This is a genomic window from Actinoplanes lutulentus (assembly GCF_003259845.1).
GTDB lineage: Bacteria > Actinomycetota > Actinomycetes > Mycobacteriales > Micromonosporaceae > Actinoplanes > Actinoplanes lutulentus.
On record NZ_QLMJ01000012.1, the window covers coordinates 170794 to 283758 of the forward strand.

The 112965-nt window shown below is 69.8% G+C and carries 109 protein-coding genes, 1 pseudogene and 1 riboswitch (2 of these 111 cut by a window edge); of the genes and pseudogenes, 70 read left to right on the forward strand and 40 right to left on the reverse strand.

What is annotated here, in order from left to right; genetic code table 11:
* Positions 1–470 carry the 5' portion of an NYN domain-containing protein gene (locus B0I29_RS24960; RefSeq protein ID WP_181557962.1) on the reverse strand. The gene continues 151 nt to the left of window position 1, outside the view, so only the first 470 of its 621 coding nucleotides appear in the window; its start codon is at positions 468–470; the stop codon falls past the left edge of the window.
* 319 nt (positions 471–789) lie between these two features.
* Here B0I29_RS24960 and B0I29_RS24965 point away from each other — a divergent pair, with 319 nt between their 5' ends.
* On the forward strand, positions 790–1368 hold the full coding sequence (locus B0I29_RS24965; protein ID WP_111651490.1) for an HhH-GPD-type base excision DNA repair protein: 579 nt from the start codon (positions 790–792) through the stop codon (positions 1366–1368).
* 86 nt (positions 1369–1454) lie between these two features.
* Positions 1455–1829, forward strand: a complete 375-nt coding sequence (locus tag B0I29_RS24970) for a DUF3099 domain-containing protein (RefSeq protein WP_111651491.1) — start codon at positions 1455–1457, stop codon at positions 1827–1829.
* On the opposite strand, the gene B0I29_RS24975 is transcribed toward B0I29_RS24970, so the two are convergent.
* Together B0I29_RS24975 and B0I29_RS24980 are read right to left on the reverse strand one after the other, a co-directional pair.
* Complete coding sequence (locus B0I29_RS24975; protein ID WP_111651492.1) at positions 1826–2704, reverse strand: carbohydrate kinase family protein; 879 nt, start codon at positions 2702–2704, stop codon at positions 1826–1828. The genes B0I29_RS24970 and B0I29_RS24975 overlap by 4 nt on opposite strands.
* The gene (locus B0I29_RS24980; protein WP_111651493.1) at positions 2701–3648 is read right to left on the reverse strand and encodes a pseudouridine-5'-phosphate glycosidase; all 948 of its coding nucleotides are present in this window, start codon (positions 3646–3648) and stop codon (positions 2701–2703) included. Before B0I29_RS24980 ends, B0I29_RS24975 begins: the two co-directional genes overlap by 4 nt.
* 116 nt (positions 3649–3764) lie before the next feature.
* Here B0I29_RS24980 and B0I29_RS24985 point away from each other — a divergent pair, with 116 nt between their 5' ends.
* From B0I29_RS24985 to B0I29_RS24995, 3 genes are all read left to right on the forward strand, one after another.
* Positions 3765–3989, forward strand: a complete 225-nt coding sequence (locus tag B0I29_RS24985; RefSeq protein ID WP_181557970.1) for a DUF3039 domain-containing protein — start codon at positions 3765–3767, stop codon at positions 3987–3989.
* Positions 3990–3996: 7 nt separating this feature from the next.
* Positions 3997–4620, forward strand: coding sequence for a trimeric intracellular cation channel family protein (locus B0I29_RS24990; RefSeq protein ID WP_111651495.1), 624 nt, complete (start codon positions 3997–3999; stop codon positions 4618–4620).
* 136 nt (positions 4621–4756) lie between these two features.
* On the forward strand, positions 4757–6478 hold the full coding sequence (locus B0I29_RS24995) for a DEAD/DEAH box helicase (protein ID WP_111651496.1): 1722 nt from the start codon (positions 4757–4759) through the stop codon (positions 6476–6478).
* Positions 6479–6586: 108 nt separating this feature from the next.
* Here the strand turns inward: B0I29_RS24995 and B0I29_RS25000 are convergent, their stop codons facing one another.
* Both B0I29_RS25000 and B0I29_RS25005 read right to left on the reverse strand, forming a co-directional pair.
* Positions 6587–6829 carry a DUF7455 domain-containing protein gene (locus B0I29_RS25000; RefSeq protein ID WP_014446963.1) on the reverse strand — a complete coding sequence of 81 codons (243 nt, stop codon included), beginning with the start codon at positions 6827–6829 and terminating at the stop codon, positions 6587–6589.
* A 246-nt stretch (positions 6830–7075) separates the two neighbouring features.
* Positions 7076–8614 carry an RNA polymerase sigma factor gene (locus tag B0I29_RS25005; RefSeq protein ID WP_111651610.1) on the reverse strand — a complete coding sequence of 513 codons (1539 nt, stop codon included), beginning with the start codon at positions 8612–8614 and terminating at the stop codon, positions 7076–7078.
* A 275-nt stretch (positions 8615–8889) separates the two neighbouring features.
* On the opposite strand from B0I29_RS25005, the gene B0I29_RS25010 reads away from it, so the two are divergent.
* Complete coding sequence (locus tag B0I29_RS25010; protein ID WP_111651497.1) at positions 8890–9711, forward strand: inositol monophosphatase family protein; 822 nt, start codon at positions 8890–8892, stop codon at positions 9709–9711.
* A 5-nt stretch (positions 9712–9716) separates the two neighbouring features.
* On the opposite strand, the gene B0I29_RS25015 is transcribed toward B0I29_RS25010, so the two are convergent.
* On the reverse strand, positions 9717–10268 hold the full coding sequence (locus B0I29_RS25015; RefSeq protein ID WP_111651498.1) for a LytR C-terminal domain-containing protein: 552 nt from the start codon (positions 10266–10268) through the stop codon (positions 9717–9719).
* Between the two features lie 334 nt (positions 10269–10602).
* Here B0I29_RS25015 and B0I29_RS25020 point away from each other — a divergent pair, with 334 nt between their 5' ends.
* Positions 10603–10899, forward strand: a complete 297-nt coding sequence (locus B0I29_RS25020; protein WP_111651499.1) for a DUF4193 domain-containing protein — start codon at positions 10603–10605, stop codon at positions 10897–10899.
* A gap of 282 nt (positions 10900–11181) precedes the next feature.
* A complete protein-coding gene (locus tag B0I29_RS25025) occupies positions 11182–11904 on the forward strand; it encodes a hypothetical protein (RefSeq protein WP_111651611.1) in 723 nt (240 codons plus the stop codon).
* Here the strand turns inward: B0I29_RS25025 and B0I29_RS25030 are convergent.
* Positions 11873–12367, reverse strand: coding sequence for a DUF3093 domain-containing protein (locus tag B0I29_RS25030; RefSeq protein WP_245972724.1), 495 nt, complete (start codon positions 12365–12367; stop codon positions 11873–11875). The genes B0I29_RS25025 and B0I29_RS25030 overlap by 32 nt on opposite strands.
* 90 nt (positions 12368–12457) lie before the next feature.
* Here B0I29_RS25030 and dut point away from each other — a divergent pair, with 90 nt between their 5' ends.
* From dut to B0I29_RS25050, 4 genes are read left to right on the forward strand one after another with little or no spacing between them, the layout of a single operon-like run.
* Entirely contained in the window at positions 12458–12922 is a 465-nt protein-coding gene (dut, locus tag B0I29_RS25035; protein WP_111651501.1) for a dUTP diphosphatase, read from the forward strand.
* A gap of 47 nt (positions 12923–12969) precedes the next feature.
* Complete coding sequence (locus B0I29_RS25040; protein ID WP_111651502.1) at positions 12970–13620, forward strand: DUF3710 domain-containing protein; 651 nt, start codon at positions 12970–12972, stop codon at positions 13618–13620.
* 15 nt (positions 13621–13635) lie between these two features.
* Positions 13636–14001 carry an OB-fold nucleic acid binding domain-containing protein gene (locus B0I29_RS25045; RefSeq protein ID WP_111651503.1) on the forward strand — a complete coding sequence of 122 codons (366 nt, stop codon included), beginning with the start codon at positions 13636–13638 and terminating at the stop codon, positions 13999–14001.
* Positions 13998–14789: a DUF3159 domain-containing protein gene (locus B0I29_RS25050; RefSeq protein WP_111651504.1), complete on the forward strand. Its 792-nt coding sequence runs from the start codon at positions 13998–14000 to the stop codon at positions 14787–14789. The genes B0I29_RS25045 and B0I29_RS25050 overlap by 4 nt, the downstream gene beginning before the upstream one ends.
* A 4-nt stretch (positions 14790–14793) precedes the next feature.
* Here the strand turns inward: B0I29_RS25050 and B0I29_RS25055 are convergent, their stop codons facing one another.
* Positions 14794–15465: a potassium channel family protein gene (locus B0I29_RS25055; protein WP_111651612.1), complete on the reverse strand. Its 672-nt coding sequence runs from the start codon at positions 15463–15465 to the stop codon at positions 14794–14796.
* The gene (locus tag B0I29_RS25060) at positions 15462–16127 is read right to left on the reverse strand and encodes a potassium channel family protein (protein ID WP_111651505.1); all 666 of its coding nucleotides are present in this window, start codon (positions 16125–16127) and stop codon (positions 15462–15464) included. The genes B0I29_RS25055 and B0I29_RS25060 overlap by 4 nt, the downstream gene beginning before the upstream one ends.
* 113 nt (positions 16128–16240) lie before the next feature.
* On the opposite strand from B0I29_RS25060, the gene B0I29_RS25065 reads away from it, so the two are divergent.
* Positions 16241–18271, forward strand: coding sequence for an APC family permease (locus B0I29_RS25065; protein ID WP_111651506.1), 2031 nt, complete (start codon positions 16241–16243; stop codon positions 18269–18271).
* Positions 18268–19596: a class I SAM-dependent RNA methyltransferase gene (locus B0I29_RS25070; protein WP_111651507.1), complete on the forward strand. Its 1329-nt coding sequence runs from the start codon at positions 18268–18270 to the stop codon at positions 19594–19596. Before B0I29_RS25065 ends, B0I29_RS25070 begins: the two co-directional genes overlap by 4 nt.
* A 79-nt stretch (positions 19597–19675) precedes the next feature.
* On the opposite strand, the gene B0I29_RS25075 is transcribed toward B0I29_RS25070, so the two are convergent.
* Positions 19676–20530 (reverse strand): bifunctional 5,10-methylenetetrahydrofolate dehydrogenase/5,10-methenyltetrahydrofolate cyclohydrolase, encoded by an 855-nt coding sequence (locus B0I29_RS25075; RefSeq protein WP_111651508.1) that lies wholly within the window; start codon positions 20528–20530, stop codon positions 19676–19678.
* A gap of 17 nt (positions 20531–20547) precedes the next feature.
* Positions 20548–20630, reverse strand: a riboswitch (ZMP/ZTP riboswitch).
* A gap of 132 nt (positions 20631–20762) precedes the next feature.
* Here B0I29_RS25075 and dxs point away from each other — a divergent pair.
* The 6 genes from dxs to B0I29_RS25105 are packed head-to-tail and all read left to right on the forward strand — an operon-like array spanning position 20763 to position 28666.
* Positions 20763–22691: a 1-deoxy-D-xylulose-5-phosphate synthase gene (dxs, locus tag B0I29_RS25080; RefSeq protein WP_111651509.1), complete on the forward strand. Its 1929-nt coding sequence runs from the start codon at positions 20763–20765 to the stop codon at positions 22689–22691.
* A gap of 56 nt (positions 22692–22747) precedes the next feature.
* Positions 22748–24055 (forward strand): outer membrane protein assembly factor BamB family protein, encoded by a 1308-nt coding sequence (locus B0I29_RS25085; protein WP_111651510.1) that lies wholly within the window; start codon positions 22748–22750, stop codon positions 24053–24055.
* Positions 24056–24081: 26 nt separating this feature from the next.
* Positions 24082–25425: an outer membrane protein assembly factor BamB family protein gene (locus B0I29_RS25090; protein ID WP_111651511.1), complete on the forward strand. Its 1344-nt coding sequence runs from the start codon at positions 24082–24084 to the stop codon at positions 25423–25425.
* A 50-nt stretch (positions 25426–25475) separates the two neighbouring features.
* The gene (locus tag B0I29_RS25095; protein ID WP_111651512.1) at positions 25476–26765 is read left to right on the forward strand and encodes a PQQ-binding-like beta-propeller repeat protein; all 1290 of its coding nucleotides are present in this window, start codon (positions 25476–25478) and stop codon (positions 26763–26765) included.
* A gap of 9 nt (positions 26766–26774) precedes the next feature.
* Positions 26775–27449 carry a response regulator transcription factor gene (locus B0I29_RS25100; RefSeq protein WP_111651513.1) on the forward strand — a complete coding sequence of 225 codons (675 nt, stop codon included), beginning with the start codon at positions 26775–26777 and terminating at the stop codon, positions 27447–27449.
* A gap of 41 nt (positions 27450–27490) precedes the next feature.
* Positions 27491–28666 carry a sensor histidine kinase gene (locus B0I29_RS25105; protein WP_111651613.1) on the forward strand — a complete coding sequence of 392 codons (1176 nt, stop codon included), beginning with the start codon at positions 27491–27493 and terminating at the stop codon, positions 28664–28666.
* On the opposite strand, the gene B0I29_RS25110 is transcribed toward B0I29_RS25105, so the two are convergent.
* The 3 genes from B0I29_RS25110 to B0I29_RS25120 form a co-directional block, all read right to left on the reverse strand.
* Positions 28663–30723: a 3-hydroxyacyl-CoA dehydrogenase NAD-binding domain-containing protein gene (locus tag B0I29_RS25110; RefSeq protein ID WP_111651514.1), complete on the reverse strand. Its 2061-nt coding sequence runs from the start codon at positions 30721–30723 to the stop codon at positions 28663–28665. The two genes, B0I29_RS25105 and B0I29_RS25110, sit on opposite strands and share 4 nt — an antisense overlap.
* Positions 30720–31916 carry a thiolase family protein gene (locus tag B0I29_RS25115; RefSeq protein WP_111651515.1) on the reverse strand — a complete coding sequence of 399 codons (1197 nt, stop codon included), beginning with the start codon at positions 31914–31916 and terminating at the stop codon, positions 30720–30722. Before B0I29_RS25115 ends, B0I29_RS25110 begins: the two co-directional genes overlap by 4 nt.
* Positions 31917–32180: 264 nt before the next feature.
* Entirely contained in the window at positions 32181–33503 is a 1323-nt protein-coding gene (locus B0I29_RS25120; protein WP_111651516.1) for an HRDC domain-containing protein, read from the reverse strand.
* A gap of 145 nt (positions 33504–33648) precedes the next feature.
* On the opposite strand from B0I29_RS25120, the gene B0I29_RS25125 reads away from it, so the two are divergent.
* Positions 33649–34647 (forward strand): S1C family serine protease, encoded by a 999-nt coding sequence (locus B0I29_RS25125; RefSeq protein ID WP_111651517.1) that lies wholly within the window; start codon positions 33649–33651, stop codon positions 34645–34647.
* A gap of 3 nt (positions 34648–34650) precedes the next feature.
* Here B0I29_RS25125 and B0I29_RS25130 read toward each other — a convergent pair whose 3' ends face one another.
* Positions 34651–35223 (reverse strand): DUF3000 domain-containing protein, encoded by a 573-nt coding sequence (locus B0I29_RS25130; protein ID WP_111651518.1) that lies wholly within the window; start codon positions 35221–35223, stop codon positions 34651–34653.
* 81 nt (positions 35224–35304) lie between these two features.
* Between B0I29_RS25130 and hemE the strand changes: the two genes are divergently transcribed.
* The 3 genes from hemE (at position 35305) to hemQ (ending at position 38570) form a co-directional block, all read left to right on the forward strand.
* The gene (gene hemE / locus B0I29_RS25135; protein ID WP_111651519.1) at positions 35305–36339 is read left to right on the forward strand and encodes a uroporphyrinogen decarboxylase; all 1035 of its coding nucleotides are present in this window, start codon (positions 35305–35307) and stop codon (positions 36337–36339) included.
* 132 nt (positions 36340–36471) lie between these two features.
* A complete protein-coding gene (hemG, locus tag B0I29_RS25140) occupies positions 36472–37863 on the forward strand; it encodes a protoporphyrinogen oxidase (protein WP_111651520.1) in 1392 nt (463 codons plus the stop codon).
* Positions 37860–38570, forward strand: a complete 711-nt coding sequence (hemQ, locus tag B0I29_RS25145) for a hydrogen peroxide-dependent heme synthase (RefSeq protein ID WP_311733525.1) — start codon at positions 37860–37862, stop codon at positions 38568–38570. The genes hemG and hemQ overlap by 4 nt, the downstream gene beginning before the upstream one ends.
* Positions 38571–38863: 293 nt before the next feature.
* Here hemQ and B0I29_RS25150 read toward each other — a convergent pair whose 3' ends face one another.
* A complete protein-coding gene (locus B0I29_RS25150) occupies positions 38864–39310 on the reverse strand; it encodes a GNAT family N-acetyltransferase (RefSeq protein WP_111651615.1) in 447 nt (148 codons plus the stop codon).
* 82 nt (positions 39311–39392) lie between these two features.
* Here B0I29_RS25150 and B0I29_RS25155 point away from each other — a divergent pair, with 82 nt between their 5' ends.
* From B0I29_RS25155 to B0I29_RS25175, 5 genes are all read left to right on the forward strand, one after another.
* Positions 39393–39668 carry an isoamylase early set domain-containing protein gene (locus tag B0I29_RS25155; RefSeq protein WP_111651616.1) on the forward strand — a complete coding sequence of 92 codons (276 nt, stop codon included), beginning with the start codon at positions 39393–39395 and terminating at the stop codon, positions 39666–39668.
* A 45-nt stretch (positions 39669–39713) separates the two neighbouring features.
* Entirely contained in the window at positions 39714–40514 is an 801-nt protein-coding gene (locus B0I29_RS25160) for a thymidylate synthase (protein ID WP_111651521.1), read from the forward strand.
* On the forward strand, positions 40514–40990 hold the full coding sequence (locus tag B0I29_RS25165; RefSeq protein ID WP_111651522.1) for a dihydrofolate reductase: 477 nt from the start codon (positions 40514–40516) through the stop codon (positions 40988–40990). The genes B0I29_RS25160 and B0I29_RS25165 overlap by 1 nt, the downstream gene beginning before the upstream one ends.
* Before the next feature lie 121 nt (positions 40991–41111).
* Positions 41112–42140, forward strand: coding sequence for a glycosyltransferase family 2 protein (locus tag B0I29_RS25170; RefSeq protein ID WP_111651523.1), 1029 nt, complete (start codon positions 41112–41114; stop codon positions 42138–42140).
* Positions 42140–44530 carry a hypothetical protein gene (locus tag B0I29_RS25175; protein WP_146616883.1) on the forward strand — a complete coding sequence of 797 codons (2391 nt, stop codon included), beginning with the start codon at positions 42140–42142 and terminating at the stop codon, positions 44528–44530. The genes B0I29_RS25170 and B0I29_RS25175 overlap by 1 nt, the downstream gene beginning before the upstream one ends.
* Here the strand turns inward: B0I29_RS25175 and msrB are convergent.
* A complete protein-coding gene (gene msrB, locus B0I29_RS25180) occupies positions 44527–44937 on the reverse strand; it encodes a peptide-methionine (R)-S-oxide reductase MsrB (protein WP_111651525.1) in 411 nt (136 codons plus the stop codon). The genes B0I29_RS25175 and msrB overlap by 4 nt on opposite strands.
* A gap of 63 nt (positions 44938–45000) precedes the next feature.
* Here msrB and B0I29_RS25185 point away from each other — a divergent pair, with 63 nt between their 5' ends.
* The 3 genes from B0I29_RS25185 to ligD (B0I29_RS25195) all read left to right on the forward strand — a co-directional run bounded on the left by B0I29_RS25185 (position 45001) and on the right by ligD (B0I29_RS25195) (position 47310).
* Positions 45001–45489 carry a hypothetical protein gene (locus B0I29_RS25185; protein WP_111651526.1) on the forward strand — a complete coding sequence of 163 codons (489 nt, stop codon included), beginning with the start codon at positions 45001–45003 and terminating at the stop codon, positions 45487–45489.
* Positions 45490–45590: 101 nt separating this feature from the next.
* Positions 45591–46121: a hypothetical protein gene (locus tag B0I29_RS25190; RefSeq protein ID WP_111651527.1), complete on the forward strand. Its 531-nt coding sequence runs from the start codon at positions 45591–45593 to the stop codon at positions 46119–46121.
* Between the two features lie 136 nt (positions 46122–46257).
* Positions 46258–47310, forward strand: coding sequence for a non-homologous end-joining DNA ligase (gene ligD, locus B0I29_RS25195; protein ID WP_111651528.1), 1053 nt, complete (start codon positions 46258–46260; stop codon positions 47308–47310).
* Here the strand turns inward: ligD (B0I29_RS25195) and B0I29_RS25200 are convergent.
* Positions 47299–47754, reverse strand: coding sequence for a GNAT family N-acetyltransferase (locus B0I29_RS25200; protein ID WP_111651529.1), 456 nt, complete (start codon positions 47752–47754; stop codon positions 47299–47301). The genes ligD (B0I29_RS25195) and B0I29_RS25200 overlap by 12 nt on opposite strands.
* A 56-nt stretch (positions 47755–47810) precedes the next feature.
* Between B0I29_RS25200 and B0I29_RS25205 the strand changes: the two genes are divergently transcribed.
* Positions 47811–48269 (forward strand): potassium channel family protein, encoded by a 459-nt coding sequence (locus B0I29_RS25205; RefSeq protein WP_111651530.1) that lies wholly within the window; start codon positions 47811–47813, stop codon positions 48267–48269.
* Here B0I29_RS25205 and B0I29_RS25210 read toward each other — a convergent pair.
* Together B0I29_RS25210 and B0I29_RS25215 are read right to left on the reverse strand one after the other, a co-directional pair.
* A complete protein-coding gene (locus B0I29_RS25210) occupies positions 48220–49746 on the reverse strand; it encodes an alpha/beta hydrolase (protein ID WP_111651617.1) in 1527 nt (508 codons plus the stop codon). The two genes, B0I29_RS25205 and B0I29_RS25210, sit on opposite strands and share 50 nt — an antisense overlap.
* A gap of 68 nt (positions 49747–49814) precedes the next feature.
* Positions 49815–50882 carry an ATP-dependent DNA ligase gene (locus B0I29_RS25215; protein ID WP_111651531.1) on the reverse strand — a complete coding sequence of 356 codons (1068 nt, stop codon included), beginning with the start codon at positions 50880–50882 and terminating at the stop codon, positions 49815–49817.
* Between the two features lie 77 nt (positions 50883–50959).
* Between B0I29_RS25215 and B0I29_RS25220 the strand changes: the two genes are divergently transcribed.
* Entirely contained in the window at positions 50960–51772 is an 813-nt protein-coding gene (locus B0I29_RS25220) for a MerR family transcriptional regulator (protein ID WP_111651532.1), read from the forward strand.
* A 5-nt stretch (positions 51773–51777) separates the two neighbouring features.
* Positions 51778–52704 (forward strand): transglutaminase-like domain-containing protein, encoded by a 927-nt coding sequence (locus B0I29_RS25225; protein ID WP_111651533.1) that lies wholly within the window; start codon positions 51778–51780, stop codon positions 52702–52704.
* Positions 52705–52825: 121 nt separating this feature from the next.
* Here the strand turns inward: B0I29_RS25225 and B0I29_RS25230 are convergent, their stop codons facing one another.
* The 4 genes from B0I29_RS25230 to B0I29_RS25245 all read right to left on the reverse strand — a co-directional run bounded on the left by B0I29_RS25230 (position 52826) and on the right by B0I29_RS25245 (position 55321).
* Positions 52826–53194 (reverse strand): DUF3037 domain-containing protein, encoded by a 369-nt coding sequence (locus B0I29_RS25230; protein ID WP_111651618.1) that lies wholly within the window; start codon positions 53192–53194, stop codon positions 52826–52828.
* Entirely contained in the window at positions 53191–53913 is a 723-nt protein-coding gene (locus B0I29_RS25235; RefSeq protein WP_111651534.1) for a HipA family kinase, read from the reverse strand. The genes B0I29_RS25230 and B0I29_RS25235 overlap by 4 nt, the downstream gene beginning before the upstream one ends.
* Positions 53914–53994: 81 nt before the next feature.
* Entirely contained in the window at positions 53995–54546 is a 552-nt protein-coding gene (locus tag B0I29_RS25240; RefSeq protein ID WP_111651535.1) for a hypothetical protein, read from the reverse strand.
* Between the two features lie 145 nt (positions 54547–54691).
* Positions 54692–55321: a class I SAM-dependent methyltransferase gene (locus B0I29_RS25245; protein WP_111651536.1), complete on the reverse strand. Its 630-nt coding sequence runs from the start codon at positions 55319–55321 to the stop codon at positions 54692–54694.
* Between the two features lie 78 nt (positions 55322–55399).
* On the opposite strand from B0I29_RS25245, the gene B0I29_RS25250 reads away from it, so the two are divergent.
* The 4 genes from B0I29_RS25250 to B0I29_RS25265 all read left to right on the forward strand — a co-directional run bounded on the left by B0I29_RS25250 (position 55400) and on the right by B0I29_RS25265 (position 61223).
* Positions 55400–58429 (forward strand): putative bifunctional diguanylate cyclase/phosphodiesterase, encoded by a 3030-nt coding sequence (locus B0I29_RS25250; protein WP_111651537.1) that lies wholly within the window; start codon positions 55400–55402, stop codon positions 58427–58429.
* A 301-nt stretch (positions 58430–58730) separates the two neighbouring features.
* A complete protein-coding gene (locus tag B0I29_RS25255) occupies positions 58731–59078 on the forward strand; it encodes a histone-like nucleoid-structuring protein Lsr2 (RefSeq protein WP_111651538.1) in 348 nt (115 codons plus the stop codon).
* 85 nt (positions 59079–59163) lie between these two features.
* Complete coding sequence (locus B0I29_RS25260) at positions 59164–60090, forward strand: SDR family NAD(P)-dependent oxidoreductase (RefSeq protein WP_181557963.1); 927 nt, start codon at positions 59164–59166, stop codon at positions 60088–60090.
* Between the two features lie 68 nt (positions 60091–60158).
* Positions 60159–61223 (forward strand): NAD-dependent epimerase/dehydratase family protein, encoded by a 1065-nt coding sequence (locus B0I29_RS25265; protein ID WP_111651539.1) that lies wholly within the window; start codon positions 60159–60161, stop codon positions 61221–61223.
* A gap of 82 nt (positions 61224–61305) precedes the next feature.
* Here B0I29_RS25265 and B0I29_RS25270 read toward each other — a convergent pair whose 3' ends face one another.
* The 4 genes from B0I29_RS25270 to B0I29_RS25285 form a co-directional block, all read right to left on the reverse strand.
* Positions 61306–62037 (reverse strand): HAD family hydrolase, encoded by a 732-nt coding sequence (locus B0I29_RS25270; protein WP_111651540.1) that lies wholly within the window; start codon positions 62035–62037, stop codon positions 61306–61308.
* Positions 62034–62786 carry an ROK family protein gene (locus B0I29_RS25275; protein ID WP_111651619.1) on the reverse strand — a complete coding sequence of 251 codons (753 nt, stop codon included), beginning with the start codon at positions 62784–62786 and terminating at the stop codon, positions 62034–62036. The genes B0I29_RS25270 and B0I29_RS25275 overlap by 4 nt, the downstream gene beginning before the upstream one ends.
* A gap of 66 nt (positions 62787–62852) precedes the next feature.
* Positions 62853–63596 (reverse strand): dethiobiotin synthase, encoded by a 744-nt coding sequence (gene bioD, locus B0I29_RS25280; RefSeq protein WP_111651620.1) that lies wholly within the window; start codon positions 63594–63596, stop codon positions 62853–62855.
* Between the two features lie 293 nt (positions 63597–63889).
* Positions 63890–65023 carry an 8-amino-7-oxononanoate synthase gene (locus B0I29_RS25285; RefSeq protein WP_111651541.1) on the reverse strand — a complete coding sequence of 378 codons (1134 nt, stop codon included), beginning with the start codon at positions 65021–65023 and terminating at the stop codon, positions 63890–63892.
* An 85-nt stretch (positions 65024–65108) separates the two neighbouring features.
* Between B0I29_RS25285 and bioB the strand changes: the two genes are divergently transcribed.
* Both bioB and bsaP read left to right on the forward strand, forming a co-directional pair.
* Positions 65109–66104: a biotin synthase BioB gene (bioB, locus tag B0I29_RS25290; protein WP_111651542.1), complete on the forward strand. Its 996-nt coding sequence runs from the start codon at positions 65109–65111 to the stop codon at positions 66102–66104.
* Positions 66017–66280 (forward strand): annotated as a pseudogene (gene bsaP, locus B0I29_RS47840) (biotin synthase auxiliary protein BsaP); the annotation flags it as partial. The gene bioB and the pseudogene bsaP, both read left to right, overlap by 88 nt.
* 54 nt (positions 66281–66334) lie before the next feature.
* Here the strand turns inward: bsaP and B0I29_RS25295 are convergent.
* Positions 66335–67381 (reverse strand): GNAT family N-acetyltransferase, encoded by a 1047-nt coding sequence (locus tag B0I29_RS25295; protein ID WP_111651543.1) that lies wholly within the window; start codon positions 67379–67381, stop codon positions 66335–66337.
* A 117-nt stretch (positions 67382–67498) separates the two neighbouring features.
* Positions 67499–68215 carry an ACT domain-containing protein gene (locus tag B0I29_RS25300; RefSeq protein WP_111651544.1) on the reverse strand — a complete coding sequence of 239 codons (717 nt, stop codon included), beginning with the start codon at positions 68213–68215 and terminating at the stop codon, positions 67499–67501.
* A gap of 180 nt (positions 68216–68395) precedes the next feature.
* Between B0I29_RS25300 and B0I29_RS25305 the strand changes: the two genes are divergently transcribed.
* The 15 genes from B0I29_RS25305 (at position 68396) to B0I29_RS25375 (ending at position 83881) form a co-directional block, all read left to right on the forward strand.
* Positions 68396–69109: a pyrimidine reductase family protein gene (locus tag B0I29_RS25305; protein WP_111651545.1), complete on the forward strand. Its 714-nt coding sequence runs from the start codon at positions 68396–68398 to the stop codon at positions 69107–69109.
* An 88-nt stretch (positions 69110–69197) separates the two neighbouring features.
* Positions 69198–70943, forward strand: a complete 1746-nt coding sequence (locus tag B0I29_RS25310) for an ATP-binding protein (RefSeq protein ID WP_111651546.1) — start codon at positions 69198–69200, stop codon at positions 70941–70943.
* 9 nt (positions 70944–70952) lie between these two features.
* The gene (locus B0I29_RS25315) at positions 70953–72113 is read left to right on the forward strand and encodes an exonuclease SbcCD subunit D (RefSeq protein WP_111651547.1); all 1161 of its coding nucleotides are present in this window, start codon (positions 70953–70955) and stop codon (positions 72111–72113) included.
* The gene (locus tag B0I29_RS25320) at positions 72110–74599 is read left to right on the forward strand and encodes an AAA family ATPase (protein ID WP_111651548.1); all 2490 of its coding nucleotides are present in this window, start codon (positions 72110–72112) and stop codon (positions 74597–74599) included. The genes B0I29_RS25315 and B0I29_RS25320 overlap by 4 nt, the downstream gene beginning before the upstream one ends.
* On the forward strand, positions 74596–75579 hold the full coding sequence (locus tag B0I29_RS25325) for a hypothetical protein (RefSeq protein ID WP_245972725.1): 984 nt from the start codon (positions 74596–74598) through the stop codon (positions 75577–75579). Before B0I29_RS25320 ends, B0I29_RS25325 begins: the two co-directional genes overlap by 4 nt.
* 555 nt (positions 75580–76134) lie before the next feature.
* Positions 76135–76818: a sigma-70 family RNA polymerase sigma factor gene (locus B0I29_RS25330; protein WP_111651549.1), complete on the forward strand. Its 684-nt coding sequence runs from the start codon at positions 76135–76137 to the stop codon at positions 76816–76818.
* Positions 76815–77588 (forward strand): anti-sigma factor, encoded by a 774-nt coding sequence (locus tag B0I29_RS25335; RefSeq protein WP_111651550.1) that lies wholly within the window; start codon positions 76815–76817, stop codon positions 77586–77588. The genes B0I29_RS25330 and B0I29_RS25335 overlap by 4 nt, the downstream gene beginning before the upstream one ends.
* A 222-nt stretch (positions 77589–77810) precedes the next feature.
* The gene (locus B0I29_RS25340) at positions 77811–78524 is read left to right on the forward strand and encodes a COG4315 family predicted lipoprotein (RefSeq protein WP_181557972.1); all 714 of its coding nucleotides are present in this window, start codon (positions 77811–77813) and stop codon (positions 78522–78524) included.
* 22 nt (positions 78525–78546) lie between these two features.
* Positions 78547–79320, forward strand: coding sequence for a DUF4142 domain-containing protein (locus tag B0I29_RS25345; protein WP_111651552.1), 774 nt, complete (start codon positions 78547–78549; stop codon positions 79318–79320).
* A gap of 40 nt (positions 79321–79360) precedes the next feature.
* Positions 79361–80575 carry a Pecanex-like protein 1 gene (locus B0I29_RS25350; protein WP_111651553.1) on the forward strand — a complete coding sequence of 405 codons (1215 nt, stop codon included), beginning with the start codon at positions 79361–79363 and terminating at the stop codon, positions 80573–80575.
* Between the two features lie 289 nt (positions 80576–80864).
* Positions 80865–81749, forward strand: a complete 885-nt coding sequence (locus B0I29_RS25355; RefSeq protein WP_111651622.1) for a DNA-3-methyladenine glycosylase family protein — start codon at positions 80865–80867, stop codon at positions 81747–81749.
* 49 nt (positions 81750–81798) lie between these two features.
* On the forward strand, positions 81799–82371 hold the full coding sequence (locus B0I29_RS25360; RefSeq protein ID WP_111651554.1) for a GAF domain-containing protein: 573 nt from the start codon (positions 81799–81801) through the stop codon (positions 82369–82371).
* Positions 82372–82397: 26 nt separating this feature from the next.
* Complete coding sequence (locus tag B0I29_RS25365) at positions 82398–82595, forward strand: hypothetical protein (RefSeq protein ID WP_111651555.1); 198 nt, start codon at positions 82398–82400, stop codon at positions 82593–82595.
* 20 nt (positions 82596–82615) lie between these two features.
* A complete protein-coding gene (locus B0I29_RS25370; RefSeq protein ID WP_111651556.1) occupies positions 82616–83539 on the forward strand; it encodes a diacylglycerol/lipid kinase family protein in 924 nt (307 codons plus the stop codon).
* Between the two features lie 120 nt (positions 83540–83659).
* Positions 83660–83881, forward strand: coding sequence for a hypothetical protein (locus B0I29_RS25375; protein ID WP_111651557.1), 222 nt, complete (start codon positions 83660–83662; stop codon positions 83879–83881).
* Between the two features lie 5 nt (positions 83882–83886).
* On the opposite strand, the gene B0I29_RS25380 is transcribed toward B0I29_RS25375, so the two are convergent.
* The 3 genes from B0I29_RS25380 to B0I29_RS25390 form a co-directional block, all read right to left on the reverse strand.
* On the reverse strand, positions 83887–84393 hold the full coding sequence (locus B0I29_RS25380) for a nucleotidyltransferase domain-containing protein (RefSeq protein ID WP_245972726.1): 507 nt from the start codon (positions 84391–84393) through the stop codon (positions 83887–83889).
* A 100-nt stretch (positions 84394–84493) separates the two neighbouring features.
* Complete coding sequence (locus B0I29_RS25385) at positions 84494–85960, reverse strand: deoxyguanosinetriphosphate triphosphohydrolase family protein (RefSeq protein WP_111651559.1); 1467 nt, start codon at positions 85958–85960, stop codon at positions 84494–84496.
* 10 nt (positions 85961–85970) lie between these two features.
* A complete protein-coding gene (locus B0I29_RS25390) occupies positions 85971–86489 on the reverse strand; it encodes an LURP-one-related family protein (RefSeq protein ID WP_221402139.1) in 519 nt (172 codons plus the stop codon).
* 123 nt (positions 86490–86612) lie between these two features.
* On the opposite strand from B0I29_RS25390, the gene B0I29_RS25395 reads away from it, so the two are divergent.
* Positions 86613–87716, forward strand: coding sequence for an MBL fold metallo-hydrolase (locus B0I29_RS25395; protein WP_111651561.1), 1104 nt, complete (start codon positions 86613–86615; stop codon positions 87714–87716).
* A gap of 712 nt (positions 87717–88428) precedes the next feature.
* Here the strand turns inward: B0I29_RS25395 and B0I29_RS25400 are convergent.
* The 5 genes from B0I29_RS25400 to B0I29_RS25420 all read right to left on the reverse strand — a co-directional run bounded on the left by B0I29_RS25400 (position 88429) and on the right by B0I29_RS25420 (position 93852).
* Positions 88429–89145, reverse strand: coding sequence for an SDR family oxidoreductase (locus B0I29_RS25400; RefSeq protein WP_111651562.1), 717 nt, complete (start codon positions 89143–89145; stop codon positions 88429–88431).
* The gene (locus B0I29_RS25405) at positions 89142–90782 is read right to left on the reverse strand and encodes a GMC oxidoreductase (protein ID WP_111651563.1); all 1641 of its coding nucleotides are present in this window, start codon (positions 90780–90782) and stop codon (positions 89142–89144) included. The genes B0I29_RS25400 and B0I29_RS25405 overlap by 4 nt, the downstream gene beginning before the upstream one ends.
* A 15-nt stretch (positions 90783–90797) precedes the next feature.
* A complete protein-coding gene (locus tag B0I29_RS25410) occupies positions 90798–92432 on the reverse strand; it encodes an ArnT family glycosyltransferase (protein ID WP_111651564.1) in 1635 nt (544 codons plus the stop codon).
* 30 nt (positions 92433–92462) lie between these two features.
* Positions 92463–92846 carry a peptidase associated/transthyretin-like domain-containing protein gene (locus tag B0I29_RS25415; protein ID WP_111651565.1) on the reverse strand — a complete coding sequence of 128 codons (384 nt, stop codon included), beginning with the start codon at positions 92844–92846 and terminating at the stop codon, positions 92463–92465.
* A gap of 103 nt (positions 92847–92949) precedes the next feature.
* On the reverse strand, positions 92950–93852 hold the full coding sequence (locus B0I29_RS25420) for a CDP-alcohol phosphatidyltransferase family protein (RefSeq protein WP_111651566.1): 903 nt from the start codon (positions 93850–93852) through the stop codon (positions 92950–92952).
* Positions 93853–94152: 300 nt separating this feature from the next.
* Between B0I29_RS25420 and B0I29_RS25425 the strand changes: the two genes are divergently transcribed.
* Positions 94153–95892 (forward strand): pyruvate dehydrogenase, encoded by a 1740-nt coding sequence (locus B0I29_RS25425; protein WP_111651567.1) that lies wholly within the window; start codon positions 94153–94155, stop codon positions 95890–95892.
* Positions 95893–95894: 2 nt separating this feature from the next.
* Here the strand turns inward: B0I29_RS25425 and B0I29_RS25430 are convergent, their stop codons facing one another.
* On the reverse strand, positions 95895–96887 hold the full coding sequence (locus B0I29_RS25430; protein WP_111651568.1) for a fatty acid desaturase family protein: 993 nt from the start codon (positions 96885–96887) through the stop codon (positions 95895–95897).
* A 109-nt stretch (positions 96888–96996) separates the two neighbouring features.
* Here B0I29_RS25430 and B0I29_RS25435 point away from each other — a divergent pair, with 109 nt between their 5' ends.
* From B0I29_RS25435 to B0I29_RS25450, 4 genes are all read left to right on the forward strand, one after another.
* Positions 96997–98277 (forward strand): sensor histidine kinase, encoded by a 1281-nt coding sequence (locus tag B0I29_RS25435; RefSeq protein ID WP_111651569.1) that lies wholly within the window; start codon positions 96997–96999, stop codon positions 98275–98277.
* Positions 98229–98867 carry a LuxR C-terminal-related transcriptional regulator gene (locus B0I29_RS25440; RefSeq protein ID WP_111651570.1) on the forward strand — a complete coding sequence of 213 codons (639 nt, stop codon included), beginning with the start codon at positions 98229–98231 and terminating at the stop codon, positions 98865–98867. Before B0I29_RS25435 ends, B0I29_RS25440 begins: the two co-directional genes overlap by 49 nt.
* A gap of 23 nt (positions 98868–98890) precedes the next feature.
* A complete protein-coding gene (locus B0I29_RS25445; RefSeq protein ID WP_245972727.1) occupies positions 98891–99991 on the forward strand; it encodes a WD40/YVTN/BNR-like repeat-containing protein in 1101 nt (366 codons plus the stop codon).
* A 138-nt stretch (positions 99992–100129) separates the two neighbouring features.
* The gene (locus B0I29_RS25450) at positions 100130–100699 is read left to right on the forward strand and encodes an antibiotic biosynthesis monooxygenase (RefSeq protein ID WP_111651572.1); all 570 of its coding nucleotides are present in this window, start codon (positions 100130–100132) and stop codon (positions 100697–100699) included.
* Here the strand turns inward: B0I29_RS25450 and B0I29_RS25455 are convergent.
* Entirely contained in the window at positions 100696–102441 is a 1746-nt protein-coding gene (locus B0I29_RS25455) for an alpha/beta hydrolase (protein WP_111651573.1), read from the reverse strand. The genes B0I29_RS25450 and B0I29_RS25455 overlap by 4 nt on opposite strands.
* 166 nt (positions 102442–102607) lie before the next feature.
* Here B0I29_RS25455 and B0I29_RS25460 point away from each other — a divergent pair, with 166 nt between their 5' ends.
* Genes B0I29_RS25460 through B0I29_RS47845 form a run of 5 tightly spaced genes read left to right on the forward strand, consistent with a single transcriptional unit; the run spans position 102608 to position 108598 of the window.
* Positions 102608–104401, forward strand: a complete 1794-nt coding sequence (locus B0I29_RS25460) for a diguanylate cyclase domain-containing protein (protein ID WP_111651574.1) — start codon at positions 102608–102610, stop codon at positions 104399–104401.
* Between the two features lie 51 nt (positions 104402–104452).
* Positions 104453–106165 carry an acyl-CoA dehydrogenase gene (locus tag B0I29_RS25465; RefSeq protein ID WP_111651575.1) on the forward strand — a complete coding sequence of 571 codons (1713 nt, stop codon included), beginning with the start codon at positions 104453–104455 and terminating at the stop codon, positions 106163–106165.
* A gap of 9 nt (positions 106166–106174) precedes the next feature.
* The gene (gene ligD, locus B0I29_RS25470; protein WP_111651576.1) at positions 106175–107116 is read left to right on the forward strand and encodes a non-homologous end-joining DNA ligase; all 942 of its coding nucleotides are present in this window, start codon (positions 106175–106177) and stop codon (positions 107114–107116) included.
* 16 nt (positions 107117–107132) lie between these two features.
* Positions 107133–108509, forward strand: a complete 1377-nt coding sequence (locus tag B0I29_RS25475; RefSeq protein WP_111651623.1) for an OFA family MFS transporter — start codon at positions 107133–107135, stop codon at positions 108507–108509.
* Positions 108506–108598 carry an MFS transporter small subunit gene (locus B0I29_RS47845; RefSeq protein ID WP_425452337.1) on the forward strand — a complete coding sequence of 31 codons (93 nt, stop codon included), beginning with the start codon at positions 108506–108508 and terminating at the stop codon, positions 108596–108598. The genes B0I29_RS25475 and B0I29_RS47845 overlap by 4 nt, the downstream gene beginning before the upstream one ends.
* On the opposite strand, the gene B0I29_RS25480 is transcribed toward B0I29_RS47845, so the two are convergent.
* The gene (locus B0I29_RS25480; RefSeq protein ID WP_111651577.1) at positions 108573–109604 is read right to left on the reverse strand and encodes a LacI family DNA-binding transcriptional regulator; all 1032 of its coding nucleotides are present in this window, start codon (positions 109602–109604) and stop codon (positions 108573–108575) included. The genes B0I29_RS47845 and B0I29_RS25480 overlap by 26 nt on opposite strands.
* A gap of 305 nt (positions 109605–109909) precedes the next feature.
* On the opposite strand from B0I29_RS25480, the gene B0I29_RS25485 reads away from it, so the two are divergent.
* The 3 genes in view from B0I29_RS25485 to B0I29_RS25495 are tightly spaced (each overlapping or abutting the next) and all read left to right on the forward strand, a layout consistent with a single transcriptional unit that may run on beyond the window.
* On the forward strand, positions 109910–111211 hold the full coding sequence (locus B0I29_RS25485; RefSeq protein ID WP_181557966.1) for an ABC transporter substrate-binding protein: 1302 nt from the start codon (positions 109910–109912) through the stop codon (positions 111209–111211).
* Positions 111211–112143 (forward strand): carbohydrate ABC transporter permease, encoded by a 933-nt coding sequence (locus B0I29_RS25490; protein ID WP_111651579.1) that lies wholly within the window; start codon positions 111211–111213, stop codon positions 112141–112143. The genes B0I29_RS25485 and B0I29_RS25490 overlap by 1 nt, the downstream gene beginning before the upstream one ends.
* Positions 112140–112965: the 5' portion of a carbohydrate ABC transporter permease gene (locus B0I29_RS25495; protein WP_111651580.1), read on the forward strand. The gene runs 20 nt beyond the window's last position; the window shows 826 of its 846 coding nt (coding positions 1–826); it begins with the start codon at positions 112140–112142; the stop codon falls past the right edge of the window. The genes B0I29_RS25490 and B0I29_RS25495 overlap by 4 nt, the downstream gene beginning before the upstream one ends.

Sequence of the window (112965 nt, forward strand, 5' to 3'; positions counted from 1 at the left end):
ACCGCGACCAGACGCTTGTGAGGCGCTATACGCCGCACGGACCGGATCGCAGGCGCCATGTCACTGTCGCCTGAAACAATCAGCGCGTGGTCGAAGACGTCCAACGCAGCGTCCTCGACCAACTGGACTGCCAGACTTACGTCGGACTCCTTTTCCTCGTAGGAGGTCCGGGTGTGGTGGCAGTTGCGGCATTGCAGTTGCTTTGCTTGAAAGCGCCCGACGTGCAGTTCGGTGATGGGGCAGTGCGCTGCCAACGCGTCCAGGTAGGTCACTTGATGGTGACGGCTCTGGCCCTGTACGAGCGCCGTGAAGTAATGCACGACTGCGAGTTCTTGGTTTACTCCCAGGAATGATCCGAGAAGGCTTTCCATGTTCAGCCATAGGCTTCGCCGCCGACGAGCATCGTGCATGCCGTTGTAGAGATTGAAGCCGTCGACGTACGCCGCGACCCGCACGTTGGTCTGGCTCACTCGCTCATCCCCGTGTCCTGGTGGACATCCACCTAGGGAACCGGCTAGCATCGGTGCATACCCCGCCGGCTTTGCCGGTCAGACGGCCCGCTTCTAGCGGGCCGTTTCCTTTTGGGTGACGTGCGTTGCTGCCGGCTCGCGGGCTCGTTTACCCAAGTGGGTTGACCTGGGATCGCGCCCTCTCGATTAATCTTACCGCCCATAAGGGTACTTCGTGCCGGTGTGGTGCGACAAGAGCCATCTGTGCTCCTTTGGGCGTTATGATCAAGCTCCAGGAGCCGATGTTCTTGCCGAGCTGATGAAATAGCAAGATGAACGCATGACGTTCTCGCTGCCCATTGACGCTGAGGCCAACGCGCTGCTCGACCGCAGTCCGCTTGCTGTGCTGCTGGGACTCGTGCTGGATCAGCAGATCACCATGGAGAAGGCGTTCACCTCGCCGTACGTGCTGGCTCAGCGTCTCGGGCACGAGCCCACCGCCGTCGAACTCGCCGACTTCGAGCCCGAGGCGCTGCTGGCGATCTTTGCCGAGCCGCCGGCGTTGCACCGCTTTCCGAAAGCGATGGCCGCCCGCGTGCAGGAGGTCTGCCGGGTCGTCGCCGATCAGTACGACGGTGAGGCGGCGAACCTCTGGGCCGGGACGGGGAGCGGCGCCGAGCTTTACAAGCGGATCTTCGCGCTGCCCGGGTTCGGCAAGCAGAAGGCGCAGATCTTCGTGGCGCTGCTCGGCAAGCAGCTCGGCGTGCGGCCGGACGGGTGGCGTGCGGCGGCCGGGGCTTATGGCGACGAGGACGCGTTCAAATCGGTCGCGGACATCGTCGACGAGGAGTCGCTCGTGAAGGTCCGCACCAACAAGAAGGCGGCCAAGGCCGAGGCCAAGGCCGCGAAGGGACTCTGAGGCGAGATCGGCGGCACAAGCCTGCCGGCCGCCGGGTGAAAACCTCCGGACGGTGGGAGGATGGCGGAGTCGATGGGAGTCCTCGCGTGAAGAAGCAACCGGTGTTGATCACCGATGCCGCTCGCAGCCAGGCCGACCAGCTCCGGAGCAGGGAAATCCGCTACGTCACGATGATGATGGTGCGGGCCCTCTGCCTGATCCTGGGCGGCGTTCTCATCAGTCTGCGGGTGCCGCTGCTGCCGGTCTGGCTGGTTCTCTGCGCGGCCGCGATGGTCTTCCTGCCCTGGGCCGCCGTGCTGATCGCCAACGACCGCCCGCCCAAGAGCAAGGCGGAGCGCGCGGCCGACGCGGCGGCGCGTGAGGACGTGCGCCGGGCGCTGATCCAGCAGACCGTCCAGCCCACCTCGGAGCCGATCACCATCGACTCCGAGGTCGTGACCGAAAGCAAACAGCAGACCTAGGGTCGCGCTCCCAGCACCGAAACCGCCCGCGCGCCGAGTTCGGCTCCTGCCGCGAGCGCCGCCGCCGGCGACGCTCCCGAGCACCTCGCCGCGAGCAGGCCCGCTGCGAACGCGTCACCCGCGCCGGTCGGATCCTTCATGGGTACGCCTTGAGCCTGCCCCGTGATGACGGATCCGTCCCGTGAGCTCCACACCGCTCCGGCCGCGCCCTGTTTCACCACCGCGCCGTGCACGTGAGCCGTCAGCCGGTGTGCCTGATCGGCGGCGCTGCCCGGCCCGGCGAGCACCTCGGCCTCGTCGGCGTTGCACAGGAGCAGGCCGGTTTCGCGTACCCATGTCAGGAAGGCCTGGGCACCGGCCGAGCGCAAGGGGGCCGCTGAGGCCGCGTCGACGCTCACGGTGAGTCCCCGCCGGGCCGCGGCCGCGAGGGCCGCGAGACCGGCGGCGCGGGACCCGGCGTGCAGCAGCGGGTAACCGGAGAGGTGCACGTGCGAGCCGTCCGGAGCGCCGGCGATCACCGAGGTGACGTGGTCCGGGTCGAGGAGCAGGGACGCTCCGCGGTCGGTGACCATCGTGCGCTCGCCGGGGCCGGTGAGCACCACGACGCTGCCGGTGGCCGCGCCCGGGCAGACCTGAACCGCGCAGCGCACGCCGGCCCATTCCAGCTCGGCCACCCGGTCGCGGCCGGCGACGTCGTCGCCGACCGCCGAGACCAGCGACACCGGGTGACCGATATGGGCCAGCCAGGCCGCGGTGTTCGCGGCCTGGCCACCACCACTGACGCGAATCGCCGCGTCGGTGTCGGAACCGGGATGAAGCGGGCCCTCGTGCTCGACCAGAACGTCGGTGACCAGATCCCCGACGACGATGATCATGGGGCGCTGAAGCCGACCGGGCCCGCCGCGCCCTTGCCGGAGGCCGCCGCGATCCGTGCGGCCAGGGCCGAGTTGCGCAGGATGATCCGGATGTTGACCTCCAGGCTCTTCCCCTCGGTGCTGGAGTGGAAGTGCGACAGCAGGAACGGGGTCACGGCCTTGCCGGTGACGTTCTCCTCGGCGAGCAGGCTCAGCCCGGACGCCAGGGTCCGGTCGTGCAGGGCCGGGTCCAGCTGCTCGCCGGTGGGCAGCGGGTTCGCCAGGACCAGGGCGCCGGTGCTGGTGCCCTGCGCCTCGCGGGCGGCGATGAAGTCCGCCACCTGCTCGGGCGAGTCGAGCTGCCAGTCGACGTCGAAGCCGCCGTCGGTGATGAAGAAGCCGGGGAAACGCCGGGTCTGGTAACCGGCGACGGACACGCCGAGCGTCTCCAGCCGTTCCAGCGTGGCGCCGACGTCGAGGATCGACTTCACACCGGCGCAGACCACGACGATCGGCGTACGCGCCAGCTCGGTCAGGTCGGCCGACTCGTCGAACGTGAGGTTCGCCTCCCGGTGCACGCCGCCCAGGCCGCCGGTGGCGAAGACCCGGATCCCGGCCGCCTCGGCGATCGCGCTGGTGGCCGCGACCGTGGTGGCGCCGTCGGCCCGCCGCGCGGCCGCGATCGCCAGGTCCCGGACGGAGAGTTTCGCGACATCCTTCGCGAGTGCCAGGTGCTCGATCTGGTCGCCGTCGAGACCGACGACGACCTGGCCGCCGATCATGCCGATGGTGGCCGGAACAGCGCCGTTGTCCCGGACGGTCTGCTCGATCTCCCGGGCCACCCGAAGATTGTCCGGGTGCGGGAGCCCGTGCGAGATGATGGTGCTCTCCAGCGCCACCACCGGTTTGCCGTCCTGGTGGGCGTGGAGCACATGCTCACCGTATTGAATCGCGAAGTCAGTCACATGATCACCGTACGTCGCCTGCCAGCCGCCTTGTCGTTGGACCGACCCGGCGTGAGGTGTCAGACTTGTCGGTCGGAGCAACGCCTCCGTCTAGCTGTGAATCTCCCGAAGGGCTGATAACCGTGAGCACCCAGATCTTGGAGCGTCCGGAGACCAAGGACGCCGACACCGGTCCGGAAATGTTCCACTACGTGCGCAAAGAGAAGATCGCCGAGAGCGCCGTCATGGGCAACCTCGTCGTGGCGCTGTGCGGCGAGACCTTCCCGGTGACGAAGACGCCCAAGCCGGGCTCGCCGGTCTGCCCGCAGTGCAAGGAGATCTACGAATCCATGAAGGTTTAGTCCGCAGGTGACGAGTGGATACGGCCTGCTCGTCGCGGACCTGATCGGTGTGGCGGTGTTCGCCGCCTCCGGCGCCACAGCCGGCGTCGCGAAACGGCTCGACCTGTTCGGGGTCGCGTTCGTCGGCTTCGTGGCCGCGCTGGGTGGCGGCATTCTGCGGGACCTTGCCATCGGCGCGGTCCCGCCGCTGGCGTTCGCCGACTGGCGTTACGCGATCACCGCGGTTCTGGCCTCGCTGGCCGCCTTCTGGCTCCACCCCACGCTGAACCGGCTCCGCCGTACCGTCCTGCTCCTCGACGCGGCCGGGCTGGGACTCTTCACCGCGACCGGCACGCTCAAGGCGCTCGGCGCCGGCGTGTCACCGGTCGGCGCCTGCCTGCTCGGCATGCTCACCGCGATCGGCGGCGGCCTCGCCCGGGACCTGCTCACCGGCGAGATCCCGACGGTGCTGCGGCGCGAGATCTACGCGGTGGTCGCGCTGGGCGGCGCGGTCCTGGTCACCGTCCTGCATTGGCTGGGCTTCACCGGCTTGCTCCCGCTCATCGGCGCCGCGGCCCTGATGACAGGGGTACGCCTTATCGCGCTCCGCCGTCGATGGTCGGCGCCGGTTGCCGTACCCAAGGCTTTTTGAGGCCCTTGGTCTTTTTTTGAGCCCTTGGTCGCAGTGCCGTGGCACCCTCCGGGCACCCTCCCGCGGCTATGCTGGACGACGCCTCCGCGCCCATCGAACGCGGAGGTTTTTCCGTGAGCGAAGGGATCCTCGCAGCTTGAGCCCGCCTCTGCCGAAACTGGAGTCCTTCCCGGCGCTGCGTTCCTGGCAGCGCAAGGCGATGGTGACGTACCTTCGCCGGCGTTCTGACGACTTCATGGCCGTGGCGACGCCCGGCGCCGGCAAGACCACGTTCGCGCTGCGGATCGCCGCCGAGATGCTCGCCGACGGCACCTGCGACGCGGTCACCGTGGTCTGCCCGACCGAGCACCTGAAGACCCAGTGGGCGCACGCGGCGGCCCGGGTCGGCATCCAGCTCGACCCGAAATTCCGCAACGCCGACGTCCACTCGTCCCGCGACTTCCACGGCGCGGTGGTGACGTACGCACAGGTCGGCATGGCGCCCGCGGTGCACAAACGCCGGACCATCACCCGCCGCACGTTCGTCATCCTGGACGAGATCCACCACGCCGGTGACTCGCGGACCTGGGGTGACGGGGTGAAGGACGCCTTCGAACCGGCGGTGCGCCGCCTGCTGCTCACCGGAACCCCGTTCCGCTCCGATGAGAACCCGATCCCGTTCGTGACCTACGAGCGCGGCAACGACGGCATCCAGCGGTCCAAGGCCGATTCGGTCTACGGGTACGCCGAAGCCCTGCGCGACCGGGTCGTGCGGCCGGTGCTGTTCATGGCGTACTCGGGCGAGACCCGCTGGCGGACCAACGCCGGCGACGAGCTGGCCGCCCGGCTCGGCGAGCCGATGACCAAGGACCTGGTGGCGCAGGCCTGGCGTACCGCCCTGGACCACCGCGGCGACTGGATGCCCCAGGTGCTGCGCGCCGCCGACTCCCGGCTCTCCAAACTGCGCGAGCACGGCATGCCGGACGCCGGCGGCCTGGTCATCGCCAGCGACCAGCAGTCCGCCCGGGCGTACGCGAAACTGCTGCACGACCTCACCGGCGAGTCGGCCACGATCGTCCTCTCCGACGACGAGGGCGCCTCCGGCCGGATCGCCACGTTCGCCGCCTCCGAGCAGCGCTGGATGGTCGCGGTCCGGATGGTGTCCGAGGGCGTCGACATCCCGCGCCTGGCCGTCGGCGTCTACGCCACCAGCGCGTCGACCCCGCTGTACTTCGCCCAGGCGATCGGCCGGTTCGTGCGGTCCCGGGTGGAGGGCGAGACCGCCACGGTGTTCCTGCCGAGCGTGCCGCACCTGCTGGGGCTGGCCAGCGAGATGGAGGCCGAGCGCAACCACGTGCTCGGCGCGCCGAAGGAGAAGGACGGGCTCGACGACGAGCTGATCGAGCGGGCCCAGAAATCCGAGGACGCCCTCGGTGACCTGGAGAAACAGTTCGAGGCGCTGTCCGCCACGGCGGAGCTGGACCAGGTGATCTACGACGGGACCTCGTTCGGCACGGGTGCGCGTACCGGCACGGCCGAGGAGCTGGACTATCTCGGCCTGCCCGGCCTGCTCACCCCGGACCAGGTGACCGACCTGCTGAACAAGCGGCAGGCCGAGCAGATCGCGGCCCAGAAACGCCAGCAGCCGGCCGAGCCCGCCGTACCGGAGCCGCAGGCACCGGTCGTCCTGAGCGCGGGGGAGCGGCGCAACAGCCTGCGCCGCCAGCTGAACACGCTGGTGGCGGCACACCACCACCGGACCAACCTGCCGCACGGCAAGATCCACGCGGAGCTGCGGCGGCTCTGTGGCGGGCCGCCGAGCGCCCAGGCCACGATCGAGCAGCTCGAAGAGCGGATCGCGACCATGCAGACGCTCTGAGCGTTCGCGGGCCTCTGTGAGCCTCTCAGGGCCCTTTCCGGGCACGCAGAAAGGGCGCCTCCTGGCTGGAGGCGCCCTTTCTGGCGAGGTCTCTTGGGGGGACCGCTGCTAGTTGGTGGAGTTCGACATCATGACAGCGCCGCGCCAGGTGAATTCCGGATCGGCCGCGTAGTGCACGGCGATCTTCACCAGGTCCTCGGCGTAACGGTTGGCGTGGTGGCCACAGAACACAAGATCGCCACCGCCTGCCAGGGTCAAACGGAGCTTCCCGGCTGCATTGCAGCGGTCGCACCGTTCATCGGCTGCTAGACCGGCCAGGCTTCCCGCCGGCGGCGTGAGGGTCGGGGTCATCGCCTTCCTCCTCTGTTCGTCACCGATGAACATGTTCCTCGGCTACTGCTCACACATCGTGCAACACCCTGCACCGTTGCAGCCTTCCCACTGTGCCCCGGGGGGACCGAGGTCACACGTTGGTTCTGGCTAGTGTGCCGTGATCCAAGGGTGCCACGTCAACGATCACTTCTGCACAACGGTCTGATCACCACCCGTTGATGTACGGGTGGTGACCATTTGGACACGTAATGTTGACTGAACGACCTAGTCCAGGTAGTCGCGGAGAACCTGCGACCGCGACGGGTGTCGCAACTTCGACATCGTCTTGGACTCGATCTGACGAATCCGCTCCCGGGTGACCCCGTAGACCTGGCCGATCTCGTCCAGCGTGCGCGGCTGGCCGTCGGTCAGGCCGAAGCGGAGCCGGACAACGCCCGCCTCGCGCTCGGAGAGCGTCTGCAGGACCTGCTGGAGCTGGTCCTGCAGCAGCGAGAAGGACACCGCGTCGACCGCGACGACCGCCTCGGAGTCCTCGATGAAGTCACCGAGCTGGCTGTCGCCCTCGTCGCCGATGGTCTGGTCCAGCGAGATCGGCTCACGCGCGTACTGCTGGATTTCCAGCACCTTTTCGGGCGTGATGTCCATCTCTTTCGCCAGCTCCTCCGGGGTGGGCTCACGGCCCAGGTCCTGGAGCAGCTCGCGCTGGATGCGGCCGAGCTTGTTGATGACCTCGACCATGTGCACCGGGATGCGGATGGTGCGGGCCTGGTCGGCCATGGCGCGGGTGATGGCCTGCCGGATCCACCAGGTGGCGTACGTGGAGAACTTGTAGCCCTTGGTGTAGTCGAATTTCTCGACGGCGCGGATGAGGCCGAGGTTGCCCTCCTGGATCAGGTCCAGGAATGCCATGCCGCGACCGGTGTACCGCTTCGCGAGCGAGACCACGAGCCGCAGGTTTGCCTCGAGCAGGTGATTTTTCGCCCGCTCGCCGTCCCGGTTGATCCACTTGAGGTCGCGCTCGAAGTTGCGCTCGAGCGCTTCCTCACCCTCGTCGGCAGCGCGCAGCCGCTCGGCGGAGTACAGGCCGGCCTCGATCCGCTTGGCGAGCTCGACCTCCTGCTCCGCGTTGAGCAGCGGGACCTTGCCGATCTGCTTGAGGTAGGCGCGGACCGAGTCGGCCGAAGCGGTCAGCTCCGCGTCACGGCGGGCCTGCTTGAGCGCCTCGGACTCCTCGTCGTCCCACTCGAAGTCGCCGTCCGTCGCCGAACTGGCGGCGTCGGTGGCGGCGGCGGCGACCAGGGCGGCCGGCTCCTCGATGACGACGTCCTCGACCGCGGCAGCGAGCTCCTCGGGGCCGATTTCCTCGCCCTCGCCGGGCTTGCCCGCTGCTCCGGCCTTCTTGGCCGGGACGGCTTTCGCGGCGGCAGCGGCCTTGCGGACCGGTGCGGCCTTCTTGGCCGGGCCCGACGCGCCGCCGTCGGCCGCCGGAGCGGCCTGTTTCGGCGCGGGAGCCGTCTTCTTGACGGGTGCGGTCTTCGCCGTGGTCGCCTTGGAGGCCGGCGTGGCCGAGCGGGCCGCGGCCACCTTGCGGCGGGTGCTGACCGAGCCGTCGACGACGACGGTGATGCCGGCGTCGACGAGGCCGCGCAGGATCTTCTTGGCCTGGGCCGGGTTCACCGCCGCGGACTCGAGGGAGTGCGCGACCTGTGCCGAAGTGAGTTGCCCGCCCGCACCCTGAGCATGGGTGATCAGGGCCTCGGTGAGAGAGCGAACGTCGGCACCGTTCTGGTGGGCTTCTGTCACGAATGACCTTCCGGAGGCGATGAGGTTGGGCACGGCCAGAGTCCAGCGCAGCACGCGGGGGCGAGACTTGCTGGGGTCGGTTTGGGAGCCCTCGGAACCCGGACCGTCTCGCAGGCGAGTGTCCGTGAAGCGTGGGCAGGGGTGAATTGTAGCGCCGCCGACCGAGATCCTCCGCCCACAGCACGCCGCCGACGTCCAACGACCTCGTCGAAGACGCCGGTTGTGCCCCCGGAAGAGCGCGGCAGGAGAATGCTATCGGCGGAAAGGACCCTTACGTGAGCGAGATTTCGACGGGATCGACTCCCGGCGAGTTGTTGGAGATCGCGGTCCGGTTGGCCCGGGACGCGGCTGCCACGGCACGCCGGATGCGCGACGAGGCGATCGGCGACGTCCAGACGAAGAGCACCGACACCGACGTCGTCACGGCGGCCGACAAGGCGGTCGAACGGCAGGTGGCGGACGCGTTGCTGACGCAGCGGCCCGGAGACGGCCTGCTGGGGGAGGAGTACGGGGACGCCGCCCCGGTGGCTCCCGGGGCCGTGAGGTGGATCCTGGACCCGATCGACGGCACCGTGAATTACCTTTACGGCCTGCCCCAGTACGCGGTCTCGCTGGCCGCCGAGGTGGACGGCACGGTCGTCGCCGGTGTGGTCGTCAACGCGGCCACCGGTGACGAGTGGACGGCCACCAGGGGCGGCGGCGCGTGGCGTGCCGGACGCCGCCTGACCGGTTCGGCCCGGACCACCCTGGACCAGTCCCTGGTCGCGACAGGATTCGGTTACGACGCCCGGCGACGGGAACACCAGGGCGCCGTCCTGGCCCGTTTGATCACCCGAGTGCGTGACATTCGGCGTCTGGGGGCGGCAGCTCTCGACCTCTGCCTCGTTGCGGAGGGCACTCTGGACGCCTACTTCGAGAAAGGCTTGAACCTTTGGGACCACGCGGCGGGCGGCCTGATCGCGGAGGAGGCGGGGCTCGTCGTGAGCGGACTGTCCGGAGCGCCGGCCGGCAACCAGATGCTGGTCGCGGCACCTCCGGCACTGTTCGGGGCGTTGCACGACGCTCTGGTCGAGCTGGACGCGGCGGGCGGGGCGTAAATCCGTCAGTTCTCGTCCTTGGCGGCCTCGGCGACCGGCTTGGCGCAGGAACCCGGCGGCAGCGTCGGCTCGCCGATCTCGACCAGCGACTGGTTGACCTCGGTGGTCGTGGCGAGCTGCTGGAACTGGTCGCCGACCACGACGTCGATCACGGCGCCCTTACGCTTCGCGTCGTACGTCATCTTGGACTGGGCCAGGAAGTACGCACGGAGCAGCTGGGCGCGGCCGACGGCCTCGGGCCCGTATTTGATCTCGGCGACGCCCTTGAACTTGGACTTGCTCTTGGCCGGGTCCTTGACCGTGAAACGACGGTTCTTGAACTCGTTGCTCACGCTCTCGGCCAGCCCGGCCCGGGTGGTGCCGTTGAGGACCTTGACGGTCACCTCGGCGGGGTCGTCCGGGAGCAGGACGTCGGCGACGGCGGCTCCGGCCGGGCAGTCGCTGCCGTCCGCCAGGTCTCCCTGGGTGTCGCGAACCAGGGCGACGACGACGAAGACCACCGCTGCCACGGCGAGCACGCCGACGAGGACGAGCGCTCGGACGCGGGCAAAGCTCATGGGGTTGGCTCCAGGGTCGGACGAGGGGCCCGGGTAAGGTCGCCGGGCCTGTCGAGAGGTTAGCGTCTGTCCGCCAGGCGCGCGGAAACAGGGAATGCTTCCGGCGCGCCGACAATGATCCAGAGGCCGGTGCACCTACTTTGATGTCGCCTCAGTCACATCGGGAACAATGTGGCGCCATAGCGCGTACAAGCCTGCCGCAACAGCGGTAAGGTTCCGCGCTCGCCGGACCAGTTCCGGGTGTCAGAAATCGTCCAGCGGAACCGGGAACCGAAACCCTGTCCTCGGCGTTACAGACGCCAAGTGACACATCGATACAGGAGAGTGACAACCGATGGCCACCGACTACGACGCCCCGCGTCGCGATGAGGTCGACCTCGGCGAGGACAGCCTCGAGGAGCTCAAGGCCCGTCGCGCCGACTCGCAGTCGGGCGCAGTGGACGTCGACGAGGTCGAGGTGGCGGAGAGCTTCGAGCTGCCCGGCGCCGACCTGGCCGACGAGGAGCTCACCGTCAAGGTGCTGCCCATGCAGACCGACGAGTTCCGCTGCTCCCGCTGTTTCCTCGTGCACCACCGGAGCCAGCTGGCGACGGAGCGCAACGGAGAGCTGATCTGCCGCGAGTGCGTCTGAGCGCACAAGCGAGCATGTCCGCCACACCCGATCGCGGCTCCGCGCGATCGGGCGAGCGGGCGTTCGCCACGGGGTTTTGACACGGGGTTTGACCCTGGGGCGTGACCGGGCAGTTATAGCCGGGAACGCCCGACGGGGAGGACGACGATGAACCACGCGGATCGTACGACCGAGCCCGAAATCGGGTCTGGGTCCGGCGACGAGCTTCACGCTGCCCGCGACAAAGCGGACGAGCTCGAAGTGGCGGACCAGCCCGAAAGAGTGGAAAAAGCCGACCAGGAGATGGGCCGCACGGTTGCTGCCCTGACCTCGGACGAGCTTGAGCCCGCCGGCCGCCGGCAATTGCTGGGCCGGCTGGTGGGCGAGGTACGCGGCCGCGGAGTCGGTCGCCTGTTCCGCCCGAGGACCGCGCTGCGCTGGATGGCGGACGCGGTCGCCGACGTGGCGCCGCACATCCCGGTCCGTGACCTGGAGACGCTGCGCCGGCACTTCCCGGACCTGGACGACGAGGGACTGGCCGAGCGCCTGATCCGCAACGCGGCCCGTGCCACCGCTGGGGTGGGCGCGGCCGGTGGCGGGGTGGCCTCGGTCGAGTGGGTCGCGGCACCGACGCTGCTGTCGGCCCCGATCCTGCTCGCCGCCGAGACGGTCGCCGTGGTGGCGATCGAGATCAAGCTCATCGGCGAGCTCCACGAGGTCTACCGGCAGCCGGTCACCGGCGACGGCTTGCCCGAGCGCGGCCTGAAACTGGTCGAGTCCTGGTCGGGCCAGCGCGGGGTGAACCCGATGATCCCCGGCGTCGGCGTGGCCGCGGTGCTCGGCACCGCAGCCCGCAAGGAACTGCAGAAGACGCTGCTCAGCCGGTTCGGCCGCAACCTGACCACGATGGGCCCGCTGCTCACCGGCGCGGCCGTCGCCAGCTATCTGAACAGGCGGGCGACCCGGGCGGTCGGCGAGAAGGTCCGTGCGGACCTCAAGAAGACTCAGCCCGCTCTCGACGGCTGACCTCGAGCAGGGCGGTGGCGAGCTCGACCGGCTTGCGGGTGCTCACCACCCAGTACGGCGTCGGGTCCTGCGGATCGTCGAGCAGGACCTGCACGGCCGTCCCGATCCACGGGCGCTGCACCACGAACGCGGACGGGTGAGCGCCGACACCGAGCGCCTCCCGCTTGCCGGCGGCGTCCAGCGCGATCACGTCCGAGATCACCGCGACCGGCAGCCGGGCGTCGTCGACCTGGAACTCGGTGGGTGTGACCGCGACCCGCAACCGGTTCAGCGGGAGCATCAGCGCGAGGCAGAGCGGGATCACCACGGCGTACGTCGGCCAGCCGGGGATGTCCGGCAGGCCGAGGGTCAGCTCGGTGGCGATGATCGCCCCGGCGACGACAGTGGCGGGCCAGGCCCACCACGGGAGGCGCAGCCGTTCCTGATGGGCCGCGAGCGTGCGGGCCGGGGACTCGGGTGTCACCCTCGAAGGGTACGGCGCGCCTCCGATGCCCGGCGCGGCAGGATGGCAGGGTAGGTGCCGCCCAGAAGACCCCTTTGCGGAAGGCTTGACGTGACCGACCCCGTCGTCCAGGTGCGCCTGATCGACCCCGATCTGCCCCTGCCCGCGTACGCGCATCCCGGCGACGCCGGCGCTGATCTGGTCGCCGCCGAGGAGGTGGAGATCGCCCCCGGCGCCCGGGTGAAGGTCCGGACCGGCCTCGCGATCGCCCTGCCGGACGGTTTCGTCGGCCTGGTGCACCCGCGTTCCGGATTGGCGGCCCGCCTCGGGGTGACGGTCCTCAACGCGCCCGGTACGGTCGACGCCGGTTACCGGGGCGAGATTCTGGTGAACCTGATCAATCATGATCGGGAGAGCATGGTCAAGATCTCTCGTGGTGACCGGATCGCCCAGCTCGTCGTCCAGCGGGTCGAGCGAGCGGTCTTCCATCGGGTGGAGACGCTCGACGAGACTGTGCGGGGCGCCGGCGGGCACGGTTCGACCGGCGGCCACGCAGCGCTGCCCACGCAGCAGTAAAGCGTCGGGCAGCAGTAAACGCAGGACTGAAACGGAAGGTGGCAGTGATGTTCTCCCGTAAGCGTGGTGCCGCGAAGCACGTCCGTGCGGCCGACGCGCCGCCCTCACAGGCGCTCGCGAACAGCCTGTCCTCGGGCGGGGAGGCTCCGGCACCCGAGTTCGGCCCCTGGGACGCCAAGCACGCCCCTGACGGCGTGCAGCGGCTCGACCTGGGCAGCCTCCAGATCCCCGCGCTCGAGGGCGTCGAGGTGCGGGTCCAGGCCAACCCCGAGGGTGGCGTCGAGCAGGTCGTGCTCGTCGACGGTGACAGCGCTCTCCAGCTCGGCGTCTTCGCGGCGCCGAAGACCGAGGGCATCTGGGACGAGGTACGCGCCGAGATCGTCGAGGCGATGACCTCGGACGGCGTCGCGCCCCAGGAGATCACCGGCAAGTACGGCACCGAGCTGCGCGCCCGGGTCAGCACCCCGGAGGGCCCGGCCGACGTCCGGTTCGTCGGTGTGGACGGCCCGCGCTGGATGATCCGCGCGCTCTACCAGGGCGCCGCGGCCTCCGACCCGGGTCGTGAGGGTGTGCTCGGCGAGGTGCTCTCCGGTCTGGTCGTGGTCCGTGACAACGAGCCCCGCCCGGTCCGCGAGCCGCTGCCGATGCGACTGCCCAAGGAGATGGCCCAACAGGGTCAGGCCGAGAGCCCTGCCTGACGTACCGTGGGAGTCATGACCACTGGTCTTCGCGGCTTTCTGAACCGTCTCACGGCCACCGATTCCGAGCTGGACGCCGAGGAACTGCAGCGGGACAGCGCCAAGTGCGGCGCCATCCCGGCTGGGCAGTGCCGTCGCGGGCAGATCGTTTCGGTGTCCGGCCGGCTGCGCACAGTGGCGTACACTCCTCGCACCAACCTGCCGACGCTGGAAGCCGACCTCTGGGACGGCAGCGATGTGGTCACGCTGGTCTTCCTCGGGCGCCGGTCGATCGCCGGCATCGAGCCAGGCCGGCAACTCACCGCGCGCGGCAGGATCGCGATCCGGGACGACCGCAAGGTCGTCTACAACCCGTACTACGAGCTGGAGGCGCCCCGGTGAGTGGCAGTGAGCCGCGCCACGCCGCGCACGAGTCGGTCGAGGAGCGGATCGCTGAGGAGATCGTCGAGGAACTCGACCTCCACCCGCTGCCGCCGGCTGAACAGCGGAAAAAAGAGGACGAGGAAGAGCCTCTTCCCTCGATGAGCGAGCAGATCGCCGAGCAGCTCGGCGGTGTTCGCGGCCTCATCGAGTCGAGCCTGCCGGTCCTCGCGTTCGTGGTGCTCAACGTGCTGCTCGGCGACTCGGTCCTCGGCCTGGAGAAGCGTCAGGCGCTGCTCTGGGCGATCATCGGCTCGGTCGGCACGGCCCTGGTCATCGGCGCTGTGCGGCTGGCCGGCAAGCAGCCGGTCCGGCACGCGGTGAACGGCCTGTTCGGCATCGCGATCGGTGCCTGGCTGGCCTGGCGCACCGGCGACGCGAAGAACTTCTACCTGCCCGGCATCCTGCTGACCTTCGGCCAGGCCGCGGTGCTGCTGCTCTCGGTGGTGTTCCGCAAACCGCTGATCGGTTACGCCTGGGGCATCATGGCCAACAAGGGCATCCAGGACTGGTTCGGCAACGCCCGGTTGTTCCGCACGTTCCAGTGGCTCACCCTGCTCTGGGTGGTCTCGCTGAGCGTCCGCGCCGGCATTCAGTACTACCTGTACGCGATGGACGAGGCGAACGCGATCGGCATCGTCCGGATCCTGGTGAGCTGGCCGATCTACGCGGCCACCTTCGCGTACACGGCGTGGGCCATCCACCGGGTGACCAGCGCGCAGAAACGGGAGACCGCGCCCACCGTCTGAGGTCTCAGACGCTGCTGCCGAGCACCACGGCCCGGATCTGCTCCTCGACCTCACTGGTGCACACGAAGATCAGCTCGTCGCCGGCTTCCAGCGGGTCGTCCGGCGTCGGCACCAGTACCCGCTTGCCGCGCAGGATGGCGACGAGGGCGGAGTCGCGGGGCAGCGGCACGTCGCGGATCGGCTGACCCTCGTACGGCGCGTCGCGCGGCAGCGTGATCTCCACGAGGTTCGCCTCGCCCTGCCGGAACGTCATGAGGCGGACCAGGTCGCCGACCGTCACCGCTTCCTCGACCAGGGCGGCCATCAGACGCGGCTTGCTGACCGAGACGTCCACGCCCCACTGCTCGGTGAAGAGCCACTCGTTCTCGGCCCGGTTGACCCGGGCCACCACCCGGCCGACTGCGAACTCGGTCTTGGCGAGCAGCGACACCACCAGGTTGGCCTTGTCGTCGCCGGTCGCGGCCACCACGACGTCGCAGGAGGCCAGGTCGGCCGCCTCGAGGCTGCTCATCTCGCAGGCGTCGGCGAGGATCCAGCGGGCCTGCGGCACCCGCTCGGGGCAGAGCTGCCGGGGCTGACGCTCGATCAGCATCACCTCGTGCCCGTTGCCGATCAGCTCCTGCGCGATCGACCGGCCGACGTTGCCGGCCCCGGCGATGGCGATCCGCATGATCAGTAACCTTCCTTGTCGGCGCCCTGGGCGATGTCCAGCACGGGTCCCGCGGTGTCGTCGGTGACCAGCATGAAGACCTGGTCGCCGTCCTGGAGCACGGTGGAGGGCTGTGCCAGGGCGCCCATGCCGAAGCGCATCAGGTACGCGACCCGGGCGCCGGTCCGCTCCTCCAGGGTGCGTACCTGCTTGCCGACCCAGTCCCGGTGCAGCGGGGTCTCCACGATGCTGACCACGCTGGTCGGGTCGCGGAACACCTCGTCGCGGTTCGACGGGACGAGGAATCGGAACATCCGGTCGGAGGCCCACCGGATCGTCGCGATGGTGGCGATGCCGAGCCGCTCGTAGACCTGCGCCCGGCGGGAGTCGTAGATGCGGGCGACCACCCGGGAGACGCCGAACGTCTCCCGCGCCAGCCGCGCCGAGATGATGTTGGAGTTGTCACCGCTGGAGACGGCCGCGAAGGCGTCCGCGCGTTCGATGCCGGCGGCGCGCAGCACGTCCCGGTCGAAGCCGATGCCGTTGACGGTGACGCCGCCGAAGTTGTCGCCGAGCCGCCGGAAGGCGTCCGCGTTCTGGTCGATCACCGCTACCTGGTGACCGTCCGCGTCCAGTTTCTGGGCCAGCGTGGAACCGAGCCGGCCGCAACCCATGATCACCACGTGCACGGTTCGTGCCCTCCCGACTGACTACCGACCAGTGTGAGCCTGCCATGCGTCTCAGGACTGCGGTGTCCGGGGCGGGGTACGGCGATCAGCGTCCAGCCGTACCCTTGGCACTCGTGGCAAGTACCACCTCCCTAGCCAAGCGGCTGCTCCTCGGCCGGCCGTTCCGATCCGACAAGCTCCAGCACACCCTGCTGCCCAAGCGGATCGCTCTGCCGGTGTTCGCCAGCGACGCGCTCTCCAGCGTGGCGTACGCCCCCGACGAGATTCTGTTGACTCTCTCGATCGCGGGCGCCGCCGCATACCTCTACTCGCCCTGGGTGACGCTCGCGGTCGCGGTGGTGATGGTGACGGTGGTCGCCAGTTACCGGCAGAACGTGCACGCCTATCCGTCCGGCGGTGGCGACTACGAGGTCGCCACGGTCAACCTCGGTCCCAAAGCCGGCGTCGGCGTGGCCAGCGCGCTGCTGGTCGACTACATCCTCACGGTCGCCGTCTCGGTCTCCTCCGGCGTCACCAACCTGGGTTCGGTCGTACCCTGGGTCGCTGATCACAAGGTGGGCATTGCGATCGTCGCGGTGATCGTGCTGAGCGCGTTGAACCTGCGTGGCCTGCGGGAGTCCGGCACCGCGTTCGCGGTGCCGACGTACCTGTTCATCATCGTGATCGTCGGCATGATCCTGACCGGGTTGTTCCGGGTCTTCGTCCTCGGCGACGACCTGCGCGCGCCCAGCGCCGACCTGGTGATCGCGGCGGAGGACAGCCATCTCACCAGCTTCGCCTTCGCGTTCCTGCTGTTGCGGACGTTCTCCTCGGGCTGCGCGGCGCTGACCGGCGTCGAGGCGATCTCCAACGGGGTGCCGGCGTTCAAGCAGCCGAAGAGCAAGAACGCGGCGACCACGCTGCTGCTGCTCGGCAGCCTGGCGATCACCATGCTGGTCGGCATCATCCTGCTGGCCCAGGCGACCCATCTGAAGTACGTCGAGGACCCGGGCATCCAGATCGTCTCCGGGCCGGCCGATTACGTGCAGAAGACGGTCACCACCCAGCTGGCCGAGACCGTGTTCGGTCAGGGCTCGATCCTTCTCTACCTGGTCGGCGGCGTCACCGCGCTGATCCTGTTCCTGGCCGCGAACACCGCGTTCAACGGGTTCCCGGTGCTCGGCTCGATCCTCGCTCAGGACCGGTACCTGCCCCGCCAGCTGCACACCCGCGGCGACCGGCTGGCGTTCAGCAACGGCATCGCGTTCCTCGCGGTCGCCGCGGTGGTGCTGATCGTGGCGTTCCACGCCGAGGTCACGAAGCTGATCCAGCTCTACATCGTGGGCGTCTTCGTCTCGTTCACGCTGTCCCAGGCCGGCATGATCCGGCACTGGAACCGGCTGCTGCGTACCCAGCGCGACCCGGAACGCCGGCGTCGCATGATCCGTTCCCGGGCGATCAACACGTTCGGCATGGTGCTCACCGGGGCGGTTCTGATCGTGGTGCTGATCACCAAGTTCCTGCTCGGCGCCTGGATCGCGATCGCCGCCATGGTGGTCATCTACGCGCTGATGCTCGCCATCCACCGGCATTACACCCGGGTCGCCGAGGAGCTCAAGCCGACCGAGGAACGCCCGGTCCTGCCGTCCCGCAACCATGCCGTCGTGCTGGTCAGCAAGGTGCACATGCCGACGCTGCGCGCGGTCGCGTACGCGCAGGCCACCCGGCCCGACTCGATCACCGCGGTCACGGTCAACGTCGACGACCAGGACACCCGGGTCATCCAGGAGGAGTGGGAGCGCCGGCAGATCCCGGTGCCACTGACCGTTGTCGACTCGCCGTACCGGGAGATCACCCGGCCGATCGTCGAGTTCGTGAAGGGTGTCCGCCGCGCCTCGCCCCGCGACGTGGTCAGCGTCTTCGTGCCGGAATACGTCGTCGGCCGCTGGTGGGAGAACCTGCTGCACAACCAGAGCGCCCTGCGGATCAAGGGCCGGCTGCTCTTCGAGCCCGGCGTGATGGTCACCAGCGTGCCCTGGCAGCTGCAGTCCAGCCAGGACCGCGACCTCGAACGCCTGGACCGCGACCTGACCCGCGCGCCGGCCCGCGGCCCGCGCAACCGCAGCGACGAGCACGTCGACACGAACCCGGGGGAGCAGTCATGACCGAGCCCTTGGAATACGTCGAAGGCGACCGGGTCGAGGTGGTCGTCGGCGCTCCGGCGCACGGTGGTCACTGCGTCGCCCGGATCGGCGGCCCGCACGGCCGGGTCGTCTTCGTCCGGCACGCGCTGCCCGGCGAGCGGGTCACCGCCGAGATCACCGAACTGCACCGCGGTTACCTGCGCGCCGACGCCGTCGAGATCCACGAGGCCTCGCCGGACCGGGTCACCGCGCCGTGCCGGTTCGCCCACCCGGGCGGTTGCGGCGGCTGCGACCTGCAGCACGTCTCCGACGACGCCCAGCTGCGCTGGAAGACCGACGTGGTCCGGGAACAGCTCACCCGTCTGGCCGGGATCAACCCCCAAGATCAAGACCGCATTTTCGTACGCGTGGAAGCCCTGCCGTCCGCACCCGACCACCTCGTCGACCCCCGAGGGGAGGCGGCGACGCCACGGCAGCCCCGGCTGCTCGGGTGGCGCAGCCGGGTCCGGTACGCGATCGACGCCCTCGACCGCCCCGGTCTGCTCCAGCACCGGTCGAACCAGGTCGTCCCGATCGACCGCTGTGTGATCGCGCACCCGGCCGTCCAGGAGCTGGACCTGCTGAGCCGTACCTGGCCGGACACCGACGCGCTGCAGGCGGTCGCCTCCACCGGCGGTGACGTCGCGGTGCTGGCCCGCCCGGCCGGCAGCCAGGCCGCGCCGCCCGCGGACGAGCTCGGCGACGCACCGGCCGACGGCGCGCTGCTCCGGCTCTCCGGCCCGGCCGAGGTCACCGAGATCGCCGGTGGGCGCGCCTGGCGGGTGCCGCCGGAAGGCTTCTGGCAGATCCACCCGGCGGCCGCGGACACCCTGGTCGGCGCGGTCCTGAAGATGCTGCGCCCGGCGCCCGGCGAGGTCGCCTGGGACCTGTACGGCGGCGCCGGCCTCTTCGCGGCGGCCCTGGCCGAGCGCACCGGCGCCCGGACCACGGTGGTCGAGTCGTCACCGACCGGTGTGGCGGCAGCCCGGAAGAACCTGGCCGGCCTGCCGAACACCGAGATCGTCGAGGCGAAGGTCGACGCGGCCCTCGCCCGGCGGCGGGTCACCGGCCCGGTCGACCTGGTGGTCCTGGACCCACCCCGCTCCGGAGCCGGCGCCAAGGTGGTCCGCCAGGTGGCAGCCGCAAGCCCCCGGGCGATCGCCTACGTAGCCTGCGACCCGGCAGCCCTGGCCCGAGACCTGAAGACCTTCCGAGAGGTGGGTTACGAGCCAGCGGAGATCCGAGCCTTCGACTGCTTCCCCATGACCCAACACATCGAGACGGTCGCCCTGCTGCTCCCAGCCTGACCACCGCCCCGGCATTTCTGGTAAGGCGTAGCCACTCCAACCGGCGTTTTGCCCGCGGAGCGAAGCGGAGCCAGCTAGCTCAGTTGGCTCGCTCGGCCGCGGTCACCGCGTTGCGGAAGAGCATGGCGACCGTGGTCGGGCCCACTCCGCCCACTCGGGGGGTGATGGCTCCGGCCACGTCGGCGCAGGATTCGTCGACGTCGGGGAGCAGGCGGCGGCCCTCGTAGCGGACGCCGGCGCCGATCACGACCGCGCCCGGCTTGACGTGTTCCGGCTGGATGATGCCGGGGACGCCGGCGGCGGCGATCAGGATCTCGGCGCGCTGGGTGTAGCGCGGCCAGTCCTTCACGCCGGTGTGCACGACGGTGACGGCCGCGTTGGCCGTGGGGCGTTTCTGGGCCAGCAGCATCGCGAGCGGGCGGCCCAGGGTGGCGCCGCGGCCGAGGATGACCACCTCACGGCCGGAGATCTCCACATCGTGGAAGGCGAGCAGGGCCTCGATGCCGGCGGGCGTGCACGGCAGCGGGCCGGGCAGCCCGACCGCGAGCCGGCCCATGTTGAGCGGGTGCATGCCGTCGACGTCCTTGTCGGGGTCGAGGGTCTGCAGCGCCGCGTCGTAGTCGAGGTGGGCCGGGATCGGGTATTGAATCAGGACGCCGTGCACGTCCTTGTCGTCGTTGAACTCGCCGATCACCTTGAGCAGGTCGTCCTGGGTGACGTCGCCGCCCAGGTGCCGGTGCGGCGAGGCGAACCCGAGCTCGGCGGCCTGCTTCTGCTTGATCCGGATGTACCCGGCGCTGGCGTCGTCGTCGCCGACCAGGATCGTGGCGAGGCTGGGCTGGACACCGCGCTCCTTGAGGCGGGCCACGCGCTCACGGACGTCGGTCAGAACGGACTCGGCGACCGGGGCGCCGGGAAGAAGCTTCGCGGACATTGCGGCTCCCTGAATAGCCGGGGAGCCCAGGCGGTCGACTCCTCGTTGCGAGCTCCCCGATGGTTCGACCATCCCCGTGCCGCCAGTCGCTGTGACCTCCAGGATGCCCGACGCCGGGTCCGACCGGCCAACCGGGGTGACCGCTCGGATGATGTGAAGGTTGTGTGGAGGGATCGGCTCTGGCCGTTCGCGTAAGGCGCGCCGATGCGAGGCAGAGATAGACTCCACCCCCATGAGCGACTCCCCCTCGACCCCGGCCGGCCTGCTGACGAGCATCACCGCCCCCGGTGATCTGAAGCGACTGTCCGCGGAGCAGTTGACCCTGCTCGCGGCCGAGATCCGTGACTTCCTCGTCGCCAAGGTGTCCCGCACCGGTGGCCACCTCGGGCCGAACCTGGGCGTGGTCGAGATGACCCTCGCGATGCACCGTGTCTTCGACTCCCCGCGCGACAAGATTCTCTTCGACACCGGCCACCAGTCGTACGTACACAAGATCGTGACCGGTCGTCAGGACGGTTTTGACCTCCTGCGCCAGCGCGGTGGGCTGACCGGCTACCCGAGCCAGGCCGAGAGCGACCACGACCTGATCGAGAACTCGCACGCCTCCACCGCCCTGTCCTACGCGGACGGCCTGGCCAAGGCGTTCACACTGCGCGGCGAGGAGCGGCACGTGGTGGCCGTCGTCGGCGACGGCGCGCTGACCGGCGGCATGTGCTGGGAGGCTCTCAACAACATCGCGGCCACGAAGAACCGCCTGGTCATCGTGGTGAACGACAACGGCCGCTCCTACTCGCCGACCATCGGCGGCCTGGCCGACCACCTCTCCACGCTGCGCCTCAACCCGGGTTACGAGAAGGTGCTCGACCTGGTCAAGGACGCGCTGGGGCAGACACCGCTGGTGGGCAAGCCGGTCTTCGAGGTCCTGCACGCGGTCAAGAAAGGCATCAAGGACGCGGTCAGCCCGCAGCCGATGTTCGAGGACCTCGGCCTGAAATACATCGGTCCGGTCGACGGCCACGACCAGCAGGCCATGGAGTCCGCGCTGCGCCGGGCCAAGGGTTTCAACGCCCCGGTCATCGTGCACGCGGTGACCAAGAAGGGTTATGGGTACCTCCCCGCCGAGCAGGACGAGGCGGACTGCCTGCACGGTCCGGGCGCGTTCGACCCGCAGACCGGCGCGCTCACCGCGAAACCGTCGCTGAAGTGGACGAAGGTCTTCTCCGAGGAGCTCGTGAAGATCGCCGACGAGCGGCCGGACGTGGTCGGGATCACCGCCGCGATGGCCGAGCCGACCGGCATCGCCGCGCTGATGAAGAAATACCCCGAGCGGACCTACGACGTGGGCATCGCCGAGCAGCACGCGGCGACGAGCGCGGCGGGCCTGGCGATGGGCGGCCTGCACCCGGTGGTGGCCGTCTACGCCACGTTCCTGAACAGGGCTTTCGACCAGGTCCTGCTCGACGTGGCGATGCACCGGCTGCCGGTGACGTTCGTGCTGGACCGGGCCGGGATCACCGGGCCGGACGGCCCGAGCCACTACGGCATGTGGGACATGAGCGTCTTCGGCGTGGTGCCGGGCCTGCGGATCGCCGCGCCGCGCGACGCGGCGACGCTGCGCGAGGAACTGCGCGAGGCGATCGCTGTCGACGACGGCCCGACGATCGTCCGCTTCCCGACCGGTTCGGTCGCCCCGGCCACCCCGGCGCTGCGCCGGGTCGGCCAGATCGACGTGCTGCGTGAGGACGAAAGAAAAGACATTCTGCTGGTCGCCGTGGGCTCGTTCGCCGGCCTGGGCCTGGACGTCGCCGAGCGGCTCGCCGAGCAGGGTTACGGCGTGACGGTCGTCGACCCGCGCTGGGTCCGCCCGGTGCCGATCGAGCTGACCGGCCTGGCCGCCGCTCACCGCCTCGTGGTGACGCTGGAGGACGGTGTGCGTACCGGTGGGGTGGGTGACGCGGTGGCGAGCGCGCTGCGCGACGCCGAGGTCTCCGTGCCGCTGCGCGACTTCGGCGTCCCGGTCGGTTTCCACCCGCACGGCACCCGGGCGGAGATCCTCACCGCGCTGGGCCTGACCGCGCAGGACGTGGCCCGGGACGTGACCGAGGCGATCTCGCGACTGGACGCCGCACAGCCGGTGGGGGAACCGCAGAACGCGCAGTGAGCCGGCGGCACGTGTCCGAGTGGGCGTTGATGTTATAAAACCGTTATCTTGGGTTCATGGGTGACACCGTCAGCGGGCCAGTCGTCATCGACCTGGGGCTGGAACGGGGAGAACCGGAGACGTACGAGAGACCGGGGCGGCCGACCACGCCGCCCTGGTTCGCTCCGGCGATCCTGGCCGTGCTCGTGCTGCTGCTCGCCGGGGCGTCCGCGCCGCTGCGGCAGTCGTCCACGCTGACCGCGCTGCTGCGGGTGCCGATCGGGCCCGGCGATCCGTACACGATCGTCGAGGGCGGCCGGCTCGTCGCGCAGAGCGGCGGCACGCTGAACTCGTACCACCTGCAGAGCGGTGAGCTGCGGTGGAGCGTCCGGCAGGACATCCCGGTCTCCCGGCTGCGTACCGCGAGCGGGCTGTTGCTGCTGCGGCCGTGGGGCCGGTTCGTGGCCGGCACCACGGCGATCTCGCTGGCCACCGGCGGCCATCAGTGGCGCAACCAGCACAACGTGCTCAGCTTCGCCGGCAGCTCGCTGCTGTTCGCGGTCGACGACGTGCGGACCAGCTCCGGGCCCGGCCGCCGGGTGGAGAACACCGTTCAGGTGGTCGACCCGGTGGTCGGCAACGTCCGCTGGGAGATCGACCTGCGATCCACCGCGGTCCTGCTCGGCGTACCCGGCCCGGCCGACACCCAGCCCCGGATGCTGCTGGTCCGCGACGACCGGATCGCCGACATGTACGACGTGGAGACCGGCCGGCACGTGGCGTCGCGCGCCCTGCCGGCCGCCGATTACGACCCGGACAATCCGGTGATCGCCGGCGGGATGCTGCTGCTGAAGCACCCCGGGCCGTCCGGGACCTCGGTGTCGGCATATGACCTGGCGGACCTGCGGCCGATCTGGACCGCGCCGGTCCGCGGCACCACCCGGGTGATCCCGTGCGGGCTGCTCGCCTGCCTGACCGGCCAGTACGGCGTACGCGCGATCGACCCGGCCACCGGTGACCAGCGCTGGCAGCGCGGCGACTGGCGGGACGTGGAGCAGGACGGCACCGCGCTGATCGGGTACGCCGGCAGCGAGCCGGTCGCCCTGGCCGACCCGGAGACCGGCCGGACCCTGGTCGAGCTGGCCGGCTGGGACCTGGTTCCTCGCAGCTCCGGTAACGGTGAGTTGCTGGTGACGCGGGCGACGTCGGACGGCACGCGTAGCATGGTCGCGATCGCGGCCCCGGACGCTCGGCGGCCGCGCCTGCTGGCGGAGCTGCCGACCGGCACTGGCAGCTGTCAGTCCGCCCCGGAACGGCTGGTCTGCCGGTCGTCCTACGGTGAGCTGGTGGTCTGGGCATACCGGGTGGCGGCGGAAGCAGGCTGACCGCGTACAGCTGAAGGGTTTGCGGCGTGACGCTGATCGACCTGGACCGCGCCGCGGAGAGTGACCAGGCGGATAGCCGGCGCCCGCCGCCGTGGCGTTACCGGCATGCGGGCCTGCTGCTCGCCGCGGTCCTGATGATCACGCTGGGTGGCGCCGCACCGACCGCGTCCGTCTTCTGGCGGTACCTGGGCGAGATCGGTCAGGTGAACACCGCCGAGGTGCCCGTCCAGTTGACCGGCGACCACCTCTACACGCTCGCGTCGAGCGGGGTGCGGCGCGAGCTGACCGCTTACCAGCTGGACCCGCCGCGGCAGCTCTGGACGAGCGAGGTGCCGCTCGGCGCCGGTTACGACGCGACCCAGGGACTGTTCGGATCGGTCACGGTCCGGCGCAGCGGCGACGTCGTGCTGGTCTCCGAGGGCGTCACCACGACCGCTCTGGACGCGGGGATCGGGGCGGTGCGCTGGAGTGCGCCGTTCGTGGTCACCCTGCTGAGCTCCGGGCATGTCGGCGTCGTGGTGGAGCGGATCTTCCGGCCCGGCACCGAGTACGACCAGGCCTCCGGCGACCCGGGGCCGCTCTACTTCTCGGCCACCGGCGTGCCGCATACCGAGGCGCCGATCCGGACCGAGGTCCGCGGCATCGACCTGACCACCGGCAAGACGGTCTGGACGACCGCGCCCGGCGGCTCGGTGACCGTCGATCCGGCACGGGGAGGTCCCGACCCGGCCGCCGTTCTGATCACCGCCTCCGACCGGCTGATCCGGCTCGACGGCGCCACCGGCAGGACGCTCGCCGAGACCGAGCTGCCCGAGCTGAACGGTTCCGGCCCGTTCTCCGGCTCGGTGATCGGCGACGTGGCGATGGTCGGTTACCAGGATCCGGCCCGGCTGGTGGCGTACGACGCCCGGACGCTGCGCCGGCTCTGGCAGCGCGACCGGCCGGACGTCGAGGGCGAGGTGCCGAGCTGCCGCGACGTGATCTGCTCCGGCCCGCGCAGCGAGCTTCTGGTGCTGAACCCGGCCACCGGTGACGAAGCCTGGGCGGTCTACGCCGAAACCGACCTGGCGTCCCGGGCCGGCTCGGTGCTGGAGACCCGGGCCGACACCGACACCCCGATCCGGCTCGCCGACCCGCTCACCGGAAAGACACTGGCTGACCTGGGTGGATGGGACCAGGCGCTGGAGGGGGAAGCGGACGGCGTTCTGGTGGTACGACGCGACGACAGCTTCGCGGCAGTGTTGCCGGGACACCACGAACTGACATTTCTCGGCACGGTGGACACCGCCGGCGCGGACTGCTCGGCGGACGAACACCATGTCGTCTGCCGGGATGGCACGGGTCTGGGCGTCTGGGCGTACCGGATCTGACCTCGCACGCGGCACAATGAGTCGCAAATCCCCGAGTTCGGGGGCCTGGTGTGAGCGATGTCCTGATCAACCTCGGTGAGGTGCCGCGCGGCGATTCCCTGGTTCCGGCCGTCGAGGCCGAGGAGCCGCCGGTGCCGTACCGCATGCTGTTCGTGATCTTCTCGGTGGTCCTGGCCGGACTGCTCGGCGGGGGCACGCATCCGCGCCGGCCCACGCCGGTGTCGGTGGTGCCGGCCGCGCAGGGCGACGTGATCCGGGTGGTCGGCGACCGGCTCTACGTGATCGGGCGCCAGCTCCCGCCGGGCATGCGGGTGATCCGCGGGTTCTCGCTGCCGGACGCGCTGCCGATCTCCCAGCATCAGGTGGCGGTCACCGGCGAGGTCCTCGGCGTCGCGGCGGCCGGCGACGTGATGCTGCTCAGCGTGCAGGACGAGCGGACCGTGCGGTTCGGCACGATCGCGCTGCGGGCCGGTGTCGCCGCGCCCCTCTGGAAGCGCCCGGTGCTCCTGGTGGGCCTCTCAGCGGCCGGACGGCTGGCGCTGGTCCGCGAGGAGGGCGCGACCGAGACCTGGTGGCGCGGGCTCGATCTGGAGACCGGCGCGGTGCGCTGGAGCGTCCGCCAGAACCTCGGTGACGAGGTCGCGCCGTCCAGCCGGGACGGCGAGTACCCGAAGTGGCTCTTCCAGCTCACCGCGGACCGCCGGCTGCAATCCTGGGACACCACGACCGGCCGGCTCATCGCGACCGCGAACGTGCCGGAGCGCAGCCCGGAGAACATCTCGCTCTGGCCGGCCGGCGACCTCGCCCTGATCGGCGCGCGAGGCGCGGGCACCACCGGGTACGACGCCGCGGAGGGCCTGCGGCAGCGCTGGCACAGCGGCGTGAACCTGAGCTGGTACCGCAACCCGAGCCCGTGCGGCGAGCTGATCTGCACGTTCCTGCCGCAGAACGGGATCATGGTGATCGACCCGCGGACCGGGCGGGAACGCTGGTCCTCGGACCGGTGGAACTACGCCGAGCGGATCGGCTCCTACCTGGTCACCGGCCTGCCCGGCACCCGTTACCCGGAGCACTTCGTGCTCGATCCGGTCACCGGCGACGTGCTCGGCGCGGCCGGCCGCTGGCAGAGCGGAGGGCCCGGGCCGGAACCGGATACGGCGTACGTGAAGCGGGCCGACACGGTCACCGACCGGGTCTGGTTCGGCGTGCTCGACATGCGCCGGATGCGGGTCCGGGTGTCCGGGGCGGCCGAGCGCGTCGCCGGTGACTGTCACTTCGCCGCGAACGCCTTGATCTGCCGCAGGCTCGATGCCTCGGTCGGCGTTTGGCGCCTTGATTAGTCTTCAGACATGCGCGTGCTGGTGGTGGAAGACGAGCGGAACCTGGCGGATGCGATCGCCCGCGGGCTGCGCCGTAAGGGGATGGCGGTCGACGTCGCGTACGACGGCCTCCAGGGGCATGAGATGGCGTACGTGACCAGGTACGACGTCGTGGTGCTGGACCGGGACCTGCCCGGGATGCACGGCGACGAGATCTGCGCCGAGCTGGTCGCCTCCGGTGCGCTGACCCGGGTGCTGATGCTCACCGCCAGCAGCACGGTCGCCGACCGGGTCGAGGGGCTCGAGCTGGGCGCCGACGACTACCTCGCGAAACCGTTCGCCTTCGAGGAGCTGGTGGCCCGGGTGCAGGCGCTCGGCCGGCGGGCCACTCCGGCCGCGCCACCGGTGCTCATCGTCGGCAACCTGGTGCTCGACCAGACCCGCCGGGTGGTGACCCGCGGCGGCGCGCCGATCGACCTCACCAACAAGGAGTTCGGCGTCCTGGAGGAGCTGCTCAAGGCCCGTGGCGGCGTGGTGTCCACCGAGGAGCTGCTGGAGCGGGTCTGGGACGCCAACACCGACCCGTTCACCACGACGGTCCGGGTGACCATCAACACGCTGCGCAAGAAGATCGGCGATCCGCCGCTGATCGAGACCGTGGTCGGTGCCGGCTACCGGGTTCCGGAGCCGGTCGTGGCCTCGTGACCGTCTACCAGGGCGTGAAACGGCAGGCGCAGCGCTTCTCGATGCGGCCGACGCTGCGGCTGCGGCTCACCCTGCTGAACGGCATCCTGCTGATCGGCGCCGGCGCGGTGCTGGTCCTGCTCGCCTGGCTGCTGGTGAGCGAGTCGCTGCACCCGGTCGACGAACTGCGCGAGGGCTCGACCCTGACCCTGGCCGACGGCAGCACCCGGGACGCGCTCACCTGGCAGGCCGACATGGTCGCGCAGGCCTCCCGGGAACTGCTGATCAACGGCTTCAGCGCCCTCGTGGCGATCGGCATCATCGGCATCGCCGGGGCCTACGCGGTGGCCGGCCGGGCACTGCGGCCGCTGCACAGCGTCACCCAGACCGCCCGGCGGCTCGGCGAGGAGACGCTGGACCAGCGGATCCGGTACTCCGGCGCGGACGACGAGGTGGCCGAGCTGGCCCGCACGTTCGACGCCATGCTGGATCGGCTGGCGGCCGCGTTCGAGTCGCAGAAACGGTTCGTGGCGAACGCTTCGCACGAGTTGCGTACGCCTCTCGCGGTGATGCGTACCGAGATCGACGTGACACTCAGCGACGACGAGGCCGACGTGGCCGAGTACCGCCGGATGGCGAAGGTGGTCCGCAACGCCTCCGAGCGGGCGAACGGGCTGGTCGACGCGCTGCTGGTGCTGGCCCGGTCCGAGGCACAGTCCGGCCGGCGGCTGGTCCGTAAGGTCCCGGCCGACCTGGCGACCAGCGTCTACAACGCGCTCTCCGCGGTGCGGGTCGAGGCCGACCGGATGAAACTCGAGGTCACCACGGACCTGGAGCCGGCGCCGGTGGTCGGCGATCCGAGCCTGCTCGACCGGCTGGCCGGCAACCTGATCGAGAACGCGATCCGGTACAACCACCTGCTCGGGCGGCTGTGGCTGCGCACCGAGTCGGCGAACGGGCAGACCCGGCTGATCGTCGGCAACACCGGTTACGAGGTGGAGCCGGCCGACGTGCCGGGGCTGTTCGAACCGTTCCGGCGGGGCGGCTGGGAGCGTACCGGCTCCCGCGGCTCGGGCCTGGGGCTCTCCATCGTGCGGGCGGTCTGCGACGCGCACGGGGGCACGGTCTCCGCGGTCGCCCAGGAGGGCGGCGGGCTGGAGGTCACCGTGGTACTGCCGGCCGCCGACACCACACCAGTGGTGGCGGCGACCGCAACAGTGCCGCGACCGGGACGTTAGCCCCGGACGTTCGCCACGCCGTCGGGCAGGAACCGCTTGCCGGTGACCTTCTCCGACGTGCCGCTCCGGTCCAGGTACGGCGTGATGCCGCCCAGGTGGAACGGGTAACCCGCGCCGAGGATCATGCACAGGTCGATGTCCTGCGCCTCCGCGACCACGCCCTCGTCGAGCATGATGCGGATCTCCTCGGCCAGGGCGTCGAGGGCCTTCTGGCGTACCTCGTCAGCCGTGAGCGGGCTGTCGCCGAGCTCCAGGGCCTTGACCACCTCGGGGTTGATCTCGTCGTCGACCAGCAGCGGCTGGCCGAGGTCGACGATCTTCTTGAGGTTGGGGGAGTCCACGTACCGCTCCGGGAACGCCGAGTGCAGCGTCTCACCCACGTGGTACGCGACAGCCGGGCCGACCAGCTGGAGCAGCGCGATCGGGCGCATCGGCAGGCCCAGCGGGTCGAACGCCTCGTTCACCACGTCGAGCGGGGTGCCGGCGTCGACAGCCTTGAAGACCTCGCTGGTGAACCGGGTGAGCACCCGGTTGACCACGAACGCCGGGGCGTCCTTGACCAGCACCGACGACTTCTTCAGCTCGCGGCCGACGGCGAACGCGGTGGAGAGCGTCGCGTCGTCGGTCTTCTCGCCCTTGATGATCTCAAGGAGCGGGAGGACCGCGACCGGGTTGAAGAAGTGGAAGCCGACGACCCGCTCGGGGTGTTCGAGGTCGGCCGCCATGTCGGTGATCGACAGCGAGCTGGTGTTGGTCGCGAGGATCGCCGTCGGGGAGACGATCTTCTCGAACTCGGCCCAGATCTGCTTCTTCAGGTCGAGGTTCTCGAAGACGGCCTCGATCACGAAGTCGGCGTCGGCGAAGACGGACTTGTCGACCGAGCCGCTGATCAGGCCGCGCAGCTTCGCCGCGGTGCCCTCGTCCATCCGGCGCTTGCCGACGAGCTTGTCGATCTGCTCGTTGACGTACGCCACGCCCTTGTCGACCCGGGTCTGGTCGAGGTCGGTGAGCACGACCGGCACCTGGAGGCGGCGCAGGAAGAGCAGCGCCAGCTGGGATGCCATCAGGCCGGCGCCGACGATGCCGACCTTGGTGACCTTGCGGGCCAGCGACTTGTCCGGCACGCCGACCGGACGCTTCGCCCGGCGCTGGACCAGGTCGAACGCGTACAGGCTGGCGCGGGACTCGTCACCCATGATCAGGTCGGCGAGGGCCTGGGTCTCGGCTGCGGTGCCGTCGGAGAACGACGACTCCTTGGCCAGCGCGAGCAGCTCCAGGGCCTTGTTGGCCGAGGGGACCGCGCCGTGCAGCTTCTCGTCGAGCTGGTTCTTGGCGAACCAGAGCACGCCGTCCCACATGTCCCGGTCGATCTCGGGACGCTCGACGGTGACGTCGCCCTTGACCACGCCGGCCGCCCAGGCCAGCGAGTCCTCGAGGAACTCGGCGGCCTCGAAGAGCGCGTCCGCGACGCCCATCTCCTTGGCCTGCTTCGGGCGCAGCACCTTCTGGGTCAGCGGGTTCGACAGGATGACCTGTGCCGCGCCGACGATGCCGACCAGGTTCGGCAGCAGCTGGCTGCCACCCCAGCCCGGGATCAGGCCGATCGCGACCTCGGGCAGGCCGAGTGCCGCCGCGCCGGTGGAGACCGTGCGGTAGTGACAGTGCAGGGCGACCTCGAGGCCGCCACCGAGCGCCGCGCCGTTCACGAACGCGAACGTCGGGATCGTGCTGTTCTTCAGCCGCGCGAAGACCCGGTGACCGAGTTCGCCCAGCTCAAGAGCCTGCTCCTTGGAGCTGATCAGCGGCATGCCGGTGATGTCGGCGCCCACGCAGAAGATGTACGGCTTACCGGTGATCGCGATGAACGCCGGGTCCGCCGCGGTGGCCGCGGTGATCGCGTCGTCGAGCGACTTGAGGCCGGCCGGGCCGAAGCTGTTCGGCTTCTTGTGGTCGAAGCCGTTGTCCAGGGTGATCAGCGCGACCGGCTTGTCCAGCCCGGGTACCTTGACCGACCGGACGAGCGCCTTGGTCACTACCTCGTTCGGGTTGTCGATCACTTCTCCGCGCCTTCCCAGTTCGGGTTCTCCCAGATCACGGTGCCGCCCATGCCGATGCCGATGCACATGGCGGTGAGGCCGTAACGGACCTCGGGGTGCTCCTCGAAGTGGCGGGCCAGCTGGGTCATCAGCCGCACCGCGGAGGAGGCGAGGGGGTGACCGATCGCGATCGCGCCGCCCCACGGGTTGACCCGCGGGTCGTCGTCGGCGATGCCGTAGTGGTCGAGGAACGCGAGCACCTGGATGGCGAACGCCTCGTTCAGCTCGAACAGGCCGATGTCGTCGATCGTGAGACCGGCCTTCTTCAGGGCCTTCTCGGTCGACGGGATCGGGCCGTAACCCATGATCTCCGGCTCGACGCCGACGTAACCGAACGAGACCAGCCGCATGGCGACCGGAAGGCCCAGCTCACGGGCGGTCGCCTCGTCGGCGATGATGGCCGCGGTCGCGCCGTCGTTGAGACCGGCAGCGTTGCCCGCGGTGACCCGGCCGTGCGGGCGGAACGGGGTCTTCAGCGTGGCGAGCTTCTCCAGCGAGGTCTGCCGGGGCGCCTCGTCGACGGTCGCCAGGCCCCAGCCCTGCTCCGAGCTGCGCAGCGCCACCGGCACCAGGTCCGGCTGAAGCTTGCCGTCGGCATATGCCTTCGCGGTCTTGAGCTGGGAGTTCAGCCCGTACCGGTCGGTGCGCTCCTTGGTGATGTGCGGGAGCCGGTCGTGCAGGTTCTCCGCGGTCGCGCCCATCACGAGGGCGGACGGGTCGACAAGCTTCTCGGTCAGGATCCGCGGGTTCGGGTCGACGCCCTCACCCATCGGGTGGTGACCCATGTGCTCGACACCGCCGGCGATCGCGATGTCGTACGCGCCCATCGCGATGCCGCCGGCGACGTTGGTCACCGCGGTCATGGCGCCCGCGCACATACGGTCGACCGCGTAGCCGGGAACAGTCTTGGGCAGGCCGGACAGGAGCGCGGCCGTGCGGCCGATCGTCAGGCCCTGGTCGCCGGTCTGGGTGGTGGCGGCGATCGCGACCTCGTCCACCCGGTCCGTCGGGAGCTGCGGGTTACGCCGGACGAGCTCTCGGATGCAGCGGATCACCAGGTCATCGGCGCGGGTCTCGGCGTACATGCCGCCCGCCTTGCCGAACGGGGTGCGGACGCCGTCGACGAAGACGACCTCGCGTACTTCACGGGGCACAGCAAGCCTCCTTGCGGGCGTGAACCCAATTGTGCAAGGAATGCTACTCGTCGGTAACTAGTGGCTGCCACCGCATCGCGAAAACGTCACAGCCTTGTTTCCGGCGCGCTCTCCAGAAACACAAAGGCCAAGGTCAAGAGCTTGCTGTCGCACCTGGGCGTTGGGTACAGACCGCTGCTCCCGCCGAGGGCCGAGCCCGGCGAGCTGGCCGCTGACGCGTCCAAACCACTCGCCGGCCCCGGCGACCTGCGTGAGCGGTCGCGCTCACCCCACGGCGGGTGCCGGGTCCGGCAAGGCTTCGGCCAGCTGGTCGGCCAGCAGACCGACCTGCCAGTTCCGGGCGCCGAACCCGCGCAGTGTGTCGCCCACCGTCTGCCCGGTGACCTCGTCCGGCGGGGACCAGGCCAGCCGGCGGATGAAGTCCGGGCTGATCAGGTTCTCCGGCGGCAGGGTGTGCTGCTCGGCGGTGCCGACCACGATCGCCCGGCAGCGCGCCAGGCGGGCCGCGGCGATCGGGTCACGCTCGGCCCAGCGGTGCGGCGGGGGCGGACCCTCGACCGGCTGGTTCACCGGCAGCGCGTCGTCCGGCAGGGCCCGCGCCTGGTCCAGCGCGTCCAGCCAGATCCGGGCCAGCCGGCGTACCGAACGGCCGCCGAACCCGGGGATGCCGAGCAGGGTGCGCTCGTCTTTCGGATCGGCCTCGGCCGCCGCCACGATCGCCGAGTCCGGCAGAACCCGGCCGGGCGCCGAGTCACGGCGGGCCGCGACGCCGTCCCGGGCGTACCAGAGGGCGCGGACCCGGGACTGGGCGCGCGCGCCACGGACTCGGTGTATTCCCGAAGTCCGGCGCCAGGGGTCTGGCCGGACCTTCGGCGGCCGGTCGGCGCCCGCCACCAGCGCGGCGAACTCCTCGGCGGCCCAGGCCGACTTGCCCTGCCGCTCCAGCTCGGCGGCGAGCAGATCACGCAGATCGGTGAGCAGCTCCACGTCGAGCGCGGCATAGGTGAGCCAGGACTCCGGCAGCGGCCGGGTCGACCAGTCCGCCGCCGAGTGGTGTTTCTCCAGAGAGAACCCGAGCAGCTGCTCGGTGAGAGCGGCCAGGCCGACCCGCTCGAAACCGGCCAGCCGCGCGGCCAGCTCGGTGTCGAACAGCCGGCGCGGCTTCATCCCGAGCTCGGCCAGGCACGGCAGGTCCTGGCTGGCGGCGTGCAGCACCCACTCCGCCTCGGCCAGCGCGGTGTCGAGCGTGCGCAGGTCGTCCAGCGGAAGCGGGTCGAGCAGCACGGTTCCGGCGCCGGCTCGGCGCAATTGCACGAGATAGGCGCGCTGGGTGTAGCGGTAGCCGGAGGCGCGCTCGGCGTCCACGGCCACCGGCCCGGTGCCCGCGGCCATCCGGGAGACCACATCGGCCAGTTCAGCCGCGGTCTCCAGCGGAGGCGGGGTGCCGTCGCGCGGAGCTGTCAGAGGTGTTGCAGCAGGACTTGTAGCTGCGGGACCGCCAGAATTCGGGTCGGGCGGCACGGCGTGCGGTCCGTCCCCTGCTGTGTCCGGCGAGTCCCGACGGCGCAGGGGTGCTTCGTCGGTCACTCCGTAACCGTACGGGGGTCACACCCTTGCCGTGCGCAGCCGGGGTCCGGCGCGTCTATTTCCGATCTTCCGCCGGACTCAACCGCTGGGCGATTTCGTGCGTATGAACATGTGCAGCGCCGAGACCACTGGAGGGCCGCGCCGGATGAGCCCGTACGAACCATTCACCCCCGCCAACGGTTACGACCAGCACCGTGGGGAGTGGGCGGCACCCGAGCAGCAGCAGTGGTTCCAGGACCAGCAGTGGGCTCAGGAACGCCAATGGGACCAGCAGCAGCAGGTGCAGCAGCAGCAGGTGCAACAGCAGCAGCAGTGGTACCCCCAGCAGCAACAACAGCAGCAGTACTACGAGCCGGCCCCGGTGATGGCGGCACCCGCGGCCGGCGCTCCGATCGCCCGCGGCAGCCGTACCCGGCTGGTGATCATGGGTCTGGTGGTGGCGCTGCTCGCGGTCTCCGGATGGCAGGCGTTCCGCGTCGAAGGCATGATCCGCAGTAGTTCGGATCTGGCCTCCGCGGTGACCGCCGAGCAGGGGAAGACCCAGGAGCTGGAAAAACAACTGGCCACCGTCTTCGACCCGGAGGGCATCGCGGCGGCCGTGCTGCCCAGCGTGTTCCGGGTCCGGGCCGGCGACTTCACCGGCACGGCGTTCGCGGTCAGCGCGACCGACGACGGCCGGACCAACCTCTTCACGAACTACCACGTGGTCGAGGAGACGTTCGAGGCCGGCGACAAGTCGGTCTCGCTGGAGCGCGGCACCACCCGGATCGAGGCGACCATCGTGAAGGTGAGCGCCGGCAAGGACCTGGCGCTGCTGCGGACCACGCGCGACATCAAGGCGCTCGGGGTGGCGAACGACGAGGTGAAGCCGGGCCAGCAGGTCGTGGTGGTGGGTGCCCCGCTCGGGCTGGACGACTCGGTGACCACCGGCGTCATCTCCGCGTACCGCCCGGATGACTCGGACGGCCCGACGATCCAGTTCGACGCCCCGATCAACCCGGGCAACAGCGGCGGCCCGGTCGTCAACACCAGCAAGCAGGTCGTCGGCATCGCCACGGCGAAGGCCCGCGACGCCGAGGGCATCGGCCTGGCCATCCCGATCGCCACCGCCTGCGAGACCCTCGGAGCCTGCGCGAAAGGCTAGATCTCAGCCGGCGGGGGCTCGGTGGCGGTCGGTCAGGGAAGACACACCGGGTGGGGGCAGGCCGGCTGTTGAGGCCAGCATTGTGCACCAGCCGCGAAGATGGGCACCGAAGTCGGTGGAGGTGGGCGTCCAGGAGGCGCGTACCTCCAGGTCCGCGGTGGGCGGCGGGCCGGCCAGCTCGCCGAAGCGGGTCGAGGCGGTCTGGGTGACAGTGCCGCCGATCGCCGTGTACGCCGCCTCGTAGTGCTCCAGGCCGTCGGTGAGCCAGGTCCACGCGACCGCCGGCAGCAGCGGATCGGTGGCCAGGTCCGACTCCAGCTCGGCGGTGATCAGCGTGACCAGGCGCAGGTCGCCGCGCCAGGCATCGTGGCCGTCCGGCTCGTGGAGCAGGATCAGCCGGCCGCTCGCCACCTCGTCCTCGCCGCGCAGGACGGTGGCGCTGAGGGCGAACGCGAATTTCGCGAGCCGCTGAGGCGGAGCGATCTCCTCAAGGAGGATCTCCGCCCACGGCGACTCCACGCGTAACCCGGCGACGGCGCGGGTGAACGCCTCGGGGGCAGGTGCGGGGGACGCCATAGGGGAAGACTAAGCCGATCTCAGTGCCCTCCGTGCTCGGCACGCCGCCGGGGACCAACACAGCCGTGGCACCATGGCCCGGTGACGGTTCTCGAAGACTCCCCCTTTGTCCGGGCGTGTCGCGGCCTTTCCAGCTCGCACACGCCGGTCTGGTTCATGCGGCAGGCCGGGCGTTCGCTCCCCGAGTACCGCAAGATCCGGGCGGGGGTCGGCATGCTCGAGTCGTGCCGCCGGCCCGAGCTGGTCACCGAGATCACTCTGCAGCCGGTGCGCCGGCACGACGTCGACGCGGCGATCCTCTTCAGCGACATCGTGGTTCCGGTCGCGGCGGCCGGGATCGACCTGGACATCGTGGCCGGCACCGGCCCGGTGGTCGCCGAGCCGATCCGCACCGCCGGTGACCTGGAGCGGCTGCGCCCGATCACGCCGGAGGACGTCGGCTTCGTCGCCGAGTCGGTGCGCCTGCTCGTCGCCGAGCTCGGTGCGACGCCCCTGATCGGTTTCGCCGGCGCGCCGTTCACGCTGGCCAGTTACCTGATCGAGGGCGGTCCGTCGCGGACGTACCTGAAGACCAAAGCCATGATGTACGGCCAGCCCGAGCTGTGGAACGCGCTGCTCACCCGGCTGTCCGAGATCACGCTGACGTTCCTGCGTACCCAGGTGGACGCCGGGGTGAGCGCGGTCCAGCTCTTCGACTCGTGGGCCGGCGCGCTCTCCGAGGCCGACTACCGGCAGTACGTGATGCCGCACTCGGCGGCTGTCCTGCGGGGTCTGCTCGGCGCGGGTGTGCCCCGGATCCACTTCGGTGTGGGTACCGCGGTGCTGCTCGAAGCGATGGGTGAGGCCGGCGCTGACGTGGTGGGCGTCGACTGGCGTACCCCGCTCGACGTGGCGACCAAGCGGATCGGCCCGGACCGGTCGGTGCAGGGCAACCTGGACCCGGCGATCCTCTTCGCCGGCTGGGAGACCGTGGAGCGGGAGGCCCGCCGGGTGCTCGCGCAGGGCGCGTCCGCGCCGGGGCACATCTTCAACCTGGGCCACGGCGTGATGCCGGAGACCGACCCGGAGATCCTGACCCGTCTGGTCGCGCTGGTCCACGACGTCTCGTCGCGCTGAGACCCCGGGCTGACCGGCCCGCGAAAGATAGGACCTGGGTCCCTGGTCGACCCGGACGCGAGGCTGGCAGGCTCGGATCACAGCGAACGACCCCGGCCACCGGCGGCCGGGTGGACCTGGGAGTGTGAAGGCGTGCGGAAGCGGATCGCGGTCATCGGTGGTGGCATCGCCGGCCTGGCGGCCGCCGTGCGGCTGCGCGACCGGCTCGGCGAGGACGCCGACATCACGGTGTTCGAGCAGGCCGGCGTTCTCGGCGGCAAACTGCGCACCGGTGATCTGGGCGGCCTCGCGGTCGAGCGTGGCGCCGAGTCGTTCCTGAACAGCGGTCCCGGCGGCACCGAGTCGGCAGCGGTGGCCCTGGCCCGGCGGCTCGGCCTCGGTGAGGCCCTGGTCCACCCGGCGAGACAGCCCGCGGCGCTGGCCATCGGCGGCCGGCTCACCCCGATCCCGGCGGGCACCCTGGTCGGTGTCCCCGGTGACCTGTCCACGCTGGACGGGGTGGCCCTGCCCGACGCCGGCTCCGACTCCGACACCGGCAAACCCCTGCTGGCGCCCGGCGAGGACGTCGCGGTCGGCGCCCTGGTCCGTTCGCGGTACGGCGACGAGGTGGTCGACAGGCTCGTCGACCCGATGCTCGGCGGGGTCTACGCGGGCCGCGCCGACCAGCTGTCGCTGCGTGTCACGATGCCGCAGCTGGCCCTGGCCGCCGAGACCGAGCACACCCTGCGCGACGCGGTCCGGTCCGCGCAGAGCAGCTCCCGGCGGGTTCCGGGCGCCCCCGTCTTCGCGGCCGTCGACGGCGGGATGAGCCGTCTCGTGTCGGCCGCCGCGACGGCGAGCCGGGCCCGGATCAGCCTCGGCCTGCCGGTTCGTGAGCTCAGCCGGCACGGCGACGGCTGGCGTCTGGTGCTCGGCCCGGTGCCGGCCCCGCAGGTCGAGGACGTGGACGCCGTGGTGCTCGCCATCCCGGCCGCACCGGCAGCCCGGCTGCTGGCCGGCCTCGCGCCGGAGGCGGCGCAGGCGGTCGGTGGTCTCGCCTATGCGAGCGTGGCGCTGGCCGGCCTGGCCCTGCCCCCGGGCACACCGCTGCCGGAGCTCTCCGGCTTCCTGGTGCCGCCCGGCGAGGGCACCCTGGTCAAGGCGGCCACGTTCTTCACCCGCAAATGGCCGCATCTGGACTCACCGGCCGGTCCGGTGATCGTGCGCGCCTCGCTGGGGCGGGCCGGCGAGGAGGATCGGCTCCAGCTCGACGACGCGGCGCTGCTGGCCCGGGCACACCGGGAGCTGTGCGCGCTGGCCGGCGTGGAGCTGCCGGCGCCTGCCGCGTCGTGGATCCAGCGGTGGGGTGGCGCCCTGCCGCAGTACGCACCCGGTCACGCCGACCGGGTCGCGCTGGCCCGGTCCGCGCTGCCGCCGGGCCTGGCGCTGGCCGGTGCGGCCTTCGACGGCGTCGGCATCCCGGTGTGTGTGGCCAGTGGTTCATCAGCGGCGGACTTCGTAGTTACGTTCTTGGAGGAACAGTGAGCGAGCAGGGCGAGCAGACCAACGCGGCGCGGATCAAGGAGCTGAACGCGACGATCCGTTACACCATGTGGTCGGTGTTCCGGGCGTCGTCGCCACTGCCGGCGCTGCGTGACGACATGTCCGGCGAGGTCGACACGCTCTTCGCGCAGCTCGCGGAGAAAGACGTGACGATCCGCGGCACCTACGACGTCTCCGGCCTGCGCGCCGACGCCGACGTGATGGTCTGGTGGCACTCGAGCTCACCGGACGCGCTCCAGGATGCGTACGGGTTGTTCCGGCGGACGGCGTTCGGTCGGCACCTGGAGCCGGTCTGGTCGCAGATGGCGCTGCACCGGCCGGCCGAGTTCAACCGCAGCCACCTGCCGGCGTTCCTGGCCGGTGAGGAGGCCCGGCCGTACATCTGCGTCTACCCGTTCGTCCGGTCCTACGAGTGGTACCTGCTGCCCGACGAGGAGCGCCGCCAGCTGCTGGCCGAGCACGGCAAGATGGCCCGGCCGTACCCGGACGTGCGGGCCAACACGGTCGCCTCGTTCGCGCTCGGTGACTACGAGTGGATGCTGGCGTTCGAGGCCGACGAGCTCCACCGCATCGTCGACCTGATGCGTGACCTGCGGGCGTCCGGCGCGCGGCGGCACGTGCGCGACGAGGTCCCGTTCTTCACAGGCCGCCGTCGCTCAGTCACCGACCTGGTGGCGAACCTGCCGTAAGCACCGGCCTCCCCGCCGAGCCCGGCGATCCGGCTGAGCCCTGCGACCTGGCCGGGCCTGGCCTGGCCGAGCCCTGCGACCTGGCCGAGCCGGGCCTGGCCTGGCCGAGCCCTGCGACCTGGCCGAGCCGGGCCTGGCCTGGCCTGGCGACCTGGCCGAGCCTGGCGACCTGGCCGAGCCCGGCGGCGCGGTGAGCGCTGTGAGCGTGACGGGGCGCCGGGGGCGGCGGCGGGTCGCGCCGGCGGAGTGGGCGTCAGGGGCGGTGCGTCACGGGCTCGGTCGTTGGCGCGTACTCAAGAGGGTTTTGACATGGGGATGTGCGGGATGCCGTCCTCCAGGTATTCGGGGCCGGTCTGCGCGAAGCCGAATTTGGCGTAGAAGTGGGCCAGGTGGGCTTGCGCGTGGAGGGCGCTCGGGCGGTTGCCGATGACGGTGAGCGCCTCGGTGAGCAGGCGGCCGGCCAGGCCCTGGCCTCGGGCGTCCGGGGCGGTGACCACCCGGCCGATCCGTTCGGCGTCATCGTCGGCCAGGATTCTCAGGTACGCGCGAATTTTGCCGTCGCGGGTGAACCAGAGGTGCCGGGTTCCGGGCTCGTCGTCCCGTCCGTCGAGATCGGGGTAGGCACAATTCTGTTCCACCACGAAGACGTCGGCGCGCAACCGCAGGATGGCGTAAAGAGTTGTGGTGTCGAGGTCGCGGAACGAGGCCACGCGGAGCTCGTCGTGCGGTTCCGGATGCATCGGCACAAGATACGCGGCGTGTCCTCACCTTCGGCCTGTTCCTGCCGTTATACGGATAAGGCTCGGCTTTGTGGAGGACGTCATGATCAAGCGCAGCAAGCTGTTCGGCAACAAGACCCGTGTGACGTTCAGCCTGCCGGCGAATGAGCCGGTCGGACGGGTCAGTGTCGTCGGTGATTTCAACAACTGGGAGCCGGGCCGCCATGAGCTGCAGACGCGGCGCAACGGCACGCGGACGGTGAGCGTTCCGCTCGACCCCGGCCATTATAAGTTCCGTTACCTGGCGAGCGACGGCGTCTGGCTGGACGACGAGCAGGCCGACGGTGTCGGTCCGAACGGCAGCGAAATCCGGCTGTGAAGGGCGGCAAGCCGGCCGCCTGAGAGCGGCGCTACCGTTCTCGGCATGTTCGTCGACACCCAGTACGAAGACCTGCTGCTGCGGGTGCTGAAAACCGGTACGCCCAAGAGTGACCGCACCGGGACCGGCACCCGCAGCCTCTTCGGCGAGCGTTTGAGGTACGACCTCTCCCAGGGGTTTCCGCTGATCACCACGAAGCGGGTGCACTTCAAGTCGATCGCCGTGGAGCTGCTGTGGTTCCTGCGTGGCGACACGAACGTGAGTTTTCTGCACGAGCACGGTGTGAGCATCTGGGACGAGTGGGCGGATTCGTCCGGTGAGCTGGGGCCGGTCTACGGGCATCAGTGGCGGTCGTGGCCGGGCAAGCACGGCGGCGAGATCGACCAGATGTCGGAAATTTTGGAGACTCTGCGGAAAAATCCGGACTCGCGGCGCATGCTCGTCTCCGCGTGGAACGTCGGTGACCTGCCGGAGATGGCCCTCGCGCCCTGCCACGCGCTGTTCCAGTTCTACGTGGCCGACGGCAAGCTCTCCTGCCAGCTCTACCAGCGCAGCGCCGACCTCTTCCTCGGCGTGCCGTTCAACATCGCGAGCTACGCGCTGCTCACCCGGATGGTCGCGGACCAGGCCGGCCTGATCCCCGGCGACTTCATCTGGGTCGGTGGCGACTGCCACATCTACGACAACCACATCGAGCAGGTCAGCGAACAGCTCGGCCGGGAGGCGTACGCCTTCCCGTCGCTGGAGATCGCCGAGCGGCCGAGCCTCTTCGAGTACGCGTACGAGGACTTCACCGTGGTCGACTACCGCCACCACCCGGCGATCAAGGGGGCCGTGGCGGTCTGATGACGATTCACATGATCTGGGCCCAGGCGAGGAACGGCGTGATCGGCGCTGCCGGGGAGATTCCGTGGCGGATCCCGGGGGAGCAGCGCCTCTTCAAGGAGCGGACCATGGGCTCCACTGTGGTGATGGGCCGCGCCACGTGGGACTCGCTGCCCGAGCGGGTCCGGCCGCTGCCGGGCCGCCGCAACGTGGTGCTGACCCGATCGCCCGGGTGGTCAGCCGAAGGAGCGGTTGTCGCCCACTCCCCGGACGAGGTCGTCGAGGACGACTTCTGGGTGATGGGAGGGGGCGAAATCTACGCCGCCTTCCTACCGCGGGCGGCACACCTGGTACGAACGACAATAGACTTCGATGCGGACGGCGACGCCTTCGCTCCGGAGATCGGTTCGGACTGGGAAACCACGTCGACGACCGGTTGGTTAACGGCCGAGATGGGGCAGCGTTACCGGATAGACGACTTGTTGCGACGGAGGTGACATCTCCCATTAGCGCGGCTTCGGTATTGTCCACGACCGTTGGCTGGCGAAGATCGTTCGCGTTGCGCGGGCGCACGTAAGCCATTTCGTACAGAGCCTTTCCTCCTGGGGGACCGGAAATATGCGACCTGACTTCGTGCTCGACTCACCGACCCTGTCGGTCGTGACGCCGATGTACAACGAGCGCGAGGCAGTGGATCACTTCGTGGCACGCCTGCGTCCGGTGCTGGACGGTCTGGGCGTCACCTACGAGGTGGTCGCGGTGGACGACGGCAGCCGAGACGCGACAGTGGCCCGCCTGCTGGAGCTGCGCCAGGACTGGCCGGCCCTGCGCGTGGTCAAGCTGCGGCGCAACGTCGGCCACCAGTCCGCCCTCGCCGCCGGCCTGCGGTCCGCCAAGGGTGACTACATCGTGAGCATCGACGCCGACCTCCAGGACCCGCCGGAGGCCATCGGCGAGATGCTGGAGAAGGCCCGCACCGAGGACCTGGACGTGGTCTACGGCGTCCGCAGCGACCGGAGCACCGACACGGTCTTCAAGCGCAACACCGCCGGCGTCTACTACTGGCTGATGCGCCGCCTCGTCGGCCCGCACCTGAGCGACCAGGCCGGCGACTTCCGCCTGATGAGCCGTGTGGTCGTGGACACACTCAACGACCTGCCCGAGCAGCAGCCGGTGTACCGCCTGATCGTGCCGTCGCTGGGTTTCGCGAGCGGCGAGGTCACCTACGTGCGCGCCGAGCGCGTCGCCGGCGAGACGAAATACCCGCTCACGAAGATGATCAAGCTGAGCGTGGACAGCGTCACGAACTTCTCCGCAGCGCCGCTCCGTGTCGCCACCTGGCTCGGTGTCGTCGCCTTCATGGTCTGCCTCGGCCTGATCGTCAGTGGCGTGGCGGCCTGGGGCTTCGGTGTTACCGTGCCGGGCTGGACGTCCCTCTACATCGCCGTGCTGCTGCTCGGCGCGGTTCAGCTCATCTGCCTGGGCCTGCTCGGCGAGTACGTGGGGCGAATCTACGCCGCGACCCAGAACCGCCCACGGTTCCTGGTCGCCTTCGACACGGATGAGCAGGAGCCCATGACCACGAAGCCGGAGATCGTCTCCCTGGAGACGGCGGCTGTACCGACCCAATTGGCCGCGCATCGGTGATGACGCACGAAGTCACCGAACACCCTTTAACTGAACAAACCGGGCCGGCCACCGCGGGGGTGGCCGGCCGTCGGCGCTGGTTCTCAAAAGGAATCTGGCCGTCTCCGGGGTGGCTGGCGCTGATCTTCGCGCTCGCCGTCTCGGTCGTGACGCTGACCTACTACGGCGTCACCGAGCGCGACCTGATCACCTTCTCGGCGTACTCCCTGTTCTGCGTGACGCTGCCCGGCACGCTGATCTGGCGGGCTCTGCAGGGCCGCGCCGGGTTCCTTCCTCTGGACGCGGCCTTCGGTACGACCGTGGGCTTCGCGGTCGAGCTGCCGGTGTACATGCTGGCCCGGCAGGCCGACCAGCCGTTCGCCGTGCTGGCCTGGCCGATCATCACGATCGTCGCGTTCATCGCGGTGCCGCGCCTGCGGAAGTTCTGGCGGGGCAACCGGGAGCGGATGTCCGCCGGCGCCGCCTGGTCGGCCGCCCTCGGCACCTCGTTCACCCTGGTCAGCACCGCGTTCTCGTCGTTTCGGTACAACTCGCTCAACGAGCCGTACCAGGCCGTCATGCACGTGGACTTCCCGTTCCAGTTCGCGCTGGTCGGCGAGTTCAAGCACGACGTGCCGCTGAACACGCCCTGGGTGACCGGTGTGGACCTGGTCTACCACTGGTACGTCTACGCGCACGGCGCGGCGGCGAGCTGGATCAGCGGCGTCGAGCCGCAGGTCCTCATCATGCGGCTGCTGCCGATCCCGATGATCGCCGCGTTCATGCTTGTCGTCATCGCGCTGGCGCACCGGATCACCGGCCGCTGGTGGCCGGGCAACCTCGCGATCGGCCTGATGCTGCTGGCGCCCGTGACGGTCCCGTGGGCCTGGACCAGCCGGCCGATGGACTCGATCGTGTTCATCGACAACCTCTGGGTCAGTCCGACACAGACGTTCGCGGCGCTCTTCTGCATCGTGGCGATCTACGTGCTGTGCGGCATCTTCCAGGCTGACGAGGGCAAACAGCGGCGCCGGCCGCTGCCGTGGATCGTGCTGACCCTGCTGATCGGCGCGATGGCCGGGGCGAAGGCCACGTTCGTACCGATGCTGATCTGCGGTCTTCTGCTCGCGCTCGGGCTGCGGGTGATCCGGCTGAAGCTGCCCGGGCCGGAGCTGCCGGCGCTGCTGATCGCCGGCGCGTGGCTGGCGTTCGCGCAGCTGGTCCTCTACGGATCCGGCTCGCAGGGCACCGAGGTCAACCCACTGCAGACGGTCAAGTACTCGACGCTCGGCCGTGCCGTCATGGGCACCCAGAACGCGATCAACGACTGGGGAATCCTCTGGGCGATGAGCGGGATCTCGCTGGGCGCCTGCCTGTTCGGCTGGGCCTGCATGGCGGGGCTGTTGCGCCGGGGATGGCGTACCGATCCGATCGTGCACGTGATGGCCGGGTTCGCGATCTCCGGGCTCGGTGCGCTCTACATCCTGGCGCATCCGGGGCTGAGTCAGACGTACTTCGGCCGGTCGGCTACTCCGTACCTGGGCATTCTGGCCGCCCTCGGCCTTGCCGCCCTGCTGCCCAAGGGCAAGCGGGTGCCGCGCCGGTTCTTCGCGGTCGCCGTGCTCGGGGTGGCCGGCGGGGTGACCGCGCTCCAGCTGATCCGCAACGGCGTCGGCAAGCAGGGTCCCATCTCGCCACTGGCGAGCTGGACCGTGGAACAGGCGACCCTGCCGTACGTGATGCTGCTCCAGGCGGTCGCCGTCGTCGCCGTGCTGACCGCGGTGATCGGGGTGATCGTCCGGCTGCGCCGCTCGCACGTGCTGGCGGTCGCGACGCTCGCGGTGTCGTCGGTCGCGGTCACCAGCGGTGTGCTGATCAACCAGGGGATCGTGGACTCGCTGTTCTCCGGTCAGCCGCAGCGGGACATCGTGGCGCCGGGCAACTTTTTCGCGATGCCGCCCGGCGCGATCGACGCGGGCCGGTGGCTGCGGGACAACTCGCGGCCCCGCGACCTGGTGGCGACGAACAGCCATTGCCGTGCCCAGATCAGCCCGTGCGACAGCCGGGACTTCTGGCTGGCCGCGTTCTCCGAGCGGCAGGTCTTGCTGGAGGGCTGGAGTTACACCGAGCCGGCGTTCGCCACCGGCACCATCTGGGACCGGACGTTGTATCGCAGCCACTTCTGGGACCCGGCCCTGCTGAACCGCAACGACGAGATCTTCGTGGACCCGACCGCGGAGCGGGTGAACTCGTTCACCGCCGACCACGGTGTGCGGTGGCTGGTCGCGGTCGGTACCACCCAGATCCCCGACCCGGAGGCCAAGGGCGAGATCTGGGCCAGCCCGGAGCTGGCCCAGTTCGCGACCGAGCGTTACAAAGCCGGTGATGTCACCGTGTACGAAGTGCGTTAGTCCTTTTTCGGCTCCAGCCGGATGGACAGGCTGTTCACACAGTGCCGCGTGTTCTTCGAGGTGAAGCCCTCACCTCGGAACACGTGGCCCAGGTGTGAGTCGCAGCGCGCGCACCTGATCTCGACACGCAGCATCCCGGCGCTGCGGTCCTCGATCTCCTTGACCGCACCCGGGATGGCGTCGTCGAACGACGGCCAGCCGCAGTGGCTGTCGAACTTGGTGTCGCTCGGGTAAAGCTGTGCGCCGCAGGCGCGGCAGTCGTAGATGCCTTCGGTCTTGGTGTCCACGTACTCGCCGGTCCACGGCGCCTCGGTGCCCGCCTCGCGGAGCACCCGGAACTCGGCCGGGGAAAGGCGGATCCGCCACTCGTCCTCGGTGGCCGGCAGCGTGGTCTCATCGGTTGCCATGCCATCAACGGTACGTCGCACCCGGCGTGCGCCCGCCGGGTCCGCGGACACGTTGAGCCTTCTATGGAAGCCGCATCCCCGTCGACGTTCCGGCCGACCTGGCAGCAGGCACTTGGCCACGGTCTCTACCTCGGCGCGCTCTGCGCTGTGGCGGGTGTCACCACGGGGGCGATAGCGGCTCTCGCCCACCCGGGCGTAGCAGGGGCGCCGGGGTGGGTGTGGGCGGCGATCCTGGTTGTTCCGCTGCTGCTCGGAGCCGTTCTCGGCCTGGCGGCGGGCCGGCGCACCGGCGTCGAGGTGGGCGGGCGCGGCATCCGTTCGTCGTCACTGCTGGGCGAGGACACCGCGCCCTGGAACCAGGTCGTCGACCTGCGCGCCGAACGTCGTGGCCGGCGCACCGTCGTCTCGGTCTACCTGGAGTCCGGCGACAGCGTTCAGCTGCACGCACCGTACAGCGGGGGCTTCTTCGCCGCAGATCCCCAGTTCGAGCTCAAGGTGTTTGCTCTGTCCCATTTGTGGCGAAGTCACCGTTTTGGTGGTCTTCCGAGTTGAAGACCCGCCGAGGGATGTTTCCGGGTAAAACGGGCAATCCCCGCTAAGCTCCCGTGCGAACATGGAACGTACCTCAAGCGACAGATCGGATACTTCCTCTCATGAGCTTCTCGCGTCGGCTGACCGCCGGACTTCCTGCGGTCGGCGTCACCGTCCTCGCCGCTCTGGCCCTCAGCGGGTCGCCGGCAAGCGCTGCGACCGAAGTCAGCCAGGTTGGCTACCCGTCAGTCAAGACCAGCTCTGAGCCCGTCCGGGGTGCCGACGGTTACGGCGCCGGCACCGCGAACGAGGTTCCCGCCACCACGGCGCCGACCACCGTGCCGGCCACCACCACCGCGGCCACCGAGGCGCCCGACACCACCACCGGCACCCGCGGCAACCCGGGTTACGGCGGCGAGAGCCCGGCTCCGAGCAGCCCGGCGCCGTCGGCCAGCGAAGAGGTTCCCGGCGGCACGCTCGCCGAGACCGTCACCCCGGCGCCGAGCGTCTCCACCGCGGGCGCGGGTGTCAGCTCCGGCAGCACCCTGCCGGTCACCGGCGCCCCGCTCGCCGGGACGATCGCGCTCGGTGGCCTGCTGGTCGCCGCCGGCAGCTCGGCCGTCTGGTACACCCGGCGTCGCCGCACCGCCTGACCCTGAAGATCGCTGAAGGCCGCCCGGCTGTCGTTCCGGGTGGCCTTCGCGGCGTTCTGCGGGCTGTTCGTGCTTCTCCAGGCTGGTCGTGCGTCTCCGGGCTGTCGGGTGACGTCGCGGGGCATAGGGTCGGAGCATGCCGAAAGCCGCCGCGGAAGAGATCGAAGTCGCCGGCCACACCGTGCGTCTCTCCAGCCCCGACAAGGTCATGTTCCCGGACAAGGGATACACGAAGCGAGACGTCTTCGAGTACTACCTGGCGGCCGGCGACGGCATCCTGCGTGCGCTGCGGAATCGGCCGACCACGCTGCAACGTTTCCCCGACGGACTGGCCGGCGAGACGTTCTTCCAGAAGCGGATCCCCACCCGCGGTGTTCCCGAGTGGATCCAAACCTCCAAGATCAAATTCCCGAGCAATCGTACGGCGGACGAGCTCTGCCCCGCCGATCTGGCCCACGTGGCCTGGGCGGCGCAGATGGGTACCGTGGTCTTCCACCCGTGGCCGGTCCGTGGCACCGCTCCGGACAACCCCGACGAGCTGCGCCTTGACCTCGATCCGCAGCCCGGCCTCGGCTTCGCCGACGTGGTGGCGACCGCCGAGGTCGTCCGTGAGGTGCTGAGCGATCTGGGCTGGATCGGCTTCCCGAAGACGTCCGGCGGCCGGGGTGTGCACGTCTACGTCAGGATCGCCCCGCGCTGGTCCTTCGTCGAGGTGCGGCGGGCGGTCATCGCCCTGGCCCGGGAGATCGAGCGCCGCAACCCGGCCGGCATCACCACCTCCTGGTGGAAGGAGGAGCGCGGCGACCGGGTGTTCCTCGACTACAACCAGATGGCTCGGGACCGGACCATCGCGTGTGCGTACTCGCTGCGGGCCAACGCCCGGGCCACCGTCTCCACCCCGGTCACCTGGGAGGAACTGGGTCAGGTCGAGCCGGATGACTTCGATCTGCGTACCGTGCCGGCCCGGATCGCGTCGGTGGGTGACCCGCACGCCGCGATCGACGACGTCGAGCACGACATCACGCCGCTGCTGGAGTGGGTCGAGCGTGACGAGAAGGCCGGGCTGGGCGACCTGAACTATCCGCCTGATCACCCGAAGATGCCGGGCGAGCCGCCTCGGGTGCAGCCCAGCAAGATGAACCACGCGAACTGGGAGTCCTCGTCCTCGCCTTCGTCGTCAGAGGGCTAGCTTGAAGCCTTCGTGGGACGCGGTGAAGCCGAGCTTCGCGTAAAAGCGGTGAGCGTCGGTGCGGCGCTTGTCGGTGGTCAGCTGCACGATCCGGCAGCCGCGCTCGCGGGCGCGCTCGACCGTCCAGCGGATCAGGTCGCCGCCGAGACCACGGCCGCGCTGGTCGGCGCGGATCCGGACCGCCTCGATCAGCAGGCGCTCGGCGCCGCCGCGGCTCAGCCCCGGGATGAACGTGAGCTGGCAGGTCCCGACGATCTCCTGGTCGTGCACCGCCACGATCAGCTCGTTGCGGTCGTCGGCGTCGATCGCCTCGAACGCCGCCCAGGTCGCGGCGTCCACCTGCTCCGGCACCGTACCGAACCCCCGTTGCCGGGTGATCTCGTCATCGGCCAGCAGGTCGAGAACGGCGGGTACGTCGGCGCGGGTGGCGATCCGGAAATCCATGATCCTTACCCTGTCACGGGCTGTCGCGAGGTGCTCACCTCGGGCACGATGACCTCATGCATGTGCTGCTCACGCTGCCGCGATGGGTTTACCGGGGTGTGGTCTGGCTGGCCAACTCGCCGAAGAAGCTCCTGCTCGCGTACACGATCCTGATCGCGGTCTGCGGGTCCCTCTACAACGTCTTCGAACCGGACACGTCGTTCGGCGACTCGATCTGGTGGGCCGTGGTCACCGCGTCCACCGTCGGGTACGGCGACATCTCGCCTGCGACGCTGCCGGCACGGCTGATGGCCGCGCTGCTCATCTCGACCATGGTGCTCCTGGTGATCCCGCTGATCACGGCGCATTTCGCCAGCAAGCTGATCGTCGACACCGACGCGTTCCGGCACGAGGAGCAGGAGGAGCTGAAGGCGAACCTGCGCGAGTGCCGCCGGCTGCTGGAGGAGCTGACGGCCCGTCAGAGCGTCAGCGTGCCGGACAGCGCAGGCCCTCCGGGAACATCTTCAGATCGATGAGATAGTTGTCGACCGCCTCGACGATGCAGTCGGTCGACGGGTACGCCGTGTGGCCCTCGCCCTCCCACGTCAGCACGTGGCCGACGCCGAGCATGGTCGCCAGGTCCGCGGTGTTCTCGTACGGCGTGGCCGGGTCGCCGGTGGTGCCGACCACCACGATCGGCGGCGCGCCCTTGGCTGCCTCCGCCGGGTACGGGTCCCGCTTGCCCGTCCAGTACGTGCACGGCAGCATGCCGATGGCGAGGGCCGCGCCGAACATCGGGTACTTGGTGCGCCACTCGGACTGCAGCTTGCGTACCTCGGCCACGGTCGGGGCGTCCTCGGTGTCCGCGCAGTTCACCGCGATGTTGGCGTCGAACAGGTTGGAGTAGCTGCCGTCCTGCTTACGCTCGGTGTACTGATCGGCGAGCTTGAAGATGCCCTCGGCGTCACCCTGCTGGAGGCCGTCGATCGCCTCGGCCAGGCTGGTCCAGCCGGACTCGGTGTACAGCGACGAGATGATGCCGATGAAGACCCATCCCGCTGTCGCCTCACGGCCGTCGATTGCGCGTACCGGAGAGGTCCTTGATTTGGACAGTGCGTCGGTGACCGCGCCTCGCGCGTCGGGCGCGATGGGGCACTTGGCCGGCGTCTTCGTGCACCAGGCGGTGAAATTCGTGAACGCCCGCTCGAAGCCCTTGGCCTGCGCCTCGGAACCCTGCACGTAGGTCTCGGTCGGGTCGACCGCGCCGTCGAGCACGAGCGCGCGGATCTTGTCCGGGAAGAGCTGGGCGTAGGTGGCGCCGAGCAGCGTGCCGTAGGAGAAGCCCAGGTAGGTAAGCTTCTCGTCGCCGACCGCCTCGCGCAGCGCGTCCACGTCGTGAGCGGCCTGCTCGGTGGAGAAGTACGGCAGCTGGTCGCCGTATTTCTGCGCGCAGCCATCGGCGATCTTCTTGTTCAGCGCGGCCAGCTCGTCGAAGGCGGCCTGGCTCACCGGGTCCTGGTCAGCGCCGAAACTGGCGTCCTGGTCGGCGGTGCTGATGCATTTCACCGGGTCCGAGCGGCCGACGCCGCGCGGATCGAAGCCGATGATGTCGAACTGGTCGGTGATCTCGGTCGGCAGGCCGCCGAGAGTCGGGCCGAAGGAGAGGTAGACCGCGAGGTCGATGCCCGAGCCGCCGGGGCCGCCGGGGTTCAGCAGGAGTGATCCGATTCGGTCGCGCTGGCTATCCGACCGGATGCGGATCATCGCCACCTCGTAGGTCTCGCCGTTGTTCGGCGAAGCCCAGTCGCGGGGCACGGCCAGCGAGGCGCAGTCGTACGACATCCCGCTCGCGGCGCGCCCGACCAGGTCGCGGGGCACGCTGGAGCAGGTCTGCCAGTCGAGCGTGCCGCCGGTCACCGCGGGGCTCGGATCCGTCCCGCCCGGTGTGGCCGGTTCGTCGGCGCCGTTCGGCGCGAAAGTGGGCAGGGTGCACCCCGACAACGACATGATCATCACGGCGAGGAGTGCGACGAAGCGGCGAGACACAGAGCGACCCTATCCGGTGAATTCGAGCGCTGCGGTCAGCGGCCGTTGAGGACGTCCGCGAGATCGAATCGCACCGGGCGTTCCAGCTGCTCGTACGTGCAGGTCGCGGGTTCCCGGTCGGGCCGCCACCGTTCGAACTGGGCGGTGTGCCGGAAGCGGACGCCCTCCATGTAGTCGTAGCGGACCTCGACCACCCGCTCCGGGCGCAGCGGCGTGAAGGAGAGGTCCTTGCCGTTGTTCCACCGGCTGCCCTCGTTCTTGCGCGGGGTGCGCTCGCCCTGCTCCTGCGCCGCCCAGTTCCACGGGTGGCCCTCGAACGTGGTGACCAGCGGCTGGAGCTCGGCGAACAGCTCCTCGCGGACCGCCATCGGGAACGAGCCGATCACGCCGACCGAGGCGAGCACGCCACGCTCGTCGTGCAGGCCGAGCAGCAGTGATCCGATCCGGTCAGGTCCGGACTTGTGCACGCGGTACCCGGCGACCACGCAGTCCGCCGTCCGCTTGTGCTTGATCTTGAACATGACCCGCTTGTCGGGCTGGTAGACGATGTCCCGTGGCTTGGCGATGAGACCGTCCAGGCCGGCGCCCTCGAACTGCTCGAACCACCGTTTCGCCTCTGTCGTGTCGTCGGTGGCCGGGGTGACGTACACCGGTGGTTTCGCGTCCTTGAGCGCCTCCACCAGTCGTTGCCGCCGGGTCTCGAACGGCAGCTCGGTGAGGTCCTCGTCGCCGAGCGCCAGCAGGTCGAACGCCACGAAACTGGCCGGAGTCCGCTCAGAGAGCAGGTTGACCCGGCTGGCCGCCGGGTGGATGCGCTGCTGGAGAGCCTCGAAGTCGAGCGTGTTCCGCTCGGTGTCGGCGACGATCACCTCGCCGTCGATCACCGCTTTCTCCGGGAAGTTCGCCAGGACGGCCTGGACCACCTCAGGGAAGTACCGGGTCATCGGCTTCTCGTTGCGGCTGCCGATCTCCACCTCGTCGCCGTCCCGGAAGATGATCGACCGGAACCCGTCCCACTTGGGCTCGTAGATCTGTCCCGGTGGGATGTCGGCGACGGGCTTGGCGAGCATCGGCTTGACCGGTGGGCTGAGCGGCAGCTGCATCCGCCCAGTGTGCCCGCAAATCTTTCCGGCGGAAGTCCCTTTACTCGTCCCCTGGGGCAGGGTTCACCATCGATCGCATGATGACCATCGGGGAGTTCAGCAGGCGAGCGGGTCTTTCCGTCAAGGCGTTGCGGCTCTACGAGGCCTCCGGCCTGCTCCCACCCGCTGACGTGGACACCGCCAGCAGCTACCGGCGCTATTCCGCCGGCCAGCTCGACCGGGCCGCCCGGATCAGCCTGTTGCGCCGCCTCGGCATGCCGATCGCCGTGATCGGCGAGCTGCTCGACCTGCCCGACGCCGAGGCCGGCCGCCGGCTGGACCGCTGGTGGGCGGGGGAGGAGGCGGCGTTCTCCGCCCGGCGGGAGAGTTACACCTGGCTGCGCACCCGGCTGGCGCACGGCGACGAGCCGGACCAGGTCTACCCGGTGCGGGTCGTGCTGCTGCCCGCGCGCAAGGTGGCGAGCCTGCGGTTCGAGGTGGACCAGGAAAATCTGGTGCCCGAGATGAGCGCCGCCGAGTGGGAGATCCGGCGCCACCTCGACGACCAGCGTGCCGTCACGACCGGCGAGCACTGGGTGATCTACGAGCGCGCCGTCACGCCGGAGAGCGAGGCGCCGATCGAGGTCTGCGTGCCGTTCAGCGGCTCGGTCGAGCCGGCCGGCCGCATCACCATCCGCCTGGAGCCCGAGCGGCTGGTCGCGTTCGCCGAGGTCACCCGGGACGACTGCTTCTATCCACGCATCACCCAGGCCTACGAAGCGGTCCATCAGCACGTCACCGCCGCGGGCGTGATCCTCACCGCGCCACCACGAGAGATCTATCTGGACAGCTGGGACCGGCTCGGCGGCGCTGACCCGTTCGTGCACGTCGCCCAGCCTTATGAAGGGTGAGAGAGATGGACTACACGCGACAGACCGCGTTCTCCGACCCGGGCCGGCACCGTGACCGGCTCACCGCGCTGCCCGGCGACATCGCCGGCATTGGCGCGGTCGTCCGTAACGTGCTGGTGCACTACCGTGCCTCCGGCCTCGACTTCCCGCCGGACCGGCTCGCCGAGATCGACAATCGGTGGGTCTCGCGCATCCTCGACAGCTTCCCGTTCGACGGCCCGCTGTCCACCCCCTGCCCGGAGCAGGACCGGGTGGTGGGCTGTTGCCGTGACTACACGCTGGTCTCGGTGGCGGCGCTGCGGGCGCACGGTGTGCCGGCGCGCAGCCGGATCGGGTTCGCCGATTACTTCGACGCGGGCTTCCACGGTGACCACGTGATCGTGGAGTGGTTCGACGGCTCTCGCTGGGTCGCCACGGACACCCAGCTTGATCCCGGTGCCGGCTTTCCCGTCGACGTCCTTGACGTGCCGTTCGGCCCGGGCGGTCTGCGCACCGCGGCGCAGGCCTGGCGCGCTTTCCGGCGCGAGGAGGACGACCCCCTTCGGTACGGTGTCGGCCCCGGCTCACCGATCCGCGGCCCGCTGATGATCCGGCACTACGTGCTGGCCGAGCTGGCTCACCGGATGGGTGACGAGCTGCTGCTCTGGGATCTCTGGGGAGACTCACTGGCCGGCCTCGGCCCGGAGCCTTTCCTGGAGACCTGGGCGAGTGTGCCGCCGGACTGGCCGGGCGACGACCCGGAGCTGATCGACGAGATCGCCGACCTGTTGCTCGCCGCGGACGCCGGCGACCAGCCCGCCGAGCGCAAGCTGGCCGAGCGTTACGCGACCGACCCGCGCCTGTACCCGGGCGACGTGATCAGCTGCCATTCCCCACGGGAGGTGGTCTACGAGGTCGACTTGCGGTGGGGACGCTTTGCCCCTGTGCCCTGAGGCCGCGCTGCCCCGAGGCTGTGCGCTGGCCTGGGGGCTGGGCGCTGGTCTGCGGGCTGGGCGTTGGTCTGGGGCCGCGCGGGGGTCTGAGGCTGGGTGGTCTGGCGGCTGTCTGGCCGGTTCAGCGGACCAGGAGGTCGACGAGGCGCTCCAGTTCGGCGGCGGCGTCGGTGGCCAGGCCCATGTGGACCGGGCCGGCCCGCAGGATGGTGCTGCGGGGTGCGACGAGCCAGCGGAACCGCTCGCCGAGGCGCATGCCGGCGGACGGACCGCCGCCGGCGCAGGTCTTGCCCCACGCGTCGAGGGCGGCGCGGATCGCCGGGACGTCAGCCTCCGGGTGGATCGCCCGGAGCCGGTCCTCGTCCAGGTGGGTGTGGGCGTCCAGGAAATCCTGGCGCTGGCAGTACAGCACCACACCGACATTGATCAGCTCGCCGCGTTCGATGCGCGGAACGGCCTGGATGACGGCGTACTCATATGGGATCTTCACGGCAGCCACGCCTCCGGCTGTGCGGCCCGCTGCGTGAGGTGATCGAGGTACGCGTCCCGGCCGCCGTCCTCCAGCCACTCCTCCGGCACCAGCTCCAGCACCTCGGCCAGCAGCTCCGGGGTGATCCGCTCAGCCAGCCGGGGGCCTTCGGTCGCCAGCTCGGTGGCGTACTGCTTGAGCACGTGGTCGTCCCAGCGGTACGGCCGGTGCACGACGGCGGCGGCACGGGCCCAGTTGTGGTGGAAATAGAGGGTGGCACCGTGGTCGATGAGCCAGAGCCCGCCGTGCCACATCAGCAGATTCGGGTTGCGCCAGCTGCGGTCGACGTTCTCCACGAAGGCGTCGAAGGCCAGCACGCGGCTGGCGAGGCCCGGTTCGATCGGGTGGGCGTTCGGGTCGTAACCGAGTGCGCCGGGCAGGAAATCCATGCCGAGGTTGCTGCCGGCGCTCGCCTTGATGAGCTCCTGCACCTCTTCGTCCGGCTCGGCGCGGGCCACCACCGGGTCGAGCTCCACCCGGGCCAGCTCCGGCATCGGCAGCCCCAGCCGCCGGGCCAGCTCGCCGGAGATCACCTCGGCGACGAGCGCCTTGGGTCCCTGGCCGGCTCCACGGAACTTGACCACATAGGTACCGAGGTCATCAGCCTCGACAACACCGGGAAGGGAGCCGCCCTCCCGTAAAGGGGTGACATATCGAATAGCCGTGACCTGACGAAGCACGCCGCCAACCCTACGGCCGCCATTGTGCGCGATGGCCCGCGCCTGCCCTTTCGGGCCCGGCGCGGGCCAGCGGGGCTGCTGTCAGGCGTCGGGGCCCTGGCGGCGTAGTTCGTCGACCTTGGTCATTGCGCTGCGCAGTTCGCCCAGCCAGTCCTCGGTGTGGCTGCCGACCAGCTTGACGCACCAGGCGAGGGCCTCGGAGCGGGAGCGGGCCACGCCGGCGTCGACCAGGGTGTCGAGGACCTGGCGCTCCGGCTGGCGCAGGCGGGTCATCACCGGCGCTGCCAGATGGGTGAACAGGTCGGAGGTGTCGCCGCAGCGTGCGCCCCAGGCGACCTTGCGCTGGTAACGGTGCTCGACCTGGCGGGCGACCCGGATCCGGCCGTCGCGGGTGTCCTCCCGGAACTGGGCGATCCGCCCGGCCTGACCGGCGGCCTGGTCGGCGTCGGTCGCCTCGGCGGCCAGCTCGGGCGGGGCCAGCCGGCCCCAGATGATGATCTCGTCACGGTCCACGACGATCTCGGGCGGCTCGGTGAACCAGCCGTCCGGGATCGCGCCTGTCACCCAGGCGGGAGCGTCGTCGGCGCTGGGCGGTTCGGTCCGTCCACCGGGTGGGCTCATTCGGATTCGCATGTCAACCTCCCCAGAGGTAGTGCCGGGCCAGCCTTGCGGCAGACCCCAATGGCCGGCCCTGCGACCGACCCGAGCACTTACTTGATTACATGCTTACACCGTTGCTGGGGCACAGTGACACCCTTGTTCGCGCTGAGCGGATCTGTCAGGGGATCAGTTGCCAGACCGTTGTGGAGCGGACCGGGACTGATTCGAGGGCTTCGGAGACCGGGACCTCGTACGTGGCTCGTTTGATCAGGCCCTCCGGGAGATAGGCGCGGCCGGGGTCGCCCACCAGCACCAGTGAGCCTCGGCCGGCTGCCCGGCGCAGGAACGGCAGGACCCGGGCGGTCATCTCGCGGCTGTAGAAGACGTCGCCGGCCAGGACCACGCCGTACTTCTCGTCGCTGTCCAGGAGGTCGGCCTCGACCGTCTCCACGCGTACGTTGTTGGCCTTCGCGTTGGCCTCGGTGGCCGCCAGCGAGAGCGGATCGATGTCGTTGGCCGTGACCGGGGACGCGCCGGCTCGGGCGGCGGCCACCGCGACCAGGCCGGAGCCGGTCGCCAGGTCCAGCACGCTGCGGCCGGCCACCAGGTCCGGGTCGTCGAGGATGTGCCGGGCCAGCGCCTGCCCGCCGGCCCAGGCGAAGGCCCAGAACGGTGGTGGCTGTGAGGTCCCGGCCGCCTCGGTGGCCTCCCAGAGCGCGATCGGCTCCTCGGCCTGCCACAGGGCGATCTCGGGGATGAAAGGGACCGGCGCGAGCACGGTATGGGCCTGCAGGAACTCCGATAGCACCTCCCGATTGTGCCGCTATCGCTCAGTCTCGCGGCGATCGGGCCGATCAGGCCCACATATACGTGCGAAGGGAGCAGGATGCCGACCAGGTGGTCCGCCGCCCTCTTCGGCGGCTGGATGACGACGATCGCCGTGGTGCTCGTGCTGGAACCCGGTCTGCAGGCTCCGCTCCGGCTGCTCGCCGGGGTGTCCGCCATCGCGGCCGTGGTCACCGGGATGCGTGGCAGCCAGCCCGACGACACCCGTCCGTGGTGGTTGATCGCTGGTGCGGTCGGTCTGTCGGCGGCCGGTGGCGCTGCCTCTGAGGCGCCCTCGTTCATCACCAACTGGCTGACCTGGCTGGAGCCGGCCGGCACCGTGCTGCTGCTCGTCGCGTACGGAGTGCTGGCTCTTGCTCTCGGCGGGTTCGTGCATCGGCGTACCGAGTCGGTCCGAGACCGGGCCGGTCTGCTCGACGCGCTCACCGTGACGGCAGGCGTGGCGTTGCTGATCTGGACGTTCGTGGTCGGCCCCCGCCTCGACGACGCCGCCGTGGACACCTGGCCGGACCTGGCGATGCCCTTCGCCGACCTGCTCTGCCTCGGCCTGCTGATCCGGCTCGCGACGATGCCGGGCCGGCTCGTGGTGCCCGGGCACTGGCTGGGCGCCGGTGTGTTCGCGATGCTGGTGGCCGACGTATTCCGGCACGCGGCCGTCGGGCACGTGGCGTTCTACGCGGCGGCCGGCCTGGCCGCGCTCGTGCCGTCGATGGCCGAGCTGACCCGGCCCGGTGAGAAGCCTCCCGCCGAGACCAGCCGGGGACGACTCGCGCTGCTGGCGGTGGCCGCCCTGGTCGCGCCGACCGTGCTGCTGGCCAAGATGTACCGGGACAGTCAGGTCGCCGGCGTGACCGTGGTGGCCGGGCTGAGCATGCTGATGCTGCTGCTCGTGCTGGCCCGGATGGCCGGGATCATGACGAGCCACGGACAGGTGATCGCCCGCGAGCGTGGCCTGCGGGAGGCGTCCGCGGCCCTCGTCTCGGCCGCCGACACCGAGGCGGTGGGGCTGGCCGTGCGCACCGCCGTGGCTCAGCTCATTCCTGGCGACGTGCCGCACGGGGTGGTCCTCGCGGTCACCATCGTGCAGGTCGAGCCGCAGTCGCAGGAGGCGGCCGCGCAGTCGGCCGTGGACCGGGCCACCGGTACGGCAGCCCGCCTGGTCAGCACCCGTGACGTGGACTGGGCCGTCGCGGTACGCCTCACCCAGTTCAACAAGACGCTGCGCTGCCCGATGGTGCTCAAGGACCGGCCGACCGGAGATCCGCTGCTCGGCGTCCTGCATGTCGGCGCGCCGACCTGGGCGCTGCTGGAGCTGCAACGGTCGGTGGAGGTGCTGGCCGGTCAGGTCGCCCTCGCCCTGGAGCGGATCGCGCTGAGCCAGGAAGTCGCCCGGCGCAACAGCGAGACCTATTTCCGGACGCTGATCCAGAACACCGCGGACGTCATCACGATCATCGACGAGCACGACCGCATCCGGTACGCGAGCCCGTCGGCGGTCGGCGTCTTCGGCGGTGACCCGACCGGCGCCCTGCTGCCCGAGGTGATCCACCCGGGGGAGCGCAGCCGGCTGGCCGAGGTGCTGGCCGAGGTGCGTGGTGGCGAGCAGTTGCAGCAGCAGCTCGACTTCCGGGCGCGGGGCAATCGGCGTACCGAAGTGTTGCTGGAATTGCACTGCCGTGACCTGCGCGCGGAGCCGACCGTGTCGGGGTTGGTCGTCACCATGCGGGACGTCACCGAGCAGCGCCAGCTCGAACGCGAGCTCACCCATCAGGCGTTCCACGACGCGATGACCGGCCTGGCGAACCGGGTCCTCTTCAACGACCGGCTGAAGCACGCCCTCGCCCGCGGAGCCCGGGACGGGTCGGTGGTCGGCGTGCTCTTCATCGACCTGGACGACTTCAAGATCGTCAACGACACGCTCGGCCACGCGGTCGGTGACCAGCTGCTGATCGCGGTGGCGCACCGGATCGCCGGTGCGCTGCGGGCCGACGACACCGCGGCCCGGCTCGGCGGTGACGAGTTCGCCGCGCTGGTGGAGAACGTGAACGACCCGGGCGCCGTGGAGGAGACCGCAAACCGGATCTTCGCCGCTCTCGCCGCACCGGTCGAGACCGACGCGAAGCCGCTGTACGCCATGGCGAGCATCGGCATCACCACCACGCCCGAGGCGAACGACGCGGACGAGCTGCTCCGCCAGGCCGATCTGGCGCTGTACGTGGCGAAGGGCGCCGGCAAGAACCAGTGGCGCCGGTACCAGGCGCACCTGCACGCCGAGATGGTCGAGCGGCTGGAGCTGCGGTCGGCGCTGGACCACGCGGTCAACGAGGGCCACTTCCTGCTGCACTACCAGCCGATCGTGGACCTGCCGTCCGGCTCGGCGGTCGGGTTCGAGGCGCTGGTCCGCTGGCACCACCCGAAACGCGGCATCATCACGCCGGACCAGTTCATCGAGGTCGCTGAGGAGAGCGGCCTGATCGTGCCGATGGGCCGCTGGGTTCTCGAAGAGGCGCTGCGTACGGTCGCCGAGTGGCGCCGGATCCTGTCTCCGGGCCAGGCGCCGTACATGAGCGTCAACGTCTCGGTACGCCAGTTCCGTGAGACCGGCTTCGTCGACCAGGTACGCAACGCCCTCAACAACACGGGTGTGCCGGCCTCCAGCCTGATGCTGGAAATCACCGAGACTCTGCTGGTGAAGGACGACGAACAGATCTGGGCCGACCTCGGCACGCTGCGCGACATGGGTATCCGAATCGCGATCGACGACTTCGGCACCGGGTACTCGTCGCTCGGATATCTGCGTCAGCGCCCGATTGACGTCGTGAAGATCGACAAGATGTTCATCGACGACATGGTGACCAGTCAGCAGCCGCTCGCCCTGGTCAGCGGCATTGTCAGCCTCGCGCAGTCGCAGCAGCTCGTGGTCGTGGCCGAGGGGATCGAGAGCCCGGTGCACCGCGATCTGCTGGTCCGGATGGGGTGTCCGTTCGGACAGGGGTTCCTGTTCAGCAGCCCGATGGGGCCGACCGAGGTCTTGGCCTGGATGCGTAATTCGCAGTCGGTAGCGGTCTGATTTCCCGCTGAATTGGACGAACCGCCCCGGCACCGGAGGATCGGCGACGAGGCGGCTCGGGTCTGTGACTGGCACTCCTGGCCGCAGGTCCGATAACGTCGCAGCATCGACGCCTCTGAACTCCTGGGAGCGCTCCCATCGGGTACGTTACCGCACATTCACGGTTGCGAAAAGAGCCCAGGCATTGCGACATGCCAGAACGGGCAATTTGCACTGGATACCGCGTGCGCGACACAATGAATGCGACGACAACGATTCGCGCTGTCAACCCGAATGCCTTCGCTACAGGAGCGACGACCACATGGCCAAGCAGATTATTACGCTTCTCACCGACGACCTCGACGGCGGCGAGGCCGACCGCACCGTCGAATTCGGGCTGGACGGCGTGAACTACACCATCGACCTGTCCGAGAAAAACGCCGGCAAGCTGCGGAAATCTCTCGACCCCTTCCTCTCCGCGGCCACCCGCATCGGTCGTTCCGGTGTCGCGCCGGCGGCTGCCCGCCGCGTCGCGCCGGCCAGTTCCAGCCGGTCCAGCCGTGACCAGAACCAGGCAATTCGCGAGTGGGCCAACAAGAACGGGCACCCGGTGTCCGAGCGTGGCCGGATCCCGAGCCACATCGTTGAGGCGTACCACGCCAAGCGCTGATACAAAGATGGCGGCGTCGCGGTAATGCGGCGCCGCCCTTTTTGTGACCTGGTTTCGGGCCTGGTTTCTGACCTGGGAGGCGCGGATGGCGGTCGTCATCGTGACCGGAGCGTCCAGTGGCATCGGGCGGGCTACCGCGTTGCGCCTGGCCGGCCGCGGCTGGACCGTCGTGCTGGCCGCCCGCAGGGCCGCTGAGCTGGAGACATTGGCCGCGGAGATTGCGGCCTCGGCCGCGGGCACCTCGGGCTCGGTCCCGGGCTCGGTCCCGGGCTCGGGCTCGGGCTCGGGTGAATCAGGCGCCGGGATCGGGGCGGCTCATGTCGTGCCCACCGATCTCGCCGAGCCGGATGCCGCCGCGAATCTGGTGAAACGCACCCTGGAATTGACCGGCCGGATCGACGCCCTCGTCAACAACGCCGGTGTCGGTGGTGACGCTTCGGTGCTGACCGGTGACGGAGAAGTCCGCACGATTATCGAGGTAAATCTGCTGGCCCCGATCCGGCTGATGCGCGCGGTCGTGCCGGTCATGCGGGAGCAGGGTTCCGGAACCATCGTGAACATCGGTTCGGTGGCCGGTGAGATCGGCATCGGCGGCGCGTATTCGGCGAGCAAGTTCGGCCTGCGCGGGATCAACGACTCGGTACGCCGGGAACTGGCCGGAACCGGTATCGCCGTGAGCCTCGTCGAGCCGGGATTCATCGCGACCGAGCTGACCGCGCATCGTTCCGGCCTGCCCGGCCCGGAAATCGTCGCGGAAGCGGTGGAGCGGGTCATCAAACGTCCCCGTCGCCGGGTGGTGGTGCCGGGTAAGTATCGCGCGGCGATCGTGCTGTCGAATGCCTTCCCGTTCATCACCGACCGCGTCTATGCCGGCAAAGCGGCGGGCAAACCCGCCGGCAAAGCGGCGGGCAAACCCGCCGGCAAAGCGGCGAGCAAACCCGCGGGCAAAGAGGCAGGCAAAGCTGCGGGCAAGCCGGCGGGCACCGCGGAGGGCAAGCCCGCGGGCACGTGACGCTTTGACCACGACCGATAACCGGTGGAACACGGTTCAACGCGTCGTACCGGGGTACCGCCAGACACATGCGTGTAGTGATCGTGGGCGCCAGCGGTAACGCCGGAACCGCCCTGCTGCGCCGCCTCCGGACCGAATCCGACATCGATGTGGCCGGCGTGAGCCGCCGGCTCCCCGAGAATTCAACGCTGGAATGGCATGCGGTGGACATCGGCGAGGACGGCGCCACCGACCTTCTCACGCCCGTTTTCCGGGGCGCCGACGCCGTGGTCAACCTGGCCTGGCAGATCCAGCCCAGCCACGATCAGCGCGTGCTGTACCGGACCAATGTGCTCGGCAGCCGGGCCGTCTTCCAGGCAGCGCTGCGGGCCGGTGTGTCCTCCCTGGTTCAGGCGTCGTCGGTCGGCGTTTACTCGCCCGGGCCGAAACACGCCTACGTCACCGAGGACTGGCGGCGCGGCGGTGTGCTCGAATCCTCGTACAGCCGGCACAAAGTCCTCGTCGAACGCATGCTCGACGAGATCGAGTCCGACCATCCGATGCTGCGGGTGGTGCGGGTACGCCCCGGTCTGATCTTCCAGCGGGACGCCGGCACCGAGATCGGGCGGTATTTCGCCGGTCCGCTGCTGCCGGCCCGGCTGCTCCGCTTCGGCTGGATCCCGGTGATCCCCGCCCACCCCGGACTGCGGATGCAGGCGGTTCACGCGGACGACGTGGCCGAGGCGTATCTGTCGATTCTGCGGTCCGATGCCGATGGGGCGTTCAATCTGGCGGCCGGTCCGGTGCTGGATCCGCGGGTGGCTGCGCGGGCTTTTCATGGCGTACCCATGCCTGTGCCTGGTTTTGCTCTTGAGGGTGCCGCCGCGCTGAGCTGGTGGCTGCGTCTGCAGCCGGTGGATCGCGGATGGGTGCGCCTGGGGTTGAAGGCGCCGCTGATGAGCTGTGACCGGGCCGCTGACGAGCTGGGGTGGCGTCCCCGGGTCGACGCTGTGACCGCGTTGCGGGAGGTGGTGGCGGGTCTCGCGGACCGTGCGCACGCCGAGACGCCGCCGATGCGGGGTGACGCGGACATGCCAGGACGGATGGGCGGATTGTTGCGGGGGCGTTTGCCGGGCACGGGTAACCCGTACTGAGGGTGACGGACCGCCGGGGCCGGCGGCGGGGCGCGCCGGGGGGACGGACGTCAGTCGTCCGGTGCGTCACGGGGGTGTGCGGTCAGGCGTACTCATGGAAGAGGGTGAGAAGGCCGAATCCGTCTTGGATCTCGTGGTCGGGGTCGGGCCAGCCATCCGGGGACTCGGTGGTGGTGCGGGTGGACGTCATCAGGATGGCTTTGCCGATGTCGGCGCGGCGGGCGCAGAGGACGTCGCGGCGGCGGCTGTCGCCGATGAACCAGCAGTTCGGCGGGGCGATGCCGAGGGCGTCGGTGGCGTTCCAGATCATCTGCGGGTTGGGTTTGCGGACGCCGGCCTCGTCGCTGTAGACCTGCGTGGCGAAAAGGTGGCCCACGCCGGTTTTGTCGAGGAAGTCGCGATGGACGGCTCCGGACAGCGTGTTGCTGACCACCGCCAGCGGGATGTCGCGTTCGGTGATCGCCGCGAGGGCTTCGGGAATGCCCGGACGCAGGCGCCAGCCGTCCCGCCAGGCCCAGTCGTAGCTGAGACGGGGAATGGCCGTGCGGGTCCGGGCCTGGGCCTCGGACGGCCAGCCGGCGATCACGAAGCGTTCCCAGACCTCGGCCTGAGGCATCTCGTCCGGCCAGTCCTCGTCACGCCACGCCGCGTAGGCGGCGGCACCCTCGGTGAGCGAACGCTGGATCTCGCCCGGCGGGAGCACGCCCTTGATCAGGTTGAAGAGGCGCAGCACCAGCTCCGGTTGCGCCACCCGTTGAGGCGGGGCATCGGCGAGCACGCCGCCGAAATCGAGAAGCACGGCCCGCGGCGTCATCGTTGCCCCAGAGTCCAGGCGCGGACGCCGCCGACGATGCCCGCGGTGTTCGGAACCACCACCACATCGTCGCCCATCCGGGCCAGTTGTGTGGCGGTGATCAGCCTGCTGTTGCCGCCGCCGAGGTAGACGCGGTCCCAGAGGAAGACCGGCCGCAGTCCCTCGATCACGTTGCGGACCCGGCGCGACCAGAGGGCGTCACCGAGGCGGCGGCGTTCGTGCTCGCCGATGTAGGTGTCGTAGGACATCCCCCAGCGGACCGGCGCCTGCGACATCTCCAGGTGCGGGGCCAGCTCGCCGCCGTCGAAGAGCGCGCAGCCCAGCCCGGTGCCGAGGGTCAGCACCAGCTCGCAGCCGGTGCCCGCGACCACCCCGGCGCCGTGCACCTCGGCGTCGTTGAGCACCAGCGTGGGCAGCCCGAACGCGTCGGCCAGGGCGGTACGCGCGTCGAACCCCCGCCACGCCTCGACCAGCTCAGGGTCGATCCTGGTCCGCGGCCCGGAGCGGGTCACGTAATGCGGCGTCGCCACCACCACGCCGTGCCGGATCATCCCGGGCATGCCGACCGTGACGCGGTCAGCGTTCGGCAGTTGTTCGCCGAGATTCACCAGAGTCTTGACGAAGAGTTCGGGTGGCAGAGGGTACGGTGTCGGCACCCGGATGGGGTGTGCCCGCATCGTGCCGGCCTCATCGAGGACCGAGCCCTTGATGCCGCCGCCGCCACAGTCGATCGTCAGGGTGAAAGCCACGCGGCCAGTGTGCATGTCGACCACCTCCCAGACACAACAATTGTGACCGGCGAGCCGCTGGGGTTTCTAGCCCGCTTCCTCCGCCCAGACGCGCCAGTTGTCCAGGACGCCGTGCAGGGCCGGGGTGAGCCACCCGGGGGCGGATCTGCGGAACACACCCGGATCCATCGAACCGGCGCCGGACGGCAGCGCCCCGACCATGTGCGGGACGAGATCCCCCAGGTTGGCCCAGTGCACCAGTTCCGGCTCGGCCGGCCAGGCGCCGAGGATCACCCGGGCGTAGACGCCGCGCCGGTGCAGCGCCTCCAGCGTCAGCGACGTGTGGTTGAGCGTGCCCAGACCGGCGCGGGCCACCACGATCACGTCGGCGCCGAGCGTGGTCGCCAGGTCGGCGAAGGTCCACGGCTCGCCGGACGCGCGCAGGCCCATCGGCACGAGCAGCCCGCCCGCGCCCTCGACCAGCACCAGGTCGTGCTTGCCGGCCTCGGCCCGGATCGCGTCGACCACGTCGGACAGGTCGAGCGGTGGTAGCCCGGCGACTTTCGCGGCGGCCAGCGGCGCGAGAGGTTCCGGGTATTCGGCGAGGGTGCGCACGGTTTCCGTGCCGGCCAGCCGGCTGATCACCTCAGCGTCGGTCGGCGCGCCGGTGTTGGTGCCCGTCTGACCGGGTTTGATCACCGCGACGCGCAGCCCGGCGGACTGGGCCGCAGCGGCCATCGCGGCCGTGGTGATGGTCTTGCCGACCTCGGTGTCGGTGCCGGTGACGAGCACGACGCCGTGCCACTCGTGCTGCTCGGAGCGGCTCGGCAGGGGTTGCGCCTGAGCGGCCAGCTCGGTGTCTATCTCGGCGGCCAGGGCCTCACCGTCGACATCGGCCTCGGTGAGACGCTCCTCGACCGGCTCCACCGGCTTTTCCAATGGCTCGGGCTCAGCGGGTGGCGCGGTGGAGACCGGCGGCCGCCCGCCACCATGTGCGTGAAGCGGATCGACGAGAGTCCGCTTTCGCGGTGGCGTGGCGAGGGGCAGCCCGTGGCCGCCCCGGGATCGGGGCGGGGGCGCCACCGAGATGCCGGAATAGTAGGAGCCGGAAGGGGGGTCGGCCGTCATGGTGCGCACTCCACGATCACTTTCAGGGCGTTGGCGAAATCCGCCTCGGTAACACCCGCGTTCAGGGTCAGCCGGAGCCGCGAGCTGCCGTCCGGCGTCGAGGGCGGCCGGAAGCAGCCCACTGCCACACCACGATCGCGGCAGTCGGCGGCCCAGGCGACGGCCGCTTCCGGACCGGGCGCGGGCACGGAGAGAACCCCGGCGGCCGGGTCGCGGACGTCGAAGCCCGCCTCCCGCAGCCGCTCGGCGATCCGCGCGCCCCGCCGGGCCAGCTCGGCACGCCTGTCGTCGGCGGCGCGGGCCACCCGGACGGCGGCGAGCACCCCGGCGACCACGGCCGGGGGCGGTGCGGTGTCGTAGATGAAGGTGCGCCCGGTGTCGACCAGGTGCCGGATGAACGCCGCCGGACCGGCCACCACGCCGCCGGCGCCGCCGAGTGCCTTGGAGAGCGTGGCGGTGACCAGCACGTCGGTCGCGCCGGCGAGTCCGGCCGCGGCCACCCCGCCGGCGCCCTCGATGCCGAGCAGGCCGAGCGCGTGCGCGTCGTCGACGATCAGCAGAGCACCGTGCGCCGAGGTCACCTCGTGCAGCTCGGCGAGCGGTGCCAGGTCGCCGTCGACCGAGAAGACCGACTCGGTGATCACAGCGGCCCGGCCCGGGTGGTCTCTCAGCATGGTTTCGACGGCGGCCGGATCGTTGTGCGGCGCCTTTTTCACCGGGATGCCGGAGATCTTGCAGCCGTCGATCAGCGACGCGTGGTTGTAGGCGTCGGAGACGACCAGGTCGCAGACCGCGCCGACGGCCCGGACCACCGCGAGGTTCGCGAGATAGCCCGAGGAGAAGACCAGCGCGCTGTCCGCGCCGAGCCAGCCGGCCAGCGCGGACTCCAGATCGGCGTGTGCCTCGGTGGTGCCGCGGACCAGCCGGGAACCGGTGGCGCCCAGGCCGTAGGCGTCGAGCGCGTCACGAGCAGCGGCCACCACGTCCGGGTGAACGGAGAGTCCCAAGTAGTCGTTGCCGGCGAGATCAACGACGCTGTCACCGGCCGCACGGGGGCGCAACTGACGGGTGAGCCCCGCCTTGGCCCGCTCGCGGGCCAGGCGATCGATCGCCTCCAACCAGCCGGTCAAGACACCCCCAGAGATCACGAGACCCGGAAACTACCACCCACCACCGACAGTCCTGCCCGGGCCGGGAACTCTGTAGGGTACGGGCATGCCAGACATCCTCGACCGGGCCCGGACCCGGGTCCTCGACGGCGGCGCCGGCCTCACCGAGACGGAGATCCTGGAGGTTCTTCGTTCGCCCGATGAGGACCTGCCCGCCCTGTTGCAGCTGGCACATGACGTGCGGATGAAGTGGTGCGGCCCGGAGGTCGAGGTCGAGGGCATCATCTCGCTGAAGACCGGCGGCTGCCCCGAGGACTGTCACTTCTGTTCCCAGTCGGGACTTTTCTCATCTCCCGTGCGCGCCGTCTGGCTGGACATTCCCTCTCTCGTGGAGGCGGCGAAACAGACCGCGGCCACCGGTGCGACCGAGTTCTGCATCGTGGCCGCCGTGCGCGGCCCGGACAAACGGCTCATGGACCAGATGCGCGCCGGGGTGAAAGCCATCAAGGAAGCGGTCGACATCCAGGTCGCCGCGAGCCTCGGCATGCTCACCCAGGAGCAGGTCGACGACCTCGTCGAGATGGGTGTGCACCGCTACAACCACAACCTGGAGACCTGCCGCTCCTACTTCACCAACGTGGTGACCACCCACTCGTGGGAGGAGCGCTGGGGCACGCTGAAAATGGTGCGCGACTCCGGCATGGAGGTCTGCTGCGGCGGCATCCTGGGCCTGGGCGAGACCATTGAGCAGCGTGCCGAGTTCGCGGCGCAGCTGGCCGAGCTCGACCCGCACGAGGTCCCGCTGAACTTCCTCAACCCCCGTCCGGGCACGCCTCTCGGTGACCGCCCGGTCGTGGAGGGCAAGGACGCGCTGCGCGCGATCGCCGCCTTCCGGCTCGCGATGCCCAAGACCATCCTTCGGTACGCCGGAGGGCGTGAGATCACGCTGGGCGATCTGGGTACGCGCGAAGGCCTGCTCGGCGGCATCAACGCGGTGATCGTCGGCAATTACCTGACGACGCTGGGCCGGCCCGCGACGGCCGACCTGGAGCTGCTCCAGGACCTGAAGATGCCGGTCAAGTCGCTGTCGGCCACGTTCTGATGTTCTGCGACCGGTGCGGGCTGCCGGCGGCCGAGGGTGATCACTCGGGTTGTGCGGCAGCGCGCGAGCTGGAGCCACCGAGGTTCTGCCCGCACTGCCGCCGGCGCATGAAGGTGCAGGTGGTCCCGACAGGATGGACAGCCACCTGCGTGGAACACGGTCTGCTGAGGGGTTGAGAAACCCTTGGGTGGCGGCTCCCTGAACCAGGTCGCCGCCACCCCTCTCACCCGCTACCCGGAGGTCGCAGGAGTCTCTTTGCCGACCGGGCTTCCCGCCGTCGGCAGGGTGACGCTGACCATCGTCCCGTCGCGCTCGATCGATCCGGCGCCGAGGCGTCGCAGCGTGCGCAGCATCGCCACGTTGTCAGCGCCGGTGTGTGCCACCACGGCCGCGAAACCGGAGCGCTCGGCGTACCCGTAAAGCCTGCGCAGCAGAGCGGTGCCGAGGCCACGCCGCTGCCAGCCGTCCTCGACCAGCAGGGCGACCTCGCCGAGGTCGCCCTCGGTGACCAGGTTCGCCATCGCGATCACGGCGCCGGCCGGTGTCGCCGCCACCAGCGTCACGCCGCCGGCCGGTTCGAGCAGCTGGCGCAGCCGGTTGTCACCGGGAACCGAGCCGCTCAGGTACCGCCGCCGCAGCGTGGCCTGCGAGCAGCTCTCGTGCAGCTCGCGGACGGCCGCCAGGTCGTCTTTCGTCGCCGGGCGGACGACCAGCTCGGCGCCGTCGGACAGCAAGAGGGTGACCTGTTCGTGCTGCTGCCGCACGACCACACCGGCGAGCTCGACCAGGGCCTGCGCCCGGGCGTACTCGGCGGGGGTGAAGGCGGGCAGCGCGCGGAGCACCTCGTAGGAGCCGCCGGCCGGGTCGGCCAGCGTCATCCGTCCACCGTGGAAGCCGGGCTGCTCGGTCACGGTGCCCGGGCGCCACCGCACCTCGGTCGCGTCGAGCAGGGCCACCAGGGTCTCGCCCAGAGCGTCCGGCTCGTGCACGAGACGCCCGGCCAGAGCCAGCGCGCGGGTCGGCTGATCGGCTAAACCCTGCGCCTCGGCCCTCGTCACGAAGACGTCCCGGCCACGGCCCTTGACCACGGCGGCGAGAACGTCCGCGTCGGTCAGCGCGTCGGGCGCGTCGACGAGGAAGTCGTCGACCGCACCCTCCTCGGTCGTATGCACCTGGACGGCAAGGATGTTCACCGACCGCAGAGCCAGGCTCGCGGTCAGCACGGAAAGGTAGCCGGGACGGTCGTCGACCGTGGCTCGAATTCGCCACAACGCCATGCGGGGCACTCCTTTCATGCACTCGTGATCCGCACTCAAGAGTGCCCCGGCGTTGTTACCCGAAGATTGCCTGACCTGCGATTTCCGCGTAAGAACGATCACACGGGGTCACGATGGTCACACCACTTCGTCGATGGCCGTGGGCAGTGCGACGGTGTCCAGCCGGTCGCCGAGGATCACGGCGGCGGCGCGGACCAGCTGCGCGACCCGATCCACCTCGGTGACGTGGAACGCGGCGGCCTGCAGGTCTTCCTCATCGGTACGCGCGACGACCAGCACGAGTCCGGCACGGCCGAACGGCGCGACGGCGAACCGCGGTCCGCCCGGCTCGGCGAACGGGCGGGCCCGCAGCGGGGTCACCTCGGGCAGATGCAGCGGGGACGGGGCGCGCCAGCTCGCGTACAGCACCTGGGCCTCGCTCGCGACGTTGCCGGAGCCGCTGCGCGACGCCCAGTCGGCCGGGACCACCGCGGCGGCGGCCCAGTCGGCGGCGAGCAGCCCGGGGACCGCGTCGACCAGGGTGGCGAGACCGTCGGCCGGGTTCGCGGCGACCTGGGCGAGAAGTTCGGCGTCGTGTCCGCCGTTGACGGGTGCTCCTATCGCCTGCCACACGCCGTCGACCTGGACGCCCGGGATGGCAGCCAATCCAGCGAGGAGGCGCTCGACGCGGGACGCGCCCGGCCACACGACGGTGAAGTCGTCACAGGCCCGGCCGCCGAGGCGTTCCAGCACCACGACCTGGACGATGTCAGCGCCGGCGACTCCGAGAGTGCGCGCGACCTGTCCGAGGGCGCCGGGACGGTCCGGCAGGGTGACTCGTACCCGCAGCAACATGAAACTCCTCCCGTTGCGAACGGCCGGTGGCGCCGTCCTGTGTAACAGCCTGCCCACCTGGCGTTTCGGACCGATTGCACAGCCGTGTCCCGCCCGTCAAGCCTGGCGATATGCCCGAAATCACAACGGTCGTCCGGTGACCGGTGTGACGTGCGGATAGTGTCGGGACGCGTGACCGCTATGCACACCTGGCCCGCGTCGTTGCCCGATCTCTACCCGCGAGAGCCGGAGCCTGTCCTGCGGGTCAACTTCATCGCCAGCGCGGACGGTGCGGTCTCGGTCGATGGACTCTCGGCAGGCCTCCAGGGGCCAGGCGACAAGGAGATCTTCGACGCGCTGCGGACGGCCTGTGACGCGCTGATCGTCGCGGCCGGCACGGTCCGTGCCGAGAACTACGATGCGTTACGCCTGACCTCGGAAGCCCGCGCCTGGCGGGTGGCCGCCGGACTGCCCGAGCACCCGCTCATGGTGATCGTCTCGGGCAGCCTCGATCTCGACCCCGAGCAGCTGATCTTCTCCGATGCCCCGCGTCGCCCGATCGTGGTCACCCATGCGGGCGCCACCCCGTCCACCGCTCTCGCCGAGGTGGCCGAGATCGTCGCGCTCGGTGACGATCAGGTCGACCTCGCAGCGATGGTGACGCTGCTGCACGAGCGCGGCGCGACCCAGCTCCTCTGCGAGGGCGGACCCGGTCTGCTCGGCTCGCTCATCGCCGAGGACCTGGTCGACGAGCTGTGCCTGACCGTCGCGCCGCTGCTCGCCGGCGGCCAGGCGGGCCGCATCGCCCACGGCCCTTCCGGGCCGCCGCGGCCTATGACGTTGCGTCACGCTCTGACACGCGACGACATGCTCTTCCTTCGGTACGCACGAAGCGGGCGCGCCTCCATCAATTGATCTAGATCTTGTGCGTAACTCGTTTGATGGACACCAGAAGTTGTGGACGACACATCCGAGGGGCATTTTGTCGTACACCTGAGGCACCATGATCCGGGTGTCAGACGAAACTTCCCCGGTCGGACGGGTACTAGGCACCGCGGATGCCACCCCGTTGCAGTTCTGGACGGCCGTGTCCCCGGACAGTTACCTGCAGCTCGACGATGTCGTGGTCACCAAGCGTGAGTTGCCGGACCGCGAACCGGTCACGATCGCCGGGGTGGTGACCCAGGTGCGCGCGCGGCACGAGGGCGCCCAGTTCGACTCGGACGTCTTCGCCATCGCCGACGGCACGCTGCCGGCGATGGTGCAGGAAGCGGCCGAGATCACCACGACGCGGGTCGATCCGGAGCTCTACGTCCCGCCCGCGCCCGGCGCGGTGGTCTACCGGGCGACCGGCGAGGCGCGGGACGCCGCTCTGCACTTCGACCGGATGGAGCGGCGGGTCCCGATGGGCACCGGCCGTGACGGTGTCCCGGTCTTCCTGAACGCGGACTTCCTCGACGGCACCCGCGGCGCCCACGTGTCGATCTCCGGCATCTCCGGTGTCGCCACCAAGACCAGCTTCGCGACGTTCCTGCTCTACTCGGTGTTCCGCTCCGGGCAGCTGGGCGCCGACGGCCCCAACGCGCGGGCCCTGATCTTCAACGTGAAGGGCGAGGACCTGCTCTTCCTCGACCATCCGAACACCAAGCTCGACGACAAGACCCGCGAGGCGTACGCGTTGCTCGGCCTGCCCGCCGCGCCGTTCCCGGACGTCCGGGTCTACGCGCCGCCGCGCGCCGGTGACTCGTCGGGCGCGCCCGATGTGAGCAGCCGGCTGACCGGTGTCGACTCGTTCTACTGGACGCTCGCCGAGTTCTGCGAGACCAAGCTCCTGCCGTACGTGTTCGCCGACGCCGACGACGAGCGCCAGCAGTACACGATGGTGGTGCACTCGGTCACCGCCCACCTGAACAGGTACGCCGTCCCGGCTGAGGGCGGCGTCAGCATCGACGGCAAGCGGATCGGGTCGTACCAGGACCTGGTGGACCACATCGTCGAGCAGCTCACCGACGACGAGACCCGGTCCACCTGGGCCGGCAGCGCGGTCAACATGGGCACCGTCAACGCGTTCGCCCGGCGTCTGATCAACAGCAAGCGCGACCTGTCCCGGCTGATCCGCGGCGACCTGGCCTCGCGCCGGCCGCACCAGATCAAGACCGCGGCGAGCGCCCAGGTCACCGTCGTCGACCTGCACAACCTGCCGGACCGGGCGCAGCGCTTCGTGGTCGGCGTGACGCTGAAGACCGAGTTCGAGGAGAAGGAGAAATCCGGCACCGGACGCCCTCTGCTCTTCGTCGTCCTCGACGAGCTCAACAAATACGCTCCGCGTGAGGGCTCCTCGCCGATCAAGGACGTGCTGCTCGACATCGCCGAGCGGGGCCGTTCACTCGGGGTGATCCTGATCGGCGCGCAGCAGACGGCGAGCGAGGTGGAGCGCCGGATCGTGACGAACTCGGCGATCCGGGTGGTCGGCCGCCTCGACCCGGCCGAGGCCTCCCGGCCGGAGTACGGCTTCCTGCCGCCCGCGATGCGTCAGCGGGCGCTGCTGGCCCGTCCCGGCACCATGTTCGTGAACCAGCCGGACATCCCGGTCCCGCTCTGTGTCGAGTTCCCGTTCCCGGCCTGGGCGACCCGCAAGTCGGAGTCCGGGCCGCCGCCTGCCGAAACTCTCCGCTCGATAGTCCAGGGCGCCGATCCGTTCGCCGTCGTGGGCAGCGGCGGCGGTTCCGACGACGACATCCCGTTCTAAGGTTCTGCGATGCGCATCCTGCACACCTCCGATTGGCACGTCGGCAAGGTCCTCAAGGGCCGAAACCGGCAGGACGAGCACATCAAGGTCCTGGCCCAGGTGGTCGAGATCGCCCAGGCCGAGCGGCCCGACCTGGTGATCGTGGCGGGTGACCTCTACGACACCGCGGCGCCGACGGCCGACGCGACGCGCCTGGTCACCCGGGCGCTGTCCGCGCTGCGCAAGACCGGCGCGCGGGTGGTGGCGATCGGCGGCAACCACGACAACGGCGCCGCGCTGGACGCGCTGCGCCCGTGGGCCGACGCCGCCGGCATCGAGCTGCGCGGGTCGTACCCGAAGAAGAAGGGCGACCTCAGCGATCTGCTGATCGAGGGGACCACCGAGAGCGGCGAGCGCTGGCGGCTGGTCGCCCTGCCGTTCCTCTCCCAGCGGTACGCGATCCGCGCCGCCGAGATGTACGAACTGTCCGCCGCCGAGGCCAACCAGACGTACGCCGACCTGGTGGCCCGGCTGATCGCGAAACTGAGCGAGCCGTTCGCCGAGACCGGCGTGGTGAACCTTCTCACCGCCCACCTCACGATCGTCGGCGCGAGCACCGGCGGTGGCGAGCGCGAGGCGCACACCATCATGGGTTACGCGGTGCCCGCCACGGTCTTCCCGCCGAACGCGCACTACGTCGCCCTCGGCCACCTGCACCGCACCCAGCAGATCATCTCGCCGTGCCCGACGCGGTACAGCGGCAGCCCGCTCGCCGTCGACTTCGGCGAGGAGGAGAACGTCTGCTCGGTCGCGATCGTGGACGTCTCCGCCGACCAGGCCGCCCGGGTCCGGGACGTGCCGGTGACCTCGGCGCTGACCTTGCGTACCGTGCGCGGAACCCTGGAGCAGCTGAAAACGGTGAACCTTCCGGATGCCTGGCTGCGTGTCCTGATCCGGGAGACGCCCCGGCCGGGTCTCCGCGAGGACGTGCAGGAGCTCCTGCCGAACGCGCTGGAGGTGCGCATCGACCCGGACATGCTGCCGGACAGATCAGGAAAGCGGTCGGCGGAACGCGCCGGCCGTTCGCCGCGCGAGCTCTTCGGTGACTATCTGGACAGTCGCGGCAACGCCGAGGACGGCGTCCGCGAGCTCTTCGACGAGCTCTACGACGAGGTGAGCAGCAACCAATGAGGCCACTGAGGCTCGACATGGCCGGCTTCACGGTCTTCCGTGACCCGACCACCGTGGACTTCACCGACGCCGATTACTTCGCCCTGGTCGGCCCGACCGGCTCGGGCAAGTCGACGGTGCTCGACGCGATCTGTTTCGCCCTCTACGGCCAGGTTCCCCGGTGGGGCGGCACCCGGGGGATCGGCAACGCCCTCGCGCCGTCCGCGGCCGAGGCCCGGGTCCGGCTCTGCTTCGAGTCGGCCGGCGATCGGTACGTCGCGACCCGGGTGGTCCGCCGCGACGGCCGGGGCAACGTGAAGACGGCGGGCGCCGGTCTCCAGCTGATGCCGCCCGGCTTCGACGTGACCAAGCTGGACACCGGCATGGACCTGGAGGACCTCGGCGAGGCACTGGCCGGCACCCCGGCCGAGATGGACCGGGCCGTGCTGGACGCGGTCGGCCTGCCGTACGAGCAGTTCACCAGCTGTGTGGTGCTGCCGCAGGGTCAGTTCGCCGACTTCCTGCACGCCAAGCCGGCCACCCGCCAGCAGATCCTGGTCAACCTGCTCGGGCTGCACGTCTACGAGGAGGTGCAGCTCAAGGCGTCGGAGCGGGGCAAGACCGCCGAGGCCAAGCTCTCCGTCGTGGAGCAGCAGCTCGGCCAGCTGACCGACGCCACCGACGAGGCGGTCGGCGCGGCCGCCGAGCGGCTGGAGGTGATCCGGGAACTCACCCGCGCGGTGGAGGCTGCCGTTCCGGGGCTGCGTTCTGCCCGGGAGGCCGAGAAGACCGCGATCGCGGCACGGGACACGATCGACGGGGAGCTGACGGCGCTGTCGTCCGTGCGTACCCCAGCGGGGCTGGACGAAGCGACGGGGGCGACCACCGCTGCTCGTGCCGCCGCGGAGCAGGCGGCGAAAGAGGTGCACGCGGCCGAGGAGGCCGAGGAGAAGATCCGCGGCGAGCTGGCCGCGGCCGGTGACGCCGGGACGCTGCGGCTGATGCTGGACCGGCACACCGAGCTGGAGCGGCTGGTCGAGCAGGAGGACTGGTTCGCCGGCAAGGTGTCGGTCGCCGAGGTGGAGTACCGCGACACGGCGGCCGCCGCAGAGCTGGCCCAGGCCGAGAACCTCGGCGCGCAGCAGCTGCTGGAGCAGGCCCGGCAGGATTACCGGGACGCCCAGCAGCTCGACCGGGCCGCCGCTCTGCGCGGTCACCTGGAGGCCGGGCACGACTGCCCGGTCTGCGAGCAGCCGGTCACCGTGGTCCCGGAGGTGCCGAAAGAGTCAGCGGTCCGGCTCGCCGAGGCGGCCGGCGCCGCGGCGAAAGCGGCGGCCGAGACGGCGGCGACCCGCTGGCGGGAACGCGACGCGGTGGCTCGCAACGTGGAGAGCGACCTGGAGCGCAAACGCGGCCAGTACGAGCATCACCGCTCCCGGCTGGCCGAGGTGCGTGCCGCGGTGTCCGGACTGCCCGACATCGACGCGGTCCGTGCCCGGCTGGCCGATCTCGGCGAGCTGCAGCGCAAGCTGGAGGACGCGGCCACGGCGGTCCGCGCGGCCCGCGAGGCGCACCGCAGAGCGCAGGCCGGTGTCCGGGCCGCTGAGGAACAGCAGCGGACGGCGTGGCGCACGTTCGACGCGGTCCGTGACGGCCTGGCCCGGTTCGTGCCACCGCCGGCCGACCGGGACGACCTGGCCGGCGCGTGGCAGGCCCTGGTCGGCTGGGCACGTGGCGAGCACGAGGCACGGCTGACCGCGCGGGCCGAGGCGGACACCGCTGTCGGCGCCGCGCATGTCACGACGGTCCGGGCGCACGGCGCGATCGTCGACCTCTTCACCGAGGCGGACCTCACGGTGTCCTCGGTTGACGCGGAGTCCGGGCTGATCCGGGCCGCCGCGGTGGCCGCCGAGCGGGCCGAGGCGGCCTGGCAGCGGCTGGCCGAGCGCCGGCAGCAGGCGAACGACGCGGCCGAGCAGCGTAATGCGCTTCAGCAGCAGAGCCGGGTGTCGAAATCGCTGGCCGGGCACCTGCGGGCGAACAACTTCGAGCGCTGGCTGCTGGAGGAGGCGCTGGACCTGCTGGTCGACGGCGCGTCCGGGATCCTGCGCGAGCTGACCAACGGGCAGTACGAACTGGTGCACGACAAGGGCGAGTTCTTCGTGGTCGACCACCACGACGCGGGGCTCAAGCGGGGCGTACGCACGCTCTCCGGTGGTGAGACGTTCCAGGCGTCGCTGGCTCTGGCGCTGGCGCTCTCCGAGCAGCTGGCCGGGATGAGCACGACCGCGGCCAGCCTGGAGTCGATCGTGCTGGACGAGGGCTTCGGCACGCTGGACGCGGCGACCCTGGACGTGGTCGCGGCCACGCTGGAAAACCTGGCGGCCCGCGGCGACCGGATGGTGGGTCTCGTCACCCACGTGCAGTCGCTCGCCGAACGGATTCCGGTCAGGTTCGAGGTGCACAAGGACGCGCGGACCGCGCACGTCGAAAGGGTCGGCCTGTGACCAGCATGTTCGTGGACGCGTGGGATCCCTCGTACGGCGCCTCGTACGAGGGTGGCGAGGGCGGCGGTGACGGCCCGGCGTCGTCCAGCTCGCAGCAGGTGGACGTCGGCGTCGAGGTGCCGGCCGCCGAGTGGGCGCCGATCGGCGTCTCCTCCTCGGTCCGCGCGCCCGACGTCGTCTTCCTGGTCGACGGGGTCCGCCGCAACGACGCGGGCCTGTGGACGGCCGAGGAGGACGGCACGTCGTACGCGGGGCTGGCCGCCTCGTACGCGGCCGGGGTGGTCCGCTGTGACCTCGCCCGCGGTGTCGCCGAGATGGCCGGTGCCCGGGTGGCGCGGGGCCTGTTCACCGCCAGCCCGACCGTCGGCGACCTGCTGGCCGGCACCGTGAAATACGAGGTGCACCGGGTCAGCGGCACGGGAGAGGCGAGCAAGCTGCCGGCCGCCGTGCAGCCGCCGCTGACCGCCCTGGAGATCGAGATCTCGGCGGCGGCCCGGGACGGCGGCTCGGACGGCGCCGACCTGCTGATCGTCGACGGCCCGCTCCGGAGCCGGCGTCAGCTGCCGCGCACGATCGGGTACATCAAGACCCAGCAGAAGCAATATCTCCCGGCCGCGCAGCAGGCGGTCGTGCCCCGGCTGAGGCCGGCCCAGCGGACGCCGGTCTTCAAGATCGAGACGGTCTGGGGCGGCTGGTCGTGGTACCTGCGGCTGCCCGGCTCGTCCGGTGCGCCGTGGTCCGGTGTGGTGCGGGTGGAGTGCTCGCCGGAGCTCAGCCCGGACCAGGCGATCGAGCTGGCCGAGCTGTCCGTGGTGACGCTGCCCAGGCTCGCGTCGTCGGCGTACAAGGACCCGCGCGCGCCGCAGAACCTGGTGCCGATCGCCGGTCTGGAGCGGCGGCTGCGCGGGATGCTGGGTGACGCGCGGGTGCTGCATCGGGTGCTGGCGCGGGAGACCGCGCGGACCCGTCTCACTAGTTGATCTTCCATCCCGGCCCGTGAGACCTGACGTGAGATCACCCGAAGGGTGATGGAAACTTCCTTTCCAGAACGCGCGAAGTCGGGCACCCGAGGCCGATCCAGGGTGATCGATAAAGGGGCGTTAAGGCGTCCCAGCAGCGCCATCGGGAAATGGGAGCGCTCCCGGCGACCCGGTGCACTAAAAGGTCCGACCGGCATTCCGGGGTCACCCGAACGGTTCTCGGACCCCACGTTTCACCACTTCTTACGCGGTCTCGTCAACGCTACGAAATCGTAGGTTCACGCTCCGAGATCGCGCTCTCCCGCTTAGGGGAGAATTATTCTCGGGACCATGTCTACGGTCGGTTGTCACTGAGTATCATTCCGCCTTACCTGGCGCTCGAATCGTCGTAGATCAATACGGAGGGTGATCTCCGACCGGTGCGCCTATCGTCCACGATCGCAGCGGAGGACCGTTGAGACCGAGTGTCCCGGAAAATCTCGCGCCGGCATTGATCCCGGCAGCCCTTCCCAGCCGTACTTCAGGCGACGGGGAAAGGTCCGGGCGGAGGTATCGATGCATGCGGTGGCCGAGGATCGGCTCGCGCCGGAGAGGGTGCGTGTGATGGCACGACAACACTCCGGTGGTAGGTGGCAAGCTCTCGATGGCGGCAACCACTCACGCGACGAGGGCACAGTGATCCCGCGGCAGACGCCGCGGCACGAGGCCGCTCCGAGCAGCAGTCCCAGCCACGAGGACACGCTGGTCAAGATGCTCTACGAAGAGCACGCTGGACCATTGCTGATGTTCGTGCTGCGTCTGACTGGTGGAGACCGGCAGCGCGCGGAGGACATCGTGCAGGAAACCCTGCTGCGAGCCTGGCGCAATGCGCACCGGCTCGGGGCACAGGGTCAGCAGTCACTGCGGCCGTGGCTTGTCACGGTCGCCCGCCGCATCGCCATCGACGAGCACCGCAGCGCCAACGCGCGCCCCGCGGAGACGTACGATCGGGAGCTGGAGAGCTTCCCGACCACGTCCGACGAGACCGACAAGGTCCTGCAATCGATGACGGTGTCGGACGCGCTCCGGCAGCTGAGCCACTCGCACCGGGAGATCCTGATCGAGACGTACTTCCGTGGACGGACCGTCCCCGAGGCCGCGGAGTCACTGAACCTCCCGCTCGGTACGGCCAAGTCCCGGGTCTACTACGCTCTTCGGGCCCTGCGGACGGCTCTGCAACAGCGGGGGGTGACCGAATGACACAGGAACAGCACTACGACGTCGCGTCGTACGCCTTGGGCGTGCTCGACGACCACGATGCCTCGCGGTTCGAGGACCATCTGATCGAATGCCCCCAGTGTGCGTTGGAGCTGGAGTCGTTCGTCCAGGTGGCGGACGTGCTCTCGGGGGTCGACGCGGAAGCGCTGATCGCCGCCGAGCAGTCCGAGCGCGACGGCCAGGTGCTCAACAAGATGCTCCGCGAGGTGCGTACCGAGCGTCGCCGGGCGAACAGCCGCAGGCTCTACTCGCTGGCCGCCGCCGTCGTGGTCTTCGCGATGCTGGCGATCGGCGCGCTCTTCGCCGGCGGCCGCTGGCTGGGCAACGACGCCACCGCGCCGGAGACCGGCGCGCAGAGCTCCAGCAGCCAGCTCGACCCGCTGCCGAACTCGGACGGCGTCGGCCTGGGCGGCACCGAGCTGCCCGGTAAGACGTACAGCGGGGCGGACGCGCGGACCAACGTCGCGCTGGCGGTCGGCCTGGAGGAGAAGGACTGGGGTACCCAGGTGTCCTTCGCCGTCTCCAACATCACCGGCCCGAAGAAGTGCGGCCTGTACGCCGTGCGTACCGACGGCACGGCCGAGCTGCTCGCCACCTGGGACATCGGCGACAAGGGCTGGGGCACCGCCGCCAACCCGTCACCGCTGCTGCTTCAGGCCGTCACCGGCACCGCTCGTGAGGACATCGCCCACCTCCAGGTGCAGGAGATCACGGCGAACGGTCCGGGGGACGCACTGGTTCGCGTTCCGTAACCGTACGACCACTGAAAGGCTCGGCTGCTTCGGCAGCCGGGCCTTTTTTCGCGTATGGGTCATGTCTTTACGTATGCCGCAGGTGGATGGTTCAAAGGAAATTTCTCCAAACTGATCGACCCGAATGTTCAACCGACTTCGCACGGTCTCCGTACTACTGGCCGGAAATGGCAACGCCATTAATCAGCTGGAGGACCTGTGGTACCGGAGAAGCGGAAGTTGATGGTTCTCGGCGCGGCACTCGCGGCGATCGTCGCGTTGCCTGGTTGCGCCCCGGCCGGATACGGCGAAAACACCGCGGCCGCCGACTACGGGAACGCCGCTGAGCCGGCGTCGAACGAGGTCGCCGCCACGCCTGGCGCGGCTGACGCGACGGCTGAGGCCGACCCCGACTCGACCGCCGAGGCTGACCCCGATTCGACCGAGGAGGCCGCACCGGCCGACGAGGCGAACACCCCGGAGATCAGCGAAGAGCTGACCACCACGGAGCTCACCGCCACCAAGGTGGCGAAGATGGGCGAGACCGTTCAGGACCAGGACGGCTTCGTTCTGTACCGCTTCGACAAGGACGAGGACGACCCGGCCAAGTCGAACTGCAACGGCGACTGCGCCGCCATCTGGCCGGCCGCGCTCACCAACGACGGCACGCCCACGCTGGACGGCGTGGACGAGTCGCTGGTCGGCACGGTCACCCGGGCGGACGGCACCAAGCAGCTGACCCTCAAGGGCTGGCCGCTCTACCGCTACATCGGCGACAAGAAGCCGGGTCAGTGGAAGGGCCAGAACGTCAGCGGCACCTGGTTCGTCATCACCCCCGAAGGCACCAAGAACCTGACCTGCCTTCCCAAGATCTCGAAGCCGGTCGCGCCGCCCGCCGCGGAGGACGCGGAGTCCTCGGACGAGGCGTCCGACACCGGCAGCGACTACAGCTACTGATCGAAGCAGGGAGGAGAGAGAGATGATGACCCGCCGTATTCCCCGATGGCTGGTCGGCACCCTGGCCCTCTCCCTGGCGTTCCTACTGACGCCGGCTGGGCCCGCACACGCCGATGACGCAGTCCCGATCCCCCCGAACACCGGGCTCACCGACAAGGGAGCCGGTACGGTCAGCGCCGCTGATCGGGACTTCGTGATCAAGGTCCGGCTGGCCGGCCTCTGGGAGGTTCCCGCAGGGAACATGGCCCAGGAGAAGTCCGAGAACCCGACGGTCGTCAAGATCGGCAAGGCGATCGCCGAGCAGCACGTCTCGCTCGACAACCTGGACCGCGCGGCGGCGAAGAAGCTGGGTATCAGCCTTCCGGGCCAGCCCAACGGTGACCAGCAGGTCTGGCTGAACGAGATGCGGAACGCGGCCACCCCGGCCCAGTTCGACCAGATCTTCATCGATCGGCTCCGGGCCGCACACGGGAAGATCTTCCCGGCGATCGCGTCGATCCGGGCCACCACCCGTAACGACACGGTCCGCAAGCTGGCCCAGCAGACGAACCAGTTCGTGATGACGCACATGACCCTGCTGGAGAGCAGCGGCATCGTCGATTACTCGGCGCTGCCCACCGCGGCGGCCCCGGCGGCCGCGGGTCAGGGTCCGGTTCCGATCGACAACCAGATGCTGGTCGCAGCAACCGAGGGCGGGAGCATCCCGGGCCTCAGCAACACAGTCATCCTGCTCGTCCTCGCCGCCGCACTGGTGGTCGGGGTCATCACGACCATGCGCATCTTCCGGGCGCGCTAGGTCTTCGACTCGCCCACGGCGACCATGAAAGGTGTCACCCATGCGAAGGTCCAAGTACCGGCGCGCCAGTTCCCCGACGTGGTTCAGCGGTCGGCGCCGCATCATCGCCGTCGCCGCCACGCTGGTGGCGTTCGGCGGCATCGTGACCGTCACCCAGGTCTCGAACGCCAGCACCGACCGCACCACCAAGCGGGCCCTGGCTGCCTGTGACGACCTGGCCGCCCCCAACCAGGTCGACCTCTCCACGGAGACTCGGCAGGGCACGTACACCACGAACAACGGCAAGGTCACCCAGCACGCTGACGACGGCGCCGGTGACGTGGCCACCGCGGCTCAGGTCCGCGCCCGATGCCGTACCTGGGTGATGAACAACGTCGCCAACCAGGAGGGCACCGCGGAGGCGACCACCCAGGCCCGCCGCCGCGGGAACGGCAACAACAACGGTGGCGGCAACAACGGCAACAACGGTGGCAACAACAACGGCGGTAACAACAACGGTGGCGGCAACGCCAGCGCCGCGCCGTCCGAGGAAGCCTCCGCCCCGGCTGAGGAGGAGACCACCGCGCCTCCCGCCGGCGAGGAGACCTCCGCGCCGCCGGCTGAGGAAGAGCAGCCCCCGGCCGAGGAGACTCAGCCGCCGGCCGAGGAGGAAGAGGAGACCGAGGCACCCGCTCCGGCTCCGACCGCCACGGTCCCGCCGCCCGGCGCCGGTCTCGGCATCCTCACCAACAGCTGTGACACCTCCAACCTGGAGGCGCACGACGGCTTCCAGCGTGGTGACCGCTGCGTCTCCACCGAGTTCGGTGAGGTCGGCGCGGCCGCCAACAACCCCACGCTGCTGATCACCCAGGCGCCTCGCCAGGTCAACGTGAACACCCCGTTCACGCTGCAGATCAGCACCCGGAACCTGATCCGTGACCGCTTCCTCGCGGCCGGCCAGGGTGGGTACTACGTGGAGAGCAGCGTCCTGCAGAACGGCCTGGTCCGCGGCCACTTCCACACCGCGTGCCGGATCCTGCAGAGCACCAACCAGGCGCCCGCCCCGGAGCCGGTCCCGGCGTTCTTCGTCGCGACCGAGGACAGCCGCGGTGGCGCCCAGCCGGACACGGTCTCCATCCAGGTGCCGGGTCTGCCCGAGGCGGGTAACTTCCAGTGCTCCTCGTGGGCCGGTGACGGTTCGCACCGTACGCCGATGATGGAGCGCGCCAACCAGACCCCCGCCTTCGACTCGGTGCGGATCCGCGTTCGCGGCTGACCGTACGACCACCTGAACGCGGAGCACACCGCCGCACGGCTGCGCCGGACCGGATTTCGGTCCGGGACCCCCCTTCGGCGCAGCCGGCCGTCCTCTCCCCTGCTGGACGGATCAACGCGACGGGCCGACCGGCCACCACCGGAAGGCACTCCGCACTGGGTGACCGGACCTTTCTCGGGTGTCCGGTTCACCGCCCGATGGCCCTGACCCCGGAGCAAGGTCAGGGCCATCGGCCTGCCCATTTACCGGCGGCTGGTGGGATAGTTGCCCGGTGACCGTGACCCGCCGGATGACGCCGCCGGAGCGTTATGCCTTCGGCGCCTCGGTGCGGCCGCTGCTGGTGCCGAAACATGACCCCTGCGGGATGCTGCGGGACGGTGAGTTCTGGTTGTCCGTGCGTACCCCGGAAGGGCCGGCGGCATTGCACCTGGCTCGCGCCGCGGGGGATTTGATCGCGACCGGCCATGGGCCGGGAGCGACGTGGGTCGTCGACCGCGCCGACGCGATCGCGGGGCTGCGGGACGACCTCACCGGATTCGACGAGATGGCCGCGGGAAATCCGCTGGTGAGCCGGCTCGCGAAGACGTTCGCCGGTGTGCGGCTGCCGGCCACCGGGCAGGTCTTTCCCCGGTTGCTGCGGGCGATCCTGGAGCAGAAGGTCACCGGCAAGGAGGCGCACCGGTCATACCGTGCGATCTGTCGGCATTTCGGTGAGCCGGCGCCCGGCCCGGCCGATCTCGTGCTGCCGCCGGATCCCGCCGCGATCGCCGCCTCGGCCTATTGGGTCTTCCATCCGTTCGGCGTCGAGCAGCGGCGCACCCAGGCCCTGCTGCGCGCCGCGGCGGTGGCCGCCCGGCTCGACCGCTGCGCGGACCCGGCCGAGGCGACCACCCGGATGACCGCGCTGCCCGGCATCGGTCCGTGGACCGCGGCCGAGGTGGTGCGGTACGCGTTCGGCGACCCGGACGCGGTCAGTGTCGGCGACTTCCACATCCCGAACACGGTGGCCTGGGCGCTGGCCGGTGAGGCGCGAGGCACCGACGAGCGGATGCTGGAGCTGCTGGAACCGTTCCGCGGGCATCGCGGCCGGGTCTGTGACCTTTTCGCCCTCGGTGGGATCGGCGCGCCGAAATTTGGCCCCCGGATGCCGGTGCGATCCTTCGCCCGATTCTGACTGACTTTTTGTGCGACGTTCAGCCTGCTGAGGACATAGGCTGGCGTCCATGACAGCGTCGTCTAACGCCTATGAATATCTGGACAACGTCGGCCCTCAGCACAGCGAGGAGGCCCGGCTCGCGGCGGTGCGCCGTTATCGCATGGTGGACCAGCCGGTCGAGGACGCGTACGACCGGATCGCCTTCGTGGCCGGCGCCATCTTCGAGACGCCGATCGCGACGGTCTCCCTGGTCGAGCAGGACCGGGTCTGGCTGGCCGCGTGCCAGGGCCTGGCCGGTGTCCGCGAGGTCGGCAAGGAGCCCGGCCTGTGCGCCTCGGTGATCGCCCAGGACGACGTCTACGTGATCAACAACGCGGCCGTCGACCCACGCACGCTGGATCACCCGCTGGTCCGGGGCGAGCTGGGTCTGCGCTTCTACGCCGCCGCGCCGATCCGCACCCACGACGGTTACCGCCTCGGCACGGTCAACGTGATCGACAGCCGGCCGCGGGACGCCAACACGCGTCAGCTCAAGGCTCTCGAACACCTGGCCTCGATCGTCGCCGACGAGCTGGAGCTGCGTCTCATGGTGATCCGCAGCGCGGCCGCCGAGCAACGGATGCGCGACACCGTGAACTGATCTTCAAATGTGGGTACTAGGTGGGCATGATCTGGAACTTTGCCCGCAAAATCATCCTGACCGCCATTCTCGTCCCCCTCGGCGCGGCCGGCGCCCGCAAGCTCAGTGACACCATCGAGCGTCGTCGTGGTGCCAGCCGCGGCACCCGTTTCCTGCGCCAGGGCGCGGACACGTTGCAGAACACCTTCGGCCGTAAGAAGCGCAGCCGTTTCGGATTCCGCTGATTCTGGGTAACGGCGGCGATATGCGTACCCCCCGCAGAATCGCCGTCGTTGCTCACCAGCGGAAGACCCTCGGAGGAGGGCTCGACGAACTCCGCCGATGCATCACCGGCAAGGGCGTCGACGAGCTGCTCTGGTTCGAAGTGCCGAAAAGCCGCAAGGCGCCGAAGCAGGTTCGCAAGGCGATCAAGGCCGATGTGGACCTGCTGGTTGTCTGGGGCGGTGACGGCATGGTCCAACGCTCGCTCGACACCCTTGCCACTGTCAAAGGCGGCAGCAAGATCCCGGTGGCGATCATGCCGGCCGGGACCGGGAATCTCTTCGCCGGCAATGTCGGCATTCCCACGGACCTCGCCAAGGCGGTCGACATCGCCTTCACCGGTGACCGGCGCCGCTTTGATCTTGGACTGCTGGAAGGCGAGCACTTCGCCGTGATGGCCGGCGTCGGTTTCGACGGCGCGATGATCAAGGATGCCGACGGGGCTCTGAAGGACCGATTCGGCAAGCTCGCGTACGTCTGGACCGGCATCCGCCACGTCAACGGCGAAGCGCCCCGGGCAAAGATCAAGGTGGACGGCGTCGACTGGTTCGACGACGAGGCCAGCTGCGTGCTGATCGGCAACGTCGGCACGATCACCGGCGGCATCGAGGCCTTCGACGGCGCCTCGCCGGAGGACGGCTGGCTCGACGTCGGTGTCGCGACCGCGCAGGGCGCACTGCAGTGGGCCCGGGCGCTCGGCACGATGGCGGTCGGCCGCTCGGACAACTCGCCGTTCGTGCGGACCACGCGGGCGCGGCGGATCGACGTGAAGCTGAAGTCGCCGCTCGAATACGAGCTTGACGGCGGCGCCCGCGCCAAGACCCGCAAGTTCACCGCGTCGGTGGTGCCGGGCGCGGTCACCATCTGCGTCCCGGCCGTTGCGTCCGACGATTCGAGTGACCAATAGGCGACAGATAGGTTCGTAGCCGTCTGTACTCGGGCGTTTCTTTCATGTCGGTATATCCCCTGGATTGTTCTGGTGGCTCAGCCCAAACTGGCTGTCACCGCACAATCCAGGGGGTTTTTGATGTCGTATCTGAGCGTGGCGCTGACCGCCGGCGGGTTGCTGGTCGTCGCGTACCGGATGGGTCGTGTGCACGCGGCCTGGCACGAGGTGCACGCCGCCAAACACGGTGTCCGGCAGAATCGGCGGGTGGCGTGGGCGCACACGGCCCGATTAGCCGCCGGCATAGCGGTGACGTTGACGGGTTTGCTGGTGGCCGGCTTCGAACTGGCGCTTCTCAGGTAAAGGTTTTACCTGAAGGCCTCGGGCAGCGGGATTCCGAATCGCGCGCAGAGCAGCGGCACGTCATGCCGATCGGCGGCGCGGGGCGGGTAACCGGTGTGCCAGCGGACCGCCCACTCCGGATCCTCGCAGCGCACCGGCCGGTCCGCGATCACACCCCGCCCGGCCAGCGCCGGCGCCGGGAACGTCAGTCCGTCCACAGCCGAGCCGTAGTGCAATTGCCCGTCATCGAGCTGCTCGTAGAGATGCAGATCGACCCGGGTGCTGCCACCGTCGTGCAGCACGAAGTTCCACGGGCGGTCGCCGGGCCACGGGAAGACCCGGTCCACGCCGCGGCCGGCGAACGCCCGGAACGCCCATTCGAGATGGGCCGCCGGCAACCAGAGGTCGAGATCCGCGTGCTCGCGGGTCTGCTCCTCCAGAAGCGCGTCTACGCCCCAGCCGCCGCCGAGGCAGACGTCGACCCGGTGGGCGTCGAGTGCTTCTAGCAGATCTGTCACCCGTACGGCCGTCATGACGTGCCGCCCCGCCATCCGGCCTCCCGAGCTTCGATCAAGCGCTCAGGAAATCGCAAGCGGCCCTCGCCGGGCCATCCACCGTTCGGCCACCGCGGTTTTACAGTACGAACGCGTCCGTCCACAACTGCCGCGACCGCCCCGACAACGCCTCCATGAGACCCACCGCCTGGCTGTCGGTGAGCCCGGCGACGAAGTCGACGACGGCTCGGCCCCGGGCGCGGCTGAGGCGTTCCGGCGTACCGATCGGCAGCTCGGCCTCGGCCAGCTCGACGAGGTCGCGAAGCCGGCGGGGGAGGCGCTGCTCCTCGTCGGGATCGGTGAGCCAGGCCAGCAGCGCCTCGACCAGCGACGCCAGCAGGCGGGCCTGGCCGCGCTGGTGCAGAGCAAGGTCGGGGCGTTCCAGGACGAAGCGGTTCTGCACGAACTTGAGGATCTGCACCTCGTGCCACTGGGCGCGGGACAGCTGCACGTGACCGCTTCTGATCGCGGGCTGGCCGATCAGCTCGATGGAGTCGACGAGGCGGCGGGTCCAGTTCGCGGAGAAGGCGGCCACCCGGGCCTCGGCCTCGATCGATCCGTCGAACGGGCGGGCCAGCAGGCCGTCGACGAGCTCGGCGCGGACCAGCTCGACGGCTCCGGCGAAGGCGTCGTCGTCGGCGATCCAGCTGTCCTTGCGATGCAGCTGGCGGCGCAGCGACTCGATGGCGCCGCCGGCCCGGTTCAGATCAGTCTCGGCGCCCCAGCGCTGCCAGGCCATCAGCTCGGTGGCGACAGCACCCTGCTGGAGTACGCCGACCCGATGCACGTCCTCAAGATCGTGGATGGCGTACGCGATGTCGTCCGCCGTGTCCATCACCGATGCCTCGACGGTCTGCTGCCAGTCGGCAACCCGCCCGGCGAAGGGCGCCCGCGCCGCCCGCATGTCGGAAATTTCCGTGGAATACGCCCCGAACTTCAGCGACCCGCCCTCCGGATCGTCCGGAACCACGGCGGCTCCGCGCGGCGCCGGGTCCATGAAACGCGGGTGCGGATCGGGGTGCTCACGCCGGGTCCACGGATATTTCAGAATCGCGGCCCGGACGGCGTTCGTCAGGTTCAACCCGATCGTCGCCTGGCCCCGGACCTCGGTGCTCGTCACTATCCGGTACGACTGAGCGTTCCCCTCGAATCCGTCCTGCAGCCGCAGCCGCTGACGGGCGAGCCGGTCGAGAACCCGCTCACCGAGGTGCCCGAACGGCGGGTGCCCGAGATCGTGCGCCAGGGCGGCGGCCTCGACGACGTCCGGGTCGCAGCCACCGAGCTTGTCGGTCAGATCCGGGTGTGCGGCCTGAACCCGCTCGGCGATGGCCCGGCCCACCTGAGCCACCTTGAGGCTGTGGGTGAGCCGGTTGTGCACCAGCAGGCCCGCCCCGCCCGGACTGATCACCTGAGTGACGCCGGCGAGGCGGGCTAGGAACGGCGAACTGACGATCCGGTCCCGGTCCACCCGGTAGGGGTTCGACGCTAGGTCGCCGGGGGCGACGAGACTGTCGCCGAAGAGGCGCTGAGCACGGGGATCGTCCATCCGGTGCAGGTTACCGGGACTGCAGCGCGTCCAGTGCGACGGCCATCGCCACGACCAGGCGACGGTCCAGGTTCGGGTCGGTGATGGTGACGTGGAAGCGGTCGCGCAGACCCCACTTGCGGACCACCGAGAACCCCGGGCGTTCGCCGATGGTGAAGTCGAAGTGGTACGGCAGCCAGGAGAGCGAGTCCACGAAACGTCGCAGGATCGCCACGAACATGCTGCGTTCCTGGCCGGTCATCTCGCCGTACCCGGGCTGCTCCAGCACCCAGGTGGAACGCAGCAGCGACGCCGCGAAGCTCTTCTTGAACAGGCCGATCGGCTGGCCGGCCGCGTCCGTCACGTCGTAGGTCGCGCCCAGGTCGATCCGCTGGCGCGCCTTGAAACCGAGCAGCGGCTGCTGCTTGGTGTCGTCGGTGTAGAGGGTCACCTGCTCCTTGAAAGCGAGCCGTTTCTGCTGGGCGAACGCCAGCAGGCCGGCCTCCTGGCCGTCCGGCGACGAGGCGTGGATCTCGTACTGGTTGACCATCAAACGGATCCGCTGGCGGACGATGAGTTGCTGCTGAGACTGAAGGGTGTCGAGCGTCACGGCGTGAGTGTTTCATGGTGAACGTGGTGGTCGCGCACGGCCGCGGGCCGTCAGACTGGTCACATGGCGAAGCGAACGCGTACCCGTACCGTTATGGCTCTGGCCCTGGGCGCCGCGGCGGTCTGGGCCGCCCGCGACCTCCCCGCTCAGCTCGGCGCCCGGGCGAGCGGCTCCCGGCGTACCCGGGTCGAGTCGTCCCCGCAGTACTCCGGCGGCAAGTTCCGAAATACCGTCCCGGCGACGATGCTCGCCGCCACGTCGATGCCGAAGGTTTTCGCGGCCACGCTGACCGGCCGCGAGGCACGCCATCCGCACCAGCCGATCCCGGTGGTCGAGCCGGCGCCCGGCCTGGACGCCTCCGGCCTGCACGTGACCTGGTACGGCCACTCGTCCGCGCTGGTCGAGATCGAGGGCCGGCGGATCCTGCTCGACCCGGTCTGGAGCGACCGCTGCTCCCCGTCCCGCCTCACCGGCCCGCGCCGGCTCCACGAGCCGCCGCTGCCGCTGCGCGAGCTGCCGCCCCTCGACGCCGTGGTGATCTCCCATGATCACTACGACCACCTCGACATGGTGACCATCCAAAACCTGGTGGACCTGCAGGCAGCGCCGTTCCTGGTGCCGCTCGGCGTCGGCGCCCACCTGGAAAAATGGGGCGTTCCGGAAACCCGCATCATCGAGCTCGACTGGAACGAGAAAGCCAAGGTCAACGGCATCGAGCTGGTCGCGACGCCGGCCCGCCACTTCTCCGGCCGAGGCTTCAGCCGCGACGAGACCCTCTGGGCCAGCTGGGTGATCAACGGCCCGACCCGCAAGGTCTTCTACTCGGGCGACACCGGCTACTTCCCGGGGTTCGCCGACATCGGTGCCGAATACGGCCCGTTCGACGCGACGCTGGTGCAGGTCGGCGCCTATGGCGACGCGTGGCCCGACATCCACATGCTCCCGGAGGACGGCGTCGCCATGCACGTCGACGTCCGCGGCGGCCTGATGATCCCGGTCCACTGGGCGACGTTCAACCTGGCCCTGCACGACTGGTCCGAGCCCGCCGACCGCACCTGGAACGAGGCCAAGGCCCGCGACGTCCAGCTCGCGATCCCCCGCCCCGGCGAGCGCGTCGACGTCGACAACCCCCCGCCGGTCGACGGTTGGTGGCAGCAAATCTCTTAGATCCATTTCGCAGCGGGGTGGTGGGTACAGACCGCTGCTCCCGCCGAGGGCCCGGCCCGGGTTCGCTGACGCTCCCCAGGCCGGGCGACCTGCGTAAATGGTTGCGCCCTTTTTCCTGTCACCCCCGTGCGAACCCACAAGCACCCCCACCCACCCGCCACCACCAAACCAACCGCAACCACAACCCGGCCCCAAGCGTCCCCGGCCCCAAGCGTCCCCGGCCCCGAGCGTCCCCGGCCCGAGCGTCTCGGCCCCGAGCGTCTCGGCCCCGAGCGTCGGCCCGAGCGGCCCGGCTTGTGCTTGCGGCAGTTTTTCGGGTGTGCGAGCGACCGCGAGCGCAAGCCGTGGTGGGCGCGGGGGCGAGCCGTACGCCAGACATGTCATGAGGCTGCGATGACATGTCTGGCGTACGGCTCGCGGCCATCAGCCGTAGCTCAGACACCTCATAAGTGCCCGATGACATGTCTGAGCTACGGCTCGCCCCGCGGTCGGGCTCGCGCCGGCGGTCGGCTTGCCCCGGCGGTCGGCTCGCCCGGCGGCCAGGTTCGTTTGCCCGGCGGGCCGACGGCAACACGCCGTGAGCCCTCCGACGATGCGTGTCGAGTTAGGGCGCGGATCGCACCTGAAGTCGACACGGGTGGGCGAGTTTCGGTGTGCGTGTCGAGTTGGGGTTTGATACGCGCCCCAACTCGACACGTAATCGGGTGGGTGGTCAGAGGAGCAGGCCGCCTGTGGCTCGGATGTTCTGGCCGGTTACCCAGGCGGCGTCCGGCGTGGTGAGGAAAGCCACGACCCCGGCTATGTCGTCGGGAGAGCCGATGCGGCGCAGGGCCGTCATGGCGGCGGTCTGGCTCAGGGACTCCGGGGTGTTCGTGGCGTGCAGCAGGTCGGTGTCGGTTGCGCCGGGGGAGATGGTGTTGACCGTTATTGATCGGGGGCCAAGTTCACGGGCGGCCACTGCGGTGAACTGTTCCAGGGCTGCCTTGCTCGCGCAGTACATGGCCAGGCCCGGCCCGGGGATCGCGGTGTTCAGAGTGGAGATGTTGATGATCCGGCCTGGGGAGCGCAGCAGCGGGATGGCCGCTTGGATGGCGAAGAGCGGGAACTTCGCGTTGATCGTCATCACCCGGTCGAAGACGGCCGGGGTGAGGCTCTCGATCGGGCCCGGGTCGGTGACGCCGGCATTGTTGACAAGGATGTCCAGGCCGTCCCGCACCGGAGCGAAGATCGCCGGCAGCGTGGTGAGGTCGGCCTGGTCGCAGCGGACCGCTTCGGCGCCGGTCTCGTCCGCCAGGGTCGCGGCTGCCTGATCCGCCGCGTGGTAGGTGAACACGACCCGGGCGCCGTCCCGGACCAGCCGACGGACCACGGCCCGGCCGATCCCGCGCGAGCCGCCGGTCACCAGCGCCGTCTTGCCGGTGAGGATCACAGGACGCGGAGGCGCAGGGCGGCCGGCGCGTGAGCGGGTACGGCCGGATTACGGGGCGCGATCGGCTCCAGCCTGCGATATTCGTCGCCGGCCGAAGGGCGCTGGTCCGCGTCGCCCTTGTTGGGCCAGAGCGCGATCGCCCGCTCCGCCATCGCGGTGATGGTCAGCGACGGATTGACGCCGAGGTTCGCCGGCACCGCCGAGCCGTCCACGACGTGCAGGCCGGGATAGCCGAAAACCCGGTGGTACGCGTCGACAACCCCGGACGCAGGCGAATCCCCGATCGTCGCCCCGCCCAGGATGTGCGCGGTGAGCGGGATGTTGAAGATGTCCCCGACGGTCCCGCCCGGGAAGCCACCGATCCGGTCGGCGATCCGGCGCACGGCCTCGTGGCCGACGGGTATCCACACCGGGTTCGGCTCGCCGTGCCCGGCGCTCGTGGTGAGCCGGCCACGGCGAGTACGCCGAACCGTCAACGAATTGTCCACCGACTGCATGACCAGCGCGATGATCGTCCGCTCGCTCCACCGCCGCACCGACAGCGAATGCGCCAGCACGACCGGGTGCCGCAGCGCCTGCCAGAGGAACCGCAGCGGCCGTGGCACCCGCCCGCCACCGTCCACCAGCAGCGTCGAGAGCAGACCCATCGCGTTGCTGCCCGGCCCGTACCGAACGGGTTCGATGTGGGTGTCCGGATCGGGGTGGAACGACGAGGTGATCGCGATCCCGGAGGAGAAAGGCTGCGCCGGCACCTCCTTCACGGCGGCACCGAGCAGCGCCTCCGAGTTGGTCCGGGTCAGCTGACCGATCCGGTCCGACAGCCGCGGCAGCACCCCGGTGTCCTTCATGGCGTGCAGCAGACGCTGGGTGCCGAGCGCCCCGGCGGAGAGGATCACGTGGTCAGCGGTGAAGAGACCGTTGTTGGTCTGGATCCGCCAACCACCCTCCGCAGGATGAAAACGGGAGACCACGGTGTCCGGGTGCACCACCGCCCCGGCCCGCTCCGCCAGGTACAGATAGTTGACGTCGAGCCGGTTCTTCGCGCCGACCTTGCAGCCGATCATGCAGTTGCCGCACTCGACGCAGCCGGTGCGGTCCGGCCCGGCGCCGCCGAAGTACGGGTCGGGCACGGTCTTGCCGGGTTCGCCGAAGAAGACGCCCACGGGCGTACGCCGGAATGTGTGCCCCACGCCCATGTCCTCGGCGACCTGCTTGATCACCACGTCGGAGGGCGTCATGGTGGGCTGCTCGGTGACGCCGAGCATCCGCGACGCCTGGTCGTAGAAGACGTCGAGCTCGGCCGCCCAGTCGGTGATCCCGGCCCAGTTCGGGTCGGCGAAAAACGGCGCCGGCGGCTTGTAGAGCGTGTTCGCGTACACCAGTGATCCACCGCCGACCCCGGCCGCGGAGAGCACCATGATGTCCTTGAGCAGCGTGATCCGCTGCATGCCACGCATACCGAGCCGCGGGGCCCAGAGGAATTTCCGCAGGTCCCAGGAGGTCGTGGGCAGGGTCTCGGGGGTGAAGCGGCGGCCGGCTTCGAGCACGCCGACCCGGTATCCCTTTTCGGTCAGGCGCAGGGCGCTGACGCTGCCGCCGAAGCCACTGCCGACGATGACGATGTCGTAATGCGTCATCGTGTCACCTAAGCATTACCGGCTGGTAACCGGAAGGCCTGAGCCGGCCTCGCGCCGATAGATGGTGATCGAGTGGCCTACGTGGTCGATCACGGTGCTGGACTCGATCAGGCTCTTGAGCCGGCCTTTCGCCAGGGCCACCCGGGAATCCGAGACGACCAGCAGGCCGCGGACCTGCTCCTCGGGCACCTTGTAGGGATCGCCGGCCACGATCCCGTAGTAGTTCGGCACCCCGGCGCCCTTGTAGACGAGCCAGATCTGTTCGCCCGGATATTCCGATTTCAGCCGTGCCGAGAGACGGGGCAGATCCTGTCCCCAGTCGACATTCGCGTCGTGCAGGTTGTTGTGCGTGTTCGAGGTGCCGCCGAAGGCGATATTGGAATACGGGATATAAGTCGGGAATGTTAGCAGAGATCCGGCGGCGACCGTCAGCACCAGCACACCCGTGATCACTCGGGAGAAGCGGAACCGGATCAGCACGACCGTCCCCGCCGCGATCGCCAGGAACATCGGCAGGAAGATCACGTACCGGGTGCCGAAATTGCGCGCCCCGGTCATCGTGAACAGCAGCAGCACGGCCGAGACCGGCAGCAGATAGAGCGCCGCCGCCCGCAGCTTCGGCACCACGATCATGGTGATCGCGCCGGCCGCCCAGAGCACGAGCATCCCGATCGGCGTCTTGATCAGGATCGCGACGGGCATGTAGTACCACGGCGAGCCTCGATAGGCCTCACCCAGCAGGAAGCCGTTGAACAGCCGGTTCTCGAACTTGAACTGCGTCAGCATCCCGTCCCGATAAGCCTGCGGGAACGGCATCAGATCCACCGCGAGCCCGCGCAGCCCACCGGGATCAGGCAGCCCCGCCGGGGTGGTCCAGCGCAGCCGCGGATCCACCGCCAGATAGGTCAGCCAGACCGCCGCCACCGCGATCACACCGACCCCGATCGCCGCTCCCGCGGCGATCAGCAAGCGTTTCCCCACCACGCGCGCCGGTTGCGCTTTCCACATGGACAGGCCCGCAAGAACCACCAGCAGGGGTACGGCCGGAAGCACGCTCATCCGGGTCGCCAGGGCCGCTCCCAACGCCAGCCCGGCCAGTGGCAGATAGAGGCCGGGCCGCCGGCGGGCCCGCCACGCCGTCCAGAACGCGACCAGCAGCAGCCCGGCCGCCGGCACGTCCAGCGTCGCCAGTGATCCGTGGGCGATCACGTCGGGGGAGAAGGCGTACAGGGCGAGGGCGATCAGTCCCGCCGCCGGGCCGGCCAGGTCGCGGGCGAACGCCAGCACCACGAGGCCGAAGAGCAGAGTCAACAGGATGATCGGCAGCCGGGCCAGGAGCATCAGGTGAAACGGGTTGTTGCCGCTCTCGTAGAGCAGGTGCCGCCCGAGCCGGGTCTGGTTGCCCTGGTACGCCGGATCCAGTTCCGCGTCGGCGAACGCCAGCCCGGCCGCGATGAACAGCTTGCCGAGCGGCGGATGCTCCGGGTTGTACCGCAGGCTGTGCTGCTGGCTGTAGACCTCGGCGGCGCCCACGTACACCGGCTCGTCGATCGTCGGTGACTGCTGCATCGCGGTGGTCACCATCGCGAACGCCATCTGCCCGAGAAGCGCGACGACGGCGAGCAGGTACAGCAGTCGGCGGCGCGGCATCGGGCAAATCTAGCCGGTGCCTTCCGGCGTTCAGAGACCGACGGTACGGGTGGCGACCAGGCCTCGATGGGTGTCGCCGGTGACCGACGGGATCTCCAGGGCCCAGCCGCCGGTGAAGCAGGCGTCGCCGGTGAGGCTCATGGCGTGCCGGCTGTCCCCGGGCAGCGCCAGCTGCGCCGCGTGGATCGTGTCGGAGTTCCGGAGTACCTCGAAGTGCATGTGCGGCCAGTGACCGGCCGACGAGCCGGGGAAGGCGCTCGGAAAGGCCACCCAGCCGGCCGGGTCGCTGGTCTGCCGGCCGCGGGACTCGCGATCACAGTGCCAGAGGTTCACTTCGTACCCGGGCACGGGCCGGCCGGAGTTGGCGCTCACGAGTCGAAGCCGGACGGTGAGTGGCACGTTCTCCCGGTTCATGCCCTTCATTTCGGCAGCGCCACGAGGCTGCTGGATCGCCGGAGGGGTGCAAAACAGGAGCACCCCCGGCGTGGGCGCCGAGGGTGCTGGGGGATGCGGTGACTCAGACGGTGGTGGGGACACCGGTCGCGGGGAGGCCCGGGGCGGGGATGCTCGCGGGCGGCGCCTGCTCGGCTTCCCAGGCGGCGTACGCGGCTTGGGCGGCCGCCAGTTTCGCCGGGTGCTGCTGGCAGGCGCGCAGCAGTTTCAGGATCAGGAACAGCTCGAAGGCGAGCAGCGCCGCACCGGCCAGGATCGTGACCGGGATGACCAGCCCGAGCAGCGGGCCGATGATGAAGACCGACATCTCGTACTCGATGCCGCTGAACAGGTGGGTGCGGATCCGGTGGCGGCGCAGCGTGTTGCCGATCCGGCTGCGGAACGTCGGAGAACCGGCCGGGGCGGCGGGCATCTCGTCGAGCGGCTCGGCCGCCGTCTCCGGCAGCTCCTCGACCGGCGGCTGCAGCTCCTCGATCTGGTCCCGCATGACCCGCCGGACCTTCGCCATCTGCTGGCTGTTCAGGTACCGGAAGAGGTCGAGGAAGACCGCCACCGCCATCACCCAGAGGTAGGCGACGTTGTCGGTCTGCAGGTACTGACCACCGAACAGCGTGATCGCGCAGAAGAAGACCCGGACCCGGTCCAGAACGAAGTCCAGCCACTGGCCGAATATCGTGCCCGTCCCGTTCAGCCGAGCGATCTTGCCGTCCATGCAGTCGACGACGAAGCTCAGATGGAAGAGGATCGCTCCGGCGGCCAGGGCCCACCGGTCGCCGATCGCGAAGCCGACCATCGCGCCGACACCCAGCACGGTCGCGAACAGCGTCAGAACATTCGGTGTGATCCACCGATAGGGCGCGACCAGACGCACCAACCGGGACGCCAGCGGGTCGACCAGAAGCACGGTCCACCACGCGTCAACCGGCTTGTAGGTCCGCTCCCGGATCTCCTGCAAGGTCACCTTCACGCGCGGCACTCTAGACCTTAATCCTATGCAAACGCCAAATACCCCGCCGGTGAAACATGGGCAATCACCAGGTGTGACGCTCGTTGCGTCGTGCGGTAATCGCCTCACATGCCGGTACCGTGCGGGCCGGATTCAAAGACTGTACGCCCACCTACCTCAGGAGTCCGCAGGTTCCCCGTGATCAACAGCGGTTACGCGTACCCAAGAAGGGGTTTGAGGATGAGACGCACGTCCCGTTCGCGCGACCTGGAGCGCGGGTATCCCGAGGTCTGACGGGGAATTCGGTGCAGGAGGCGTGGGATGTTCGGGACGAAGCAGACGGTAGCCGACCAATTTGTCGAGGTTCTGGTTCAGGCCGGGGTCGAGCGGATCTACGGACTGGTCGGTGACAGCCTCAACTCGCTGAGTGACGCCATCCGGCGCAGTGGGGCGATCGAGTGGGTGCACGTGCACAACGAGGAGGCGGCGGCGTTCGCGGCCTCGGCGGAAGCGCAGCTCACCGGGCGTCTCGCGGTCTGCGCGGGCAGCTGCGGGCCGGGCAACACGCACCTGATCCAGGGAATCTTCGACGCCCACCGGTCCGGAGCGCCGGTTCTGGCGATCGCGTCGCACATCGTCTCCAGCGAGATCGGCACCGGGTTCTTCCAGGAGACCGACCCGAAGCAGCTGTTCGGGCAGGCCAGCCACTGGACCGAGCTGGTGTCGTCGGCCGAGCAGATGCCGCGGCTGGCCCGGGTCGGCATCCAGGAGGCCCTCGGCAAGCGCGGCGCGGCGGTGCTGGTGGTGCCGGGCGACGTCTTCGGCGCCAAGGCCGTGAACGAGACCGGTACGGCACACCGCCCGGCCGGCCCGGTCCTCGGCGCGCCCTCGCCCGAGGTGATCGACGAGCTGGCCGAGCGGATCAACGCGGCCGAGAAGGTGGCGATCTTCGGCGGGATCGGCTGCGCCGGCGCCCGCGACGAGGTGCTCCAGCTGGCCGAGGTGCTCGCCGCGCCGGTCGGGCACAGCCTGCGGGGCAAGGAGTCGCTGCAGTACGACAACCCGTACGACGTGGGGATGTCCGGGCTGCTCGGGTACGGGGCCTGTTACCAGGCCAGCCACGAGGCGGACCTGCTCCTGCTGCTCGGCACCGACTTTCCGTACCGGCAGTTCCTGCCTGGAAAGAACACCGTCCAGGTGGACATCGACCCGTCCCGCCTCGGCCGGCGTACGCCTCTCGACCAGGGTGTGGCCGGTGACGTCGGCGCGACGATCCGGGCGCTGCTGCCGAAGCTCGACCGCAAGAAGCGCGCCTTCCTGGACCGGATGCTGGCCAAGCACACCGAGGAGCTGGAGCGGGTGGTCGGCGCGTACACCCACGACGTCGAGCACCTGACCCCGATCCACCCGGAGTACGTGGCGTCGATCCTCGACGAGGAGGCCGCCGCCGACGCGATCTTCACGGCCGACACCGGCATGTGCTGCAGCTGGATCGCCCGGTACATCACCCCGAACGGGCACCGCCGTCTGCTCGGCTCCTGGGTGCACGGCACCATGGCGAACGCGCTGCCCCAGGCGCTCGGCGCCCAGAAGACCTTCCCCGGCCGTCAGGTCGTCTCGATGTCCGGCGACGGCGGGCTCGCCATGCTGCTCGGCGAGCTGCTCACCGCGAAGCTGCACAACCTGCCGGTCAAGGTGGTCGTCTTCAACAACTCCAGCCTCGGCATGGTCCGCCTCGAGATGCTGGTGGCCGGCGACCCGCCGTTCGAGACCGACCACGAGGCGGTCGATTTCGCTGCCATCGCCCGCGGTGCGGGCATCCATGGGGTACGCGTCGAAAAGCCGGCCGAGGTCCGTCAGGCGATGCGTGAGTTCCTGGCGCACGACGGGCCGGCCGTGCTCGACGTGGTGACCGACCCGAACGCCCTCGAACTCCCGCCGCACGTAACCACGGAGGAGGCGGCCGGTTTCGCGCTCGCCATCGGCCGCACGGTGCTCGGCGGTGGGGTGGGCCAGATGCTGCACCTGGCCCGCACCAACCTGCGCAACATCCCGCGGTAGTTCTATTTCCGGAGATCCGCACCCACGTCGTGGAGGTGGCGCAGCGCTTGGGCGTAGGACTCGGTCAGGCTCGTGATCTCGTACGAGACACCGATCTCCTCGCAGTAGCGCTGCACCACCGGCTGGGCCTTGCGCAGGTTCGGTGACGGCATGGCCGGGAACAGGTGGTGCTCGATCTGGTAGTTGAGGCCGCCGAGCGCCACGTCGACGAACCAGCCGCCGCGCACGTTGCGGGAGGTCAGCACCTGCTTGCGGAGGAAGTCCTCGGTGCCGTCGGGGTGCGGCATGCCCTTGTGGTTCGGCGCGAACGTCATGCCGAGGTACACGCCGAAGACCGCCTGGTGCACGACGAAGAAGACGAGCGCCTGCAGCGGGTCGAGGACGAGGAGAAGCGCGGCGAGGTAGCCGGCGAAGTGCGTCAGCAGCAGTGCGCCTTCGAGGACCGGGCGCTTCACGGTGCCGTCGAACAGGGCGCGGACGCTGTCACGCTTGAGGGACATGCCGAGCAGGGTCAGCAGCGGAAAGAACAGATATGCCTGATATTTCGCGATGAATCCCTGTGCGTTCTCGCGGTTCCACACCAGCACCCCCGGGCCGACGTCCGGGTCCAGGTCGTCGTGGTTCGGGTTGGCGTGATGCTTGGTGTGCTTGTCCATCCAGTACCCGTACGACATGCCGATCGCCAGGTTCCCGGCGATCAGTCCGGCCCGGGCGCTCGGTTTGTTCGTGCGGAACACCTGCCGATGGGCCAGGTCGTGCGCCACCAGTGCGGCCTGCGCGAACACCACACCCAGCAACACGGCCACTGCGACGGTCCACCAGGACGCCCCGACCAGGAAGAACGCTGCCCATCCGCCGATCAGGGCGAGGGTCACGGCGGTGAGGCGTACGGCGTAATAGGCCGGCCGCCGGCGCAGGAGGCCGGCTGCGTTGATCCGGCGGCCGAGCTCGGCGAAGTCGCTGCCGGCGGCTCGTGTCTCAGCTGTCATCGTCATAAAATCCAGGTTCGCGGGCGCGTACGCGTAAGTCAGGAGTGTCAGGTCCCCCCACAGTGGTAGGGCTGGCACTACCGACAGCCTGGCGCGCGCGGTCCACGATGAGGACATGGAGTCGCGTGACTGGATCCGGGACGGGGTACGGGCCGTCGGCGGCGGGGTGCTGAGTGTCGCCCTCGCCATCACCAACATCCCGCTGTTCGTCCTCTTCGTGGTGTCGCTGGTGCTCACCCCGGTGCTCGGCATCGGCCTGGTGCTGCTGCCGCTGGTGACCGCGCTGATCCGGGGCCGTGCCCGGCTGGCCCGCCGGCTCGCCGCGACGTTCGGGATGCCGATCGCCCGCCCGTACCGTCCGGCGCCGCCGTCGCGGGGCCTGCTGATCCGGTACCGCTGGATCGTCACCGATCCGGCCACCTGGCGGGACTTCGCCTGGCTGCTGCCCGGCGCGGTGGCCGGCCTGGTGCTGGGTGTGCTGTCGCTGGCCGTGCCGCTGTACGGCATCGAGGGCATCGTGCTGCTGCCGCTCTGGATCTGGCTCGGTACCGGCACCTACGGGTACGGCGCGATCTGGCCGATCGAGACGCTCGGCGAGGGATTCCTGTCGCTGCCGCAGGGCACCGTGATCCTCGCGATCGGACTGGCGATGGCGCCGTACCTGCGACGCGCCGACGCCTGGCTGACCAAGCTGTTCCTCGCGCCGACCCGCAACGCCGAGCTGCGCCTGCGGGTCAGCCACCTCACCACCACCCGGTCCGACAACCTCGACGCGCAGGCCGCCGAGCTGCGCCGGATCGAACGGGACCTGCACGACGGCGCCCAGGCCCGGCTCGTCTCGCTCGGCATGACGATCGGCCTGGCCGCCGAGCTCGTCGACGACAACCCCGCGATGGCCCGCAAGCTCCTCTCCGAGGCGCGCGAGACCAGCTCGGACGCTCTCGTCGAACTGCGCCATCTGGTACGCGGAATCCACCCCCCGGTCCTCGCCGAACGCGGTCTCGAAGGCGCTGTCCGTGCGCTGGCGATGGCCCTGCCGATCCCGACGACCGTCGGCGCGGCGGTGCCCGGGCGGCTCGACACGCCGGTCGAGTCCGCCGCGTACTTCGCGGTCGCCGAGGTCCTCGCCAACGTGACCCGGCACAGCTTCGCCCAGCACGCCGAAGTGCAGCTCTGGCACCACGACGGCACGCTGACCATGCGGATCAGCGACGACGGCCTCGGCGGCGCCGACCGGGACGCCGGCACCGGACTGCGAGGCATCGAGCGTCGTCTTGCCGCGTTCGATGGCACGATGAGCCTGTCCAGCCCGCCGGGCGGACCGACTGTCGTGACCATGGAGCTGCCGTGCGCGTTGTCATCGGCGAGGATCTCGCCCTACTCCGAGACGGCCTGACCCGGCTGCTGGAGGCGTACGACTTCACCGTCGTGGCAGCTGTCGACAACGGACCGGAGCTGCTCCCGGCGCTGGTGGCGCACCGGCCGGACGTGGCGGTGGTGGACGTGCGGCTGCCGCCCACCTTCACCGACGAGGGCCTGCAGGCGGCGATCGCGGCCCGCGCGGCGATACCCGGTCTGCCGGTCCTGGTCCTCTCCCAGCACGTCGAGCCGTTGTACGCCCGGGAGCTGCTCAGCGACCGCAAGGGCGGGATCGGCTATCTGCTCAAGGACCGGGTGTCGCACGTGGCCCAGTTCGTCGACGCGGTACGCCGGGTCGCCGCCGGAGGCACCGCGCTGGACCCCGAGGTGGTCTCGCAGCTGCTGGCCCGCCACGAGCCGCCGCTTGCCGCGCTGACCACGCGGGAGCGGGAGGTGCTCGGTCAGATGGCCGAGGGCCGGTCCAACGGCGCGATCGCCGGCAAGCTGTTCATCGGGGAGAAAGCGGTCAGCAAGCACATCAGCAGCATCTTCACGAAGCTGGGCCTGCCGCCCTCGGACGACGACCACCGCCGGGTCCTGGCGGTGCTCGCGTACCTGAACGTCTGAGGCTTTCGCGGTAGGTTGCGGTCATGCCAATGCAACGAAAGTTGTCGATACCAGCTCTGGCTCTCGTCATGATCGCGGGCACCGGATTCACCCCGGGCCCCGGTCTGAGGTGGCAGCTCACCGACACCGGGTCGACCGCCCGGTTCCGCGGGCTCGCGCCGGTCAGCGCCAAGGTCGCCTGGGCCGCCGGCTCGGCCGGAACCGTGTTGCGCACGGTTGACGGTGGGCGTACCTGGTCCTCGGTCGGCCCGCCGGAGGCGGCGGCCCTGCAGTTCCGGGACATCGCGGCCTTCGACGCCCGCAGCGCGGTCGCCCTGACGATCGGCTCCGGCACCGACTCCCGGGTGTACGCGACCTCGGACGGCGGCCGCACCTGGACCGAGTCGTTCCGCAACGACGACCCGGTCGCCTTCTACGACTGCCTCGACTTCTCCGACCGCCGGCACGGCCTGGCCCTCTCCGACCCGGTGGACGGCAAGTTCCGGATCCTCGCCACCCGCGACGGTGGCCGTACCTGGCAGGTCCGGCCCACCGACGGCATGCCGGCGGCGCTGCCCGGCGAGTTCGCCTTCGCGGCGAGCGGCACGTGCCTGGTCACCCGGGGGAACAACGCCTGGTTCGCGACCGGCGGCGCGGCACCCTCCCGGGTGTTCGCTTCCCGCGACGGCGGCCGCACCTGGTCGGCCTCCAACTCCCCGATCCCGGGCGGCCCGAGCGCGGGCATCTACGGCCTGGCCTTCCGCGCCGCCGGACAGGGTGGTGCCGGGCAGGGTGGTGCCGGGCAGGGTGGCGCCGGGCAGAGCGGCGGCTGGCAGGGTCTTGCGGTCGGCGGTGACTACGTGACCCCGGCTGCCGCCCCGGACGGCGCGGCGGTGTCCCGCAACGGCGGCCGGACCTGGACGGTGTCCCGCGAGGTCCCGGGCGAATACCGCTCCGGCGTGGCATGGACCGGCCGGGCGAAGACCGCGCTGGCCGTAGGCCCGACCGGCAGCGACGTCTCCTACGACGGCGGGGTGTCCTGGCGCCACTTCGACACCGGCAGCTTCGACGCGGTCGCCTGCACCGCCGACGGCGCCTGCTGGGCCTCCGGCGAACAGGGCCGGATAGCCCACCTGAAGCACTGACCCTCCCCACAAGGCTTAACGCCACGGCCCCCGGCTGCACACCACGGCGACCGTGGCGTTAAGCCGGCGGTGTGGGGCAGCGCACTGAAACGTTGGGACGCAGCCTGCTCGAAACACCGGCGTACCAGAATATGGGACATGGAGTCCCCGCCTCAGCTCGCTGTGACCGTCGCGATCACCCGCCGCGTTGACCCGGCCCGTGCCGCTGAGATGGCGGCGTGGGTTCGGGCCGGCGCGTCGCTGGCTGAGGCCTTCCCCGGGTTTCTCGGGACCGGGTGGGTACGCCCGGAGGTCGGCTCCTCCGAGTGGCACATGCTGTATCGGTTCGCCGACGCGGAGGCGCTGCGTGACTGGGAGGAGTCCGAGCAGCGCAAATGGTGGCTGTCGTCGGCCGAGGGGTTCGTCGAGCACACCCGGGTCGAGCGCCGGACCGGCATCGAGGGCTGGTTCGACCCGCCGGTCGAGCGCGAGGTCGACCAGCCGAGCAGCCCGGCACCGGCCGCGCCGCCGCGGTGGAAGCAGGCGGTCACCATCTGGCTCGGGTTCTTCCCGGTCAGCCTGCTCTCGGCGATCCTGCTGATGCCGCACCTGGACAGCCTCAACGTGGTGCTCAAGACCCTGATCGGCACCCTCGTCCTGACGCCGATCATGACCTACCTGGTGCTGCCGCGAGTTACCAAGATCCTCCAGCCCTGGCTGCGGCGCTAGCCGAGCAGCTCTCTCAATCTGATCGTGTCGGCGACCGTCCAGCCCGGCGGCGGGGCGATCGCGGCCCAGCCGTCGATGGCCTGGGACTTGTAGACGTGGCCGTGCCCGGTCGGCACCTTGTTCGCGAAGATCAGGTCGCACGAGGTCTGCCAGAACGTGATGCCCGGGTACCAGTGCATGTCCGGTGTGACGTCCGGCCCGCGCTCACCGGTCAGCCATTTCGGCTTCTTCCAGAGCAGGTCCCAGCTCCAGTACACGACCGGGTCGGTCGCGTTCTGCAGGTAGACCACCTTGGGCCTCTCGCCGGTCAGGGCACGCAGGTTCGCGCCGCTCTCGGCGAAGACGATCGGCAGTTCCGGGTACCGCGGCTCCCAGACCGGGCTGCCCTCGGCGCGGTTCTCGGTGAGCGCCCGGTGCAGCGGGTTGGCGAACGTCGGCCCGAGCAGCAGCATGCCGTCGGAACCGGCGACCATCTGCTCCGGTGAGCCGGACACCTTCTCCAAGCCGTACGTCCCCAGGCTCTCGCCGAAGAGCAGCAGCTTGGGCCGGCTCACCTCGGGCATCGCGGACCAGCGCTCCCGGACCGCGCCGACCAGGGCAGCAGCGCTGCTCGCCACCTCGGACCGGTCGCTCCAGAACGAGATCCAGCTGGGCAGGTACGAGTACTGCATGGAGACCAGCGCGGTGTCGCCGCCGTACATGTACTCCAGCGATCGGGTGACCCGGTTGTCCACCCAGCCGGTCCCGGTCGGCGTGACGATCGCGATGACGGACCGGTCGAACGCGCCGGTGCGGTCCATCTCGCGGACCACCAGGGCGGCACGCTCGTCGACGGTGTCGGCCGAGGTGAGCCCGGCGTAAACCCGGATCGGCTCCTGCGCGGGCCGGCCGGCGAACGTGGTGAGCTCCTGCGTCGTCGGCGCGGCGGCCACGAACGCCCGGCCCTGCCGCCCCAGCGAGTCCCAGCTCATCAGCGACCTCGGCCCACCGGACCGCAGCACCGACGTGGGCATCGTGACGCCGTTGCCGGTGCCGCTGTTGACCACGGCCGCCGAGCGGTCCGCCATCGAGAACAGTTGCCCCATGACCAGCCCGTCCAGCGCGCTGTAACTGAGCAGCGTCACCACGATGGCGCCCGCGCAGTAGGCCGCCCGATGCGGGACGACCTGGCGGAAGACCAGGGCACAGCCGTGGGTGGCGAGCCGCAGACTCCGCGCGACCAGCAGGATCACCCCGAAGGCGAGCAGTCCGATCCCGAGCGTGCGGATCACGTCGTACTCCTGCGCCTGCGGCAGGCCGAGCCTGCCGCGCAGCTCGCGCTGCCATCGGACGCCGAGCCAGAGAAAGATCAGGAACAGCAGCGGTACGAGGGCGAACAGCACCCGCCAGGCGATCCGCACCGTCCGCGCGCTGAACCGGTGGCGAACCCGGACCAGCGCGCCGATCGCGGTGCCCAGCGCGTAACCCGTCGCGGCCGTGACACCGCCCACCACACCCTGCAGGAACCAGGCGCGCGGCAGCAGCGACGGCGTGAAGGACAGGCAGAGGAAGACAGCGGCGAACGCCGCACCGGTCAGGGTGAGTCCCGCTCGGATGATCCGGCGCCGGCCAGGCGGTCCGGTTCCGGCTTCGGGATTCATGGGTACGGGCGGACGGCCCTCGTGAGAGACCCGAGGCGCCGGGATCCGGGCACGGAGTGGTGAGAGCCACCCGGGAGGCGACGCGACCACCTGTCTGCGCATGCGGTGCTCCGTTCATCGACGACGCACTGTTGCCCCCTCATCATCGTGGGTCGATGGTGGGAAGCGCCGCCCCCTTTTCCCCTGTTCTTTCCCTGGCGAAGCCCCTAGGGAGGATTCTTCAGTCCGGCGCGGCGCGGCCGATGAAAGGCGGTGAGGAGGAACGGGAATGCGGCTGCGCAACTGGATAGCTGTGGTGGTCAGCGTGCTTCTGCTGGCTGCCGCTGGGGTGGTCGGTTTTGTGGTGAACCGTTCGGCGCTGCGTGCGGCGGACACGGTGCACCGGGCCGACAGCAGTGCCCTCGGCACCAACAACGGCACCCTCACCGGCCAGCTGCAGGTGAATTCGGCCGCCGAGTTGTCCCAGATCCTGGTCGAGCATGCCCTGCACCTGGGCAAGGACAGCGCCGCGGACCGCGGGATCCTCGCCGCAGCGGCGGCGAAGAGCACCACGTTCCAGTACGGCCTGCTGACCGCCGACATGAACGGTGACCTGCTCACCAGCAGCCGCGCGTCGGGCCTTCCGGCCGCCGCCGACGCCGGCTGGGCGCCGATGAAGGCGCAGCTGGCCGAGGGGCAGGCCGGTTTCTCCGACATCATGATCGTGGACGGGATGGCCCTCGCGGCGGTGGCCGTGCCGATCCCGGTGAACAACTCGGTGATCGGCTATCTGATCGGCCTCAACCAGGTCACCAAGACCGCGCTGCAGAGTTACGCCGCGCGGCTCTCCGCCGAGACGCACACCACGCTCGTCGCGGACAGCTCAGGCGTGGTCGGCGCGTCCAGCGACCGGACCCTGATCGGCACCAAGATCACCTCTGCGCTGCAGTCCGACCTCGATGTCGAGGGCGTGCAGTTCGTCGAGTACAAGTCGGGCAAGACTCCGATGATCGCGATCGTCTACGGCGGCCTGCCCAGCGGCTGGACGTACATGCGGATCCAGACCAAGTCGTCGTTCGACGGCGTGGTGCACTCCCGCAGCCAGACCCTGAACCTGACGCTGCTCGCCATGCTGCTGATCGGGGTGGCCGGCATCTCGGTGCTCGGTTACCGCACCCAGGTGACCCGCCGCCGCGCCGACGAGCGGTTCCAGGCGCTCTTCCAGCACGCCCCGGACCTGGTCTCGGTGCTGGACGGCCGGGGCCGGATCGTCTTCAGCAGCCCGAGCGCCCTCGCCGTCCTCGGGTACAAGACCGGCGCGCTCGCCGGGCACAGCGTCTTCGACCTGATCCACCCGGAGGACGAGCCGGAGATGCGGCAGCGGCTGAGCCGGCTGCTCGACGACCCGGACGGGGTGGTGCGGATGCAGTGCCGGGCCCGTTCGGCGGACGGCGAGTACCGCTGGTTCGAGTTCACCGCCTCCAACCAGATGCACAACCCGGCGCTCTCCGGCGTCGTGATCAACGCCCGGGACATCTCGGAGAACCGCGCCTTCCAGGAGCGGCTCACCCACGAGGCGCAGCACGACCCGCTCACCGGCCTGCCGAACCGGCGGCGGATGCAGGACGTGCTGGACTCGTCGCTGGCCTCCACCCCGGTCGCGGTGCTCTTCGTCGACCTGGACGGCTTCAAGCCGGTCAACGACGTGCACGGCCACGAGGTCGGCGACGAACTCCTGCGCCAGGTGTCCGACAGGCTCACCGCTTGCGTACGCGAAACCGACGTGCTCTCCCGGGTCGGCGGCGACGAGTTCGTGGTCCTGATGCCGGGTGTGCTGTCGGAGAAGGACGCGGCGACCATGAGCGGCCGGATCCGGTACGTCCTGGAGCTGCCGTTCCGGATCGGCGGCCAGGAGATCCTGATCGGCGCGAGCATCGGCGTGCACCTGGCGCCGGCGGCCGAGAACCCGGACGCCGCGCTGCGTGCCGCGGACCACGCGATGTACGCGATCAAGCACGCCGGTGGCAGCCGCAGGGCGGGCGTCTCCGGCGGCCGGATGGGCAGGCACCGCGCGTCGGACTGAACTTAGTGCACACTGTGTGCAAGGAGTTTTCGACGAACGGTGGTGGCTGCGGTGTCCAAGGTGCTCTCCCGGCGTGATCTCGCGTTCCTGCTCTACGAATGGCTCGACGTGGAGAAACTGACCGCGCGCGAGCGGTACGCCGACCATTCGCGGGAGACGTTCGACGCGTTCCTGGACGTCTCCCAGAAGATCGCCGAGCGCGATTTCGCCCCGCACAACCGGAAGAACGACCTCCAGGAGCCGACGTTCGACGGCGAAAAAGTGGAAATCATCCCGGAGGTCGCCAAGGCGCTGAAGGTCTTCGCCGAGTCCGGCCTGATCGCCGGCACGGTCGACGCCGCGCACGGCGGACTGCAGCTGCCGCTGGTCGTGCAGCGGGCCTGTTTCCTGTGGTTCCAGGCGGCAAACACCGGCACGTCGGCGTACGCGATGCTGACCTCGGCCAACGCGCACCTGCTGCTGGCGCACGGCACCGACGAGCAGATCGCGACGTTCGTGGAGCCGATGCTCGAAGGCCGGTTCACCGGCACGATGTGTCTCTCCGAGCCGCAGGCCGGGTCGTCGCTGAGCGACGTCACGACGAAAGCCGTCAAGTCGCCGGACGGCGACTACAAGGTCACCGGCAGCAAGATGTGGATCTCGGGTGGTGACCACGAGCTCAGCGAGAACATCATCCACCTGGTCCTGGCCCGGGTGGCCGGCGCGCCGGCCGGGGTGAAGGGCCTGTCGCTGTTCATCGTGCCGAAGAAGAGCCTGGAGACCGGCGAACGCAACGGCGTGACCCTGGCCGGGCTCAACCACAAGATGGGTTACCGGGGCACCACCAACGCGGTGCTCGCCTTCGACGACGCGACCGGCTTCCTGGTGGGGGAGGAGGGCCGCGGCCTGCAGTACATGTTCCACATGATGAACGAGGCGCGGATCGGCGTCGGCGCCGGCGCGGTCGCCCTCGGCTACACGGGTTACCTGCACGCCCTCGATTACGCCAAGGAGCGGCAGCAGGGCCGCCCGGTCGCCGGCAAGGACCCGTCAGCACCGCCGGTCGCGATCATCGAGCACCCGGACGTGCGGCGGATGCTGCTCGCCTCGAAGTCGTACGTCGAGGGCGGCCTGGCCCTGATCCTGTACGCCGCGAAGCTGGTCGACGAGCCGTCGGAGGAGAACGGCCTGCTCCTGGACGTGCTCACCCCGATCGTCAAGGCCTGGCCGTCACAGTGGTGCCGCCTGGCCGACGACCACGCCATCCAGATCCACGGCGGGTACGGGTACACCCGGGAGTACCCGGTCGAGCAGTTCTACCGCGACAACCGGCTCAACTCGATCCACGAGGGCACCGACGGCATCCAGGCGCTCGACCTGCTCGGCCGGAAAGTCACCATGAAGGGCGGCGCCGGGCTGAAGCTCCTGCTGGATCGGATTCAGGGCACTGCTTCGCGCGTACCCCATGATCTGGGGAAGCCGGTGGCGGAGGCAGTGGAGAGGCTGGCACGGACCACAGCGAAGCTGTGGGCCTCCGGTGATCCGGCGGCGGCTCTGGCGAACGCCACGGCCTATCTCGACGCCGCCGGGCATCTGGTGATCGCCTGGATCTGGCTGGAGCAGTGGCTCGCGGCCGAGGGCAAGGAGGGCGACTTCTACGAGGGGAAGCGACTCGCGGCCAGGTATTTCATCACGCACGAGCTGCCGAGGATCGGCCCGATGCTGGATCTGCTCGATTCAGGTGACACCCTGCTTCTCGACCTTGACGAGGCCTGGCTGGGATAGGTTCGACGGATGGCCGGTAAAGCCACCGTCATCGAAGTCGGCGACTATGACGTCCGGGTCTCCAACCCGGACCGGATCTACTTCCCGGAGCTCGGCGCCACGAAGCTCGACCTGGTCGAGTACTACCTGGCGGTGAGCGACGGGATCGTCCGGGCGCTCCGGGAACGGCCGTGCATGCTGCACCGTTTCCCGGACGGCCTGGCTGGCGAGAAAGTGCACCAGAAACGGGTGCCGAACGGCGCTCCGCCCTGGCTGGAGACGGTCCGGGTGAAGTTCCCGCGCTACAACCGGCACGCCGACGAGCTCTGCGTGACCAAGCCGGCCGACGTGATCTGGGCCGTCCAGATGTCCACCGTGGAGTTCCATCCGTGGAACTCCCGGCGCGCCGACACCGAGAAACCCGACGAGTGGCGGATCGACCTGGACCCGATGCCGGACTGCCCGTTCGGTACGGTCCGCAAGGTGGCCGGGGTGGTCCACGAGGTCCTCGACGAGCTGGGCATGGTCGGTTACCCGAAGACGTCCGGCGGCAAGGGCCTGCACGTCTACGTCCGGATCGAGCCGCGCTGGGGGTTCTCCGAGGTGCGGCGGGCGGCGCTGGCCTTCGCCCACGCGGTGGAGAAACGGGCGCCGGACGACGTGACCACCACCTGGTGGCGCAAGGACCGGGACCCGAAAGCGCTGTTCATCGACTACAACCAGAACGCGCGGGACCACACCATCGCCAGCGCGTACTCGGTGCGGGGTGTGCCGTCGGCGACCGTCTCCACGCCGGTGCGCTGGGACGAGATCCCGGACGTCGAGCCGGGTGACCTGACGATCCGCACGGTGCCGGCCCGCTTCGCCGAGCTGGGCGATCTGCACGCGGCCATCGACGACCGCGCGTTCTCTCTGGAGACTCTGCTGGACTGGGCCGATCAGGAAGGTTTATCGACCGACGACGATGGGTAGGGCCGCCGCCATGGCTCTGCTCTCCGCTCTCGATCGCGAGCACACCGTCGCTCCGGCGGGTTACAGCCGCTGGCTCATCCCGCCCGCCGCGCTCTCGGTCCACCTCTGCATCGGCCAGGTCTACGCCACCAGCGTCTACAAGAACTCCCTGGTCCAGCACTTCGACACCGGCCAGACCGCGATCGGTGTCATCTTCAGCATCGCGATCGTGATGCTCGGACTCTCCGCCGCGCTCGGCGGCACCTGGGTGGAGGCGAACGGGCCCCGCAAGGCGATGTTCGTGTCCGCCGCGTTCTGGGCTTCCGGCTTCCTGGTCGGCGCGCTCGGCATCGCGACGACCCAGCTGTGGTTGCTCTATCTGGGGTACGGAGTACTCGGCGGGATCGGACTGGGCATTGGATACATCTCGCCGGTCTCCACGCTGATCAAGTGGTTCCCGGACCGTCCCGGCCTCGCCACCGGACTGGCGATCATGGGGTTCGGCGGCGGCGCGCTGATCGCCGGCCCGCTGTCCCGGCAGCTGTTGTCGTTCTACGACAGCGGGTACGACCCGAACGTCGCGACATCGGTGGCCAGCGGTGAAGCGCTGACCGCGCTGTTCGTGACGCTGGGCGTCGGCTACTTCGTGATCATGATGTTCGGCGTGGTGAACATCCGGGTGCCGGCCGACGGGTGGCGCCCCGTGGACTGGGACCCCGCGTCGGTCCAGGCCAAGCCGCTCGTCACCACGGCGCAGGTCTCAGCCGCCAACGCCATCCGGACCCGGTCGTTCTGGCTGCTCTGGATCGTGCTGTTCTGCAACGTCACGGCCGGCATCGGCATCCTGGAACAGGCCAGCCCGATGATCCAGGACTTCTTCCGGGAGGGCGGCACGTCGAGCGTCGCGGTCACCGCGGCGGCCGGCTTCGTCGGGGTGCTGTCGCTGTTCAACATGGCCGGCCGGTTCGTCTGGTCGTCGACCTCCGACCTGATCGGCCGCAAGCCGATTTACATGCTGTACCTGGGCGGCGGCATCGTGCTCTACACGCTGCTGGCGGTCTTCGGCGGCTCCGCGATCCCGCTGTTCGTGCTGCTGGCCGGGCTGATCCTGTCGTTCTACGGCGGCGGGTTCGCGACCATCCCGGCCTATCTGCGCGACCTGTTCGGGACGTACCAGGTCGGCGCGATCCACGGCCGGTTGCTGACCGCGTGGTCGGCGGCCGGGGTGGCCGGACCGCTGATCATCAACGGTTTCCTGGACGCGCAGGGCAAGCCGGGCACGCTGACGGCCGACGCGTACCGGCCCGCGCTGTTCACGATGGTGGGGCTGCTCGCGGTCGGTTTCGTCGCCAACCTGCTGGTTCGCCCGGTGCCCGCTGACGTTCATGAAAAGGAAGAGGTGGCGGCGGTATGAGGCTATTTGTCTCCTGGGCCCTGGTCAGCGTGATGCTCGGTTACGGCATCGTGCAGACCGTGATCACGGCCGCGAAGCTCTTCCAGTAGTGGATTCCCGCACGATCAGTTTGTGCGGGGCACGCAGCTCCAGCCCTGGTGGAGGTGTGCTGCTGCCGATCCTCAGCAGTAGCCGCTCCACCGCCGTGGTCGCTATCCACTCCTTGTCCGGCGAGATCGTGGAGACGGTCGGGTTCGAGTACCGGCCGTCCTCGATGTCGTCGTACCCGATCACCGCGATGTCCTCGGGCACCCGCAGGCCGCGCGCCAGGATCGTGTGGATCGCGCCGAGGGCCACCAGGTCGCTGTAACAGAAGACCGCGTCCGGCGGATCTCCCCGGTCCAGCAGGTCGGCCATGGCCCGAGCGCCGTCCGGCCGGTTGAACCGCGCTGTGCCGATGATCAGGTCTTCGCGTATCGAAAGGCCTCGCGCGGTGTGCGCCTCGCGGAAGCCCTGGGTACGCAGTTGCGCGGCCTCGCCGGTGGCGTAAGGCTGGTCGCCTATCGCGGCCACCCGGTGCCGGCCCAGGTCGAGCAGGTGCTCGGTGGCCTGCCGGGAGGCGGCCACGTCGTCGATGCCGACGTGGTCGAACGAGCCGTCGCTGGCCCGCTCGCCGAGGATGACCAGCGGCAGGGCCGGGTCACGGTCGGCGAGGGCGCGCTGGTCGAGGCCGAGCGGGCTGAAGATGACGCCGTCGAAGAGCAGCCGGCGCGATCCGTGCGCGATGAAACCGCGCTCGTGCTCGGCGTCGCCGTCGGTCTGATCGATCAAAACGTTATAGCCGCTGATCCTCGCCGCACGGATCACGCTCTGCAACAACTCGGAGAAGTACGGGGTGTCGAGGTACGGAACCACCACCGCGATTTGCCCGGATCGGCCCTGCGCGAGGTTCCGCGCGAGGACGTTCGGCCGGTACCCGAGTTCTTCGACCGCGCGTTGAACGCGCTCTCTCGTACGTTCGGTGACGTTGGCATAACCGTTCACCACGTTGGAGACGGTTCGGCTTGATACGCCGGCCAGCTCCGCGACGTCACGCAGAGTGACTTCTCGACGCATTGTGCCCCCCTCTGCCCGCCCCAAGTTTCCGGCAGGTTACCCCTTGCCGACGTACAGGCGTCCGTGCATGCTGTGTTTTGCAGCGCTGCAAAAGCGTAGCAACAGTGCCCGCCGGACCGTGGATAACCGTTTGGCGTGCGAAGTTCGGCTTTTTGGCCGACCCCCGGTGTGCCAGCACCGGAGACCGGCTCTCCGAGCCCTGAAAAGGACTCAGAACTGATCAACTGGATACGCAACTACTTGTCTGTGAGGACCCAGTGAACGTCAGTAAACTTAGCGCACGGCGGGTCAGTCGGCGATCGGTTGTGGCGGCCATCGCTGCATCCGCGCTGGCCCTGACCGCCTGCAGCAGCAGCGGTGACGACGAGACGGCCACCGCGAAACCGACCGGCACCGTGACCGTCAAGGTCTGGGCGTGGTACCCGGAGTTCCAGGCCGTCGTCGACCAGTTCAACTCCACCCACACCGACGTCAAGATCGAGTGGACGAACGCCGGCACCGGCCAGGACCAGTACACCAAGCTGCAGACCGCGCTGAAGGCCGGCAAGGGCGCGCCCGACGTGGTGCAGCTGGAGCTGCAGGAGATCCCCACCTTCCAGCTCACCAAGCACCTGGTCGACCTCGGCAAGTACGGCGCCAACGACGTCAAGGCCGACTACGTCGACTGGGCGTGGAAGCAGGTCAGCACGGGTGACTCGGTCTACGCCATCCCGGTCGACGCCGGCCCGATGGCGATGATGTACCGCGCCGACATCTTCGAGAAGTACAAGCTGACCGTGCCGACCACCTGGGATGAGTACAAGACCCAGGCCGAGAAGCTGAAGACCGCGTCCGGTGGCAAGAGCTTCATCACCGACTTCGGTGCCAACGACGGTGGCTTCATGACCGGTCTGCAGTGGCAGGCCGGCGCCCAGCCGTACGCCTATGACATCGCGGACCCGTCGAAGATCGGCGTCAACCTGAACAGCGCCGAGTCCAAGAAGGTCTTCGACTACTGGGAGGGCATGGTCAACGGCGGTCTCGCCGACAACACCGCCTTCCACACCACCGACTTCTACGCCGGTCTCAACTCCGAGAAGTACGCCACGTACCTCGCGGCCGGATGGGGCCCCGGCTACATCCAGGCCAACGCGGCCGGCGCGTCCGGCAAGTGGAAGGTCGCGCCGCTGCCGCAGTGGACCGCCGGCGCCAACGCTCAGGGCGACTGGGGTGGCTCCTCGTTCGCGGTGACCGACCAGGCCAAGTACCCGGACATCGCGGCCAAGGTCGCCATGGAGATCTTCGGCGCGAAGAACACCGACGCGTGGAAGATCGGCATCGACAAGGCGTTCCTGTTCCCGACCGCGACGCCGATCCTCGAGTCGGAGGCCTTCCTCAGCAAGGAGTACGACTTCTTCGGCGGCCAGAAGGTCAACGAGGTCTTCGTCCCGGCCTACAAGGCGATCGGCCCGCTGGCCTGGAGCCCGTTCAACAGCTACAACTTCAACCAGCTGACCACCAACCTGGGCCAGGCGATCGAGAAGAAGACCGCATGGTCGGCGGCGCTGGACACGGCTCAGGCGAACGTCAAGACCTACGCCACCCAGCAGGGCTTCAAGGTCCAGTAATGACCGAGGTACAGACTTCCCCCGCGGCCGCTCCGGCGGCCGCGGGCCCCTCGCCGAAGGTGAGCACCCGGCGGGCGACCCACCTGCGGGAGGCGGCCACCGGCTGGCTGTTCGTCCTGCCGTTCGTGGTGCTGCTGATCGCCTTCCTGCTGCTCCCACTGGCGTACGCGTTCAAGATCAGCCTTTACCGGTCCACCCTGATCGAGGGTGAGGTCTTCGCGTTCACCGACAACTACCAGCAGGCGATCAATGATCCGCTGGTCCGTGAGGGCGTGGTCCGGGTCCTGATCTTCGGGTTGATCCAGACTCCGGTGATGATCGGGCTCGCGCTGCTGGCGGCCCTGCTGATCGACTCGGCCACCTCCCGGTTCTCCCGGTTCTTCCGGCTGGCGGCCTTCGTCCCCTACGCCGTGCCGGTGGTGATCGGCACCCTGATGTGGGGCTTCCTCTACAGCGACAGCGTCGGCCCGTTCGCCGGGCTGGGCATCGACTTCACCGCCAGCGACACGGTGCTGGCGTCGCTGGGCAACATCGTCACCTGGCAGTGGGCCGGCTACAACATGATCGTGCTGTACGCGGCACTCCAGGGCCTGCCCAAGGAGATCTACGAGTCCGCCCGGATCGACGGTGCGAGCGAGGTGCAGATCGCGTTGCGGATCAAGACGCCGATGATCTCCTCGGCCCTGGTCCTGGCGACGCTCTTCACCATCATGGGCACCCTGCAGTTCTTCACCGAGCCGCTGATCCTCCAGCCGCTCAACCCGGGCTCGATCACCCAGCACTACACGCCCAACATGTACGCGTACGGCCAGGCCTTCTCGTTCCAGCAGTACAACTACTCGGCGGCGATCTCGTTCCTGCTCGGCGCGGTGGTCTTCATCGGGTCGTACATCTTCCTCTTCGCCACCCGGAAACGGAGCGCGCTGCAATGAACAGCAAGAAAGGCAGCGTCGCCGCCCACGTGGTGATGGGTCTGATGGCGGTCTACTTCCTGCTCCCGTTCTGGTGGCTGCTGGTCGCCGCGACCAAGAACAACCAGGGCCTGTTCCAGTCGGACTCGCTGTGGTTCTCCGGTTTCCACCTGTTCGAGAACCTCAAGCAGGTGTTCACCGGGCAGGACGGCGTCTTCCTCATCTGGCTGCGCAACTCGGCGTTCTACGCGGCGGTCAGCGGCGTCGGCGCGACAGTCGTCTCGGCACTGGCCGGGTACGCCTTCGCCAAGCTGCGCTTCCCGGGCCGGAACAAGCTCTTCGCGCTGCTGCTCGGGCTGATCATGGTGCCGGCGACGGCGCTGGTGCTCCCGACGTACCTGCTGATGTCGCAGGCCAACCTGGTCGACACGATCTGGGCGGTGATCCTGCCGTCGCTGCTCAACCCGTTCGGTGTCTACCTGCTGCGGGTCTATGTGGCCGACTCGATCCCGGACGAGATGCTTGAGGCGGCCCGGATCGACGGCGCCGGCGAGTTCCGGGTCTTCCGCAGCGTGGTGCTGCCGGCCATGCGGCCCGCCCTGGTCACGGTGCTGCTGTTCAGCATGGTCGCGTCCTGGAACAACTTCTTCCTGCCCCTGGTGATGCTGAGCGACGACCAGCTCTACCCGCTCACCGTGGGACTGCGCACCTGGTACATGTCGGCGATCATGGGCAACGGCGCCGGAGCCACCTTCAGCGTGATCGTGACGGGTGCCCTCGTGGCGATCGTCCCCCTGATCGTGGCCTTCCTGATGTTGCAGCGGTACTGGCGCGGCGGCCTGA

Coding starts and splice junctions, on each gene's coding strand:
- B0I29_RS24965 (WP_111651490.1), top strand. CDS start 790: ATGACGTTCTCGCTGCCCATTGACGCTGAGGCCAACGCGCTGCTCGAC.
- B0I29_RS24975 (WP_111651492.1), bottom strand. CDS start 2,704: ATGATCATCGTCGTCGGGGATCTGGTCACCGACGTTCTGGTCGAGCAC.
- B0I29_RS25000 (WP_014446963.1), bottom strand. CDS start 6,829: ATGACCCCGACCCTCACGCCGCCGGCGGGAAGCCTGGCCGGTCTAGCA.
- B0I29_RS25015 (WP_111651498.1), bottom strand. CDS start 10,268: ATGAGCTTTGCCCGCGTCCGAGCGCTCGTCCTCGTCGGCGTGCTCGCC.
- B0I29_RS25020 (WP_111651499.1), top strand. CDS start 10,603: ATGGCCACCGACTACGACGCCCCGCGTCGCGATGAGGTCGACCTCGGC.
- B0I29_RS25025 (WP_111651611.1), top strand. CDS start 11,182: ATGGGCCGCACGGTTGCTGCCCTGACCTCGGACGAGCTTGAGCCCGCC.
- B0I29_RS25040 (WP_111651502.1), top strand. CDS start 12,970: ATGTTCTCCCGTAAGCGTGGTGCCGCGAAGCACGTCCGTGCGGCCGAC.
- B0I29_RS25045 (WP_111651503.1), top strand. CDS start 13,636: ATGACCACTGGTCTTCGCGGCTTTCTGAACCGTCTCACGGCCACCGAT.
- B0I29_RS25070 (WP_111651507.1), top strand. CDS start 18,268: ATGACCGAGCCCTTGGAATACGTCGAAGGCGACCGGGTCGAGGTGGTC.
- B0I29_RS25075 (WP_111651508.1), bottom strand. CDS start 20,530: ATGTCCGCGAAGCTTCTTCCCGGCGCCCCGGTCGCCGAGTCCGTTCTG.
- dxs (WP_111651509.1), top strand. CDS start 20,763: ATGAGCGACTCCCCCTCGACCCCGGCCGGCCTGCTGACGAGCATCACC.
- B0I29_RS25085 (WP_111651510.1), top strand. CDS start 22,748: ATGGGTGACACCGTCAGCGGGCCAGTCGTCATCGACCTGGGGCTGGAA.
- B0I29_RS25100 (WP_111651513.1), top strand. CDS start 26,775: ATGCGCGTGCTGGTGGTGGAAGACGAGCGGAACCTGGCGGATGCGATC.
- B0I29_RS25105 (WP_111651613.1), top strand. CDS start 27,491: ATGCGGCCGACGCTGCGGCTGCGGCTCACCCTGCTGAACGGCATCCTG.
- B0I29_RS25125 (WP_111651517.1), top strand. CDS start 33,649: ATGAGCCCGTACGAACCATTCACCCCCGCCAACGGTTACGACCAGCAC.
- B0I29_RS25130 (WP_111651518.1), bottom strand. CDS start 35,223: ATGGCGTCCCCCGCACCTGCCCCCGAGGCGTTCACCCGCGCCGTCGCC.
- B0I29_RS25150 (WP_111651615.1), bottom strand. CDS start 39,310: ATGCATCCGGAACCGCACGACGAGCTCCGCGTGGCCTCGTTCCGCGAC.
- B0I29_RS25155 (WP_111651616.1), top strand. CDS start 39,393: ATGATCAAGCGCAGCAAGCTGTTCGGCAACAAGACCCGTGTGACGTTC.
- B0I29_RS25160 (WP_111651521.1), top strand. CDS start 39,714: ATGTTCGTCGACACCCAGTACGAAGACCTGCTGCTGCGGGTGCTGAAA.
- B0I29_RS25165 (WP_111651522.1), top strand. CDS start 40,514: ATGACGATTCACATGATCTGGGCCCAGGCGAGGAACGGCGTGATCGGC.
- B0I29_RS25170 (WP_111651523.1), top strand. CDS start 41,112: ATGCGACCTGACTTCGTGCTCGACTCACCGACCCTGTCGGTCGTGACG.
- B0I29_RS25175 (WP_146616883.1), top strand. CDS start 42,140: ATGACGCACGAAGTCACCGAACACCCTTTAACTGAACAAACCGGGCCG.
- msrB (WP_111651525.1), bottom strand. CDS start 44,937: ATGGCAACCGATGAGACCACGCTGCCGGCCACCGAGGACGAGTGGCGG.
- B0I29_RS25185 (WP_111651526.1), top strand. CDS start 45,001: ATGGAAGCCGCATCCCCGTCGACGTTCCGGCCGACCTGGCAGCAGGCA.
- B0I29_RS25190 (WP_111651527.1), top strand. CDS start 45,591: ATGAGCTTCTCGCGTCGGCTGACCGCCGGACTTCCTGCGGTCGGCGTC.
- ligD (WP_111651528.1), top strand. CDS start 46,258: ATGCCGAAAGCCGCCGCGGAAGAGATCGAAGTCGCCGGCCACACCGTG.
- B0I29_RS25200 (WP_111651529.1), bottom strand. CDS start 47,754: ATGGATTTCCGGATCGCCACCCGCGCCGACGTACCCGCCGTTCTCGAC.
- B0I29_RS25205 (WP_111651530.1), top strand. CDS start 47,811: ATGCATGTGCTGCTCACGCTGCCGCGATGGGTTTACCGGGGTGTGGTC.
- B0I29_RS25210 (WP_111651617.1), bottom strand. CDS start 49,746: ATGATCATGTCGTTGTCGGGGTGCACCCTGCCCACTTTCGCGCCGAAC.
- B0I29_RS25215 (WP_111651531.1), bottom strand. CDS start 50,882: ATGCAGCTGCCGCTCAGCCCACCGGTCAAGCCGATGCTCGCCAAGCCC.
- B0I29_RS25220 (WP_111651532.1), top strand. CDS start 50,960: ATGATGACCATCGGGGAGTTCAGCAGGCGAGCGGGTCTTTCCGTCAAG.
- B0I29_RS25225 (WP_111651533.1), top strand. CDS start 51,778: ATGGACTACACGCGACAGACCGCGTTCTCCGACCCGGGCCGGCACCGT.
- B0I29_RS25240 (WP_111651535.1), bottom strand. CDS start 54,546: ATGCGAATCCGAATGAGCCCACCCGGTGGACGGACCGAACCGCCCAGC.
- B0I29_RS25250 (WP_111651537.1), top strand. CDS start 55,400: ATGCCGACCAGGTGGTCCGCCGCCCTCTTCGGCGGCTGGATGACGACG.
- B0I29_RS25255 (WP_111651538.1), top strand. CDS start 58,731: ATGGCCAAGCAGATTATTACGCTTCTCACCGACGACCTCGACGGCGGC.
- B0I29_RS25260 (WP_181557963.1), top strand. CDS start 59,164: ATGGCGGTCGTCATCGTGACCGGAGCGTCCAGTGGCATCGGGCGGGCT.
- B0I29_RS25265 (WP_111651539.1), top strand. CDS start 60,159: ATGCGTGTAGTGATCGTGGGCGCCAGCGGTAACGCCGGAACCGCCCTG.
- B0I29_RS25270 (WP_111651540.1), bottom strand. CDS start 62,037: ATGACGCCGCGGGCCGTGCTTCTCGATTTCGGCGGCGTGCTCGCCGAT.
- bioB (WP_111651542.1), top strand. CDS start 65,109: ATGCCAGACATCCTCGACCGGGCCCGGACCCGGGTCCTCGACGGCGGC.
- B0I29_RS25295 (WP_111651543.1), bottom strand. CDS start 67,381: ATGGCGTTGTGGCGAATTCGAGCCACGGTCGACGACCGTCCCGGCTAC.
- B0I29_RS25300 (WP_111651544.1), bottom strand. CDS start 68,215: ATGTTGCTGCGGGTACGAGTCACCCTGCCGGACCGTCCCGGCGCCCTC.
- B0I29_RS25305 (WP_111651545.1), top strand. CDS start 68,396: ATGCACACCTGGCCCGCGTCGTTGCCCGATCTCTACCCGCGAGAGCCG.
- B0I29_RS25310 (WP_111651546.1), top strand. CDS start 69,198: ATGATCCGGGTGTCAGACGAAACTTCCCCGGTCGGACGGGTACTAGGC.
- B0I29_RS25315 (WP_111651547.1), top strand. CDS start 70,953: ATGCGCATCCTGCACACCTCCGATTGGCACGTCGGCAAGGTCCTCAAG.
- B0I29_RS25320 (WP_111651548.1), top strand. CDS start 72,110: ATGAGGCCACTGAGGCTCGACATGGCCGGCTTCACGGTCTTCCGTGAC.
- B0I29_RS25330 (WP_111651549.1), top strand. CDS start 76,135: ATGCATGCGGTGGCCGAGGATCGGCTCGCGCCGGAGAGGGTGCGTGTG.
- B0I29_RS25335 (WP_111651550.1), top strand. CDS start 76,815: ATGACACAGGAACAGCACTACGACGTCGCGTCGTACGCCTTGGGCGTG.
- B0I29_RS25340 (WP_181557972.1), top strand. CDS start 77,811: ATGGTTCTCGGCGCGGCACTCGCGGCGATCGTCGCGTTGCCTGGTTGC.
- B0I29_RS25345 (WP_111651552.1), top strand. CDS start 78,547: ATGATGACCCGCCGTATTCCCCGATGGCTGGTCGGCACCCTGGCCCTC.
- B0I29_RS25350 (WP_111651553.1), top strand. CDS start 79,361: ATGCGAAGGTCCAAGTACCGGCGCGCCAGTTCCCCGACGTGGTTCAGC.
- B0I29_RS25355 (WP_111651622.1), top strand. CDS start 80,865: ATGACGCCGCCGGAGCGTTATGCCTTCGGCGCCTCGGTGCGGCCGCTG.
- B0I29_RS25360 (WP_111651554.1), top strand. CDS start 81,799: ATGACAGCGTCGTCTAACGCCTATGAATATCTGGACAACGTCGGCCCT.
- B0I29_RS25365 (WP_111651555.1), top strand. CDS start 82,398: ATGATCTGGAACTTTGCCCGCAAAATCATCCTGACCGCCATTCTCGTC.
- B0I29_RS25370 (WP_111651556.1), top strand. CDS start 82,616: ATGCGTACCCCCCGCAGAATCGCCGTCGTTGCTCACCAGCGGAAGACC.
- B0I29_RS25375 (WP_111651557.1), top strand. CDS start 83,660: ATGTCGTATCTGAGCGTGGCGCTGACCGCCGGCGGGTTGCTGGTCGTC.
- B0I29_RS25380 (WP_245972726.1), bottom strand. CDS start 84,393: ATGACGGCCGTACGGGTGACAGATCTGCTAGAAGCACTCGACGCCCAC.
- B0I29_RS25385 (WP_111651559.1), bottom strand. CDS start 85,960: ATGGACGATCCCCGTGCTCAGCGCCTCTTCGGCGACAGTCTCGTCGCC.
- B0I29_RS25390 (WP_221402139.1), bottom strand. CDS start 86,489: ATGGTCAACCAGTACGAGATCCACGCCTCGTCGCCGGACGGCCAGGAG.
- B0I29_RS25395 (WP_111651561.1), top strand. CDS start 86,613: ATGGCGAAGCGAACGCGTACCCGTACCGTTATGGCTCTGGCCCTGGGC.
- B0I29_RS25405 (WP_111651563.1), bottom strand. CDS start 90,782: ATGACGCATTACGACATCGTCATCGTCGGCAGTGGCTTCGGCGGCAGC.
- B0I29_RS25410 (WP_111651564.1), bottom strand. CDS start 92,432: ATGCCGCGCCGCCGACTGCTGTACCTGCTCGCCGTCGTCGCGCTTCTC.
- B0I29_RS25415 (WP_111651565.1), bottom strand. CDS start 92,846: ATGAACCGGGAGAACGTGCCACTCACCGTCCGGCTTCGACTCGTGAGC.
- B0I29_RS25425 (WP_111651567.1), top strand. CDS start 94,153: ATGTTCGGGACGAAGCAGACGGTAGCCGACCAATTTGTCGAGGTTCTG.
- B0I29_RS25430 (WP_111651568.1), bottom strand. CDS start 96,887: ATGACGATGACAGCTGAGACACGAGCCGCCGGCAGCGACTTCGCCGAG.
- B0I29_RS25435 (WP_111651569.1), top strand. CDS start 96,997: ATGGAGTCGCGTGACTGGATCCGGGACGGGGTACGGGCCGTCGGCGGC.
- B0I29_RS25445 (WP_245972727.1), top strand. CDS start 98,891: ATGCCAATGCAACGAAAGTTGTCGATACCAGCTCTGGCTCTCGTCATG.
- B0I29_RS25450 (WP_111651572.1), top strand. CDS start 100,130: ATGGAGTCCCCGCCTCAGCTCGCTGTGACCGTCGCGATCACCCGCCGC.
- B0I29_RS25455 (WP_111651573.1), bottom strand. CDS start 102,441: ATGCGCAGACAGGTGGTCGCGTCGCCTCCCGGGTGGCTCTCACCACTC.
- B0I29_RS25460 (WP_111651574.1), top strand. CDS start 102,608: ATGCGGCTGCGCAACTGGATAGCTGTGGTGGTCAGCGTGCTTCTGCTG.
- ligD (WP_111651576.1), top strand. CDS start 106,175: ATGGCCGGTAAAGCCACCGTCATCGAAGTCGGCGACTATGACGTCCGG.
- B0I29_RS47845 (WP_425452337.1), top strand. CDS start 108,506: ATGAGGCTATTTGTCTCCTGGGCCCTGGTCAGCGTGATGCTCGGTTAC.
- B0I29_RS25480 (WP_111651577.1), bottom strand. CDS start 109,604: ATGCGTCGAGAAGTCACTCTGCGTGACGTCGCGGAGCTGGCCGGCGTA.
- B0I29_RS25490 (WP_111651579.1), top strand. CDS start 111,211: ATGACCGAGGTACAGACTTCCCCCGCGGCCGCTCCGGCGGCCGCGGGC.